Consider the following 115,343-nt stretch of genomic DNA (forward strand, 5'->3'; position numbering starts at 1 on the left):
GCCTGGTATCAGCAAAATATAAGTTTAACAGCTGGTTAGATTTTCAGGTTCGCGGAAGCTTAGACAGAACAGATGAGAATACTGAAGAGAAGATGTATAATGATTCGTACGAACTTTCCGGAAACGGCAGCGTCTATAATCTTTTTGCAGGAAACAGAAGAGCCACAAACCTTGATGCATTATTGTCTTTCAGAAGAGACATTGCCAAAAATTTTAATTTGACAGGATATTTGGGAGGATCCATTCAGGAAACTAAATATGAATCAGTGGGTACCATTGCCAACGGACTGAATAAACTTGACTTTTTCTTCATGTCTAATGCAAAAAATCCAAGAACAACCAATGTGATTGGCAGAACCCCTCAGGTTCAATCTTTGTATGCAACAACCACATTATCCTACAAAGATTACTTATACCTTGATTTAACTGCCAGAAATGACTGGTCATCTGCACTGCCTAAAGAAAATCAATCATATTTCTATCCTTCTGTTGGTTTGACTGCTATTGTAACTGATATGATTGACCTGCCTTCATGGGTTTCATATGGTAAAGCGAGAGTAACTCTGGCAAATGCCGGTTACGGTGGTCAACAATATTTAACCGATAACTATTTTTCAGTTGGTGCCGGCGGAACAATTAATACTCCAGGCACCCGATCATTGGGTAATTACAAACCGGAACTTACTTCTTCATTTGAAGCTGGTTTAGACTGGAGGTTCTTTACCAACCGGCTTGGTTTGGATATTACCTATTATAGAAGTGAGACAAAAAATCAGCTGATTTCCTTAGCAGTTCCTAATGCTACGCTCTTTAGTGCTCAGTATATCAATGCCGGATTGATTCGGAATAGTGGTGTTGAATTTATGCTGAATGGCACACCGGTCAGAAAAAAGAACTTTTCGTGGGATATGATGTTCAATTTTTCTAAAAACGTAAATAAAGTTGTTGAATTATCGCCAAGACTGAAAACTGCAGTTTTGGGGGATGACAGACAGGTTCTTGAAACGGTTGAAGAGGGTAAGAGCTATGGTACTATGTATATGGCAGAATGGAAAAAGGATGCGCAGGGCAGAAGAATTGTAAATGCGAATGGTGTGCCTGTAGTTACAGCCAAAACAGCTTATGCAGGAAATTATAATCCCAACTATATGCTGGGCGTAAGCAATTCTTTTACTTTCAAAGATCTTTCACTTAGTTTCCTGCTTGATTACAGAAATGGCGGTACAGTGGTAGCAGGTACTTTAGCTGCAATGGATGCCAGCGGTAACTCTAAATCTTCTCTTTGGGGCAGAGATGGTGGGATTGTATTAGATGCCTATACCGATGCAGGTGTGAAAAATACAAAATCTATTACTGCTGAAACTTACTGGCAATCATTAGGTAACAGAACTCCTGTTAAAGATTTCTATGCTTTTTCTGCGACAAATCTTAGACTCAGAGAGGTTGTTTTGGGTTATAAAATACCTAATCAGCTTGTTAGAAAAACCGGATTTATTCAGAATGCGAGATTATCTCTGGTAGGAAGAAATCTGTTCTTCCTGAAGAAATATGCTCCTTATGATCCTGAAATTGCAACGGCTATGACCAATAGAGGTGGTATGGAATATTCTTCCTTGCCAACCACCCGAAACATTGGTCTGAGTCTGAATGCATCTTTCTAAATGCAAAGATAGTTGCAATATCAAAACGTGTAAATATTAGTATTAATATTAAACTAAATACAATGAAATCTCAAAAATCATTATATAGAAAATGGGCCAGCAGGGTGATGCTTTTAATAGCTCCCATGCTTATACTGACTGCCTGTACCAAAAATTTCGAGGAAATAAATACCAATCCCTCCGGATTAAAGGAGCTGACTGCGCCAGACTTGCGCAGTCTATTCCCGGGAGCTTTGGTTACCGGATTAGGAGCTAGTTATAACGAAACTACTATGCTTTTATTTGCCGGGGTATATTCACAGCATTTTGCAGGTACCAATCCTGCTCAGGAATCGCATCGTTATGTAATTGTACAAAGATGGATGGATATCTGGCCAGGTACCTATGTGAGTACAATGCCTAAACTTGTTAATATCATTGAAGCTACCAAGGGTGGAAAAGAACCCTCAATGAATGCAGTGGCCAGAATGTGGAAAGTATATGCTTTTATGCGTTTGACAGACTATTTTGGTCCGATTCCTTATTCTAAAATTGGAAAAGATACTACAGTTGTGAATTATGACGATCAAAAGAGTATCTATTTTGATTTCTTTAAAGAACTCGACGAAGCCACAAATGATCTGAAAAACAATTTGGCAAAACCTTCATTTGCAACGAAAGATCTGATCTATAACGGAGATAATGCCAAATGGCTTAAGTTCGGAAATACCCTTCGTTTACGTTTAGCATTGCGCATTTCTGATGTTGAGCCGGCTAAAGCAAAATTAGAAGCTGAAAAGGCATTTGCAGGAGGTGTTATGACTGAAGTTGCTGACGGAGCTTTTTTCAAAACTTCGGCTGATTTTCCACATGGACTGAACAATTTCATGGGTAGGAACGGTTCAAGGATGAGTACTTCAATGGAGAGCTTACTGGTGGGATACAATGATCCGAGATTACCAAAATTATGGAGCCCTGCTTTGAGTGACGGTAAATTTCACGGTGTAAGAAATGGTATGTCTGTGGCTCAGCAGAATATGCCTCAAAATAGTATTAACAGTAACTCAGCTGTTGGTCCTAAATATCAGCCTGTTAATATGAATACTACCCCCCAGGCAGTAATGTACGCTTCTGAAGCTTATTTCCTTAGGGCAGAGGGTGCTTTAAATGGATGGAATATGGGAGGAACTGCTCAATCTTTATATGAAAAGGGCATTGAGACCTCTATGCGCGAACATGAAGTTACAGATGCAGCTGCTATTGCTAATTACATTAACGGAACCAGCTTGCCTATTGCACCTGATAATGCATTTCCAACACCAGCCTTAACAGATATTCCGGTAAAATTTGCATCTGATCCTGAAAAGCAGCGTGAACAGATCGGTACCCAGAAATGGATTGCACTTTTCCCTGAATCTCATGAAGCATGGGCTAGTATCAGAAGATCTGGTTATCCTAAGTTCTACCCTTTGTTGAACTCTCAAAACCCGGATATTGCTCCTGATATGATGATCAGGAGAATATCATTTCTTGACAGGGAGATTATCGCAAACGGTGTTGCTGTAAAGGCAGCAGTTCCATTATTGGGAGGTGGACCGGATAATGTGGCTACACGTTTGTGGTGGGATAAATCCAAATCAAAATAAGCACCTGAAATCAGGTTTGCTTAATATTCTTTAAACATCATCATCATAAATGGCATATCTGCGAAAGCAGGTATGCCCTGATTCAGAGCCAAACTTAATGATGTGTCATTGATAAAAAGTAACACCTGGATGGCTTCTGAACTTTAGCTTATGTTGATACATCTCAATTTTACATTTTCTTTTTGCCTTTAATCCAATAATATTGATTCTATGTTAAACCAAAATGAAACTCTTCCTGCAACCTTGAATTCTGACTATGCCGGATCTAAAAGAAATCCTGCGTCCTTAAGCCTCTCAGATAATCAAAACGAAGCCTACAGCGCTTCTTTAAATGTTCAACTGAAACGAAGAAAATTTTTGGGTATGGGTTTGTTAGGTGTGGCAGGAATGGCTTTACCCCTGACTTCTAAAAGTGCAGAAAATAGCTCTGTTGAGGATTTTGTAAATCATATCATTACTACAGAAACGGATCTTTTCCGGAAACACTCTGATAGTTTTGAAGAAAAAATAAAAATGATTCAGCAGGCCTGGGCTGAAAAAGATTACAGATTAGTCAGGTCGTTAACAGAATCAATCAGAAATACCGGAATTCAGGCTCAGAATGAATATGAAGATCCGGGGAAACCACTCCTGAATGGCAATCAGTTCGGAACTGTTGCAACACTTCCTGCGCTCTGGAGAGCATGGGCCAAAGGCTGGAAATATTATAAACTTGTTGGAGTTGAAGAAAGTGAAGGAGTCCCAAGGCAATCAGAACCTATGGAAGTTCTATTGGGATTTCGATCAGATCAGGTTACCTCACTTGCCCGTGAAATTCGTGTTGCTGAGGTTAATAATGGTGTGCTCAGAGAGGTTACCTCTCAGGTGTATGGAGTTCTGAGAAGAGGATCTGAAAGATTATGCAGGGTGATGTTTCTTGCTGATAATAAAGGGGGTGAGAAGCGTCAGTATCTTGTGTTTTATGGTAATCCCGATGCTGAACTGCCTGAGTATATCACAGACCTGGAAGTTCGAGGCGAAGGCTATGATCTTGAAATTGAAAATCAGCATTTTATTGCTTACCTGTCTAAACAAACCGGTCAGTTGGAAAGAATGCTGATCAAAAGAGAGCACGGCGTTGAATTATATGCAGGTGGGCCGGGACACGGAGAAACTCCATGCATTGATTGGGCTCATGATTATGTGGCAGAAGATAATTTCATGAAGGTCAGGATTCAATATTGGGGAGAATGCCGCGATTATGAAATTATAAAAGGCCCGATCTGCACAATCGTCAGGCGGTGGGGATTTCCGCATTCGGCCCTGCATCCCGTCTATAATCCTTCACGTTTAAATATTGATATTGAATATCGTTTTTATTCCGGACTTCCTTATTTCCATAAATTCGGTAAGATGAAAGCAATAAAGCAATTTGTTGCAACAGCACTCCGTGATGATGAGTGGGTATTTACCGGGCAGCCATTTACTGGTAGTTTATGGATGGGGGCCGATGAAAAATTGAAGTTCGGTGAAATTGATGAAGCGAATAAAAATAATGTCGAAGCATTCGGATACTATAACAAAGACTCAAAGGATTCTTTTGTGGGTCTTTATCTAAAGCACTATGCTGAGTTAATTCCAAATTTTCTTGATTCAGGTCATTCTTTGCTTTATTATAACTGGCACGGTACTACATGGTCACGTTATCCGCTTGTACGAAACCAGATTGTACCTGTTGGGGCGGTGTTGCATCAGAAAAATGCCTATGTAACTATTGCATTTACAGAGAAGGATGGTCCAGGGAAAATTGAGGCTCTCAGAAAAGAGCTATTGAGTCCTATGCTAAGTATGGAGGCCTCTTTGAATTCTTCTTCGGCCAAGGAATCTCATGGTGTTTTAGCGAAGAAAGGAGAGGCAGGAGATAGTACGATTCCGAAAGCAGTTCTATGGGAAGCTTTGAAAAATTGTATCGATCAGCAGATGTATATTTCGAATGTGAATCTTGTTGAACTAGGATACATTTATAATCTTTCTGTTCAGGATGGAGTGGTTAAAGTGCTGATGACTATGCCACATAAAGGACGTCCACTTTCAAGCTTCTTTATCTGGGGATCAAGTGTCGTACATCGTACCGTTTCGAAAACAATTAACGGTGCATTATCAGAAATTCCGGGTGTCCGAAAGGTAGTGGTAGAACAAACCTGGTATCCTCAGTGGAACTCTAATTTGATGACAGATGAATGCCGTAAGAAGCTGGGTATCTGAAAATTGATTCTTATTTTCAACAAACCTGACCTTTAAAAAACACTTATCTTAAAAAATGAAAAAGATTAATCTAAACCAAACTGAGCTTAATGCAACTGATGAATCTTCAGATTTGGCTGCATTTGATGTTAAAAGCATAAAAAGTCTGCTTCATGAAGAGAGTAATTCTCTTGTATCAGATCCTATGAGAAGAAGGAAATTTCTTGGAATGGGTCTTCTTGGATTTGCAGGACTCACGCTTCCATCTACTTCGCGTTCCGAAGGACAAAATTCGATTGAAAGTTTCGTCAATAATGTCATTGTTTCTCCTGCCGATAAAACAACCAGTCAGACCGATAGTGTAGAGGAGAAAATTCAATTACTTCAGGAGGCATTGGCTAAGAAAGATTACAGAATAGCCAGAGCAATAACTAATTCTATAAGAATATCTGAAATTCAGGCACAGGCTGAAGAAGAGAATTTTGGAACTCCCCATGTTGGAGCAAATCAATTTGGGACGGTAGATTCACTTCCTGCTGTTTGGAAAACATGGGCAAATGGATGGAAGTATTATAAGGTGATCAGTATTGAAGAGAAAATTGGTATTCAGCGTAAAGCAGAACCTGTTGAAGTTCTACTAGGCTTTCAGTCATCTCAGACAGCCTCCCTGGCACGTGAAATACGCGTTGCTGAGATCAAAGACGGTATACTTACCGAGGTAATCTCACAGGTATTTTCTGAGGTTCGCAGAGGAACTGAAAAAATATGCAAACTATTATTTCTGGCTGATAACCAGGGTAAGGAAAAACGACAGTATCTTGTTTTTTACGGGAACCCGGATGCGGAATTGCCTAACTATCAATCAGACTTGAAAGTTACTGGTGAGGGATATGGTCTTGATATCGAGAATGAGTATTTCACTGCTATTTTATCAAAGCAAACCGGTCAGCTGGCCCGTATGATTTTAAAGCGTGAGCATGGACTTGAGATCTATTCGGGTGGACAGGGACATGGCGAACCGGCCGGAATAGATTGGGCTCATGATTATGTGTCTGACGAAGGTATCCAGAAAATGAGAATTTCACTCTGGGATGAATGTCCTGATTTTGAGGTTGTAAAAGGGCCAATCTGCACTATCATTCGTCGCTGGGGTTTCCCTTATTCTCCGGTTCATCCATTGTTTTCGCCGGCAAGAATGATTATGGACATTGAATATCGTTTTTATGCAGGCTTGCCATATTTCCACAAATTTGGTCATATGACTGCAGTTAAACAGTTCTCTCCTGCAGCTTTAAGGGATGATGAATGGGTAATCACCGGTCAGTCGTTTACTGATATGATCTGGATGGGACCCGATGAAAAACTGAAGGCAGGACCGGTTCCGGCAGATTTAAGTGAAAAGCTCTGGGGAATTGGATTTTTTAATAAAGATACTAAAGATTCATTCTTTGGATTTTTTCTTGAACATCATGCCGAAGGACTTGGAGAGGAGTTAGTGCATAATGGAAGCCCTAATTTGCATTATCAGTGGCACGGTCAGATCTGGAGCCGATATCCGGTTCCAAAGACGATAAAAACGATTCCCAAGGGAGCTGTTCTTCATCAGAAAAATGCGTATGTGACTATTCCATTTACCCTGAAAGATGATACTGCAAGGCTGGAAAACCTCCGTCAGGAACTTTTAAATCCCTTATCCCGGTTGGGTTCCGAATTGGCTAAAGGGATTATTGCCAAAGAGAGCCCCCGCCGTCTGGCCCGGGTTTCTGAAGCTAAGGATAGCCCGATTTCTAAAGCATTGTTATGGGAAGCATTGGGATTGGTAAAAGATCCGCAATTGTACAAAGCTGATATCAGCATTGTTGACTTGGGATTAGTTTACGATGTTGCTGTGCGGGGTAGTGTTGTTAAAGTTACGCTTGCAATGCCGCACAGAGGTCGTCCGCTGGGAGCATATTTTACACATAGCTCAAATGTTGTTCATGCTACGGTTTCAAAGACAATGATGGAAGCATTGTATGCTGTTCCGGGAGTTAAAAAAGTTATTATGGAGCAAACCTGGTATCCACTATGGAATGTTAATTTCCTGACCGATACCGGCCGTAAAAAGCTTGGACTTTAATTTGAATATTAACCTGTATAATTAGCCAGCCCCTGGTGGGCGGCTCTTTTTTAATTTAAGACCAACATTTTCTGCCAATTAAATTATCACCGACTTTTTAATTAAATCATCAAAAACTGTAAACATGCCTGGCCGAAAGATAAAAAATTACCGCTGGATCATTTTAACCTTACTGGTTTCGGCTACAACACTCAATTATCTCGACAGACAAATACTCGGGCTCTTAAAACCTACTCTCGAACTTGAATTTTCGTGGTCTGAGACTGATTTTGCTTTTCTCGTAATGGCATTTACAGGAGCTTATGCTCTGGGATTGATCTCATGGGGTTGGTTTATCGATCGCATCGGGACAAAGCCAGGATACATTATTTCTGTGGCATCATGGAGTATTATGGGTATGATGCATGCTGTGGCACGTTCAGTTCCCGGGTTCGGACTGGCAAGGATTGGATTGGGGTTGACAGAATCGGGTAATGTACCGGCCGGAATGAAAACTATTGCAGAATGGTTTCCACGTAAAGAAAGGGCATTGGCAACGGGTTTATTTAATGCCGGAACAAGTGTCGGAATTATTCTGGCGCTAATCATTGTACCATGGATTTTGAGCTATTATGGATGGCATGAAGTTTTTATCATCACAGGTTCATTAGGTTTTTTATGGCTCCTGATCTGGATTTATGTCTACGATGTTCCGTCTAAGCATAAACGATTAAGTGAAGAGGAATATAATTATATTCATGAAGGGCAGAAATTGGACTATGACACAGAGGAGGAAGTGGCTAAAATAAAATGGATCAAGCTATTTACTTATCCTCAGACATGGGCATTTATTACCGGTAAGATTTTACTCGACCCGATTTACTGGTTCTTTATGTTCTGGCTGCCATCCTATTTTGCATCTACATTTAAGCTAAATATGTCAAATTTAAGTCCTGAGCTAATGATAATATATACGATGACCATTGCCGGAAGTGTTGGAGGGGGCTATTTTTCTTCATGGCTAATTCAAAGGGGTTGGCCAACATTAAAAGCAAGAAAAACAGCACTTTTAATTTTTGCAATACTGGAATTAACTGTACTTTCAGCTCAGTATGCTACAAATGCCTGGATGGTGGTTGGAATATTAAGCTTTACCCTTGCCATTCATCAGGCGTGGAGCACTAATATTTTTACCCTGGTAGTTGATTTATTCCCTAAACAGGCAGTAAGTTCTGTTACCGGAATCGGAGCTATGTCGGGTGCGGTAGGAGGTATGTTGTTCCCTTTATTTGTTGGATATATACTGGATAGTTATAAAGCAGCAGGAAATTTGATTGGCGGATATAATTTATTGTTTATAATTTGTGGTCTTACATACCTTACGGCATGGTTGATCATACATTTACTGACAAGAAGGTCAAATACTGTACCTCTCGAAGAATTAGCTGATTAAGAGAAATTTAGAATTAATACACGAATAACTTTATGAAACCATCATGATTTTGCCAAAACCCGCAGGGGTATGATTATTAAATCATGATCGCCCTGCCTGCGGCAAGCAGGCAGGTTCATCGACTTTAAAAAACAAAAAAATAAACTGATGAAAATTGAATTTAAAGAACAAGTGGGGATTATTACCGGTGCCGCTTCAGGGCTGGGACTTGCAATAGCAGTTAAATTATCAGCTAAAGGTGTTAAACTTGCCCTGCTCGATAAAGATAAAACAGGGCTGGAAAAGGCAAAGACTTTAATAGCTGGCGAATGTGAAATATTTCCATTGGATATCACCAGTGAGCATGAAGTAGCTTCCGCAATTGAGCAGGTTGGTAAGCAATATGGCCGCATTGATATTTTGGTGAATTGTGCAGGTGTAGCTGGCAAAACCAATATTTTGAGTCATGAAGTCGATGCTGATAATATGAAATTTGTATTTGATGTGAATTTTATGGGTTCCTTCTATACTTCCAAATATGTACTTCCTGTAATGTTAAAAAATAATTATGGCCGTATACTTCACATAGCTTCAATATCCGGAAAAGAAGGGAATGCCGGAATGCTGGCATATTCAGCCTCTAAGTCTGCTGTAATTGGAATGACTAAAGTTCAGGGTAAGGAGTATGCTGAAAAAGGAATTACAGTGAATGCATTGGCTCCGGCAGTTATCAGAACAGCTATGGTTGAAGCACTTCCGGTAGAACAGGTTAAATACATGACTGACAAGATACCTATGAAACGATGCGGAACCCTCGAAGAGGCTGCTGATACTGCAGCCTTTATTGTAAGTCCGGAAGCAAGTTTTTCAACAGCATTTACATTCGACCTGTCAGGCGGAAGGGCTACTTATTAATAATCAAATAAGGAAACAAGAATGGCAAGGAGACAAATTTTTCATCCTGAACAAAAAGACAAGGATTTTGTAATTGGTGCATATTCAGATGCAATTGAGGTTGACGGTACAGTTTATTTAAGTGGTCAGGGACCAGTTGATTTTGCAACCGGAACTTTTGTAAGGGGAACTATTGAAGAAGAAACACTTCAAACACTGCACAATATAAAATGCCTTATCGAAGCCGCAGGCGGTACATTGGATGATATCGTTAAATGTTCTGTTCACCTTGCAGATATTAAAGACTGGGACAGATATAATAAAGTTTATTCAGAGTTTTTTACCGGAGTTCGTCCTGCCCGAATTACAGTTCAATCGGGATTGGGGTTTGGTATCAAAATTGAACTTGATGCAATTGCAGTACTTCAGAAAAAATAATAAAAGCCTACCGGATATTCGGGAATAGAATCTGAATATCCGGTTAAATTATCAACCGCATTAAATAAAGACATGTTCTGGGATCAACTTTCATCAAAGCAAATTCAGGCACTGGATAAGAATATCCCGGTCTTGCTTAATATCGCAGCAGTTGAGCAGCATGGAGCACATTTACCTGTGGCTACCGATCGTATGATCGGGGAGTATTTTTCAGGTTTGCTGAATAAAGAACTGGAAGATAAGGTTTTGATCCTTCCAATTGCTGCCATAGGTTGTTCTGACCATCATATGGGATTTAGTGGTACTTTGAGTTTGAGTCACAATACTTTTGCTGCACTTGTAAAAGATATTATTCAGTCTGTTTTGCACCATGGATTTTACAATATTATTTTATTGAATAGTCATGGCGGGAATCAGGGTATAATGCAGGTAATAGTAGAGCAGCTTGGTTTTGCAAATCCTAATGCACATATTGTTGGAGCAACCTGGTGGACAATTGCTAAAGAAGAACTTTTGAAAATTACAGAAACCGGCTTTGGTGGTACCGGACATGCCTGTGAGTTTGAAACCTCTCTGATGAAAGTAATCGCACCTCAATTGATTCACGATGACCTGATACAAATGGGAGCAAATGTTTCTGCTTTTCCGCAATCAGATGGGGATATGCTGTTTGGAAGTAAAGTTTCATTTTATCGTACCATGAAAGAAATGACTCCAAATGGCGTTTTCGGGAACCCTGTTCAGTCTTCTGCAGAAAAAGGTATCCTAATAGGTAAGGCAGTGATAAAGGCCTTAAAACAGCTCGTATTGGATATGTATCATCTGAGCGACAGACAGTATATTAAATAGGATTCATCTGTCTATTATTAATATTTTCGTTTGCCAGATGGAACCTTTGATGTTTGAAATAATCATTGCCCTGTGTGCTTAATGATTATTTTAAACATATCGGATTGATTTAACATCATTAAACTGAGGCCTTAAATCATTTTTTATGACAAGTCCTAAAATAGTCAACCTATTTTAGGACTTGTCAAATAAGAAATATTTTTATTCCTCTGATTTATTTTTCAATGTCATAAGGAGTGTATATGCACCCTTAATTACTATTTCACGATTTGTAAATTTTTCGCTGTTTGTAATCTCGATAAACTTATTTTCTTTTACACCTGTTCCGACCTGAAGCATTTCAAATTCTTTATCAGATTTTTTAACAAACACATAATCTTTCCCTTCAAAATTAACAATTGCTTCTTCTGCAATTGCAAGTGTATTATGGCTCATGAGCTCGATCTCAGCATTCATATACATCCCAGGTTTTAAACTTTTATCCGGGTTCTCGAAATGACAATGAACCTCAGCTATTCTTTCAGGTGAAAGATCATTGCTGATCAGACTGATTTCTCCGCTATATTTCTTCTCCTCATTGCTATTGGAATACGCGATAAGTTTTTGTCCAATAGACAGTTTATTCAAATCTTTTTCAAAAACCTTAAGATTTAAATGTATGGTTGATGGATCAATGATCTCAAACAAAACATCTGTAGGACTTACATACTTACCTATATTAACGTTTACCTTAGAAACAAAACCATTGATAGGAGATTGAATAGAAACTGTTCTTGTGATGTTGCTTTCAGAAACTGAATTTGGATTAATGTTTATCATTTTAAGTTTCTGTTCAAGAGAACTAAGCATAATCTTAAGGGTATTATACTCCATTTGAGTTTGCTGATATACTTTATCACTGCTTGCTTTACTTGCATTTAGCTCTTTCTGACGATCAAGTTCTGATTTGCTGTAAGCAAGCTTTGATTTAGTGGTCAGATAATCTTCCTGCATTTGAATGTATTGCTGATCCTCGATCATAGCAATTGTCTCATTCTTTCTGATTGGCATACCGGGCAGTAATTTGGTCGATTTAAGATAACCACCCATAGGAATACTTACCGATACAATGTTTTGGGGTGGAACGTCGATACTTCCATTGACTTTTATAACTGATGAAATAGCTTTTTGCTCAAGTTTTGAAACACTGATTTCAGTTGACTTTAATTGCGTATCACTCAGGGTAACGATACTTTCGGTTTCCTGAGCGGGGGCTTCTGCAGTTACTTCAGTGCTGTTTTTACTACCACAAGATGTGATTATAAACAGGCTTAGTATGATGAATATATTTTTCATTATTATTTAATTTGATTTTTAGCGGCTATGATGCCTGCATATGCTTATGCAGGTTTCATTTTCTTTTATTTGATATTGGTCAGAATTATTTTTTAGAACTCAGGAAATTTAAATTGATAATGCTTTCATTCAGATTTTTGATCAGATCAAGATAATTACTTTGTATGATCACTGCCTGATTGTTAAGTAATACCCAGTCGAGATAATTGATCTCGCCGTTGATGAATTGTTTGTTTGCAGTTTCACGGATGAGTTTCGATTCGGTTAATGAGTTTTTTTCAAAATAATCAGCTGATTGTGAATAGTTTTCAAACTGCGACATAGATGCGGTATATTGAGTCTCAAGATTTAAAACCTGATTCTGATAGGCATTTTCTGCAATTGACTCTGATAGTTTTGATGCATTAACCCTTGCCTTTTGTGCACCTGTAAACAGTGGTATTCCAATCCCAAAACTGGCAGCACCAAATCTTTTGTCTGACGAATAGTAAATGTTATCGGCACCGGTTCCTTTAATACTCGTATTAAAATAGCCTAAACTTAAATCTGGAAGCATTTTTGATTTCTCTAAACGGGTATTTGCTGCAGCAATTTCTTTTTGTTGAACTGAAATCCTCGACAGGGGATGCTCTGTAATCACTGCAGATTTATCGGGCTGCATTAATTCCATCTTCTTCTTCTCTGAATAGGGCTCTATATCACTTGTAGTATTAAGAAGAAGTCTGAATTGCAATTTTGCCAGTTTGATTTCTTCCTGTAAAGCTTTTAATTGTAAATAGATCGCACTTTTTTGGGTTTGAGCGGTTGCTTTTTCCAGGGTGTTGCTTTCTCCCGCTTTAAACCGGATCAGAGCCTTATTCAGGAATTCTGTATAAATACTGTCAGTTTCAGTTAACAGCTTTTCCTTTTCCCTTAAGATTAGTATGGCGCTGAATATCTGAGAAACAGCTTTTTTAATTTCTGCTTCTTTTAGTGAAACACTTAAAACAGCCGACTTATATTCCTCATTCAGAAGTTTTTTCTGATTTGAGTAAACGGTTGGAAAGCTGAATGCCTGACTTATACCGAACCGGCTGTCGTTGTAGTTACTGTTGATCTGACCATATTCTGTACTTAAACTTGCATGCGGAATGTTTGCCGATGATCGTATAAGTGCCTGCTGATAATCTGATCTGAGTTTTTCATTTTTTATACTAAGATTATTCTTTAAAGCTGTGTCGATAGCAGCCTCAAGACTGATGCCATCCTGTGCATGAGCATTTACAGAACCCGCAAAAAACAGGGCCAGGATGATTGATGTTGTCTTTACAGGGATCTTTATTTTAACTGTGCTTTCAAAAATTATGTACAGAATAGGTAAAACAAACAAAGTCAGTAAAGTAGCAATCATAAGCCCTCCGATCACAACAGTTGCCAGTGGTTTCTGAACTTCTGCACCTGCACCATTACTCAGCGCCATAGGAAGGAAGCCTAATGATGCCACAAAAGCAGTCATCATTACCGGTCTTAAACGAACTTTTGTACCCATAATCACAATTCTGTTCAGATCTTTCATTCCTGATTCTTTTAAGCGGTTGAATTCTGCGATCAATACGATGCCGTTCAGTACGGCAACACCAAACAAAGCAATAAAACCAACTCCGGCACTGATACTGAAAGGCATTCCTCTGAGTGCCAGCAAATAAATGCCTCCAATTGCCGACAATGGAATAGCAGTATAGATCAGCAAACCATGTTTTATTGAATTAAATGCAAAGAACAGCAGAATAAATATCAGTAGTAATGAAACCGGAACCGCGATCATCAGTCTTTGTTTAGCAGCATTCAGATTCTCGAATGCACCTCCATAGGTGATATAATAACCTGTCGGTAATTTAACTTTTTGTTCAACCTTTGTCTGTAATTCATTAACAATACTCTGAACATCACGTCCCCTGACGTTGAAACCAACTACAATCCTGCGTTTGGCATCTTCACGCTGAATCTGATTTGGTCCATTCTTAATATCCACGCCGGCCAGTTGGTATAGTGGTACTGAGGTACCCTGAGGAGTAGGTATCAGAAGGTTTTTAACATCCTCAAGATCTTTTCTTTGATCCATATCCAGTCTTACTGCCAGGTCAAAACGCTTTTCCCCCTCAAATACCAGTCCTGAACTCTGGCCTGCAAATGCTGTATTGATTACTCTGTTTATATCAGCTATGTTTAAATTGTATTGAGCAATAGCAGCCCGGTTATAGCTAATTACAATCTGAGGCATACCTGTTACAGGTTCAACAAACAAATCCTGACTTCCCTGCACTCCATTAACTATATGGCCAAGCTTATCTGCATAAAGTGCAAGCGTATCAAGATCTTCTCCGAAGATTTTTAAAACCACATCCTGCCTTGCACCTGTCATCAGTTCATTAAAACGCATTTGAACCGGGAACTGAAAACCAGTGGTAATGCCGGGTACAGCCTCTAAAGCCTTACCCATTTTTTCTGCCAGTTCATTAAAGTTTGATGCAGAAGTCCATTCTTCTTTATCCTTGAGTATTACCATCAGGTCACTTGCTTCCATCGGCATAGGGTCTGTTGGGACCTCACCGCTTCCGATTTTGGTAACAACTTTCTCTACTTCCGGGAATTTAGTTTTCAGGATATGTGCAGCTTTTGTGGTGCTTTCGATGGTTGTGTTAAGATTACTTCCGGTTAATACCCGCGTATCAATTGCAAAGTCGCCCTCTTCCAATGCCGGAATAAATTCACCACCCATATTGGAAAGGATAATAATAGCTGCTATAAACATACTTACCACTGTGCCAATTACTAGTTTTGGGAAACGTAATATTTTTGTCAGGGCATGCTGATAAAAATATTCAACCTTATACATGATCCTGTCTGAAAAATTAGGTTCATGATGAATCTTTTTACTCAGAAACCAGGAACTCATCATTGGAATATAGGTGAGAGATAATACAAAAGCACCCAGTAAAGCGAAGGCAACCGTTTGAGCCATTGGCTTAAACATTTTACCTTCTATACCCTGCAGAGTGAAAATAGGCAGGTACACAATCAGAATGATGATTTGGCCAAATACAGCACTATTCATCATTTTACTTGCTGATTTTTTTACCTCACCATCCATTTCAGTTTGAGAAAGTTTGTTAATTGTTCCAAACTTCTTGCTGTGCGAAAGCTGATGCATCACCGCTTCCACAATAATAACCGCCCCGTCTACAATTAATCCAAAGTCGAGAGCACCTAAACTCATCAGGTTACCGCTTACTTTGAATGTATTCATCAGGATGATTGCAAAAAGCATGGCCAGCGGGATAACAGATGCAACGAGCAAGCCAGCTCTGAAATTTCCAAGAAATAATACCAGAATGAATACAACAATCAGAGCACCTTCCAGTAAGTTCTTTTCAACGGTATGAATGGCATTATTGACCATTTTTGTACGGTCGAGAAAAGGCTCAATAACAACACCCTCCGGAAGTGTTTTTTGAATCAACTCAATTCTGTTTTTAACATTTTTGATCACGGCACTGCTGTTGGCATCTTTGAGCATCATAACTACAGCTCCTGATACTTCTCCCTTGTCATTAAATGTCATAGCTCCATATCTGGTAGCATGACCTATATTGATTTTTGCAACATCCCTAATGAATATCGGGGTGCCGCCTTCACTGTTTCGGATATTGATCCCTTCAATGTCTTCTATTTTACCAATCAGACCTTCAGTTCTTACAAACAAAACTGTTGGACCCTTTTCGATGTAGGCTCCACCTGTATTCTGGTTGTTTCTTTCCAGAGCATCAAAAACATCATTAATTGTAATATTGTATGATTTGAGCTTGTTGGGGTTAACAGCAATTTCAAACTGCTTTAATTTTCCGCCAAAACTGCTGACCTCTGCCACACCTTCAACACCTAAAAGCTGTCTGCGGACTATCCAATCCTGAATTGTTCTTAGTTCTGTGGCGTCATATTTGGTTTCATATCCTTCTTTGGGCCTTACTACGTACTGGTATATCTCACCAAGTCCGGTAGAAATCGGGCCTAATTCAGGTGTTCCAATACCGGCAGGAATTTCAGTCTGGACTTTTTGAAGTCGTTCAGCAACCTGCTGTCTGGCCCAGTATACATCAATATCATCATCGAAAACAATGGTTACCAGGGAAAGTCCAAAACGGGAAAAACTTCTTATTTCTTTTAATCCCTTAATATTACTGTTTGCCTGTTCGATGGGGAAGGTAACCAGTCTTTCAATATCAGTTGCTCCAAATGATGGGGCTACTGTAATTACCTGTACCTGATTATTGGTAATATCAGGAACAGCATCTATAGGTAATTTTGTGGCTTCGTATGATCCGTATAAAATCAAACCAATAACGAAAAGGCCAACAATGAGTTTATTCTTTACAGAAAACTCTATAATTGCATTGAGCATAAGTCTCTATTTAACATTTATCTTAAAAAGTATACAATAAGTAAGCAAAGCTTTTAAGGTTTGCTTAATATGAAATATCCGATAATTGTTAACAGAATCTTGGAGGTTGCCAGATGTTAGAAAGGTAGGCTGATTTAAAGAATATCTTATACTGAGCTTTGAAAGTATTTATTTCACTTTCAAATGGTTTAGCAACTTTGTAGGAATAAAGGGTTGGTGCAAATGTCGGGCTTAGAATATTTACACATCCATCATGGGATTTGAAAGGTAAGCGCATATCCTTATCATAATCGCCATAACGTATATTATTGTTTGAATAATGAATTTTAAGAAATGTCCATAACGTTGTGCCTTCATTTAACCGCTTATGTTCAGCAAAATGCTCAATAAGCAGAGGAAGCTTTAATATCTGATATAATTCTGTGGTAGAAATCAGAAAAGCTGAGAGCAGAAGTATGGAAATTGCCTTTTTCAATAAACAAAGATACAATTTATTGTAATGAGAAAGTGTGACAAATATCACTCATTTTACAATTAGGGCTGATCTGGTTTCCCTTTGATGTTAAGATCCTTTATCCTGTTTCGGATTTTGGTCATGAATTCATCGCCAGGATCATTTTTACTTGTCAGGTAATTGGGGTCAGTTTCTTTCCATAGTGGATGACCAATAAATGATTTGTATTCATGATGTCCGATAACATACTCAATATCGTATTTGCTTTTGAGATAACGGATTAATGCCTCATTAGCATCAAGCTGCTTTTTGGTAAGCGGTGCATTCGTTCCCCCCACATTTTCAACACCAATGGCACAATAATTAAGTCCGATCACATGTCGTGCAAATGTCGTTTCAGGTAATTGTCTGAATATTACTCCATCGCGATCGACCAGAAACTGTGCCGAAACATTTAAGCTGCTTGCACCTGCAAGTCCCTTTCTGGCACCGGGAAGCAGGGTGGGGTTCATAGCATCAAAAGATTTTTCAAGTGATGGAATAGCGGTCCAGTGAAGTACAATTATTTTGGGAACAATAGTAGCAGAATCCTTAATAATGCCATGTCTGGCTTTTAAGTATTCAACCGAAAGTCTTTCCCTTTCTTTGTCAAAAATCACCGGTTTGTTAAATGTTCTGAATGTTTGCGCACCGGCACATCCGGATAGGGTCAAAACCCCAAGTATGCAGATTAGTTTAATCACGATTTTCATCTTAGAAATTATATAGATTCTCAATTTTTTAAATGTAATTGTTATCTCTTAAAATCAGCAACATTTTTATACATTAGATTTTTACCTCAATTCTGTTGAGGATAATAAGTAATATATAGTTTAATCATGGAAACAATTCTAAGTGATACAGGAATTACAAATAAAGACAAAGCCAATTCTGTCAGGATCGAATCAATTGATATTCTGAGAGCAATTACCATGTTGCTTATGATATTTGTGAACGATTTTTGGTCACTCAAAAATATACCAGATGGTCTCAGGCATGTTGCAAGGGGCGTTGACGGCATAGGCCTTTCTGATGTAATCTTTCCTGCTTTCCTGTTTATCGTTGGTCTTTCCTTACCATACGCAATAAAGAACAGACGACAGAAGGGTGATACAAATTCTGATCTTTTCAAACATATTCTCCTTAGAACGGTCGCTTTAATTACAATGGGTGTATTTCTTGTTAATGGAGAAAGTATAAACCCTGAGGCAAGCGGAATAAAAAACTGGGTATGGGGACCATTATCTTGTCTTTGTTTTATTCTGATATGGAATTCATACTCAAAGAATATCAATAAATACCTTGTAAATACTCTCAGAATCGCTGGAGTTTTAATTCTGGTCTTTCTTGCATTTATCTATCGTGGCGGAGAATCCGGTGAAGTGCGTTTTGAAACTCACTGGTGGGGTATCCTTGGACTTATCGGCTGGTCATATTTTGTCAGTGGAATAATCACAGTATATTCAAAGAACAATTTTTATGTCTTACTTGCTGCATGGCTGTTGTTTTGTGTGCTCAGCATGGTAAATAAGGCTGGATTAATATCAGATTGGTCAGTTTTAAAGATAATTCCTGGTCCGGTGAAGGGCGGAACCCTTATCGGGCTTACCATGGGAGGGGTGCTTTCATCTATGATTTTTCAATATTATACGGAAAGAGATCAAAAGCAAAAGTTAACGATAGTATTTCTTGTGCTTTCTGTCTTGCTGATATTCCTGTCCGTTATAACAAGACCATATTGGGGATTGGCTAAACTCGGAGCTACACCTGCATGGTTGTTTCTTTGCAGTGCAATTACATTGCTTGCCTTTCTCTTTATTTATTGGCTTGCTGATGTTGGAAAGAAATCGAACTGGTTTAATCTGATCAAACCAGCCGGAACAGATACATTACTATGCTATCTGATACCTTATTTTATATATGGGGCATACAGGTTAACCGGTTTTCAGTTTCCTGAATATCTTCTTGAAGGTGGAATAGGCCTTGTAAAATCATTTGTTTATGCTATGATATGTGTTTTTATTGCCGGAGCATTGAACAGATCAGGAATAAGACTTAAAATTTAAATAAATAAGATTTTTGTTCTAAATTTTTAAGCTTTTGTGTGATTTTCGTAACGATTTCATATTAGTTTTAAAAGAATAATCACAATTGTGTAATTATTCATTTTTTTTTCCTAGAATTATGAACTGATAATTTCTTGCTTTGATCAGACTGATTTTCCTGTCCGAATAACAGCTGATTATCTATTGAACTTATTGATACAGAACCTGTAAAACCAAAATAAATTAAATACTGCAACAATTATGGATAGTGCAAAAACACATGAAATTCTTCAAAGCCCCGCATTTAAAAAGCTGGTTAAAACAAGATGGAACACATCACTCATCTTTACTTTTTTAATGCTGTTTGTTTACATCGGCTTTTTGCTGATTATAGCTTATAATAAAGACCTTCTTAAAATACCAATGGGCGATTCATTAAACCTGGCTATTGTTGTAGGTTTAGGTATCATTCTGTTTTCATGGATTATCACCGGAGCTTATGTTTACTGGGCGAATAATTACTATGATTCTGCTGTAAACGAAATCAAAAAAGAATTTTAATATCAATCATCTATAAAGAATTATGTCCTTCAATTTACTATTACAGGCTAATCCCACGGGACCTGCATCTACACTGGGTACCGCTAATCCGGTATCAATAGCTATATTTTTCTTATTTGTTGCTGTGACCTTATATATTACCTATTGGGCAGCTAAAAAAACAAAGACCGGCTCAGAATTTTATGCCGCAGGCCGTAATATTTCAGGATTCCAAAACGGGCTTGCACTTGCTGGTGATTACATGAGTGCTGCCTCATTCCTGGGTATTGCCGGGATGGTGGCAACTAAGGGTTATGACGGATTGATCTATTCAATTGGTTTCCTTGTAGGATGGCCATTGATTATGTTCCTTGTAGCAGAACCATTGAGGAACCTTGGTAAATACACTTTTGCGGATGTTGTTGCATATCGTTTGAAGCAAAGACCTATTCGTATTGCTTCTTCGGTAGGATCACTGCTGACTATTTCATTCTATCTGATTGCTCAGATGGTAGGAGCAGGGGGATTGATCAAAACTCTTTTTGGGTTGAATTATGAAGTTGCTGTTTTTGTTGTGGGGATTGTAATGACACTATATGTTCTTTTCGGGGGGATGCTTGCTACAACCTGGGTACAAATCATTAAAGCAGTACTTTTACTTTCCGGAGCTACAATACTGGTATTGCTGGCCATGTCAAAATTCAATTTTAATCCGGCTGTTTTATTCGAGTCAGTTTCAAGTCAGTACGGTTCTGATATGCTTGCTCCCGGTGGATTTATTACTAATCCGCTTGATGCATTATCACTTGGTCTGGCATTGATGCTTGGTACTGCCGGACTTCCGCATATTTTAATGCGTTTCTTTACAGTTCCTGATGATAAAGCTGCCAGAAAATCAGTATTTGTGGCTACCGGCTTTATTGGATATTTCTACATTCTGACTTTCTTTATCGGATTCTCTGCATTAGCATTGGTGGGTAAGGACTCGATTATGGCTATAGATAAAGGAGGTAACATGGCTGCATTGTTATTAGCTGAGAATACAGGTGGAAGTGCATTTCTTGGATTTATTGCTTCCGTTGCTTTTGCTACAATCCTTGCAGTTGTTGCAGGTTTAACTCTTTCAGGAGCTTCAAGTATTTCGCATGACCTGTATGTAAATGTTGTGAAACATGGTGTTTCTGATGAAAAAGGCGAAATGAAGGTGGCAAAGAGAGCTACCATTTTCCTTGGAATACTTGCTGTTATCCTTGGCTTGATTTTTAAAGGACAGAATGTTGCATTCATGGTAGGTCTGGCATTCTCAATCGCAGCCAGTGCAAACTTCCCTGCATTGCTTATGTCTATACTCTGGAAAGGATTTACCACTCGCGGTGCAGTTTGGTGTATGGTAACAGGAGCTTCCTTATCTCTTATTTTAATTGTGATCAGTCCGACAATATGGGTAGATATTCTTGGCAATAGTGAAGCTATATTTCCTTTGAAGAACCCAACTATCGTTTCAATGACATCTGCATTCATTGTGGGAGTTATTGTTTCATTAGTAAAACCGGAACCTGATGCAGTTGAGAAGTTTGAAAGCGAGAAACTCCGAACATATTTAGGAGTAGGATCAGAAAAATAATAATCCATGTCTGATCAGCGTAAAGCTGGTCAGACTTTTTTTTAATACAATAAATTTTCATAATATGAAACGCAGAGACCTTCTTAAAGGTTTAACAGTTCTTCCTTTAGCCGGAGGAATATTGTCAGAAAGTGCAACAGGTGCAGAACTGTCGGGCGGAGCATCAGTTGTATCAGCAGCAGCAAAAAGAGACCTGTTTAAAGAACTTGGTATCCGTACATTCATTAATGCCAGGGCAACGCTTACATTCATGACTGGTTCATTGATGCAGGATGAAGTGCTTGATGCAATAAATAACTCATCCAGAAGATATTGTATGCTCGATGAACTTCAGGATAAGGTAGGTGCGAAAATTGCTGAATTATGTCATGCTGAGGCAGCTACGGTAACTTCTGGTGCGTTTTCTGCTATAATGCTCGGAACTGCCGGAGTGCTTTCTGGAAATGATCCAAAGAAAGCTGCTATGATTCCGCATCTTGCGGGTAGTGGTATGAAAACTGAAGTAATCATGCAGAAAGGGCATAATATAGGTTATTATCAGGCAATGCAGAACTGTGGAGTAACCATGGTATGGATTGAAACACGCGAAGAGCTTGAGCAGGCTATAAGTGATAAAACTGCAATGATGGCTTTTATGAACTGCAATACCAATTCCGGAAAAATTAAACATCAGGAATGGCTGGAGGTTGCTAAGAAACATAATATTCCTACATTGATTGATATCGCAGCTGATGTGCCTCCTATTGAAAACCTTTGGAAATTTAATGAAATGGGTTTTGACCTTGTATGTTTGTCAGGCGGTAAAGCGATCCGTGGCCCTCAGAGTTCTGGTGTTTTAATGGGTAAGAAGGACTTGATCGCGGCAGCCCGTATCAGCGCTTCTCCAAGAGCAAGTACGATTGGAAGAGGTCACAAAGTAAACAAAGAAGAGATACTTGGTTTATATGTTGCTATTGATCGATTTATCCGTAAAGGTGAAGAAGAATGGAATTATTGGTTAAAGCAGATTGCACATATTGAGAATGCAGTTAAAAATATTAAAGGGGTAAAAACACGGGTGTTTGTTCCTGAGATTGCAAATGCTACACCTAATCTGGAAATTTCATGGGATCCGGCTATTCTTCCTCTTACAGGTGAGCAGGTTCAGAATGGGCTGCGTAATGGAGATCCCGGGATTGAATTGAATTTCGGTAAAAACAATATTTCGCTTGTTACCTTTATTATGGTTCCGGGAGAAGAAAAGATCGTTGCAACAAGAATCAGAGAAGAGTTAACTAAGGTTTAATCCTCTTTCACTGATTTACATAAAAAAGGAGAGTGTTTTTTGAGACACTCTCCTTTTTTATGTAATAATTATTAGGCTTCGGAAGAGTTTAGCTGCTGTTTTTTAGTTATGGGCATTTAATCAGGTACGAATTCCGTATTTCAGGAAGTGTGCAGAAAATAAAAAGGGGCAGTGCAAAATGCACTGCCCCTTTTTTATGGATTTCAATGCACCACCATATTAGAAAATGGTATCACATATGCCTGCAGGAATACAAACAATCCTACCAAAGCCGCTAATGCTATACTATGAAAGAAGACGTACCTTAAAATTTGTCCCTCATGGCCATACCAGTTTGTTGCTGTACTGGCAACAACGATACTCTGAGCATCCACCATCTTGCCCATCACACCTCCGGCACTGTTAGCTGCAGCCATTAAAACAGGGCTAACTCCGGTTTGTTTGGCAGTAATAGTCTGCAAACTCCCAAACAACACATTAGATGCAGTGTCAGATCCGGTTAATGCAACACCAAGCCATCCCAGCATAGTGCCGAAGAAAGGATATAAAACTCCCGTCTTAGCCAGGGCAAGCCCTAATGTGGCATCTGCTCCCGAATATTTCGTGACATATCCTAAAGCCAGCATGGCTGCAATGGTGATAAGCGAAAATCTGACTCTCCATAAAGTCTGTAAATAAACCTTGAGCATTTCTACTATAGAATAGCCTATGGCAAATCCAGCTATTACGGCAGCCAGTAGTATTCCGGTACCTGTAGCTGATATCCAGTTAAGTTTAAATATTGCCTCCTCAGTTTTTGCCGGTTTGTCGGCTGTTGGTATTGGTGCAATAGGAGGGGAGCGTTTAACCAGATTATGTAAATAGCTTACCTCATATTCAGGAGCAGAAATTGAATTAAGCGATTTCTTTACAGTTGGAACACCCCAGGCAAAAATAAACAGGGTCAGAATTACCCATGGAGTCCATGCTCTGATGATGTCTTTATTTGAAACAGAAGTAGGGTCAGCTTCCAGTTTAACCGTGTCTTCAGCTTGTGGGAGCTCCCATATAGTTTTAGGCTGCCAGAATTTAAGAAGTACAATTATCGAAATGATGGACGCAATGGAGGCAAAAATATCTACCAGCCATGGACCATGATAATTAGCAACCAAAAATTGTGTTATTGCAAATGATAATCCGGCTGTAAATGCAGCAGGCCATACGGCAATCATTCCTCTGAAGCCAGCCATTGCCCAGATTACCCAAAATGGGACAATAAATGAGAATAATGGGAGTTGTCTGCCAACCATTGCAGATAACTTTAACAGATCGATGTCTGTAACAGCTGCAAGAGCAATAATTGGTGTTCCTAAAGCCCCGAAAGCCACCGGAGCTGTATTTGCGATCAGTGATAAACCACATGCCGCCAGAGGTCTGAATCCTAACTGAATAAGGATTGCAGCAGTAATAGCCACAGGGGTACCAAAACCTGCAGCTCCTTCAAAAAATGCACCAAATGCAAATGCAATCAGAATGACCTGAATCCTTGGATCGGGAGCTATGGTAGAAAGGTGCATTCTTATGAGGGTAAACAATCCTTTGTTTACTGTAAGCTGATAAAGGAATATCAGGTTTAAGACAATCCATCCAATCGGAAACAATCCGTATGCACCTCCATAAACTGTGGTAGCAGCTACTGCCGGAACAGGCATGTTAAATGCATAAAGGGCAACTAAAATAGCTACAGCCAGGCCAAGCACTGCAGCGAGATGTATCCTTATGTGAAATATTGCTATTGAACCAAGAAGTACAATAATAGGAAGTGCTGCAAGCACAGTAGAGATTATGGCATTATTAAAGGGGTCGTAGTTTTGTGCCCAGATTTGTTCCATTGGGTTAAGATTTAGTTTAGCGTATCAGTTTTTGATTATTTGAACGGATCCTTAGGTGAATTGTGAAGTTCAAAGAGTGCTTCAATCTCAACAGGGATATTATCGGGCAAAGAGTTGAAGCCAATTGCGCTTCTTACACCAATTCCGTTTTCTTCACCCCAGATTTTGGCAAATAACTCACTGCAACCGTTAATTACATTCGGATGTCTCTCAAAATCATCTGTGCAATTAACCATCCCAAGGACTTTAATCACTCTTTTTACCTTGTTTAAACTTCCAAAATTTGTTTTGATAGTGGAGAGCATTGCCAAAGCAACCTGCTGTGCCGCCAATTTACCTTGTTCGATGTCAAAATCCTGTCCTACACGACCCTTGATTAAGGATTTGTCATTTTTTACCGGTCCGTGTCCGGACAGGTAAAGATATTTGCCATCTACAATATATGGTTTGTAAACTCCTATAGGTTTGGGAGCAGGAGGTAAACTTAAACCTGTTTTTTCAAAATTCTGGTCAGGTGTATTTTCTTGCATTCTATAAATTTAATTGTTGTATTTAAGGATAGAATATATTTTAATTAATTTCTCTTTATAGTTCTGATTATCTTGGAATAGTAATCTTCCAGATTCTGCCACCATCCGAGTTGGCTGTTCCATGCTCAAGCACATAGATTTTATTTTCAATCAATAATGCATCTACCGGGGCATTGAAATTATTTACGATAGTAGTGGTTTTTACATAAAAATTATCTGCAGCAGCATTGTATGACATATCCAGATGCAGCAGATCCTTTCCGCTTTTTCTCAATAAATTAGTTCCCGGGCGATCTGATCCGCCACCATATCTGAAAACAAACCCATCACCTTTAAATTCATTGCTCAGTGCATTTTTCGTATCAAATACCAGCCCAAGTGGTACGCTGTGTGCATTAAATGTACTTACAGTTTTTCCTGTAATATCCCCGTCAACAATTTTTCCTGAAGCAATATCCCTGTATTCATTAGCGTCAGGGCCAAGATTTTGTACTCCCGGAGAAAACTTAACTCCCTTTGGGATCTTTGGGAAATCAGGATCATTTCTGAAATATTTCACTACATAAGCATGTGCTCCCGGACTTATGAAGGCATCTTTGGTATGATCAGGTGTCCATGGTGAAAACTGCTGAGGGTTTTCAATCTCTGCCATTTGCCAGGGGAATCCATAATGGTGTCCTTGTCTGATCCAGAACATCCCCTCAGACTGATCATAATCTCCGGAATTTACAACCCCAAATAAATTACCCTTGCCATCGAAAGTCATGTCATAAGCATTTCTGATGCCTTCGGCATAAAGATAACCATCAGCTTTAAGTTTAGCCCCGTCTGTTGTAAGCAGCAGGTCTTTCGTATTAGCAGGAAATCTGAAGACATTTGCTGTTAATGCATTATCACGAGCATTGGGATATGCACCATTATTGTCCTGCACTTCACCATGATCGGTTCGGGCACCGGAGTTAACATAAATGTACTGTTTATCCGGACTCACAACCAGAGCATTCCAGCCGTGGTCAAATGTCGTAGCATTGGTGCCGTATTCAACGGTATTGAAAACTTCGGTTAAGACAGGCTTTGATTTTGATAAATCGTATTTAATCATTCTGCCTTTTGTGCCTTTACCATCATTTGCACTAATATTCCCACAGAGATACAGGGTGTTGTTTAAGAAGGCAGCTCCCTGAAGCCGGGTAATTCCATGATCTTCGGCGCTGAACATCAGATGCTCTGCTGCCCCGGGTGTGTCAAAATCTGAAATTCTGAACACATTCCCGTCAAATGTGGAATACCAGAATTCACCTGTTTTTGGATTTTTTAATAACCTCACTCCAAGTTTACCAATATCCATAACTTTTTCCACCTTAATATCCGGGCGTAATGGCACAGGAGTTTTAACCGGAGGGTTTTGCGTTCTGCTTTGCTGGGCATTTACAAATAAGGAGTAAGAAAAAAACAGGGCGAATAACCCTGTTTTTTTCAATGTGCATCTTATGTTGCGCATATAATATTATAGTTTATTAGTCTCTTTTAAGGTCTTTGAGCTGGTCTTTGTCTCTGAGGATTTGGCAGAATATTTGGTTCAGCAATTCCATTCAGGTTATACACAATTCTACCGGCTCTGATGGTCATTTCAGTCTCAAGCCTTTGTTTTCCGGGAATTTTTCCATCTCTGGCATAAAAACCAAAGTTTCCGTTTCTTACGGTAAATATAGCAACATCCGCCTCAGATCCAACTGAAAGATTACCTAATTCTGGTCTTTTGATTTCTTGTGCAGGATTCCAGGTACTTGCCTTAATTACACTCTGAAGATCCATGCCCATAGCCATAAATAATGACATAATATTAGGCATATTTTTCATCGCATTGTTCATACTTCCTGTATGAAGATCGGTACTGATTGAGTTAGGATAAAAACCGCTTTTTACTGCAGGAGTTCCCTGATTGAAAAGGAAACTTGAACCACCGAAACCAACGTCAAATATAACTCCTCTTTTTTGTGCTTTGATAACATAAGGTTTAACCTTGTTGGTAGTTACATCAACAATTGATTCACGACCATTTGGACTGGTGCTTCCGTTTCCACCGAATGCATGAGTATAAATATCGCCGGGGCGGAATTTTACATTAAACAGAGAGTCGAGTGGTAAATATGGACTGGCACCACCAAAGTCAACCATCACCGGCAAATTAGCCAGTTTTCCTGCTTCAAGCAGACGGTCAGTTGGTACCCAGGTACGCCCGTTAAAATGTGCGAGCTTAAAACCTACGATATCATTAGGATATTTTTTTGCCATTTCAGCAGCTTTCTGAGAATCCATTTCATTGATATCATTCTCATATTTTCCACCTGCCATTCCCTGACCAACAATATTTAACATGGCAAGAACACGGGTTTGTGAACCTTCTATGGTTTGTTTTTTATAAAGTTCGAATGTTTTCCAACCCGGACTTCCTGCATCTACTACAGTTGTAACACCGGCAGGGAAGGTAAACCCGTCTGCAGGTAAACTTGAAGGAGCATTCATGTAAGCCGATCCATCATGGCCCCAGAAGAAATGAACGTGCAAATCAACCAGACCCGGAGTAACATACATCCCTTTTGCATTAACAACCTGTGCACCCTGTGCAGCGTCTATGTTTTTGGCTACCATGGCTACTTTACCATCCTTTATGGCCACATCCATCATTGTATTGATGTTGTTTTTAGGATCAATAACATGACCACCCTTAATAACGATACTGTAAGGTTTGTCAGATTGATTCTGCTGAGCCTGCAAACCAGTCCAAAGGATGGTTAACAAGGCCATGACGAAAAAACGTTTGTGCTTCATTTTACTCTGTTTTTGTTTTATTTTAAAAAAGTTACAATTGTTTTAAGATAAGTCAATGTAGTGTTTAAATCTTAAATATGAGAGTAAAAAAGAGCTTGTATCCCCTAGTGTTAATAAATATTTATATTAATTTTCTTCAGACTTAATTTATTCCTTTACAATTTATTTATATTTAAATATTGAATTGAACTTTGAGATTACGTAACAGATTAGTGTACATATTTGATTTTTGAATTTATAAGTATAATTTGGCGGTTATAAATGGGTGAACAGTTAAAAATAGAGGATGTAGATTTGATGGACCGAATGAGGTCAGGAGATGATATTGCCCTTAAGCTTATTTATAATAAATATTGGAATCATTTATTTAACTCCGCATATAATATATTAAGGGATCAGCAGGCCTGTGAAGATATAATTCAGGATGTATTCGTTAATTTATGGAATAAGCGTGAGCTTATTGAAATTAAAGTTTCTTTAAAATCATATCTTTTTGCTTCAACCCGTTACGAAGTATACCGTCAGGTGCGCTTAGGAAATGTTCGTGAAGACATTTTTGACCATGTTCATGAGCGTATGGCTACAGCTACCGAATATGGTAATATTGAACACCGGGAATTGCTTTCACAGATTAATTCAATTGTTGACAATCTTTCAGCTAAATGTAAAGAGGTTTACAAATTAAGCCGTGAAGAACAACTTTCTCATAAAGAAATTGCGTCACAACTCGATATTTCAACTAAAACTGTTGAGAATCATTTGAATAAAGCTTTGAGACAACTAAGAACTTCTCTTGGTTTATTCTGATTGTACTTTTAATCCCGCATTAAAAAAGCTCTGTTTTTATTAATTTAAGTTAATTTTATTTTCCTTTACGATATAAAAATTGTAACTTGAAAGTAATTAAGCCTTTGTTGTAAGCATAAATCTATGTTAATTAGCCGTCTTCGCTAAATTATTTTACCTCCGACTAGGGGATACCTTATTATTTTTACTCTTCATTATAAAATCAGAACATTTTGGAAAAAAAAGACTTTCATAAATTACTGGATAAGTATATGTCTGGACAGGCCTCGCTGGAAGAAGAACAGCGGTTGCTGAACTTTTATGGAAGTTTTACAGAAACTTCAGATAAGAATGATTTGGCGGAGAATGATCAGCTTGCTGACAGAATATTTGACAAAATCAGCGAACAGATTAGTCCTTCTGATGATTCATCCCCATCATTTTATTCCTATTATCTTAAGTCATTTGCTGTTGCTGCAATGATTTTAATGGCCATTTCCACCAGTCTTTATTTTTATACAAACAGAGAGATCATCGAATCCCCGGCCGGGCAATTTGTAGAGATAAGTACAAAAAATGATATCCTTCCCGGAAACAATAAAGCAATTTTAACACTTGCAGATGGTTCCAGAATTAGTCTTGATGATGCCGAAAGCGGTTTGTTGGCAAGCCAGGGAAATATTGCGATTACTAAAACTCATAATGGAGAGATTGTTTATGAGAAGAATCAATCCGACAAAAAGAAGAATGCACTTTTTCAGTCTGTTATAAACACTATTCAAACTCCTAAAGGGGGTAAATATCAGGTTCGCTTACCTGATGGAAGTAAGGTTTGGTTAAATTCTGCATCGACCCTGAGTTATCCTACTGCATTTACAGGTAAAGAGCGTATTGTGAAGTTAAAAGGCGAGGCCTATTTTGAAATCGCACCGAATAAGTCAGTACCTTTTCGTGTAGAAAGCGATGATCAGATTGTTGAGGTGCTTGGGACACATTTTAATGTAAACTCTTACGATGATGAAGATTTTACTAAAACTACTCTGATTGAAGGTAGTGTTAAAGTTATTCTAAATACTAAATCTAATATTTCCGGTAAAACCAAACTGCTTAAACCTGGAGAGCAATCGTTTATCAATTCATCAAAGTCTGATATCCGGATAGAAAATGCAGACACAGAAAAAGCGATCGCCTGGAAAAATGGATATTTTAAGTTTAAAAATACTCCTATTCAGGAAATTATGCGGGAAGTGGAAAGATGGTATGATGTAGAGCTGATCTATGAAGGTAATATGCCTACCGATGAGTTCACTGGTTTTGTATCTAATGATGTTAATATTTCAGCGGTATTAAAGATTTTGGAGCAGAGCGGGGGAGTAAAGTTTACAGTAAAAGGTAAAAAATTGAAAGTGAAATCAATTCAATAAATACAAATTTAAATAACAATCTATGGTAAAAACCGACAGTAGCTAAATTTTTCTTCAAAGGTTTGTTTGGATATCACCCTTGCGGATTGCACCACGAATGGTGAATATTCAGGTTAACCTCAATACAGAATTCCCTTAAAACAGGAATTTTTAATTATCAACCAAAATAAATTTTAAAAATGTAAAAGTATGGAAAATGTTTTACTAAGTGATTGCAGTCAAACCTGCATGAACAGTTTTAGGAATATTCCTAAAAAGAGACTTTCGGCAACGGCAATAGTCTCTAAACAAATGTTACGAATTATGAAGCTAAGTACCATTTTTATTCTGGTAGCTTTTATGCAGGTAAGCGCTAAAGGTTATTCGCAAAATGTTACCTTGAATGAAACTAATTCTAACCTTGATAAAGTTTTCACAGAAATCAGAAAACAAACAGGTTATGATTTCCTTTATAATACAAGACTGTTAAAGAATACAGTTCCTGTAACTGTAAAAGCTAAAAATTCTTCCTTGGAGAATGTGCTTGATCAGGTTTTCAAAAACCAGCCGCTAACGTATACCATCACTGAGAATACGATTATTCTTAAGAGAAAAGATGAGCGTTCAACTGAGCAGGCTAATCAACTGTCACTTGTTTCAGGTGCTCGTGAAGCTAATGCTTTGAATTCTGCAAAAGGTGTAGTTTCAAAATACAGCATTGAGCAGAAAAGAGTTGACATCCGTGGTAAAGTTATTGATGCAGCAGGTGAGGCTTTAATTGGTGTAAGTGTTCGCGTAAAAGGTACTGAAACCGGTGCTTCTACAGATGTTAACGGTAATTTCGTTCTTAGTGCTCCTGATAACGCAATTCTTGTTGTTACTTACATTGGTTATGTAACTCAGGAAGTTGCTGTTAACGGCCGTGCAAATATCAGCATTACTATGGTTGAAGACCGTCAGACTCTGAGTGAGGTTGTAGTTACAGCGTTTGGTGTTACCAAAGCAAAAAGAGGTTTGGGTTATGCAGTACAGGAAGTAAGAGGTGATGTATTCACTGAGGCACGTCAGAATAACGTGGCTAACTCACTTACAGGTAAGATTGCCGGTGTTGATGCAACACAGGCTAACTCAGGTGTTGGTGGTTCCAGCCGTGTAATCATTCGTGGTAATACTTCCCTGAATGGTAATCAGCAGCCGCTTTATGTTGTTGATGGTATGCCGATCAATAATGGTAACCGTGGCCCGGCTACAAGTTCAGGCGGTTTGAACGTTGACCGTGGTGATGGTATTTCAAGTATGAACCCTGATGATATCGCTACAATCTCTGTATTGAAAGGTGGTGCTGCTGCTGCTCTTTACGGAAGTCAGGCTGCGAATGGTGTAATTTTGATTACTACCAAGAAAGGTTCTGCTCAGAAAGGTGTAGGTATCGAAGTTACTTCTGATGCAAACTTTGGTTCAGCTTCAGTTTTCCCTAAATTCCAGTATGAATACGGACAGGGTAATGATGGTGTAAAGCCGGCTGATGCTGCTAAGGCATTAAGTTCAGGCCGTCTTTCTTATGGTGCAAAAATGGACGGTTCTATGGTAATGCAGTTTGATGGGGTTATGCGTCCTTATTCTCCATTCAATGTTAAAGACAATATCAAAAATTTCTACAATACCAGCCAGAATATTACTAATACAGTAGCATTCAATGCCGGAACTGAGAAATTCAGAATGAGATTTTCTGCAAGTGATCTGCGTGCAAAAGATCAGCAGCCAAACTCTGATTACAAGAGAAAAACAGCTAACTTAAATGTTATTGGTAAAATGGGTAAGAATGATTTCTTAACTGTTGAATCAAGCGTTCAGTACAATCTGGTTGAAGGTAAAAACAGACCAAACGTTGGTTATGCTGAGATCAATGCTGCATGGCCTGTATATCTGGCTGCAAACGTAGTTGATGTTCGTAATATGCGTGGTACTGATCCATCAAGACCTGGTATCAATGTTGCTACCGGAAGAGAGCTTGAGTGGAATCCGGTACCTGCTGCGGTAAACCCTTACTATGCTGCATATCAGTTAGGTAACGAGGATGATCGTCAGCGTTTAATCGGACGTGCAAGTGTTCAGGCTAATATCTTACCTAACTTATTTGTTAAAGGTACGGTTGCAAGAGATTTCAATTATTATACTGAATCTTTCTACGTTCCTAACACAAATGCATTCACTCCGCTTGGTTACTTCCAGTCTGGTGTTGAGCAAACTGACAAAACTAACTTCCAGGGAACAATCAACTATAACGAAAGATTCCTGAAAGATAAAATAGGATTAAATATCCTTGCAGGTGCTCAGAGTGAGAGAGATGCAAACAGAAGCAATACTGCTAATGGTTCACAGTGGGTAGTTCCTAATTTCTACAGTATTTCTAACCTTGTTAACAGAGATCTGGTTAACTACAGAAATGCAACTTTAGATGGAACTGCTTCAGGAGGTACAAACTCTGTTTTTGGAGAGGCTAATATCGACTATAACAATCTCCTTTATTTAACTGTTACTGGAAGACAGGACTGGTTCTCAGTGTTGAACCCTGGTTTTAACTCGATCTTCTATCCTTCAGTAGGTGCTAGTTTTATCCTTTCTGAAGTGGTTAAAATGCCTAAGTTCATTGATTATGCAAAATTGCGTTCTTCATGGGCTGAGGTTGGTAGTGCAACTGTAAATGCTGGTAGTATCAACCAGACCTATGCTGTAAGTACTGTTAACGCATATGGCTTACCTACTTTAAGTAATCCAAATACACTGAATAACCCTAACATTCGTCCTGTAACTGTAGCAACAGTTGAAGGTGGTTTTGAGGTTCAGATGTTAGACAGCCGTATCGGATTAGATGTGAACTACTATTCAAGAAGAACCAGAAATGATATTCTTTCTCCTCCGATTTCAGGTGCAACCGGTTATGCTGCAGGAAGAAGAAACCTTGGTCTTGTAACCAACAAAGGCTGGGAGATCAGCTTAACTGGTACTCCGATTAAGAAAGATGACTTCTCATGGGATGTAAACTATAACTTCGGTTACAATCAAAGTAAGATCGTTGAACTTGCTGAAGGTATCGATGTGTTAACTTTAGGTTCTGGTATTGGTGGTCCTTCAATGATCAATGCTGTAGGCTTACCTTACTCAACTGTTCGTGCTTACGTAATGAGAAGAGATGCTAATGGAACGTTGGTTTACAATAAAGCTACCGGTTACGAAGACAGAGTACTGGCTGATATAGGTGTGGGTAATCCTCCGTATCTGATGGGACTTGGTAACAATTTCCGTTACAAGCGCTTCAGCTTAACAGTTGATATCGACTCTAAATTCGGAGCTGTGGGTTACAGTAACCTTATTCAGTATGCTACCCGTTTTGGTCACACTGTTCAAACCTTGCCTGGTAGAGATGCTGGCTTAACTGTTTCTGGTGTTGATCAGACAGGTGCTCCATATACTAAGGTATGGTCTGTTGTGGATCTGGATACCTATTACAATAACTATGGTAATGCTTATGCAGGTCAGTGGGTTTATAAAACAGATTTTATAAAATTGCGTCGTGCAGTATTGAAGTATAACCTGCCTGTAAGTGCTCTTAAATTCATGAGAGTTCAGGGAGCTTCTATCGGTATTACAGGTTTAAATCTTGCAACCCTTTACCAGGATAAGAGAATTAAAGATGCTGGTATCGATCCTGAAATGCAGGAAACCGTAGGTAATGCTCAGGGAAGTCAGGGTGTTTCAATGCCAAGAACCAGAAATATCGGCTTTAACCTGAATTTAAGATTCTAATAATTAAATCTAAGAACATGAAAAAGACATTCTTTAAATTGATATATGCGGCCGGAGCTGTTCTTGTGGTTTCAACCATGCCATCGTGTAATACCGAGAAGCTGACCGACCTGAACAAGAATCCTGATGCTATTGAATATGTAATTCCGGAATACTCTTTCACCGCTGCTGTATTAGGAAGCGGACCGGGTGAGAATTACAGAGCTTTAGGACAGGGCTTGCAGTATTTTTCTTCATACAAGGAAGTTCCTGCAACCGGTGATAAATTTTATAACTTCAACGGAACTGCAGGTAACTTTAATGTTTACACCGGTCAGTGGAATCGTTTATTGCAATTAGCAAAACAAATTCCGGGTGCGGAAAATGTTAACAAACGTGCTGCTGTTGAGATTCTCAGAATCCTGGCCTTCCATCAGCAAACAGACCTGATGGGTGATATGCCATATACAGAAGCAATGAAAGGCCTTGATGTATTAAAGCCAAAGTATGATACTCAGAAAAGTATCTATACTGCAATGCTGACAGAGCTTGAAACTGCTTTGAAATCTATGGATGCAACCAAGCCAAATGTATTTGGCAATGCTGATCCTTACTTTAAGGGTGATATTGCTAAATGGAAAAAGTTCGGATATACCCTGATGCTGCGTTTAGGTATGCGTCTGTCTGATGTTGAGCCAGCTACTGCTAAATCATGGGTTGAGAAAGCTGTTGCCGGTGGTGTAATGACTGCAAACTCTGATATTGCTTATCTGAAATATGCAAACGTAACAGGCCAGATGAACCCACGTGTTAATACCTATATTGCTGGTGACTTTACAAGTCCGGGTGGTGATAACGTAGAGGGCAGCAAATGGTCTGGTAAATTCATCGATCATTTGAAAAACACAAACGATCCGCGTTTACCGGTAATTTCTGTAGTTTGGGTACCATCAGGCGGTTCTTATACCGCTAACAATACTCCTTCTGTCCAGCGTGGTATGATCAATGGTAGTATCAATACCAAACCAACGGACTTTGATACTTATTCAGAACCTTCATTACTTTACATTGACAGAGGTTCACCAATCATTACAATGGGCCCTGCTGAAGCTTATTTAATTATTGCAGAAGCAGCAGCCAGAGGATGGAGTGTTGGAACCACTGCTCAGGCAGCATACGAAAATGGTGTTCGTGCAGCTATGGCTCAGTGGGCATTATGGCCAAGCGTTGCCCCTCATTCAGGAGTAATTACTACTGCTCAGGTTGATGCATATATTGCTGCTAATCCTTATCCGGCTGCCGGAACATTTGCTCAGCAGCTCGAAGCTATCTCTACTCAGAAATGGGTTTCTTTACTGGGTGATGATTACGAAGTTTATTCTAACTGGCGCCGTACCAAATATCCTGTTTTCAATTATGCAAACTGGACAGTTGGCGGCAATAAGGTTTCTTATCCTGGTAACGTAACTGCAGGTAAAATGTGGAGAAGATTCTCTCTGCCAATTGCTGAGCGTAATGTGAATCCCGATAATTATTTTGAAGCCATCAAGAGACAAAACTACTCTGAAGAGCAGGTTGATCTTTTACAAGGCAGAATGTGGTGGGATGTTGGTCCTGGCACAGGTCAAAGTAACTAATATGTTATAAAGCTTTTATAAAGTGTAATAGCTTTAAAGCATTCATTATATTAGCTTTATATTCAATAAGAGGAGATTATATATCTCCTCTTATTGTTTAAAATCAAAAAAAAAATCAATCAAACCCAATACTATGAAACGTAGAGAATTAATTAAATACCTTTCTGTAGCTCCTGTTGCCGGTGCAGCTATTGGAACAGGTGTTCCTCTTGAGTCAATTGCGTCTACTGTAGGTACTGCAGCAAAGCGTGATGTGATTAAAGAACTTGGACTAAGAGTGTTTATTAATGCAGCAGGAACTTATACAACAATGACTGCATCATTAATGCATCATGAAGTTGTGGATACCATTGAAGCAGCTTCTAAACATTTTGTCATGATCAATGAAGTTCAGGATAAAGTGGGAGCAAAGATCGCAGAAATGTGTCACGCTGAATCTGCTATGGTTACAGCAGGTTGCTGGTCTGCCCTTGTTTTAGGAACCGCAGGTGTTTTAACCCGTATGGACAGAAAGAAAGTTTCACTTTTACCTGATCTTTCAACATTCGAAAAAACTGAAGTTATCGTTCAGAAAGCACATAACGTAGGTTATGTTCATGCACTGACCAATACCGGTATGAAGGTTGTTGAGGTTGAAACTGCAGAAGAAATGGAAAGAGCGATCACAAACAGGACTGCCATGATGTGGTTTCTGAATTCAAGTGGTCCGATGGGTAAGATCAAACATGAGGAGTTTGTTGCGATAGGTAAAAAGCATAATGTGCCAACAATGATCGATATGGCAGCTGACGTGCCGCCGGTTGAGAACTTATGGAAATATAATGACCTTGGCTTTGATCTGGTTTGTGTATCAGGTGGTAAAGCAATTTGCGGTCCGCAGAGTGCCGGTATTTTGATGGGTAAAAAAGATCTGATTGCAGCTGCCCGTTTGAATGCACCTCCTAATGGTGGTAATATCGGACGTGGTATGAAAGTAAACAAGGAAGAGATCCTTGGAATGTATGTAGCTTTAGATAAGTATATCCATACAGATCATGATGCCGAGTGGAAAATGTGGGAAGCCAGAGTTGCAAATATTGTCAATTCAGTTCAGAAAGTTGCAGGTGCTAATGCTGAGGTATTTGTTCCTCCGGTAGCAAATCATACTCCTGCGATTAAAATAACATGGGATTCTTCGAAGATCAAACTTACTCCAAGAGAATTTTTGAAAGAGCTTCAGGATGGTAGTCCTTCAATTGAGGTTATGACCAGCCAGGATGCTATTAATATTACCGTGTTTATGCTTAAACCAGGTGAAGACAAAATTGTTGCTAAAAGGGTACAGGAAGTACTTGCCAAGGCAGCATTAAGTTAATTCGCCCAATCTAATATTTAACAGAATCAGGTTATTCTTACGAATGGCCTGATTCTGTTTTTATCATTATAATTCAGAATTGCCATATGAGAAGAATATCCATTTTGCTTCTTTCCGGATTAATTATGCTTGCAGGTGTTGTTCAGGCACAAACCAAGACATATAGTATCCTTATCAAAGGGGGGCATGTAATTGATGCCAAAAATAATATAAACGAATTAATGGACGTGGCTATCCATGACGGCAAAATTGCCGCTATTGCCAAAAATATTGATCCTGCACTTGCTGCCCAGATTGTGGAAGCAAAAGGGATGTACGTAACTCCTGGTTTAATTGACTTGCATGCTCACGTATTCGCAGGTACAGATGACCGTGGACTTAGCGGCGGATTTTCTGCTCTTGCTCCGGATCCTTATACCTTCCGTTCCGGTGTAACCACAGTAGTTGATTGTGGAGGTGCCGGCTGGCAATCATTTGACCGATTTAAGAAAAATATTATCGATCGTTCAAGAACAAGAGTTTTGTCTTTTCTTAATATTGTTGGTGATGGTATGAGAGGCGACCCTTATGAGCAGGATATCAATGATATGGATGCTAAAAAAACTGCAGAAAAGGCTTTAGCTAATAAGGATATTGTAGTTGGATTTAAACTTGCTCACTTCGCAGCTGCAAGCTGGATTCCGGTTGAGCGGGTGGTTGAAGCGGGTAAAATAGCTAATATGCCTGTTATTATTGATTTCGGTGGTGATGATACCCATGCACCATTATCTATTGAGAAATTATTCACTCAGTATCTGCGTCCGGGTGATATTTATACTCACGTTTATACAGAGTTGAGCAGAAGAGATCCTGTTGTTGATCTCAAAACAAGACAACTGAGGCCATTTTTAATTCCTGCTCAAAAAAGAGGAATTATTTTTGATGTCGGTTTCGGTGGCGGAAGCTTCAATTTCAATCAGGCTATCCCTGCAATTAAAGCAGGATTTTTGCCAAATACAATGGGAACAGATCTTCATACCGGAAGTATGAACGGTGCAATGAAAGATCAGCTGAATGTACTTTCTATTTTCCTTTCGATGGGAATGGATATTCCTTCTGTTATTTCGAGAAGCACCTGGGCTCCGGCACAGGCAATCAAGCGTCCTGAGTTAGGTCATTTATCAGTTGGTGCAGGAGCAGATGTTGCGATTTTAAGTGTGCGTAATGGGAATTTCGCTTTCAAAGATATTTCCGGTAACAGAAATGAAGGAAAACAAAGGTTCGAATGTGAAATGACTATCCGTAATGGAAGAATTGTTTATGATCTGAATGCCATAGCTGGTAATATATCAAAAAACTAATAATTTGTTAGTTTGATTGGCTATTGAGACAGTATGGGTACTAAAGTATTTAATAGAATACTATAATTTATTAATACCCATTGGACTCTAATTTTTAATGATATTAAGAAATAAAACAATGAGAAGAATCTCGATAATAGTGATTGCCCTGCTTTTTATGGCAAGCTATACAAATGCTCAGGGTAAAATATATAATACCCTGATTAAGGGTGGCCGGGTAATCGATGCAAAAAACAATATTAATGCTTTGCTTGATGTAGCCATTAAAGACGGGAAGATTGCTAAAGTTGCCCAGAATATAGATCCTGCACAGGCAGAGCAGACCGTGAATGCAAAGGGTATGTATGTTACTCCCGGTCTGATAGATATTCATGCACATGTATTCTGGGGAACTCAGCCTGACAGCTACCTGAGTAACGGTGATGTTGGTGTTACTGCCGATGGATTCAGCTTCCGTTCAGGTGTGACTACTCTGGTAGACTGTGGTGGAGCCGGATACAAGTCTTTCGATACTTTTAAGAAAAATATCATCGATAAATCAAAAACCAGAGTTCTTTCCTTCCTGAATATTGTTGGTGAAGGTATGCGTGGCGGTGATTATGAGCAGGATATCAGTGATATGGACTACAGGCTGGCTGCCAAAGCTGCATTGGATAATAAAGAACATGTTGTAGGGTTTAAACTAGCACATTTTACAAATCCTGACTGGACTCCTGTTCGGCGTATTGTGGAAGCAGGAAAATTAGCCAATATGCCGGTTGTTATTGATTTTGGTGGTGGTAAACTACCAATTGAAGATCTGTTCTTCAAGTATTTAAGACCAGGAGATATTTATACTCATGTGTTTACAGAGCTTGAAAGGAGAGATCCGATTGTAGATCTTCAGTCTCGTCAATTGAGATCTTTTGTAATTCCTGCTCAAAAAAGAGGAATTATCTTCGACGTTGGTTTTGGTGGTGGAAGTTTCAATTTCAATCAGGCTATTCCTGCAATTAAAGCAGGTTTCTTACCTGATCTGATGGGAACCGATCTTCATACAGGCAGTATGAACGGAGCCATGAAAGATCAGTTAAATGTTCTTTCTATTCATCTGGCTATGGGAATGGATATCCCAGGAGTTATTGAGCGCAGTACCTGGCGTCCGGCGCAGGCTATTAAACGTACAGAATTAGGCCATCTTTCTGAAGGAGCTATAGCAGATATCGCAATTCTAAGTGTTCGTAATGGTAAATTTGGTTTCAGAGATATTGCAGGAAACCGTCATGAAGGAACTCAGAAGCTGGAATGCGAAATGACTTTGAAAGACGGACGAATAATGTATGATCTGAATGCAATAGCTTCAGCTAAAAAATAATTCATATTTGCTCATGATCAAATATACCCACCCATGCTGAAAAACAGTTTGATACTTCTTTTGTTATTGTTTGCTTCAGGAAGCCGCCTTTTAGCTCAAGGCCAGAATAGTAAACAAAAAATTTATGGTATTGTTATCAAGGGTGGTCATGTTATTGATTCTAAAAGCAATCTTAATGAATTAATGGATATCGCAATACAGACTGCCCCTGCAAATCGTCAGGGGCAGTCTGCTTTAGAACCAAGAATAGTCCTTATTGCCAAAAATATTGATACGGCATTAGCCATTCAGGTAGTAGATGCCAGGGGGATGTATGTTACTCCCGGTTTGATTGATATTCATACGCATGTTTTTTATGGGCCTTCTAAAAATGATTATTTAAGTAATGGCTCTATTTCTGTTGTGCCCGATAATTATACTTTCAGAACCGGTGTAACTACGGTAGTAGATGCCGGTGGGGCAGGATGGAAGTCATTTCAGACTTTCAAAAAAAATATTATTGACATATCGGCAACTCGTGTATTATCGATGTTGAATATTGTAGGAGAGGGTATGCGTGGAGGTGCTTTTGAGCAAAACATGGATGATATGGATGCTGATAAAACTGCTGCAGCAGCACTTGAAAACAAGGAATATGTTGTTGGATTTAAACTTGCTCATTTTGGAAAAGCAGACTGGACACCGGTTGAACGTTTAACCAAGGCAGGCAGAATGGCAGATATGCCTGTGATGGTTGATTTCGGCAGTGGTAATCAATCATTGGAAGAATTGTTTTTTAAATACCTGCGTCCCGGAGATATTTATACTCATTCGTATTGTTACGTTCCCGGGGTAAGAGAGCCGATCATAAATACTGAAACGCATGAAGTGAAGCCCTTTGTTCGTAAGGCACAGCAAAACGGATTAATTTTTGATGTGGGTTTTGGAAGTGGCAGTTTTGATTACAGAACAGCAATTCCGGCGATTAAAGCAGGATTTTATCCTAATACCCTGGGGACTGATCTGCATGCTTCAAGTATAAACGGTGCCATGAAAGATCAGATGAATGTATTTTCTGTATTCCTGAACCTGGGAATGGATATTCCTTCAATTATCAAAGCAGCTACATGGGCACCTGCCCAAGCCATTAAACGTGAGGAATTGGGAAATCTTACAGTTGGAGGTATTGCAGATATTGCTGTATTAAGCATGCGGAAAGGAAATTTTGGGTTTAAAGATATTGCAGGAAACAGACAGCCGGGTGATCGTCGTTTTGAGTGTCAGTTAACTATAAAAGGTGGTAAGGTTGTTTACGATCTTAACGCAATAGCAAGCAAGCCGCTTAAGGTGGATTAATCTGTTCCCGATTCAATGATATGCATATGAAAGGTCCTGAATTCAATATTGATGAAATAAAAAGTTGCCGGAATCTATTGTTGAAATCACTGGTATTATTGGTACTGCTTATTGCAGGTATTCATCCGCTTTATGCTCAAAAAAGGCCCAATATCCTTCTGATTATGACCGATGATCAGGGGATCGGAGATGTTGGATTGCATAACAATCTGCTGAAGACTCCTAATATGGATGCAATTGCTGCTCAGGGTGTTGAATTGAGGCAATTCATTGTAAACTTTAACTGTTCCCCGACACGCGCAAGTATCATGACTGGCAGGGATAATTACCGGACCAGCGTAGTTGGTGTTACTGAGACTTCTCCTTTAATGAAGGAGAGTGAAGTAACCATTGCAAAAATACTATCTGATGCCGGTTATCGGACCGGTTTATTTGGTAAATGGCATCTGGGCGATAATTATCCGATGAGGCCTTCGGATAAAGGGTTTCAGGAAACACTGATTCATAAAGGAGGTGGAATCGGACAGGCTTCAGACCCGCCGGGTAATTCTTATTTTAACCCAATTCTGCAGCAAAATAATATTAGCAGGCAATTTCAGGGCTATTGCGATGATATATTCGCCGATGCAACCATCAGCTTTATTGAGAAAAACAGAGATAAGCCCTTTTTTGCTTTTTATGCAACTAACCTCCCTCATTTTCCTTTAGTTGTTGCCGATAAATGGGCTGATCCTTACCGAAAGATGGGGATGCATGAGCTAAATGCCTTAACTTATGGAATGATTGCCAATGTTGATGCTAATATCGGCAGGTTGATGGCCAAACTGAAAGAATTGGACATAGAAGATAATACCATAGTCATATTCCTTTCTGATAATGGCCCGCGTACCAAACGATCTAAAAATGATCTATATCCTGACAGATATGTGATGAACCTGAGAGGGACAAAGACAAGTGTATACGAAAACGGTATCCATGCTCCGTTCTTTATCAAATGGCCGGGTAAAATTCCGCAGGGCGTTAAGCTAAATAATCTCACCGCCCATATAGACGTTTTACCAACTCTTCTGGATGCTTGTAATGTACCTGTGCCCAAAAATCTTCAGATCGACGGTATATCTTTGATGCCACTGCTTACTGAAAAAGTGAAACAATTACCTGAAAGGAATATTTTTATTCAGGGACATGCAGGTTCAGAACCATTTAAATACGTGCATTTCACAGTCAGGGGACAGAGGTATAAACTCATTTCACCGCATGATGAACCTTATGAAATTGTCAATCGTCCGAATGCTGATGAGATAAAAAGCATGATTTCTTCACTTGAGTTATATGATATTGAAAAAGATCCGAGTGAAATCAATAATATAGCCAAACAAAATCCGGGTATTGTGGATGATTTATTGGCAAAATATGAACAGTGGTTTGATAAGGTTATCTATGACAGGGGATACGACTGGCCACAGCGTATTCACCTGGGAAGTAAATTTCAAAGGAATGTGGAGTTATCCCGTTTTGAATGGGGTGGGCCGGGTACAATTGGAAATAAGGGAAAACAACTGGGCTATTGGGAGGTGTTTAGTAATGCCGCAAAATACCGGATAACCTTACGCTTTCAGAAAACCAATAAACCAGCCTTTGCTGTGTTGAAGTATATGGGCAAGGAATATCGGGTTCAGGTAAATACCGGTAATACTCAGATTGTGTTTGATGAAATATCCTTGCCTGAGGGAAACGGCAGGTTTGAAGCCTATCTTAAATCTGCTGCTGAAGAAACCGGTGTTCAGTTTGTGAATGTGGACCGGTTAAATTGATTTCTTGCTAAATAATATTTCTTACTCAAAACCACGATGGAAAGAAGAAAATTCATAAAGTCAGCAGTTTTAGGCTCAGCAGGACTGATTGCAGGCTATCCCTGGTTAGGAGCTGAAGCAGCTTCCGGACTTAAAATTACAAAGATCAGATATTATGCCGCACCGGGATATAATAAACCTCTTTTCAACCAGGCCCGTGGTATTGTCGAAATTGAAACAAATGAGGGTATCATTGGAATAGGTGAAGGCGGTTCTAAAGATATGATTGAGCAATGTGCCCGAATGATGATTGGAGAAGACCCCTTTCGCATCGAGCATATATGGCAAAACCTTTACAGGGGCATGTTTTATCCTCCCGGAAGGGAAAAATTACATGCTGTAGGTGCATTGGAAATGGCCTTATGGGATATTAAAGGAAAGGCCTTAAATGTTCCTGTCTATGAACTTCTTGGGGGCTCTACGCGCGAATATGTGGAATGTTATGCTACAGGATTCAGACCTTCTAAAGCCACAACTGAAGAAGAAAGAGCAAATGATTGTCTCAAAGCGGGGTTTCGATCCTATCGTATCGGCCCGACAGGTGGTAATGGTGATCAGCCCTTTGATTTCTATCAGAATGCCTCAAAAACAATTGATTACTGTAAAAGGATAGATAAGGCAGTTGGTGGGAATGGAAACTGGGCTATTGATTTGCATACCCGTTTTGACACACCCGAAGCTTTAAAGATATGTAATGCACTGGAAGAACTGAGTCCGTATTTTATAGAGGATGCTATTCGCTCTGAAAATCCGGGTGTTTACCGTTCATTCAGAACCTTAACAAAGGCTCCTTTAGCCGTAGGTGAGCAATTTGGCGATCGTTGGGATACCAATGAATTGATTGAACAGCACCTGATCAATTATTCAAGAGTTACCTTACCTAATACCGGGGGGATTGTTGAGTTTAAGAAGATTGCGGCCCTTTGCGAAACGCATTATGTAGGTATGCTTCCGCATTTTACCGGACCTTTATCTACAGCTGCATTAGTTCATGTTTTAGGCTCAAGCAGTCCTTCACGTGTAATGATGGAATTAGCTGGTGGTGAAACAGAAAAACCTGTATACTTTAATGAAGATTATCTCAGATTTTCCAATGGGCAACTGTATTTAAATCCGGAACCCGGACTGGGGGTTAAGTTTAATCCTAAGAAGGCCGATTTTATAATGGAAATTAAGGAAAATACCAAATTCCCTCATCCCATTCTGAAAAGTCCTGATGGGGCTATTCATAACTGGTAATTGAATTTTATTGAATTATTTACTCATTAAATGTGGTAAATTCCTTAAATAATCACATTTTTAGAAATTCAGAGACAGATATTCAATTTGTTCATGAAAGCCATTTTTAATTTATAAAATATCAGAAATTGAAAACCAGATCAATAGTACTTTTAACATTATTTATTGCTTCCTCATGTGGATTCTTTTTGTCGGCTTGTAATTCCGTAAAAAAATCAGCGCTTACAATATCAGGTGACAAGGATGCTTCTGCAATGGTTGAGTTTATCAGCAATCCTGAAGATGCAAGATTAAAAGACCGCAAATTTGAACAGGTTCCCGCAGTTGGGGCAACTGCAGACGGGGAACACGTTTTCGTTGCATTTTACTCAGGAGGTGCTGCACCCGGTCCGGGTAATTATGTCACCTTGTCTGTTAGTCTTGATAGGGGTAGAACCTGGCTAAATGATCAGCTTGTAGTTTATCCCCGTAGTTCTGAATACCGATTGTTTGATCCTGCAATCTGGAGAGATAAGTTTGGTCAGGTGCGCTTATTCTATGGGAGCGCAAAAAACAACTTACTTTGGGATGGATTTGGGGGAGTTAATGCAGTCGAAATTAAATGGGACGGTAAGAAGATTTCTCATTCAGAACCTGTTCGTATCAGTGATGGGGTGATGAGCAATAAACCGGTTCATTTGCCTTCAAAGAACAGGGCACTTTTCCCTGTTTACATTGATAAACCACTTCCGGGGACTAAATCTGAAAGTGCTTTCCCTCATGATGGTGCTTTCATCTATTCTAAAGATTATTCAAAGTCAGGGCGAAAACTGCAATTGTCACCTTATGCATCAATTAATGTTCCTGAAGAACTCAGAATCCATGATGAACCTCAGGTTGTTGAAGTAAATGATAAAGGGGATTATCTCGCAATGGTAAGAACAACCAAAGGGATTTATTATACACAGAGCACCGATTTTGGTAAAACATGGTCTGCTGTTCAAGCTTTTACGGCTTCCGGTCCGACGACATCCAGCAGGTTTTATATCGGTAAACTTTCTTCCGGAAATTTATTGCTGGTTAGCAATAACAGTACTACACGTAATAAAATGACAGCTTTTCTTTCAATGGATGGAGGGAAAACCTGGCCACACAAATTATTGCTTGATGCAAGGGAAAATGTATCTTACCCTGATGCCGATCAAACTGCTGACGGTAATATTCACGTGGTATTTGATCGCGACAGGACCGGAGCAAAAGATATTCTGTATTGCAGATTTACAGAGAATGATGTGATCAGTGGCAATAATGATGCAGTATTCAAAACCAGAGTTAACAAGTAATTTTAATTTCTAATGATAGATTCAGCTTTATTGAGTTGAATGAAATAATATGAAGACTATTTTATGCTGTGATTGGGGAACAACTTCGTTCAGACTGAGGTTGGTTGACAGGGATACATATATTGTTCATGCTGAGCTTTTATCGTCAACTGGTGTGGCTGCCACATTCAGGGCATGGAAAGAGCAAACCGAAATCAGTCGATTTGATTTCTATTCTGCAAGACTCAGATCAAGTATTCAGGAATTAGCTGAAAAGAATGCGGTTAATACCGATAACATTCCGGTGATTGTGTCAGGCATGGCTTCTTCCTCACTTGGAATGGAAGAGATTCCGTATGCAGTTTTACCTTTTAATATTAATGGAAGTCAGGCATCGGTTCGTGTTTTTGAAGAATATAACGGTTCAAATGCTCCATTAATTATTGTTTCAGGTGTGAGAAGTAATGAGGATGTGATGCGAGGGGAGGAAGCTCAGTTGATAGGCCTTATTCAGTTAAATGAAGTTAACCTGGATGAAAATGAGGAATATGTATTTGTGTTTCCTGGTACTCATTCCAAACATATTGAGGTAAAGGGTGGAGATATGGTTGATTTCAGGACATTTATGACCGGAGAGGTATTCAATATTTTATCAGAACACAGCATATTAAAAGATTCAGTACTATTGGATAATTCGATAAAACTGAGTGATCCTATTGCGCTTAAAGCCTTTACATCAGGAGTAGAAAACTCGGCTGAATCTTCAATTCTTCATACTTTATTTACTGTAAGAACAGCTCAGCTTTTCGGGAAGTTCAGCAAGGAATATAATTCATTTTATTTGAGTGGTTTGCTCATTGGTGATGAGCTCAGACAATTAAAGCCAGATATGAACAGAAATCTCGTCATTTGCAGCGGGAAACATTTATATGAGCATTATAAAATTGCATCAGATATCCTTAGATTAACACAAAAAACAATTTTTATACAAGCTGAACTGATTGATAAAGCAACAATTGCAGGCCAGGTTCAGCTATTTAATGCATTACATAATTAATATGAATAATAACGATTTTTCGTGGTCAGCATTTAATAAGGTTCCGGTAGTAGGAATAGTCAGGAACCTGTCTTTTGATGATATTGCCAAAATTCTGCCGGTTTATCTCTCTTCTGGTTTGACCACAATAGAGATAACCATGAATACCCCCTTTGCAGAGGATATCATTCGATATGCGGTAGATAAGTATAAAGGTCAGTTGAATGTTGGAGCAGGTACGGTATGCAGTTTAGATGATTTGAAGCAGGCGCTTCAGGCAGGCGCTCAATTTATTGTTACCCCAATTCTTAATCCGGAGGTTGTGAAATATTGCTCCCGTGAAGGAATACCTGTTTTTCCGGGTGCATATACTCCAACAGAAATTTATCAGGCATGGGAACTGGGAGCTACTATGGTAAAGGTTTATCCTGCAACTGCTTTAGGACCCGACTATATTAAGGATGTTAAAGCTCCGCTCAATAAAATCAAATTATTGCCAACCGGAGGAATCAGTCTGGCGAATATGCAAAGCTTTATCAAAGCCGGTGCTGATGGTTTGGGAATAGGCGGGCAATTGTTTGATAAGAATCTCATCAAATCTGCTGATTGGGAAGGCTTGAAAGATCATTTTAAACAGTATGTCAATTACTTTTCGTCATAAATCCTAAAATCATAAACCTAACTCGAATGGTAGCTCCAAAAGGAAAAAATTATCGCTGGCTGATTGTCGTCTTATTATTTACAGGTACGGTCATCAATTATCTTGATCGTCAGATTATTGGTTTGTTAAAACCTACGCTTGAGTCTGAGTTCAGCTGGACTGAAACTGATTTTGGAAAGATTATGTCTGCATTTTCATTCGCATATGCAATTGGACTGCTTGTTTCAGGAAGATTTATTGATAAAGTAGGAACAAAACTCGGCTATAGTGTTGCTGTTGTGGTTTGGAGTTTGGCTGGTATGTTTCATGCATTGGCAAAATCTGTTACTGGTTTTGGAATAGCAAGACTTTCACTGGGTATTGGAGAGGCCGGCAATTTCCCTGCAGCAATGAAGGCGGTTGCAGAATGGTTCCCCAAAAAAGAAAGAGCACTTGCAACCGGTATTTTTAATTCAGGCACAGCTATTGGTGTTGTGGTCGCATTGATCATTGTTCCGATTATTATGCAGAATTATGGATGGCACGAAGTGTTCTGGATTACCGGTTCAATGGGTTTTGTATGGTTGTTATTCTGGCTTTGGTTATATGATGTGCCCGCTAAACAGAAAAGATTAAGTTCTGAGGAATTGGAATATATTGAAAGTGATAAGGGTGATACTACAGATCAGGTTAAAAGTTCTGTTAAAATATCATGGGGTAAATTGTTTTCCATCCCGCAGACCTGGGCAATTGTTACCGGTAAGTTTCTGATCGATCCTATTTTCTGGTTTTTCCTGTTTTGGTTACCTTCCTACTTTTCTTCAACGTTTAATCTTGATCTTAAAGTAATCAGTCCCGAGCTGATGCTTATTTACGGCGCTACAACGGTTGGGAGTATTGCCGGCGGGTATTTCTCATCAGTGCTGATTAACAAAGGTTGGCCAACATTAAAAGCAAGAAAAGGTGTTCTTTTATTATTTGCCGTCATTGAATTATGTATTATGATTGCTATTGCTCAGTTTGTAACAGATAAATGGGCTGCAGTAGGGCTGATTAGTTTGGCTGTTGCTGTTCATCAGGCATGGGCCACCAATATTTTTACCATGGCTTCTGATATGTTCCCGAAAGATGTGGTAAGCTCAGTTGTAGGAATAGGAGGGATGACCGGTGCAATTGGAGGGATACTCTTCCCGATATTTGTGGGTTATCTGCTTGATGTTTATAAAATTGCAGGAAATCTGACGGGTGGTTATAATCTTATATTCACCATTTGTGGTGCAACCTATCTCACTGCCTGGCTTATTATTCACTTGCTGACCAGAAAACCGGCTAATGTACCCGATGTGAAAAATATTTAACGGTATATAATTATGAATACGATTTTAAATTATATTAAAAAGGCCTCACTTTTTTGTGCTCTGTTGGGCTCTCCGGTCTTTGTTTCAACTGCAAACGCCCAGTTGTACAATTTCACCGAAGAGCAAATGAAAAGTTATACTAAGGAGAACCCTTATGGTCGTTTTCCGGGCGGAAGACCAATGATACCGGCAGCAATTTTGGATACCATTCGTAAAATGGATATTCAGGTGGTTGAGGCAATTGGTTCAATACCAAGAGAGTATTCCAATCAGTATGAAGATGGATGGAAATCCTTAATTCCGGGAAAAAAGCTTGTTGGTCGTGCATTTACTGTACAATTCATGCCTTCACGTCCTGATCTTGTTGCCGGGATGCAGGCAGAGGCAGATAAAAATAATTTTACCGGCCTTAACAACAGAACAACAATTGATATGCTACAGAAAGATGATTTGGTGATCGTTGATCTGTTCGGAAAAGTGCAGGGTGGAACGTATGTAGGCGATAAATTGTCCTACTATATCTGGAAAACTACCGGTACCGGATTGATTGTTGATGGTGGGATCTATCTGACTGAGAACATTCAGCAAAGTGGTATGCAGGCATTTTACCGTGGTACCTATCCAGGTGCATTGAGTAATGCCACTGTTTCAGGTATCAATGTTCCTATCCGTATCGGAAAAGCTGTTATTATGCCCGGCGATCTTGTAATTGGTGATCAGGATGGAATTCTGGCAATCCCGCCTCAGTTTGTTCCAAAGCTTATCGCTAATGTTACCCGCGACCGCCGCCGTGATTTCTGGATGAAACGTGCATTTGATCTTGGGAAATACAAGTCGAGCGATATTTACGGACGTCCTAAAGATCCGGCATTGCTTAAACAGTTCGAAGAGTATTTAAACACAGGTGATGCTAAATTGTTGCCCAGATAATTGATTTGTTCATTATTCTTTATACAATGAAGGTTTTCAATATTGTTTTTTGCATTCTGTTTATTATCTCTGCCGGCCTCCAGTATAATGATCCCGATCCTTTGTTATGGATCCCGATATATCTGTTCGGTGCTTTTATTTCATACTCAGCTATAAGCAATAAATATTACACTTCATTAACTCTCTCGGGTATTATGTTGTTTTTGGTCTATGCTATTTATTTATTTTTTGATAAATACGGAGTTCTTGCCTGGGTAACCGAGCATGATGCCGAAAACATAGCCGGGAGTATGAAAGCTTCTGCGCCATGGATTGAAGAAACCAGAGAGTTCTTCGGATTATTAATCCTGATTTCAGTCCTTCTTCTTAATTATTATTATTCCAGAAAGCAAGTTTAACCATTCGATAATTCCCAATAGAGTTGATCATGCTGATTATCCATAGTTTGATCTTATCAAAGTGGAATTGACCCAAGTTCAGCAGTGTTTTATACTGCTTTCTTTAAGTTTGAAAAATTTACATATATATTAAGGTATACGGTACTTTTGACATCTTACTATAAGTTTGGAAATTTCACCTGTTTGTCAAATTTTATTCTTTAATAAAAGTATATTCAGAAATCTCAATAGGTGATTTGAATCATAGTTAGTTGAAAGTTTTTTGTGTAATAATTAAGTTTCTCAGCAGAATTATTACACAGATAATTAGGAAATGAGTGATTTTGCTCAAATTAGTTTTCAACAAATCTATCTTTTGCTCATTTTTTAATATTTTAAATCGCTGATAATCAGATTGTTTTAAATATTTTTTAAACGAAATTCAGAACTGATAAAAATCATTTTCAAAACATTGACAAATCAAAATATATCTTTATTTTAGTTAATCCGATTGATTAGAAGTGCTGTAAACTCTTCGAACTCATGAGGTAATTATTCTTAACTTAAAACTTTATTTAAAAAAAAGAATTATGATGAAAAAAGTTTACAAACTAGTCGTATTACTTTTATTCTGTCAGGCCTATGTGTTTGCGCAGAATATTAGTGTTACCGGTAAGGTTACCGACGCCGACAATTTACCTTTGCCAGCAGTGAGCATCAAGGTAAGTGGATCAACTCAGGGCACGAGCACTGATGCCAACGGTAATTTTACAATCTCTGTGCCTTCCAATGCATCGCTGATATTCAGCTACATTGGATTTACTACCCAAACTGTCGCAGTTCAGGGACGTACAACCATCAATGTTCGTCTTGAATCTGACAGTAAGCTACTCGAAGGAGTAGTTGTTACCGCTATGGGTATTACTAAAGACCAAAAGGTTTTAAGTTATGCTACACAGCAAATCAACACCGATAATTTTGCTAAAGCAAAAGAATTGAACGTAGCTAACTCTCTTTCAGGACGTGTTGCTGGTTTGAACATTGCAAAAACCTCTTCAGGTTTAGGTGGTTCTTCCAGGGTTGTTCTTAGAGGTGACCGTTCAATTACTGGTAACAACCAGGCTTTGATCGTTATCGATGGTGTGCCAATGGATAACTCAAACTACAGTCCCGGCAACGCGAATGGTGGTCGTGATGGTGGCGACGGTCTTTCAAGTGTTAACCCTGATGATATTGAGTCTATCAACGTATTAAGAGGTGCTTCTGCAACTGCTCTTTACGGTTCACGTGCTGCAAACGGTGCGTTATTGATTACTACTAAAAAAGGTAGTGCTCAAAAAGGATTCGGTGTTTCTTTCAACAGTTCTTCTCAGATTGAAGCTCCAATGATTCTTCAGGATTTCCAGAATGTTTATGGTCAGGGTGCTGGAGGTGTTTACAACAGAGCTGAAGAAGGTTCATGGGGTCCAAAAATGACAGGACAATCAGTTGCTTTATGGGGTAATGATCCGGCAGATGTTGGAAAAGTTTACAACATGACTCCTCAGCCAGACAACTACAAAGATTTCTTCAATACTGGTAAGCAGTATTCAAACTCTTTGGCATTTTCTGGTGGTAATGAAAAAGTTCAGACTTATTTCTCTTATACTAATGTAAACGCTACCGGTATTCTTGATAATAACAAATTAGCACGGAATACCCTTAACTTACGTGTTAGCGGTAAAGTAAGTTCTAAATTATCTTACGATTCTAAAGTAACTTACCTGAAAGAGGATGTGGATAACAGACAGCAAACTGGTGAGTCTTATTCAAACAATCAGCGTCATATTTTACGTATTCCACGTAACATTTCTTTAGCTTCTGCTCAGAAGTTTGATTATATCGATCCTTCTACAGGTAAACTTCGTCAGAACTACTGGAATCCCGGATCAAACGGTGGTGAAAACCCATTCTGGACTAAAAACCGTATCATTGCTGCTGATCAGAGAAATCGTGTAACAGGATTTGGTTCATTAACTTATCAGGTTACCGAAGATTTAAGTATCATGGGTCGTGCAGGTATTGATAAGACTTTGGATAATTATGAAGGTAAGTGGTATAATGATACTTATACTATTGCTGACTTTGGTAACTATTCTACCCAGTTCAGAGATGTTGCTGAAACAAACTTTGACCTGATTGGTATCTACAAAAAGAATTTACTTAAAGAATTAACTGTAGATGCTACATTCGGTGCAAACTTACAGCATGTAGACAGATTATCTCAATCAACTGCTACTGGTGGTTTGAACCGTGATAACCTGTTTATCCCTTCAAATGGTCGTGCTCCTTCAGTAGATCGTTCAGTAGTTCCAACTGAAAAGCAGGGTGTATTTGCAACAGCAGATTTCACATATAAGAATGCTTTGACTATTTCAGGTTCCATCCGTAATGACTGGTCTTCAACTTTACCAAAAGACAGCCAGTCTTATCTGTTCGGTTCAGCAGGTTTCTCTGCAATTCTTTCAAATATCTTCACTTTACCAAGTGCAGTTTCATTTGCTAAGTTTAGAGGATCTTGGGCTCAAACAGGTAACGATGCATCTCCATTCCTTCTTACCCAGACTTACAGCTTCTTAACCGGTGGTCCGAACGGATTCATCAGCCGTGACGCTGTTAAGCCTTTCCCTAATCTGAAGCCGGAGTTAACTACTGCTCAGGAAGTTGGTTTGGAAGTTAAATTGTTCAATAACCGTTTAGGTTTTGATTTAGGTTACTATAAATCTGAGTCTAAAAACCAATTGTTTACTGTTGCAATTCCTCCTGCATCAGGCTGGTCTTCTGAATACGTAAACGCAGGTCTTGTTCGTAACTCAGGTATTGAGTTAACTATGAACGGTTCCCCAATCAGAAAAGATAACTTCCGTTGGGATATTGATCTGAACTATGCACGTAACAAGAATAAATTGGTTGAGTTAACTCAGGATCTTAAGGTGTTAAACCTTGCTGGTGACTTCATGAACTTCTCCCGTGCAGTAGAAGGTGAGTCATTAGGTAACCTGTACAGCAGAGGTTATCAGCGTGATGCTCAGGGAAAAATCCTTGTTGACGCTGCCGGTTTACCTTTAATTACCCCGGGAACAACTGTGTTTGTTGGAAACACCAGACCAGATTGGTTAGGTGGTATCAGTAACAGATTTACTTACAAAAAACTGACTCTTAACTTACTGATCAGTGCTCAGGTAGGTGGTGTAGTTTCTTCATTCACTAATGCAGTTATTTATGCTGACGGTGTTGTTGAGCAAACTCTTGCCGGTAGAGATTCTTACATTTTCCCTGGTGTTACAGCGACTGGTACAGCTAATACTGTTGCTACAACTGCTGAGAAATACTGGAAAAAGGTAGGTGGACGTAATACTCCTGTTGGTGAAGTTTGGACTTACGATGCAACAAATATCCGTATGCGTGAAGTTTCTTTAAGTTATGCATTACCAAATAACTTATTGAAAAAATCTCCATTCCAGGCTGCTTCTGTATCTTTAGTAGGTCGTAACTTATTTTTCTTGTTGAACAAAGCTGAAGGATTTGACCCTGAGTTAACATCAGGTGCTCAAAATACTACAGTAGGTCTTGAGTCATTCTCAATGCCATCAACCCGCCAAGTAGGTTTGAACTTAAATTTATCGTTCTAATAATCAAAACTGACAAACATGAAAAAATTTAAATTATATCTTACAACAGGTTTATTTGTGGTTACAGCCATGGGTATATCTTCTTGTACGGACAAATTCGAAGAGTATAATACCAACCCTACCAAGCTTACAGAGCTTGATGCATCAGGGGTAGGTAATGCCTTCGCGGCTGCTCAGTACAGAGGAACCACTGCATCCTGGCAGACATTCCAATCTTTATTTGGAGATTTACAGGCACAATATTTTGCCAATATTGCACAAAACTTCCCTTCTGACCGTAACGTGATGGTGGGTAACTGGTTAAATGGTGCATGGAGCGGATTTTATGGTTCTGCAATTCCACCACTTTTGGGAGTACTAGATAATACCAAACCAGGCGGTAAAGCAGAAAATGCAGGTGTTTATGCAATTGCAAACATCTGGAAAGTTCGTATGTTTCTTCCAAGAACTGACTACTGGGGACCAATTCCTTATTCTCAGGTAGGTAATGGTTTGAAGCAGGTAGATTACGATGCTCAGGATGTTATCTATAAGGATTTCCTGGCTTTATTAACTAAAGCAGTAGCTGATCTTCAGCCGTACAAAGGAAAAAACCTTTTAGGTAATAACGATCAGATTTACGCTGGTAATGTTGATAACTGGATCAGATTTGCGAACACACTTCGCCTTCGTATTGCTATGCGTATATCAGGTGTAGAACCTGCTTTAGCTAAAACCAATGCTGAAGCGGCAGTTGCAGGTGGTGTATTGGAAACCAATGCCCATGATGCATTCCTTAAAGTAACTGCTAACTCAATTAACACTCTGAATCAGGCAACTGCCTGGAACGAGTTCCGTATGAGTGCTGCAATGGAAAGTGTATTAAAAGGATATTCTGATCCAAGGATGTCTAAATTCTTTGCTCCCGCTGCTTCAACTGGCGAATACAGAGGTTTACGTAACGGTTATTCTCAGGTTGAGCTTGGTCTGGCTGCAAACCAGAATACTAAGCTTTCCAACGTTAATGATAACTTCCTTCCTGCTAATCAGGCTAATCAGCCATTTGGTATCATTATGGCAGCTGAGGCCTGGTTCCTTAGAGCTGAAGGTGTGTTAAAAGGATGGAACATGGGTGGTGGTACTGCACAGGCTTATTATGAAGCAGGTATCAACGCTTCCATGCGTCAGTGGGGTATTACAGATGCTGCTGCTATTGCAGCGTATACTGCAAGTGCTTCTACTCCGGTTGCTTTAACAGATGCTGTTAATTCACCGGCATTAACTGATATCCCGGTAAAATGGTCAGCTGATCCTGCTAAACAAATGGAGCAGGTAATCACTCAAAAATGGCTTGCTTTATGGCCTGATGGTCTTGAGGCATGGGCTGAATACCGTCGTACTGGTTTCCCTAAACTTTATCCAAGAATTAACTCTGAAAGTTTAGTAGTTCCTGCCAACGGTGTAGTTCGTCGTACTCCATATGTTGTGGGTGAATCACAAACTAACCCTAAAGGTTTAGCTACCGGTGTGGCTAAGCTTGGTGGTGCTGATAACGAAGCTACCCGTCTGTGGTGGAATAAGTAATCAGTAGATTAAAATAATGTAAAGGCCATCCTGATTTATTCAGGATGGCCTTTTTTGTTTAGAAATACAAGGTCTGTTCATTATTTATTATATCAGTACGCTCATGATATGATAAATAATGAGGTGTTAAAACTTTGCCATTAATTATAAGTTTCGAAATCTGATTATTTGTCCTTTTATTTTAATCTTATTTTTATATTTAGTGATTAGGATAGTTTTTTTTTAATTGTTTAATAAAGGTCAAAATGACCAGGGGACACATAAATCCCAATCAGTTTTACAGAGTTCTTATTTCATAATAATTTTAGACAATGACATTTCATTTCAAAGGTCAAATCATTTCGGAAACACTTAAAAGATCAGCGTTAGCTGTTGTTGTAAGCTTTTTGTTATCTGCCTGCGGCAGTAATGACAATAAACTTTTCACCCTCATGAAAAAAGGTGATACAGGTATTGACTTCAGAAATATACTCGAAGAGGGGCAGGATCTCAATGTGATGAATTATTCCTATTTCTATAATGGTGCCGGGGTATCGGTTGGCGACATTAATAATGATGGCCTTCAGGACGTTTTATTTACTGGTAATATGGTTAAAAACCGACTTTTTTTGAATAAAGGTGATTTTAAGTTCGAAGATATTACTCAGAAAAGCGGTGTTTCAGCAATGCAGGGTTGGTGTACCGGGGCAACAATGGTTGATATTAATTCAGACGGTAAGCTTGACATTTATATTTGCAGATCTGCGGATATAAATCCTGTCCGGCGCAAAAATCTCTTATTCATTAACAATGGAGATCTGACCTTCAGCGAAAAGGCGGAAGAGTATGGTCTTGCAGATCAGGGATATTCAACACAGGCTTCATTTTTTGATTATGATAAAGATGGTGATCTGGACATGTTTCTGATAAATCATTCTTTACAGCAATACAGTACTGGTGTACAGGAGAATGTTCAATTGCGTAAACAAACGAATCCTGATTTTTCCAATAAACTTTTCCGTAATGATAATGGACATTACAGTGATGTTAGCGCTGAGACGGGGATTACCTCAAATGTGCTGACTTTCGGCCTGGGGTTAGCAATTTCTGATTTGAACAGTGATAGCTGGCCCGATATTTATGTTTCCAATGATTTTAATGAACCTGACTATATGTTCATTAATAATGGCAACGGAACCTTTACAGATAAGCTTTCTGAAAGCATGGATCAGATTTCTATGTATTCTATGGGCTCAGATGCTGCTGATTATAATAACGATGGATTCCCGGATCTTGTTACTCTGGATATGCTTCCGGAGGATAATAAGACTCAAAAAATGCATTCCGGAGCAGAAAATTTTGATAAAATGCAGTTTTTATTCGACCGGGGATTTTATTTTCAGTTTAGCAGAAATATGCTGCAGAAAAACAATGGAGATGGTACTTTCTCTGAAATTGGTCAGCTTGCAGGTATCTCAAATACTGACTGGAGTTGGTCAGCTTTGTTCTCAGATTTTGACAATGACGGGAATAAGGATCTGTTTGTTACAAACGGTTACGTTAAAGATTATACAGATATGGACTTCCTGAAATATACAATGGATCAGACCATTAAGGCCAAACAGGAAGGAAAGGAAACAGTGGTGAAAGATTTTATAGAAAAGATGCCAACCATTGTAATGCCGAATTATGCTTTCAAAAACACAGGTAAAGACCGTTTTGAAAATATGAACTCAGAATGGGGACTTGATCAAAAGGGTATTTCATCAGGTGCTGCATATGCAGATCTTGATAATGACGGCGATATGGATCTTATTGTAAATAATACAAATGATTATGCATCTGTTTACAGAAACAATTCAGACAAATTTAATAAGCATAGTTTTTTAAAAGTTAAGTTAATTGGTGAAAAACAAAATTCATTGGGTATTGGATCAAAAGTTGTTCTATATAGCAAGGGAAAACAATATTTTCAGGAACAAATGCCTGTCCGGGGCTTTCAGTCGTCGGTTGATCCTGTTTTGAATTTTGGACTAGGGGATATTAAATCTATTGACTCTCTGAAAGTTATCTGGTCAAATGATAAAACTCAGGTATTGAAAAATGTTAAAGTTAATCAGACACTTTCGCTTGATATTAAAAACGCAGCAGCAATAACGAAGTATTCTCCGGTACCTCCATCCATTAAGCTTCTGAGTGAAAGTCCTTTATTGTCATACAGTCATAAGGAAAATCAGTTTAATGATTTTACTATTCAAACTTTACTGCCTAATTATCTGTCAAGACAGGGGCCATGCATGGCAAAAGCCGATGTCAATAATGATGGCCTGGAAGATATCTTTATTGGTGGAGCAGCCGGACAAGCCGGTGCAATATTTATACAAGCCGCTAGCGGACAATTAAATCTAAAGGCAGTTCCTGCTTTTGATTCAGATGCTCAATCTGAAGATACTGCAGCAGAGTTTTTTGATATGGATGGTGATGGCGATATGGATCTGTATGTTGGTAGTGGAGGCTACGAGTTTGCTGCTGATAATCCTTTATTACAGGACAGGATTTATATCAATGATGGGAAAGGGAATTTCAGTCGTAAAAATACAGGGTTACCTGCGATGTTAATCAGCACGGGTACTGTTAAAGCTTCAGATATTGATTCTGACGGAGATAAAGATTTGTTTATCGGGGGGCGTCTTGTGCCGGGCAGGTATCCAAGTTCTCCTGAAAGCAAGATCCTTTTGAACGATGGTAAGGCTAATTTTACTGATGCAAGCAAACAATTTGGATCAGAGCTGACTTCTCTCGGCATGGTTACAGATGCCTTATGGCTTGATTTGAATAAAGATAAAACTGAAGATCTTATCGTTGCAGGGGAGTGGATGCCTTTAAAGGTATTTATAAATCGCAATGGTAAATTGAAGGATGCTTCTTCTGATTATATCAAATTTGCTTCTTCAGGTTGGTGGAATCGTATTTATGCCGACGATATGGATGGTGACGGTGATAAAGACTTAATTATTGGAAATCTTGGCTTAAACGCCCAATTCCATGCTACTGAAAAGGAACCTCTGAAAATATACTTTAAAGACTTTGATGAAAATGGCTCAATTGATCCGATCTTCTGTTATTACATTGATGGTGTTTCTTATCCCGCAGCGTCCAGAGATGATCTTATGGATCAGCTTCCGGGTTTAAAGAGTAAATTTCTTGAGTATCATAAATATGCAAATGCAACGATTACCGATCTCTTTACTTCCGAGCAGTTGAAAGATGTGAAAGAGTTAAAAGCTGAGATTCTTGAAACTGTTTTCCTTGAGAATACCGGAACTTCATTTAAGTTAAAAGAGCTTCCTGTTGAGGCTCAATATGCGCCTGTATATGCAATGACTTCACTGGATGCTAATGGAGATGGTAAGAAAGATTTGCTCCTGGCAGGGAATAATTCATGGACCAGAATCAAGTTCGGACAGTATACAGCAAGTAACGGAGTTTTAATTACAGGCACTCCGGATGGCAAGTTTACCTATGTTCCTCAATGGAAGAGTGGTTTAAATATAAAAGGTAATGTGCGCAGCCTTCAGGTAATTGGTAAGGCAAAGGATTCGGCAGGTCGGATTATATTTGGAATAAATAATGCGGAAGCAAAAACAGTAAAAGTTAATTGATATTTTTTTGAGTGCAGGTTTTATAGTTTTATTATATGAATAACAAAGTTGTTTATTTTCTGTTTTTTAGTTTTTTAGTTTCAATATTCTTATCATTTAAATCAAATGAAAGTATTCAGGAACCATGGAAGGCCCCGGAATCTGCTGATACCATAAAAAGCCCGTATTCATTCACTCCATCATTTATCAGGGAAGGAGAGAAGTTATATAATACCTTATGTGTTACCTGTCACGGACAGAACGGATTGGGAGATGGTCAGCCCGGCAGATATAAAATTGAACCTGCCAATTTTCATAAGAAGCAGGTTACAGATCAGAAAGATGGCGCTATATTCTGGAAGTTAAGTAATGGAAGAGGTATAATGCCTGCTTATGGGGTTGCATTGTCAGAGGAGAAGCGCTGGCAATTGATTGCTTATATAAGGCAGTTTGCTAAACAGAACCTTGATTTGTCTGCAAAGAAAGTAGTGGTGCCTCTTAAAAATTATGGAATAAACAGGGCCGTGCCAAGCCCTTATTTTCCATTACCGGCTAAAGTTAGCAATGCCATAGCTACTGAGGAACTTGTATTGATGGTAGATACCGTAGCTAAAGGATTGAAGAGGGCATGGAGCCTTACTTTTTTACCTGATCATTCTGTATTGATTGCAGAAAGAAGTGGTAAAATATTACGTATGAAAGGTGGAAAATTACTTGATACGCTAACGGGTAATATCCCATCAAGTCTGCGGGATATTAAGCTTCATCCTGATTTTAAAACAAATAACCTTGTTTATCTCTCTTACTATATAGAACCTGTAAAAGCTGCCGGTACCGGAGGTTATACCGCCCTGATGAGAGCCAGATTACAGGGAAACAAACTGCTTGATGAAAAGACAATTTACAAGGCAGGGCCTTTTAAAAACAATGGAGATTGGTTTGGCAGTAAAATTGGCTTCGATAAGGGTTATGTATTTTTCTCGGTAGGAATCCATAGTCCAAGAAATAATGCGCAAAGTCTGTCAGCATTTGATGGAAAAACAATGAGGTTGCATTATGATGGCAGTATTCCTAAGGATAATCCGTTTGTTAATACCCCGGGAGCCTTGCCTGAAATCTATTCATATGGGCATCGTATGCACCAGGGTATGCGCCGCGATCCTAAAACCGGAAGAATGATGGTGGTTGAATTTGGTGAGTTAGCGGGTGATGAACTTAATGTTTTGAAACCGGGAGCAAATTATGGATGGCCGATTGCTACATACAGCCTCGAATACAGCGGCGCAATTATTTCTGAAAGTCCGTTTAAAGAGGGTGTTGAACCTCCAATTCATCACTATGCAATTGCGCCGTCAGATTTTGATTTTGTATATGGAACTAATTATCCGGCTTGGGATGGTAATATCTTTATAGGGGGACTTGCAACCAAAAAATTGTATCGTTTGGTAATGAAGGACGATAAATTTGTTCATGATGAAGCATTATTGCATAATCTCGGCCGTATCAGGGAAGTTGTTTACGGACCGGATCATTTCTTATATGCAATGACTGAGGATACAGGAATTCTTGTTCGTCTCATTCCTTTAAAGAAATTATAGTTGAGGTTTTTAAAGAAAATTTCATCTGTTTATTTTTCTTGTTTTTAATCCCGCACGTGCGGGATGGAGCCTTTGATGATTAAACCCCGTAGGGCTCATTTAGATTTTTTAACAATATATCTGTAAAAACAGTAATCAATAGATACTCATGAAACGAAGAAATGTGTTAAAAGGACTTGCCTTGATTCCACTTAGCGGAGCCGTCCTTGGAAAAGAATCGGTCGCCAGTCCTGTCAGTGCCTCAGCGGGACTTGAATCGGCTTCCATTATAAATAAGCCGGCATTCATGGCAGAAACAAATATTTTTCGGTCAATTGGAGTTGAGCCGATAATAAATTGCCGTGGAGCATATACTATTATCGGAGGTTCATTAGAGCTGCCTCCTGTACGTGAAGCAATGGAAGCAGCTGCACATAATTTTGTGCAGTATGATGAATTAGCCGAAGGTATTGGTCAGAGATTGGCTGATTTAACGAAAGCTGAGTGGGGTATGGTTTCTGCAGGTTGTGCTGCTGGTATGAAACATATCACTGCCGCATGTGTAACAGGTGGTGATCCCGAAAAGTTAATTCGAATTCCGGATCTAAGCGGCTTTGATAAGAACGAAGTGATTATTCCACTTTATTCAAGAAACACCTATGATCATGCTGTCAGGAATATTGGTGTTAAGATAGTTCATGTTTCCAATGCAGCTGAGCTTGAAAAAGCGATTAATCCTAAAACTGCAATGATTTATGTAAATGCAGTTAACGGCTCATTTACTGGTCAGCCATTTTCGCTGGAAGTAATTGCAAGTGTAGCTAAGCCCAAAAATATTCCGGTTCTTATTGATGCAGCAGCCGAGAATCTGACTATTCCTTCTGTCCATCTTAAGCGAGGTGCAGACCTTGTTGCCTATAGCGGAGGTAAAGCTATAAGAGGACCTCAGTGTGCTGGTTTGATGCTTGGCAGAAAGGATATTCTGATGTCGGCATGGCAGGCAAGTTCACCTCATCATGGTCCGGGTCGTGATAATAAGGTAGGTAGAGAAGAGATGATAGGTATGATGGCTGCAGTAGAAACATGGATTAAACGGGATCATGATGCAGAATATAAAACATGGACTTCCAGACTTGATTTTATGGCTAAAAGGGTCCAAAACATTCCTGGTGTTAAAACAGCAATTGAACATCCCGAAGAATTGTCAAATAAGCATCCAACACTCAGAATTTTCTGGGATCCTGCAAAGTTCCATGTTACCGCTTATGAAGTTGCTGAAGAGCTGGGTAGTACAAAGCCGAGAGTAGCAATAGGTTCAAGAGATGAGAGCGATGGAACCACTTCAATTGATATTGTTTCAAGTCATATGCAGGATGGTGAAGAAAAGATTGTGGCCGACAGAGTATTCGAGGTATTGTCCAGAAAGCGTAATCCTAAATCTGATGTCATGGCTGCCCCTGCAGCTAATTTATCCGGTATTTGGGATGTAGATGTTAAGTTTTTTAGCAGCACTATCAGACATACCATCAATATTCAGCAGGATGGTAACTGGATTAATGGTACCCATAAAAGTCAATTCGATGAACGCAGCATAGGCGGTACACTTGAAGGTAATCTAATCAAGCTTAGCAGTACTATGCAGCGGCCGGGCGATCGTATTACATTCTATTTCTCGGGTACCGTGAGTGTAGATAAAATGTCGGGCGATATCCATATGGGAGAATATCGCACCGCTAAATTTACTGCTGTTAAAAATACTGCAAAACCAGCACGTAAGAAAGTGCTTGTTCCTAAAGGCCCGCCATTGGCAACCTGATTCATGAAATACATCCGGGAGTTTTAACTTCCGGATGTATTAAAAAAGACATTTTGGTGTTTTTTTGTTGCTTTCCTTGGTAACTCTGTATCTTATTTTTAATTTAGATTCATATAACATTATTGAGTATGAAAAAAATATTACTTGCTTTCATTTCTTCACTCATTCTTACTTCCTGTTCGAATAAAAAGGATTATGAAATTGTTTTCGCGAATCCCGAATTGTATTCTAAAACAGTGGGTTTATTGACTGATGTCATTACCTATGACATTTTTAATCCGCCGGTAGCCAGCAGGATTTATGCTTACAGTAATCTGGCAGCTTATGAGGTAATTTCATCTAAATCAGATAAGTATAAATCGATTGGTGCAAAATTCAAGGATTTTAAGAAACCGGAACTTTCAGATAAACCAATTAATAAAGAGTTTGCTGCACTTATGGCTTTAATGTATGTAGGGAAGGAGCTAACTTTTTCAAAAGATTCAACTCAGAAAATTATTGATGGACATATCCAATTGGCAAAAGATAATGGAATGCCTGACGATATATTAGAGAATTCACAGGAATATGCTCATGCTTACAGTAAAGCTGTTTTAGATTGGAGTAAGAATGATAATTATAAGAAAACACGCTCTGACGTTAAATATTCAGTAAATACCAGGGAAGGCAGATGGGTTCCAACTCCACCTGCATATATGCCTGCTGTAGAACCTAACTGGATGAAAATACGTACTGTTCTGATTGATTCAGCAAGCCAGTTTTTGCCTAAACCACCCGCAGATTTCAGTAAATCAAAAGACAGTAAGTTTTATGAATTAGCTGATGAAGTATATCAAACCGGACTCAAATTAACAGACCAGCAAAAAGCAATTGCAGATTTTTGGGACTGTAATGGTTTTAAGGTCAATGTTTCAGGTCATGTGATGTTTGCTACAAAAGCTATGACACCCGGAGGCCACTGGATGGGTATAACAGGTATTGTAAGTAAAAATCAGAAGGCAGATTTTGATAAAACAGTATATTCATATGCAGGTGTTTCAATTGGCATAATGGATGCATTTATTGCATGCTGGAATACAAAATTTACATATGATCTTTTAAGACCGGAAACGTATATCAATCAATTTATTGATAATGCATGGAAACCTTATCTTCAAACGCCGCCATTTCCCGAGTATACCAGCGGGCATTCAATCATTTCGAGTTCTGCTGCTACAATTCTGACAAATATTTATGGTGAGAATACAGCTTTTGTTGATTCTACTGAAAGACGCTGGGGATGGCCTGACAGAACATTTAAAAATGTTAGAGAGGCTGCAAATGAAGCTGCACTTAGTCGTCTTTTAGGGGGCATTCATTATCGTGAAGCTATGGAAGAGGGCCTGGTTGAAGGTAAAAAGATAGGAGAACTTGTTTTTAGTAAATTGAATTAAGGCTCTTAGCTCAGGTGCTGGTCTAATTACAGAGGTTCGATATTTATGTCGAACCTTTTGCTTTTTAAAATTATTTGGATCAGTTCAGGTGCTGCATGTCATTGACTGACAGTTGATTTGCTATTTTTATTTAAAATCTGAGTTTTTTTGAATAGAATTGCGGTATACAATGTTGTATAGTCAAGAGTTAACAGTATCAAAACAATGAAACGAATTTTTATCCTGGGTGTATGTGCCCTTTTTATCGCTTGTAACAGTTCATCTGAAAAGGCGAGTGAAACAGATTCATCTACCGTAGTAACAACGGATACGACTGCAGTGGTTTCAACAACTGACACTACTGGTGCGGCTGTTGCTGCTCCTGTTCCTGCTGAAAGTCCTGCAGTTAGTCAACCTGTTACAGAAACAAAAACTCCTGAAGCTGCTCCTGCTAAAACAGCTGCCGTAAAGGAATCGGCCCCTGTTAAACCTGCCGCTGCTGCTGATAATGTTGACCTTAAAAAAGGTGAAACTCTGATTTCAAAATCTGATTGTTTTGCTTGCCATAAAGTTCAGGAGAAGGTTTTAGGACCATCCTACAAAGACGTAGCAAACAAATATGAAAAAACCAAAGCTAATATCGATTATCTGGTTAATAAGATTAAAACCGGCGGAAGCGGTGTTTGGGGAGCAGTTCCGATGTCACCACATCCTGCATTATCTGATGACGATTTAAAAGCAATGGTTCAGTATATTCTGAGCCTTAAATAATATATATAAATACAGGGTTCTGAAATTTAAATATTTCAGAACCCTGTATTTATACTACCTTTTAAGTTACAGGATCTTTCTCACCTTATACTGTAACAATTTAACTTGCAATTCTTAGGCTTTCTGTATTAGCTACCAGTGAATTATTATATTTAGGCATTTAATAGGGGATAGCCTGCATTTTTAACTCATATACTTAATCAAATACTATGGCGACCAGTAGTTTATTGTTCAATAATAGAAAAGAGCTTAAGGCATTGGCTTTAACTTTACTTTTATCTTCAGGTACATTTTATAGTCAGGCTCAAAGCAAAGCTTTGTTTCAATCAGTAGAATTGACTTCTGTGAATAGTTTTACCAGAGGCGCTGAAGGACCTGCGGTAGATTCAAAAGGTACAGTTTATGCTGTTAATTATGGTAAAGAAGGTACGATTGGTCAGGTAACGATTGATGGTAAAGCCGGGTTGTTTATAGAACTACCAGCGGGAAGTGTTGGCAATGGAATTCGTTTTGACAGTAAGGGAAATATGCTGGTTGCTGATTATACCAGACATAATGTTCTCAAAGTAGATATGCGAAGCAAACAGATTAGTGTATTTGCCCATAATCCGGAAATGAGCCAGCCTAATGATATTGCGATTGACAGCAAGGACAGGTTATATGCCAGTGATCCAAACTGGAAAGAAGGTACAGGTAGAATTTGGCGTATCGATCTTGACGGGAAATCAACTTTACTCGAAACGATGGGTACCGCCAACGGAATTGAAGTGAGTCCTGATAATAAGTATCTCTATGTTAATGAATCAATTCAGCGTAAAGTCTGGAAGTACGATTTGAATGTAAAGGGAGAAATCAGTAATAAACGTTTGATTCATGAGTTCCCTGATTTCGGAATGGATGGAATGCGCTGTGATGCTGAAGGGAATTTATACATAACAAGACACGGAAAAGGTGCTGTAGCTATACTTTCACCCGAGGGGAAACTCTTGAGGGAGATTCCAACAATTGGGAAACTTCCAAGTAATATCGCATTTGGTGGAAATGACGGACGTACAGTTTACATCACGCTGCAGGATAGAAGGAATATGGAGAGCTTCAGAGTCGAAAATCCGGGCCGTGAATGGAAAATGTCAAAAGTTAAATAATAATTTAATTAAACATAAATAAAATGAAAACACAAAGAAGATCTGTATTGAAGAAATTGTTTGCTTCAGTAGTTGGTGTAACAGGAATAGGAATGGTTGCTAATGCTAAAGCGGTTGAAGCGGCTCCTGAAAAAGAGGCTGGAAATATTACTGAATTTCAGAATGTTCCATTGTTTTCTGGACATACGATTCACAATGGTCTGGTTTACATTGCAGGAAAGGGAGCCCATACCGATCCATTCGATATTAAGTCACATACAGAGATAGTTCTTAAAGAACTTGAAAAGGAATTGATTAAAGCCGGATCATCTATGGAAAAGGTTCTAAAAGTGACTGTATACCTCAATGATATTGCTGATTATAAAGGCATGAATGAGGTTTATAAGGGTCGCTTTGGAAGTAAACCTCCGGTTCGTACTACCATTGCAGTTGCTAAGGGAGGTGTTCCCGGCGATTCATTGGTTGAGATGGATGCGATTGCTTATTTATAATGTCATTACAGGTAAATCCTGTTCTTAATTTTTTGCAGCCAGTACAGATAACCAATCTTGTATTGGCTGTATAATTGTAAATACCAAAATAAGATGAAAAAATACAGTTTCTATACATTATTCTTGCTGGGAGGGATAAGTGTTTTTATGCTTTCAGCTTCAACTAATTACAATGCATACAGTAGTGTCAATCTGACTGATACTATCAGACAGGAAGCCTGGTTGGCTCCTTCCTGGGCAGATACTATTAAAAATTCCATCAAGGTTTCTCCCGAAAATATTGCCAAAGGTGAAGAGATGTATAATATGTATTGTTTTTCATGTCATGGGGATACTGGTTATGGTGATGGACCTGCCGGGGGATCTATGGGAGTGAGACCTGCTAATTTTCATGATCAGAGGGTAATTAAGCAGAAAGATGGTGCTCTTTTCTGGAAACTTACAAATGGTAAGGGTAATATGCCGCCATTTAAAGAAGTTCTGACAGTTGAACAACGCTGGCAAATGATTCTCTGGCTGAGAGAATTGGGTAAGCAACAGTAGTACAGTTTTGAATGAAGAGATTTATTAATTCAGTATTAGTTCCTGGTCTGATCATTATTTATTCGGCAGCTGCTTTCTCTCAATCTGGCAGACCGGCAGCCGTTCAGCATACTCCGAAAGCATTAAGACCGGATATCAGGATAGAAAAATATATGCCCGTTGCTTCAAAGGCTGTTAGATTGCTTTTTGAACCTAAATCGGGAATTTTTTATTATACTGATTTTTCAGGTGGGGTTTACCGGATCAAAACTACATTGGGTAATCCTGAATCTGAACTGGTGTTTAGTGCAGCCGATCACGGCATTACCCGTTTACAGGGCGCGGTATTTTCAGGAAAATATCTGTTTTTATGCGGTAATATCAGTGTAAACAACAATAAAGGTACGAAAGGCCGTATGGTTCGTTATGATATGTCATACGTGGAAAAACCTGAAATGACTGTAGTATTTAATACAGTTGAATATGGTACAAATGCCACAACTTTTGATCATGGCTGGAACGCGCTTGAAGCAAGTGCCGATGGCAAATATATTTATGCGAATACCGGGGCACGTACTGATCATGGTGAAGTACAGGATAACAGAGGAGCTTACCCAAATGCCCGCGACAATGCATTGACAGCAAAAATATTCAGGTTCCCTGCTGATGCAAAAGATTTGGAGCTTCCAAATGATCTGGAAAAACTAAAATCTATGGGATATATTTATGCTGAAGGTATCCGTAATGCATATGATATCGCTTTTGATGCGAAGCAGAATTTATTTGCTGTGGTTAATTCGTCAGACTATGATCATAATGAAGATATGTTCTGGGTTAGGGAAGGTAAACATTATGGATTTCCATGGGTTATGAGCGGAATTGAAAACCCTCAGCAATATCCTGATTGGCAGCCGAATCCGGATACCGATCCTTTTATTCCCAGAAGTTCACATGCATGGACTGTAAAATATTTCAGGAATGATCCTGAATTTCCAAAGATTCCGGCAGGTGTGAAGTTTTCTCCGGGAGTTCAGAATCTTGGTCCCGATGCTAATGAATACCGCGGACATTCCGGGAAAATACTTGACGGTGATAATACTGGTTTAACAACCAGTACATTTACTCCGCACAGCTCCCCTCTGGGATTGGTTTTCGACACAAAGAATGCATTATCCCGTGATTTTAAAGGGGATGGATTTGTACTCAGAAACTCATTGGGTAGCAGGTCAAGTATGATGAAGCCATTTACTAATGAGGGCAGAGACCTTTTGCATCTGAAATTGACATATGATAAGGGTAGTGATAATTACTTTGTTAAAACTACCAGAATCATGGATTCGTTTAATAATCCAACAGATGCAGTATTGGTTGGCAACGAGCTTTATGTAATTGAGTATGATGCCAGAGAAGGCAGTATCTGGAAGATTACCCTTCCTTCAGGTTCTGGTAAGGCTAAGAAAGTGAAGAATAATTAAGAAATTCAGATCTTTAAAAGATGAATATTCCTTAATGTTGTTTAAAGCGTTTTATAAATCTTTTTTGTTTATTTATATTATTAACTTAAAATCATGAAAATAAAATTATTAGTGCTTACTGCCCTGGTTATTATTTCGGCAAGTAGCTTTTTATGTGCCCAGACAATTCCTAAAGACGAACTTATTTTTCTAACCTCTGAATGGAAAGGTGCGCGTTTCCCTGATGGAAGACCTAAAATTAATGATGACCTTTTGGAAAGAGCCAAAAAGATCGGAATGGATGATGCATGGCAGGTTTTGAAAGTAATGGGATATGTTAATCAATTTGAACATGGATGGAAAACCCTGAATGATGAAATTATTACAGGCCGTGCTGTTACTGCGATGTACATGCCTAATCGTCCTGATGTTGAAAAGAATATAAAAGAGCGTGGTGCAAAGCAGGGTCGTGTAGGAAACACCAATTCATGGCCTATTGCTGTTTTGAATAAGGGAGATGTTTATGTGGCTGATGGATTTAGTAAGATCGTTGGTGGTTCACTGATTGGTAGTACTCTTGCAACTTCAATTTATGTAAAGTCTGGTAACGGTGTCATTTTTGATGGTGCAGCCCGTGATGTTCAGGGACTTGAAGAAATTAAAGGGTTTAATGCCTACGTAAGGGATTTCCATCCGGGATTTATGGAAGAAATGCTTTTAATGGGATTGAATACCCCAATTCGCATTGGTCAAACAATGGTAATGCCGGGCGATCTTGTTATTGCGGGTAAAATTGGAGTTTTATTTGTGCCGGCTCATTTAGCAGAACAGGTAGTTTCTACGGCTGAATTCATCGTCAGAAGAGATAAATATGCATTTGAAGTAGTTAAATCCGGAAAATATTCAAGCGGACAATTGGATAGCCAATGGACTGAAGAAATGAAGCTTGATTTCTTAAAATGGATGGAAAGACATCCTGAAGAAGGGAAAATGACTAAAGCAGAGCTTGATGTTATCATGAGTAAAAGAACCTGGTAGTAAGCAACCTGAATAATTTTTAACCTAAACCATTTAACATTTTGAAAAATTTAAACATTTATTCTTTGTCCCTGGGCCTGGCATTGCTTTGCTTGATCGGAGCTCTTTTTTTAATCTTCAGGGGAGATTCTGCAGATGCAGGACCATTGTTGATTTTCTTTTTTACTGCCCTTGCGATAGGTGTTAGAGGTACAAAAACCTTTAAGGCCTTTTCTTATACTATCTGGATATTTACAGCAGTAACTGCATCCATGTTTTATCCTCAGTATTTTGTCTCAATTGGCGATTTTCAACTTAAAACCATGATTGTACCTTTGTTACAGGTAATCATGTTTGGTATGGGATCTCAAATGAGTTTTGAAGATTTTACCGGAGTCATTAAGATGCCTAAAGGAGTGATTATTGGTGTTGGTGCCCATTATATTATTATGCCAATGGTTGCGTTTGGTATTGCTCATATCTTTAATTTTCCACCTGAAATCGCTGCCGGAATTATTTTGATCGGAACAGTTCCGAGTGGTTTGGCTTCAAACGTAATGTCTTATTTAGCTCACGCAAACCTCGCTCTTGCCGTTACCATTGGGGCTATTTCAACTATAATTTCTCCGTTTGTAACTCCATTATTGATGCAATTGTTAGGCGGTCAGTATATTCAGGTTGATTTCTGGCACATGATGCTTGATATTTTGAATATGATCATTATGCCAATTGTTGCAGGCTTTATGTTTAACCTTTTCTCTAAAAATGAGGCAAGTCAGAAATCGAAAATTTTTCAGTTGATTGGATATTTTGTAGTTGTTGTTTTGACAAATCTGGTATACATGAAATCAAGCGGATCTGATTTTAGCGGATTCCTTACTGCTTTAAGTAAATCGTTAATCTGGTTCTATATATTACCAATGGTTGGTGCCATTTTACTGCGTAAACTTGTAAAAGGAGATGATAGCTGGATGGGAAGTGCACTTTCAATGATCTCGATGGTTGGTATTGCTGTGATCATTTCTATCATTACCGCAGCCGGTCGAGATAGTTTATTACAGGTAGGCTTATTATTGATTATCACGAGCTTACTTCATAATGCTGCCGGTTATATCCTTGGTTATAGTGTTTCATGGGCAGCAGGTATGCCTGAAAAGGATCGTCGTACTGTAGCCTTTGAAGTAGGTATGCAAAATGGTGGTCTGGCGTCTGGTTTAGCACTTCAAATGGGTAAGATTGCTACCGTCGGTTTAGCTCCTGCTATTTTCGGCCCATTAATGAATGTTACCGGTTCTGCACTTGCCAGCTGGTGGAGAAGCAGACCTCCTCTGGAAGATCTTGAAGCTGAAAAGAATACTTCACAAGCCAGTCATTAAATAAGAATTGTAAATGTCAGAACCGGTTTGGTTTTGATAATATAAATATTTTCCCGGATGATGACCTCATCCGGGAAGATTAACCCTAAAAAGCTCAATATGAAAAATATTCTTAGTCTTTTTGTATTATTAACCCTCTCTGTCAGTACATTGAATGCACAGACAAAGTCTGAACAGGCTGTTGCAACTGCTGTCATTTCCCTTCACAATAATGTGGTAAATCCTGACCGTAAAGTTTTGGATATGCTGGTTTCAGATGCCTTATCTTACGGACATTCGGCGGGTAAGGTTGAGAATAAAGAACAGTTTGTAGATTTTCTATTTAACGGACCATTTAAGTTTACTGCAATAAATACCACTGATCAGACTATTCATGTTAGTGGGAAAAATGCTGTTGTCAGACATATATTTATTGGAAAAGCTACCAATAATGGGGTTCCAACAGATATTCGTGTAGGCAATCTGATGATTTGGCGCAAGGAAAATGGCCAATGGAAACTACTTGCCAGACAGGCATTCAGAATCCAATAAGCAGAAATACTTTTATTACTAATTAAACAAAATTGCGCATTGGAAACATAGCGCATTTTTTGTTATATATAACTTTAATTTATTGATATTGAATATGTTAAAACCTGATAGCTTAATATTCGACTTAGATGGCACTTTGTGGGATGCACTTGATACTTATCTGGCTTCCTGGAATGAGGGGGCGAAGCTGGAGAACCTTAACAGAACATTTACAAGAGATGATCTACATTATGTAATGGGTTGGGAACGGTCTAAAGTGTTGGATCATTTGTTCCCGGATATGGATAAGGAAAGACAGGAAGAGATTTATCGTACCATTAATGAACGCCGGTTAAAGCTGATGCCTCAAATGGGAGGGGTACTTTATGAAGGTGTTCGCGATGGTTTGATCAGATTATCTGAAAAGTATAAATTGTTTATTGTGAGCAATTGTCCTGCAAACCTGATCGTAGAATTTATGAAATGGGCAGATTTGCAGGAATACATTACAGATGAAATGGCTCATGGAGTAAACTCGATGCCAAAACATCATAATATTAAGTTACTTGCAGATAAGCATAAACTGAATAGTCCCATATATATTGGTGATACTGAAGGGGATTGTCTGGAAACCAGAAAAGCAGGAATGCCATTTATATTACTGACCTATGGTTTTGGCACAACGGATGATTTTGACCTTAAATTTGATGATTTTAATTCGTTTACGGACTATTTCATGAATTTGTAAGTGTACAGTACTAAGAACTAACTGAATTAAAATGCTGTAGTCAAGCATTAATCTTTCGATGTATTATTGGCCCAATGGCCCTTGATTTAGCTGTAAGGCTTTAAATTTTATTTACTATTGAATTTTATGCATAAAACTTTTTCTCTGCTTATAATTTGTACTTTTTTGCTTTTTTCCTGTTCAGAAAATATCAAAAAAGAAAATTTATATGGTAAGTGGTCATATCTAAAGGTTCAGAATTTCAATCCTCCTGATAGTCTTGGCTATGCTGAGCTTCAAAGAGAGAAACCTGCTATTATCTTTTCAGCAGACAGTAATCTTTTAATTGAATGGGGTGGAAAGCGATTATCATACGGCACTTTTCGGATGGACGGTAATATGATCAGATATACAGAGATGTTTGATGATGGAAGGAAAAGAAGTTTCCCGTTTTTAATCAGGGAATTGAAAGATAATAAATTGGTATTTGAAACAATGGAGCAAAATCCGACCAGGGTTACTGCTGTCAGGGATTAGTTTTTATTGGTCCGGCTAAACAAAAAAGGCTTAACGGAGCAAATCGTTAAGCCTTTTTTATTGGGATATTTTTGATGTTACTTCTTCTTACCTGAGCCTTTTGGGATCTGAGTTTGCTGCTGCTGTCTCATATAATCTTCCATACGTTGCTGGAAACCCGATTTCTTCTTGGCAGATTCAGGTTTCTTTTTATTCTCCTGGATCTGTGCATGGATCTTATCGTCATTCACAAACATCCGGATAATATACTGCTGAGCAAACGTCATCATGTTAGCCAGGAAGTAGTAATAGTTCAAACCTGAAGGATAGCTGTTTAATACTCCGAAGAAAATGATGGGAGTAATGTATCCGATATATTTCATTTGGCCTGTAGCTCCCGATACCTGGTTGTTGAAATAAGTATAAATAAGAGTAGAAATAGTCATCAGGATACACATTAAACTGATGTGGTTTCCAAGGAATGGCAGATTGAAGCCTAACTGAAAGAATGCATCGAAAGTCGAAAGATCATCCATCCAAAGGAAGCTTCTTCCGCGCAGTTCAAACAGGTTGGGGAAGAAGAAGAAGAAAGCCATGATGATTGGCAACTGGAGTAACATTGGTAAACATCCTCCAAGTGGATTAACTCCTGCTTTCTTGTATAATTTAAGGTATTCCTGTTGTAAAAGTGTTGGATTATCTTCACCTACCTTACCTTTAATTTCATCCATCTCAGGCTTCAGAATTCTCATCTTAGCCATTGAGAGATATGACTTGTAGGTAAGTGGCAGTAATACCATTTTAAGTAAAACTGTTAAAACCAGAATAATCAGTCCGTAGCCCCATCCAAATCCTTCAAGGAAGTTAAATACAGGTAATACCACCCATCTGTTAATATATTTCAATGGCGGATAACCCAGATCTATCTGTTTTTCAATTTCAAAACCCTGCTTCTCAAGAATATTAAGCTGATTCGGACCAAAATAGAAGTCCATTGGAAATGCAGTCTGATCCTGCCTTTGAACCGGTATCTGCATATTTGCTGCGAAGCTCTTTACTACACCTGCATCAGGGCTGGTTGTTACTGCTAATTCGCCCTTATCAAAACTGTTTTTTGCAATCAGTACATTTGAAAAGAAGTGTTGTTTGAATGAAAACCATTTAATCTTTCCTTCATTTAATTCCTTGTTCTCAGACTCAGTTAAACTAAGGTGATCTATACTCTCATCTCCCTGTTTGAAGTATGCGCTTGAGTATCTTTGCTCACCGGGCAGGTCTTTTTCTTTTTGTTTAAGTACAGTTTCCCAGTTAAGTGTTATACTCTTTTGGGTAGGTGCAATTACATCCTGCATGCCTTTGGTTGCAATTGTCAAACCAACATTATAGCCCTCGCCTTTAAGACTGTAGATATAATCGATGTACTTTCCTTCAGAATGAGTAAGCCTCATTGTTACTGAAGAGGAGTCAGCTTTGCTTACTGATAAAGAATTCGCTGATGGGGTAAAGTAAAGCTCGTTGGTATTGATATTTTGTCCTGCAGCACCGAAGATCAATCCAAATTTATTGCCTTCACCCTCAAACATAACCAATGGTTCTTTAGAGTATGTTTTAAAGTTTTTAAGCTCAACCGATGCTATTCTTCCACCGCGACGGCTTATTTTTACTTTTATTGATTCGTTTTCAATAACTACGGGCTCGCTGCTTCCTGACTGTGCTGAACCAAACGGTCCGGCTTTAATCAGGGTTGAATCTATTGCCGGAATAACAGCAGTTTTGCTGGTATCTTGCGCAGGCAATGCTTCAACAGGCTTTTTTATCCTTGCTAAAGAATCCTGAGTTTGTTTTGCTTTTTCTCTTTTGATGTCCTCATCAGAGGGCTGCATAAGATATGTGGAGCCAACTAAAATGATCAATATCAAAAAGAGGCCCGTGAAGGTATTTCTATCCATTCCGTTTATAAATCTGTATTGCTAAAATGTCTTACTTCTTTTTCGAATATGCCAAAGAAGCGGCGACAAAGTTAACAAAAAGTGGGTGAGGATTATCAACTGTTGATTTTAATTCAGGGTGGAACTGTCCTCCAATGAAAAAAGGATGATTCTTCAGCTCAACAATTTCAACAAGATTATTCTCAGGGTTAATTCCTGAAGCAATCATGCCGGCCATTTCGAACTGATCAAGGTATTTATTGTTAAATTCATAACGGTGGCGATGACGTTCAGTAATTCTGGTTTTTCCATATATAGAAGCCGCTTTACTGCCTTTTTTAAGATCGCAGGTATAAGATCCCAAACGCATGGTGCCACCTTTGTTCTTGATTTTCTTTTGTTCTTCCATCATAGAGATTACCGGATTTTTGGTATTCTCATCCATTTCGCTGCTGTGCGCATCTTTTAATCCAAGGACATTGCGGGCAAATTCAATAACAGCACACTGCATCCCTAAACAAATACCAAAGAACGGAATATTATTCTCTCTTACATATTTAATAGCTTCAATCTTGCCTTCTATTCCTCTGCTGCCAAAACCCGGAGCTACCAATACACCATCCAGACCCTTTAGTTTCTCGGCTACATTATCAGCAGTGATACTTTCTGAATGAATACTTTTGACTTTTACTTTACATTCGTTTTCAGCACCGGCATGTATAAAAGATTCATTTATGGATTTATATGCGTCAGGTAACTCAACATATTTACCAACTAATCCGATGGTTACTTCTCCCGTAGGATTTTTCAGATGACCAAGGAATTCTTTCCAGCTTTCCAGATCAGGTTCATTCTTATTTGGAAGTTTAAGTTTACTGAGTACCGTTTTATCCAGCTGCTCTTTAAGCATCAATAAAGGAACGTCATAGATAGTTGAAGCATCTATTGATTCTATCACTGCATTGATATTGACGTTGCAGAACAGTGCAATCTTTTTACGCAATTCCTGGGGGATATGATGCTCAGTACGGCAAACCAGAATGTCGGGTTGAATACCATATTCCAAAAGCATCTTAACAGAGTGCTGAGTAGGTTTGGTTTTTAGTTCACCAGCCGCAGCAAGGAAAGGAACCAGTGTAAGATGTATAACCAGCGAATTACCTGAGCCAAGCTCCCAGCGTAGCTGACGAACTGCTTCAATAAACGGTAAGGACTCAATATCCCCAACAGTACCTCCAAGTTCAGTAATAACAATATCAAAGTTGCCGGTTTCGCCTAATATTTTCATATTACGCTTGATCTCGTCTGTGATATGAGGTACAACCTGAACCGTTTTACCCAGATATGCACCTTCACGTTCTTTGTTAATTACATTCTGGTAGATACGGCCGGTAGTAATATTGTTTGCTTGTGAGGTTGGTACGTTCAGGAAACGCTCATAATGACCAAGGTCAAGATCGGTTTCAGCTCCATCTTCAGTAACATAACATTCGCCATGCTCGTAAGGATTTAAAGTTCCCGGATCAATATTGATATACGGATCGAACTTTTGAATGGTCACACGGTAACCCCTCGCCTGAAGTAGTTTGGCAAGAGAAGCGGAAATAATACCTTTTCCTAACGACGATGAAACGCCGCCCGTAACAAAAATGTATTTGGTCATGATATCTGAAGGATTTGCTTAGAATGCTTTATTGTTTACAGCTTTTAAGGCCACTTTATACAATAAAAAACATCGTTTTGTACGGGATTCAAAAGTAGGATATTTTTTGATAATTATGTTATTTGTTGAGAAATTGGGTGGTGTTAATAAGTGGATTTTATTATTAATTGACAATTGACAGTTGATAGTTGATAATTAAGAGATTGTCGTAAAATACAACTATCCATTGTCAACTATCAATTGTCAACTGTCAACTGTCAATTGTTTTACCTATTTTTGTATTTATTTAAATATTAATATTTCATCTTGACATTCAGCGATTTCAATTTTGATCCTCAGTTACTTGAAGGACTTCAAAGTATGGGTTACGTTAAACCCACCCCAATTCAATCCCAGGCAATTCCACTTATTCTCGATCATAAAGATCTTATCGCTTGTGCCCAAACCGGTACCGGTAAGACGGCTTCCTATCTCTTACCAGTTCTGCAGCATATCAGCATTTCTGAAAAGAAATATACCAAAGCATTGATTCTGGCTCCAACGCGCGAACTTGCACAGCAGATTGACCAGCAGGTTGAAGGCCTGGCTTATTTTGCCGGTATCAGCTCTATAGCAGTATATGGAGGTGGTGATGGTATGATTTATGAGCAGCAGCGCAGGGCGATGATGGATGGAGTTGACATTGTTATTGCCACTCCCGGAAGATTGATCGCACACCTGGCTTCAGGAGCTATAAAGCTTAGTCACGTTCAATATCTTGTATTGGATGAGGCAGACAGAATGCTGGATATGGGCTTTTATGAGGATATTATAAAGATCATAAGTAATCTGCCTAAAGAGCGACAAACCCTGTTATTCTCTGCTACAATGCCTCCAAAGATCAGGACACTGGCTAACACAATTTTAAAAGATCCTGAACAGATCAATATCGCAATTTCACAACCTGCATCAGGAATATCTCAGCAGGTTTATATGGTTTATGATAATCAGAAGATTAAACTGATAAGTTCCATTCTAAAGGAAGGTGATTATAAAAGTGTACTGATATTCTGTTCACGTAAGGAAACAGTGAAGGATCTGAACAGAACTCTGCGCAAGGAAGGAATTAAGTCTGAGGCATTTCATTCAGATCTTGAACAGGAGCAGAGAGAAACTGTTTTAAGAGCCTTTAAAAGTCGCTCATTACCCGTAATTATAGGTACTGATGTATTAAGCAGGGGTATTGATGTGGAAGGTATCAGTCTGGTTATAAATTTCGATGTCCCACCTGATCCTGAAGATTATATCCATAGAATAGGAAGGACTGCGCGAGCTGAAACTACCGGTACTGCAATTACTTTTGTGAATGAAAAGGATCAAAGAAGGTTTTCATTTATTGAAAATCTGATTGGCAGGGAAATCCCAAGAATTTCCTTACCTGCAGAACTTGGTGAAGGACCGGCATATAATCCCGCAGTTAAGCGACCATCAGGTTCTGGAAACAGAAGAAACGGGAATAAAAAGAAAGTTTGGGTAAAACGTAATAAGCCCCAGCAAAATAATCCTAAATAATCTCTTTCATTTTGATCCACAGTATTGAGAATGAACATTTAAAAATTGGTGTGAATACCAAAGGAGCAGAACTGTGCTCGATCCTGAGTAAACACAATAACAAAGAATATCTGTGGCAGGCAAATCCGGCTTTCTGGGCATTTCATTCTCCGAATTTATTTCCTGTTGTTGGTAATTGTACTGATAATAAGATACTTACAGAGGGTGTTGAATATCCGATGCCGAGACATGGATTTGCAAGGCATTCTGAATTTAAGCTCATTGAGTCCCTGCCTCAAAGTCTTGTTTTTTCACTTGAATTTTCTGAAGAAACATTAGCTGTATATCCTTTTAAATTCAGGTTTCAGGTTAGTTACAGATTAAAAGAAACTGAACTTGAAGTTTGCTTTGAAGTAATCAATATTGATACCAAAGCAATTCTTTTTTCATTGGGAGCTCACCCTGCGTTTAATGTTCCACTGAGTCAAAATCAAACTTATGAGGATTATTATATAGAGTTTGAAGGGGAAGATAAATTAGAGAAGGAATTATTCAATTCCCGGGGTTTCTTTACCGGACAGAGGGAGCCTGTTGAAACTGAAGACAGAAAACTTTGCTTAAACAGGGCGCTCTTTAATGATGGTGCACTGGTTTTTAAAAAGTTAAACTCCAGAAGTGTTGCACTTAAAAGCTTCAGGTCAACTGATTCTGTTCAACTTAACTTTAAGGATTTTAATTCTCTTGGCATTTGGGCCGTTCCGGGAGCTCCATTTGTATGTATTGAGCCCTGGCTGGGTTATGCAGATAAAGCAGGAGATATTCAGGAGTTTAAAAACAAAGAAGGTATTATTTCTCTTGATGTTGATAATACCTTCTTTGCTTCTTATACGATTACAATTAATTAAAATCCTTTTAGTTTGATTGGTGTCTTTCCTGACTTATCCTTTTTTCTGCTTTCCCGAATCATATCATTCATATCATCCATTTCAGGCCCTTCCTTTAATGATTTCCAATCGAATTTTTCATTGTGCGGATCAAGCGCTTTTTGTGGATCGAAAAATCTGCTGTCGGCAGGAAGTGCTTTATATGGAGTGAAATCTGGCTTGTCGGTGAACATATCAGCCATATCATTTGCGGCAGCATCATATTGATTGAGGTATGGTATTCCGAGTATATTCCAGAATGTTTTAAATATACTTCCAAAGCTTGTATGGGTATGACTGACATGATCCCGTTTTACATACGGGGAAATGGCCATCAGAATACTGCGGTGAGCATCAACATGATCTACTCCGTTCTGGGCATCGTCTTCTGTAACCACGATCAGCATGTTTTTCCAATAGGGGGTATGCGACAGAAATTCAACAATTCTGCCAACGGCAAGGTCATTGTCTGCCATATAACTTTCCCGGAAGGGATAACCTGCTTCAGGACGTTCTCCTGCGCCATGATCATTCGGTAATATCACCGTCAGAACAGCAGGCATTACATCTTTTCCTGTTCCCCATTTCTCTTTGAATTCTTTCTCAAATACGGTAACCCTGAACTGATCAGGAATAGCCATATTATAAGTTGGGTAGGTATATGAAGTTCTTGAGTACAATGGTTTAGGCATTGGGTAATTGGCAATATGCCTGATTCCGCCATATTTATAGTGATCTTTATAATCTGCAGGTTCAAACATTACACCGAATCCGAAATTGAAATAGGAAACCTGATTCCGGGCCAGATGTTCCCACATCGAACCAGCTTCGTTATAATCTTCGGGAAAAATTGCACCTGCAGAACCGTTAATCCCCAGATTTCCGGGAGCATTTGAATCTTTGTTATATGTCCTGTTGCCTCCGTATCCGGCAGCTGTTGTTGCTTCAACCCATTGATTAGGGTAGGTGTTTACCAGCCAGCGATGACCATCCGCTGAAACATCGGCATCAACATAAAAATTATCGCTTATTGAAAATGATTTTGCCAGATTTAAATGATTGGGCATTACCGTTGCATTAGTCACGGTTTTCGTATTGTCTTTATTACTGAAGCCGGCGCCTTTGCCATAACGGGAAATAGTACTGTCGCCTTTGCCCTTTTTTATCTGCCCGAAGACCTCATCATAAGTTCTGTTTTCTTTTGATATGAATACGATGTGTTTTATCGGTGATTCTTTTTCACCGGGATAAAGAGGTATCGGATTATTTTTTCTCCAGCTGAACACCTGGTCAGATTCAGTTCTGATCAGGAAGTTGTTTTCAATAACCTTTTGGGTTGATTCTTTAAGTTGATTATCATCCGGAATGGCAGTAACCTGAACCGTTCCATTCATTAAACTCCCTATATAGCTTCCGGCAGGACCCATTTTGAAAGTTACCCCACCATTCGGCCCACTTCCATAGCCCTTTGCATTGGCGATGATCAGATTTTTGCCATCCGGACTTACTTTTAATTTTGCCGGAAACCATCCGGTCGGGATATGCCCGATTACCTTCAGACTCTGTACATCGATTACCGCTACTGCGTTAATTCCTGATTCAGCAACATAAACCTGCTTCTCATCCGGTGAAACGGCTAAGCCAAAGGGTATTACCCCTCTGAATTTGCTCAGCTGAGCTTCCGGTGAAAGCTTGATATGAGTAATTATGCTTTGATTTTTACTGTCGAGAACTGTGATGTTGTCATTGTTTCCATTGCTTATGAATACATAGTTTCCGGCTGCAACAATTGAATTCGGACTTGAACCTCCAACTGCCGGAATTCCCTCTACAAGCTGGCCTACCATATTTCCGGTCTTGATCTTAGAAAATACAGATGGACTTAGGGGATCTTTAACATTAACAGCCCAGACAGAAAATGCGTTCTCAGATTGCAAAGGCCCTAATCCGGGAATTTCAAGATCTCCTTTCTTAATTCCTTTCTCTGCTTCAGGACTATCATAGGCGAATGCTGGTTTTTCAAGTGATGTTTTTTCCCATTTCCCATTGACTCTTTTCTTAATGTATTTGTACTCATACATCCCAACATTTGCAACGTAAACAGTTTGTTCATCTTTTGAAAGTGTAATTCCAAACGGGTAACGGCCAACCGGGGTAGAAGAAATAAGCTTTCCTGAGTTAACATCAATGCTAAGCATTCTGAATCCGATCTGATCTACGGCATACAGATAGCGCCCGTTACGGCTCATCACCATGTCTCCGATATATCCATGTGAATAATCTGCCAGACTATTCTTGAAACTGCAATCAATGGATCCTAAAGATTTGCCGTTTATAATGTCGAAAACGTATATTTTATTTGTTTGTCCGCCAGAAACATAAACCCTTTTGTTATCAGGAGAGATTGCCAATCCCATAAATACAGATTCAATAACTCCTTTATCTCCTTTAGGTGATTCAGGTATCTGAATGATTTCAGGGTTTTGCGACTGAATATTTTTAAGGATACTTATAGACAGAGGGCTGGTTCCGGAATTAGCAGTAATCGCAATGTTTCCGTCATTGCTCAGAACTAATCCATAGGGGTGCGGAGCAACGATGTATGATTTACCGGCCGGGCTAATGTACCGGCCATTTGGAATGACTGTTGTGCCGTTGGGATTAATCTTAACATATTCCTCACCCGATGGAGCTGAAATAACAGTAGCGGTCTGCTGGGCAAATCCCGTAAAAGCTGATAAAATAAACAGGATTGATAAATAATAAATTTTGGTGTACATTCTGAATGATTAATATAAATTTTTTGAATTAAGCCAGTCTTAAACTTGCAAGATACTGATCTGTATCGTCTTCGTAAATCATTTCACTTGTCCAGCCGTGTTCTTCAGCCAGTCTTGATAGTTTGGGGAAGTCTATGTATAACCACTTAAACCAGCTTCCTTTAATGTTTTGATATTCATACTGATATGATATTTCGCCATAGTATTTTTTTAACAGAAAATCATCAGGATGATAGAGGTAGGCAATGTCTGAAGAATCGAAAAGTACCTGTCCGCCCGGTGCCAGTAAATTTTTAAGATGATCCAGGTATTTATGTAATCCCTGAATATCTTCGCACAAGCCAATGCCATTCATCATCATTAAAAGTGTATCGTATTGTGATTCATTATATTGCATTACGTTCATGTTGATCACATTTTTTACTCCCCTTGCTCTCATAATTTCACAGGCTTGAGCTGAATGCTCAATTGCGGTAACCTCAATGCCTTTTTTTTGCAGAAACAGTGCATGGCTTCCAACACCAGCCCCAATATCCAGAGTTGTTCCGGAACAGAGATTTAGTGCAATTTTTTCTAATTCGCTGAGATCAGTTTCTGACCTGAAGAAAACATCAACCGGCATATCTTCTGGCTTACCATAACTGTTATGCAACCATAATTTACTTTTTTGTTTGCCTTTAAAATAATCTTTTAAAACCTTCCCGAAAACGTCCATGCATTTATACTCTTGTCATTGATGAAAATAGATTTAACTAAGATGATCAGAAATGCCGCTTAGTTGTATTTTTATCAAAAATACGTGATGGGAAACGATATTGATGAATATTATCTCATTTTGGAGTATTGATTGACGGTTTAATGAAATTGCACTAAAAATATTAGTATGTTTAAGTCGTTAATCTGATATTGATTTGCAGTATTATTAATTTTAATTGTATGTCTACAGAAGTAAAATGTCCCTCATGTGGTTACTCCTTTCCATTAGAGGAGGTAATCGGTAAAGAATACGAGCAGGAGCTGCGCGATAAAATGATTGCCTGGCAAAAGAAGAAAGATGAAGAGTATCAGAAAAAAGAGGATGATTTTAAGTTACAGCAGAAGGAGCTTGCAGTTAAATATGAACAGCACTTTGCTCAGGAAAAGCTGAAGATCGAAGAGGGGGTCAGGAAGGCTATTGTTGTGGATTTCGAAAATAAATTAAGTTTCCTTGAAAATGCCAATAAAGAAAATCAGGAAAAATTAAAGCTTGCCGGACAAAAAGAGCTTGAATTTCTAAAGAAAGAGCAGGAGCTTAAAACTAAGGCAGAAGAAATTGAGCTTGAAATCCAGAGGAAGATGCAGAATGAACGGAATCTGATTATTGAACAAATAAAAAAGCAGGAAACCGAAAAGAACCTGCTCAAAGAAACTGAACATCAGTTGCGTATAAAAGAGTTTGAAAAGCAATTGGAAGATCAGAAGAAATTAGTCGAAGAAATGCGTCGTAAAGCGCAGCAAGGCTCTATGCAATTGCAGGGGGAAGTTCAGGAATTGATATTGGAAGAATTATTAAAGACTACTTTCCCTTTTGATGAAATTGGTGAGGTTGGAAAAGGAGTACGTGGTGCAGATTGTATTCAGGTTGTCAGGAACAGATTTGGACAAGCTTGCGGCAAGATCATTTATGAAAGTAAACGGACTAAAGATTTTGCAAACGACTGGATAGATAAACTTAAGAAGGATATGCGTAAGGAAGGGGTTGATGTTGCTGTAATTGTAACTCAGGCTTATCCGAAAGGAATGGATTGCTTTGGAGAACGTGATGGGGTGTGGATATGCTCGTTTGAGGAGGTAAAGGCGGTAGCTTATGTTCTGCGAGATGGTATTCTCAAACTTTATAATGCTTCAAAATCGCAGGAAAACAGAGGTGATAAGATGCATATGCTGTATGACTATCTGACAGGAACAGAGTTTTCAGAGCAATGGAAAGCAATTCGTGAAGGGTATATGAGCATGAGGCTATCAATACATAAAGAACGTGATGCCATGGAAAAAATGTGGAAGATGCGCGAAAAGCAACTGGATAAGGTATTGCTCAATGCTTCAAGTATCAGGGGTTCTATTGAAGGCATTGCCGGTGCGGACAGTATTTCACTGAGTTTGTCTGATGATGAGGATGATACCCTGTTGTTGGAGTAAAAACTATTTTTTACCGTTCATTAAACATATCGGAGTTTTCATTTCTTACAATTGGTTGCTTAATCTGGTCCGGCTGAGTCTTAATTATCCTATATCAGTGGTCTCAATACTATTCCTTACTTTTGCATTTCAAAAATAAAAATCTGTTTAGATGGTGTTGTTAGAGAAGTTGAAGCTGAGTAAGCCTTTGGTAAGGTCCATGACCGATGCAGGCTTTCTGGGTCCTAAGGATATACAGCTTAAGACAATGTCGCGCATTCTTGGCGGGCAGGATCTGATTGCAGTTGCCCCAGAAGGCTCAGGAAAGACGACCACCTATGTGCTTGGTACATTAATGAGGCTGAAATATGGCTTTGAGGAGGCTCCGAGAGCATTGGTGCTTGCACCTGATAAAGAACGGGTTCTTGCAATTATAGAGCAATACCAGCTTTTAAACAAAAATCAGACTATTCGTATTGTGGGTCTGTATCCTGAAGGGGGCATGGAATCGCAAATGGATGCACTTGCCGACGGAGCAGACATCGTGGTGGCAACACCCGACAGGGCCAGAGCTATATATTTGAAATTAGGCCTTAATCTGAACAAAATCATCATGTTCATTGTTGATGATGCCGCAGAAATTGTCAAAAGGGGAATGCAGCTTCCGGTAGCAGAACTTGCCAGAAGTATTGTTAAGAGTCAGCGTCTGGTTTTTACGGAAGTTTACCATAGTAAATTAAAATTGTTAACTGATCAGTTCCTGAATGAACCGGCAATTATTGAGATTGGCGATCTTGGTGAACAAAAACTTGAAACAGTTGATCAGATTTTATACAATGTCCCTGATTTTAAGACAAAGGTTAATCTCCTGAATCTGTTGCTTGAAGATGAAGAGGTATTCGACAAAGTGATTGTATTTGTAAATACCAGACTTACTGCAGAAAAAGTATTCAAGAGTCTGTTTAAATATCTGGATAAAGATATTGCCATTTATAAGCCTTTGTTTTTTGATCATCCGGGTTTTGATCTCATTGAAGAATTTAAAGCTTCTGATACCAGAATATTGCTCGTTGCCGATGATCTTAAAGAATCAATTGATCTGAAATCAATTCCAATTGTAATTCATATGGAAATACCTGCAAATGTGGAAACTTTTGTAGGCAGAATTCTGAAGAGCAATCTTGAACATGATACTGATAGGATGGGATTGAATTTTGCAACTGATATTGAACTGTCGCAGGTAAAAAAGATAGAACAGGCTATTGGTAAGCCTATAGCTATGGCAGAGCTGCCCGGGAATCTTGTGATAGAGAAGGACAAACTTAAAAAGGTTAAAAAACATGCTGAACAATCAGTTTCTACTGCTTCTGATATAGGTGCAGCCTTTCATCCTAAAAAGAAGAGCAATGCTAAAGATTATAATTACAGCTCCAAAGAAAAGGCAAAAATGAAATTTAAAAACAGGTAAGGCCAACTAATTATAAGAGTAAACTTATTTACGTCTCTTCAGGCCCGATATCTTTATCTGGCCTTTTTATTATAGAAAATGAGGGATGTTTGACAAAAATCAGAATATAACTAAGTTAACTTTGCTGAAGCTTCTAATAAGCAAACACCTTGCTGTTTAATTATTGACGGCACAATAAAATCAATATGAGAAAAATTGCAGTAGCAGTTACAGGGGCAAGCGGATCAGTTTATGCCAAGGTTTTATTTGACAAACTTCAGCAGTTGCGGGAGCAGGATCAGATTGCTGAACTTGGAATTATGATGTCTGACAATGCAAAAGATGTCTGGGTCCATGAACTTGGAAATAGATCGTTTGAAGGATATGATTTCAGATTTTTCGATAAAAGAGATTTTACAGCACCTTTCGCATCAGGATCTGCCGGTTTTGATACATTGATCATTTGTCCGTGTTCTATGGGCACTTTAGGCCGGATAGCATCGGGTACTTCTGATGATTTAATTACCAGAGCAGCTGATGTGGTTTTAAAAGAGCGCCGCAAACTGATTCTGGTGGTTAGAGAAACCCCATATAATCTTATTCACATTAATAATATGAAGACGGTTACAGAAGCAGGTGGCATTATTTGTCCGGCTACACCGTCTTTTTACAGTCTGCCGCAAACTGTAGAAGAAGTTGCTGATACAGTTGTCAGCAGAGTAATTGATCTGGCAGGATTTAAGAATGATTCTTATCGCTGGGGGCAAAATAAGGGGTAAAAAGATAGAATACTTAAGAGTAGATCCGGATATGATATGCTGTTCGGGCACATTTCTTATCTTTGTGAATTATTATGAATAAAAAGGTTGCATTTTATACCCTGGGCTGCAAACTCAACTTTTCTGAAACTTCGGCTATCGGCCGGCAGTTCAGCGAAGCAGGGTTTGAAACAGTATCATTTACAGATAAAGCCGATGTTTATCTCATAAATACCTGTTCAGTAACAGACCATGCTGATAAAAAATGTCGCAAGGTTGTTAAAGAAGCTCTTAAACATTCACCAAATGCATATATAGCTATTGTAGGATGTTATGCACAGCTTAAACCTAAAGAGATTTCTGAAATTCCCGGTGTTGATGTGGTATTGGGTGCAGCCGAAAAATTCAGGATCACAGAATATATTACTGATCTGACCAAGAATGAGAAGACTCAGGTTTATAATCAGGACATCTCAGAAGCCAAAGACTTTATTTCTTCTTATTCATTCGGGGAGCGTACCCGTACCTTTCTTAAGGTTCAGGATGGTTGCGATTATACCTGCTCGTTTTGTACAATTCCCCTGGCCAGAGGAGCCAGCAGGAGCGATACGATTGAACATGTAATTAAACAGGCAAATGAGATCGCGGCTTCGGGAGTTAAGGAAATAGTACTTACCGGTGTCAACCTTGGCGATTTTGGGATCAGAAACGGACAGCGGGAGAATAAGTTCTTTGATCTGGTAAAAGAACTGGATAAAGTAGATGGTATTGACAGAATCAGAATTTCTTCCATAGAGCCTAATTTGCTTTCTAACGAGATCATTGAATTTGTAGCCGGTTCAGAAAGATTTGTTCCTCATTTTCATATTCCTCTTCAATCAGGCTGTAATAAAATTTTAGGCCTGATGCGTCGTCGTTATAAAAGAGAACTATATGCCGACAGGATATCGGAGATCAAAAAATTAATGCCGGATTGCTGTATCGGAGTAGATGTTATTGTTGGATTTCCGGGCGAAAGCAATGAGGATTTTCTTGAAACTTATAATTTCCTTAACGGGCTGGAGGTTTCATACCTTCATGTTTTCACTTATTCTGAAAGGGAAAATACATCTGCAGCCGAAATGAAAGGGGTTGTTCCCGGAGCTGTGAGAGCAGAACGCAGCAAAATGCTGCATATTCTGTCAGAGAAAAAAAGGCGTGCATTTTATGATACCCAGACCGGTAAAACTGCAGAAGTTTTATTTGAGGGTGATCATAAAAATGGGTATATGCATGGTTTCAGCAGAAACTATGTAAAAGTTAAAGCGCCCTATGATCCTTTGATGATTAACGAAATCAGGAATGTGAAATTTGAAAATATTGCCTCTGATGGTGATATGGAGATTTCTGAAACTCCGGAAGTTCTGACACACTGATCTTTAGCGGCTTATTCCCCTGAATTTAGCTTTAGGCTAATATTTTTTCAGCTTTTCTTAACATTGTAAATACTAACAAGATCGTATATTTAGAAAATGTTTCCAACCATTACCCACCTTATTGAATATTTAACAGGCATAAGTATTCCTTTACCAATACAAACATTTGGTTTTTTTGTGGCTATTGCATTTGCAGCCGGATATTGGGCATTATCGCAGGAGTTTAAGAGAAAGGAAGCTCTGGGACTGGTTAAGCCATTCATCAGAGAAGTAAAGATTGGAGAACCTGCATCTGTTCAGGAACTTGCATTTAATGGAGTTTTCGGATTTCTGGTAGGCTATAAAATACTGGATGGATTACTTAATTACACTGCTTTTGTAGCTAATCCGCAGGCTTTTATTTTATCAGCAAGGGGCAGCTTTTTAGGCGGACTGATTTTTGCAGCGTTATTTGTTTACTGGGCCTATACTGAAAAGAATAAACAAAAATTAAGTCATCCTAAACTTGTTAAAGAAACCATACATCCATACCAGACGATGGGTACTTTGTTGATGTGGGCAGCAATCTGGGGGTTTTTAGGAGCAAAACTGTTTCACAATTTAGAGTACTGGGATGATTTTGTGAAGGATCCGATTGGTGGATTGTTGTCATTCAGTGGCTTAACTTTTTATGGCGGTTTGATCATGGGGGGAGCTGCAGTACTCTATCATGCAAATAAATATGGGATCAAATGGATTCATATGCTGGATATTGCAGGTCCGGGTATGATGCTGGCCTATGCTGTTGGCAGGATTGGATGTCACTTATCAGGAGATGGTGACTGGGGAATCGTAAATATGACTCCCAAGCCGTCCTGGTTAAGCTGGGCACCCGACTGGCTTTGGGCATTTAAATATCCCCATAATGTGGTGAATGAAGGTGTTCCAATTCCCGGCTGTGTTGGTACATTTTGTAATGAATTGCCAATGCCTGTGTTCCCGACTCCTTTGTATGAAGTAATCATGGGTCTGATCATTTTTGCTATTTTATGGATGCTTAGACATCAGATAAAAGCTCCCGGATTAATGTGGTCTATCTATCTCATCTTTAACGGAGCTGAGCGCTTTCTGATCGAAACCATTAGGGTAAATTCTAAATATCATGCATTCGGAATTGGTTTTACACAGGCCGAGTTAATCTCAACAATACTGGTACTTTTAGGAGTGATCGGAGTAATCTGGTCGCTGAAAAATGAAAAAAACTATCAAACAGCCTGATCTATGGATCTTTCGAAATTAACCACTGAAGTAATTTTACTTACAAAAGAAGTAGGGGGATTTATCCGTGGGGAGGCTCTTGTTTTTGATACAAAGAGTATTGAATATAAGGGACTTCATGATATGGTTTCTTACGTTGATAAAACAGCTGAACTGAATCTTGTTAAAGGACTTTCTTTATTACTTCCCGAAGCCGGATTTGTAACCGAAGAGAAGACAAGCAATACTATCGGGGAAAAATATAACTGGATAATTGACCCATTGGATGGTACGACCAATTTTATTCATGGCATTCCAACCTTTTCAGTAAGTATTGCCCTTGAGTATAATAATGAACTTATATTGGGTGTTGTATATGAGATAAACAGGGATGAGTGCTTTTCGGCCTGGAAGAATGGAGGTGCTTATCTTAATGATAAACGAATTTCTGTTTCGAAAACCCCGGGCATTGATAATTCATTGCTGGCAACAGGTTATCCTTTTTATGAATTTTCAAAGCTTGATTCATATCTTGAAGTGCTTAAAGCATTTATGCAAAGATGCCATGGAATCAGAAGAATTGGTTCTGCTGCTATTGACCTTGCCTATGTTGCCTCAGGTAGATTTGACGGGTATTTTGAATATAATCTGAATTCTTATGATATTGCGGCCGGAATAATACTTGTGAGAGAGGCAGGTGGGCAGGTATTTGATTTCAGAGGTGGTAATGAATGTATTTCAAGAAGAGAGATTATTGCGACCAATGGATTTATTTCTGAAGATATTCTGAAAGTTATTACTGAAAAATTTAAATAATAAATTCATAGATTTATCATATAAACTTTAAGATTATGACTTTAAAAAGGAAAATTTTGCTTCTTCTCATTGCCGTATTGGTAATTATTCAGTTTTTCAGACCTGCACTTAATCAGTCATCAGCTGAAACTCCAAATGATATTTTTGTTCATTATGCAGCTCCTGATAGTCTCCGGCAAATGATCAGTACATCATGTTATGATTGCCACAGTAATAATACCGTTTATCCATGGTATTCAAACATTCAACCTGTGGCATGGTGGTTGGCAAATCACGTAAACGAAGGGAAGTCAGAACTTAATTTTTCAGAATTTGCTACCTATAAGCCCAAAAAGGCTGATCATAAATTGGAAGAACTTATAGAAATGATTGAGAAAGGTGAGATGCCGCTTAAATCATACACTATTATTCATGGTAATGCCAAATTATCTGCTGATCAGCAAAAAACGATCACTGATTGGGCCAAAGGGCTAAGGGCTCAAATTCAGCCTAATATTAAGGAATAACAGATACAGGAATAAAACAAAAAAGGATCCTATATGGGATCCTTTTTTGTTAACGATGAAAATTCTATTTATAAAGCTTCTGAAACTACTTCAGTAACTTCCGGTACCATTCTTTTTAAAAGATTTTCAATACCTGATTTTAAGGTAATTGTTGAAGAAGGACATCCGCTGCATGAACCACGTAATTCGACGGTTACAATTCCTTCATTGTATGATTTGTAGGAGATGGCGCCACCATCCTGTTCAACAGCCGGGCGTACATAATCATGCAGGATCTGCTGAATTTTAATTTCAGTTTCAGTTCCTTCAAAATTAGCAGTAGCTTCTTCTTTTTCAAGGATTTTTAGCTCTGATTCAACCGCACCCTTTACAAATTCCTTTAAAATTGGTTCTATATCCTCCCAGTTAGCAGTTTCTGATTTTGTGACGGTGACGAAGTTACTCGCAAAAAATACACCAGTAACAAAATTGAACTTGAAAAGTTCTCTTGCAAAATGAGATTTCTCTGCACTTTCCTTTGTTGGGAAGTCGATACTATTGTTGGTTAATAGTTTGTTAACTAAAAACTTACGGGTAGCCGGATTAGGTGTAATCTCTGTATATACGTTTGTGGTTGATGTTGCAATACTCATGGTGAAAAATTTAGATACAAAATTAGTAAATTTTAAACGGGTAATCTTACCAATTCAAGTTATGACACATGAATGACCGCCTTAATTCCTGTATAATTTGAAGGTGAAATAGCCTTTAACTCTTGTTTTACTGATTCTGATATTTCCAGTCTGTCAACAAATTCTGCAATTGTGTCCTTATTTATTTGCTGATTTGTTCTGGTCAGATCCTTAAGCGCTTCATATGGATTAGGATAACCCTCACGTCTCAGAATGGTCTGTATGGCTTCGGCAACAACAGCCCAATTAGCTTCCAGATCATTACTGATAGCATCTTCATTAAGTAACAGCTTATTCAACCCTTTTATAGTAGATTTAATGGCTATTAATGTATGAGCTACGGGTACGCCGATATTTCTTAATACAGTTGAATCCGTTAAGTCTCTTTGTAATCTTGAAACAGGTAGTTTGGCCGACAAATGTTCAAAAATGGCATTGGCCAAACCTAAGTTACCTTCTGAGTTTTCAAAATCTATTGGATTAACCTTATGGGGCATTGCTGAAGATCCAACTTCACCGGCTTTAATCTTTTGCTTGAAATAATTCATGGAAATATAAGTCCAGAAATCTCTGTCAAGATCAATCAGGATAGTATTAACGCGTTTAATAGCATCGCAGTGGGCAGCAAAATTATCGTAGTGCTCAATCTGGGTAGTGTATTGAGAACGGTTTAATTTCAACCGCTCATTCACAAATTTATTAGCGAATGTAGTCCAGGTTATTTGAGGATACGCAACGTAATGTGCATTGAAGTTTCCTGTTGCTCCACCAAATTTAGCTGAGTATGGAATTGCCTTTAGTTGCTGAAGCTGCGCTTCAATACGTTCAACAAATACCTGTATCTCTTTTCCCAGTACTGTTGGTGAAGCAGGCTGTCCATGAGTATGGGCAAGCATTGGAATGGTTGCCCATTCACTAACTCTTATTTTAAGATTTTCCAGTAATTCATTAATTGCCGGAATATATGACTCTTCAAGGGCTAATTTAAAAGAATACGGAATTGCGGTATTATTAATGTCCTGCGATGTTAATCCAAAATGAATAAACTCCTTATACTGATCCAGACCTAATTCAGAGAATTTATCTTTAATGAAGTATTCAACCGCTTTTACATCGTGATTTGTAGTTTTTTCAATATGCTTAATCGCTTCAGCATCGGCTTCACTAAAATTTTGATAAACTGATCTTAATGCCGCAAATTTTTCTGTTTCAAAACCCGCCAATTGAGGTAATGGCAGTTCACACAATGAAATGAAGTATTCTATTTCTACATAAACTCTGTACCTGATCAGTGCTGCTTCAGAAAAATATGCAGATAATTCCTTCGTAGAATTATGATAACGCCCATCAATAGGAGATATGGCGGATAATGGAGTTAGATTCATAAACTAATTTTTTGCAAATCTACAATTTTTGAATTATATCAGCTCCTTATCCCGGCTCTTTGTCACCCCTGATAAGTTTTGTCGGAATTATGTCAAACAATTGACCATGGTAAAAATAATAACCGGAAACTTTGGTATTAAAAAATGTTTCCATAGTTTTAGCCGGAAATTAAATTTCGTGAGTTTACATATAAAAGAGTACATAATTTCAGAGTCAGATAAGCTTTTTTGCCAGTATGGCTTTAAGAGTGTTACAATGGACGATATTGCCAAACATCTTGGAATGTCGAAGAAAACAATTTACAGCCATTTTATTGATAAAAATGAGATTGTTAACATTGTCATACAAACTAAGCTAGATTCTCAAAAGTGCCTGATTAAAGATAATATTGAGGCATCACCCAATGCTGTTCATGAAGTTTTTTATTCTGTAACAAATATGAAGGAGCTTCTGTCTAATATTAACCCAACATTGTTTTACGATCTTCAAAAATATCATCCCCAGGCATGGTTGTTTTTCAGAGATTTCAGAGAGAAAGCTCTTTATACCTCTATTCAGAATAATCTGATCAGAGGGATAAAGGAGGGGTATTACAGAGAAGACATTAAGCCTGATATTTTGACACAAATGAGATTAGAACAAATTGACCTGATTTTTAACAGTAATTCTTCATATACTCATGGGAAATACGGGATTGCACAGGTAATGGCAGAAATTACCGAACATTTTTTATACGGTATCTGCACCCTGAAAGGGCATAAATTGATTAATAAATACAAGGAAATTACAGAAGAAGAATAGAAAAATGAGATACAAATATCTAACCTTAGTTTTTTGTCTGATTGCAGGATTTTCAGCGAAAGCGCAATTGACTGATACCGTGGCAGCTTTTACTTTGCAGGAAGCTATAGATTATGCACAAACTCATCAGAGTTCAATACTTAATGCAAAAATTGATGAGGAAATTGCCAGAAACACAGTAAAGAAAACCACGGGAATTGGTTTGCCGCAGGTAAATGCAAATATTAATTTTCAGGATTTTATAAAGGTACCTACCAATTTATTGCCAGGTGAGTTTTTTGACAAGCCCGGAGAAATGATCCCTGTTCGTTTTGGTGTTAAATATCAGTCATCTGCAGGAGTAGAACTCAGTCAGCTTTTATTTGATGGAACTTATCTTGTTGGTTTACAGGCTTCTAAGACATATAAGGAGCTTTCTACTAAAAGTCTTCAGCGTAGTCGTATTGAAACTGCTGTTGCCGTAACCAAGGCCTATTATTCTGTACTTGTGAGTAATGAACAGCTCAATTTACTCGATGCAAATATTGAGCGTTTAAAGAAATCATTAAAAGATACTGAAGCCTTGTTCAAAAATGGTTTTGTTGAGAAAATTGATCTTGACAGATTAACGGTTTTGAATAATAACCTGGAAACAGAGCGCGGGAATGTCATTCGTTTGCTTGATCTGAACCTGCATTTACTTAAGTTTCAGATGGGCATGAATATTAATAGTACACTTACTTTAAAGGATTCTATTTCAAACCTTAATGTTGAAGAGTCTGTTGCATTGAACGATACCGCTGCATACAAAAGCAGAATTGAATATTCATTGCTTGAAACTCAGAAAAAATTAAATGAGCTGGATCTTAAACGATACAAAAGCCAGTATTTACCCTCAATTGGTGCCTTTGGAAGTACCACCAGAAGTTTACAGTCGAATACGTTTAATGAGTTATTTGACCGCAGTTTTCCAATGACAGTAATTGGTTTCAGGGTTTCTGTTCCGATTATTTCAGGAGGAATCAGAAATTATCAGGTAAGAAATGCCAAACTTGAGATCCAGAAGACTGAAAATAATTTAGTTAATCTGAGAAATGGGATCAATCTGGAGGTTGAGCAGGCAAAAACCGTTTATCGCAATGGATTTAAATCGCTGGAAAATCAAAAACGGAATATGACCCTTGCTCAGGAAGTATTAAGGGTAACAAAGGTTAAGTACGAGCAGGGAGTGGGCTCCAGCATTGAGGTTACTACAGCTGAAACTTCGCTTAAAGAATCACAGAACAATTATATAAATGCATTATATGAATTACTCATCAATAAAGTAAATCTTGATAAAGCATTGGGAAAAATCATTTATTAACAGAGAAAACAAATCAGATACATTGGCGCACATCGGATAATTTTAATGGCGCGATTCGTAAAAACTAAACGAAACATAAAATGAAAAAAGTATTATTTATCTCCACAGCTATTTTTCTTGCCTCCTGCGGAGGGGAACCCACTGATAAAAAATCAGAACTGGAAGCATTGAAGAAGGAGCGTGCCGAGCTTAATGCTAAAATAGAAAAACTCGAAGCTGAAGTAGGAGTAGTAGCTGCCGCTTCTGATGCTAAAGATGTAAGTATTCTTGAGCTTACTGAAACTCCATTTCAGAATTACCTTGAAGTACAGGGTAAAGTGGATGCTGAAGAGAATGTACAGGTAACTCCGGAAGCACCGGGAGTGATTACTGCAGTATTTGTAAGTATTGGTCAGAGTGTTACCAAGGGTCAGATCTTGGCTCAGATCGATGATCAGGTATTGCGTCAGAATATTGCTGAACTCCAGAATCAGCTTGACCTTGCTTCCACACTTTTTGAACGGCAGAAAAATCTTTGGGACCAGAAAATTGGAACTGAGGTTCAGTATCTGAGTGCAAAGACTCAGAAAGAGGCAGCAGAACGCCGTATAGCAACAGTACGCTCACAGATCTCAATGTATAAAATCAAAGCTCCGATTAGCGGAACAATTGATGCAATGGATCTTAAATTAGGGCAGGCTGTATCACCCGGATTCTCAGGTATCAGAGTAATTAACACAAGTAAGCTTAAAGCGAAAGCACAGATTGCAGAATCTTATTCAGCCAGAGTAAATCAGGGTGATAATGTTCAGGTTATTTTACCTGATGTACCGGATACAGTCGCTACTAAGATCACCTTTGCCTCAAAAACTATTGATCCGATTTCAAGAAGTTTTAACGTGGAAATTAAGCTCCCTTCTGACCGCAATTACCGGCCGAATATGCTGACTGTTCTGAAAATTGCAGATTATCAAAATCCAAAAGCTCTTGTTATTCCTGTAAATTCTATCCAGAAAGCTGAAAATGGGGATTATGTTTTTATTGTTGAGAATGGTAAAGCCAGGCGTGTGGACATCAAAACCGGCAAGGTTTCGGAAGGTCGTGCCGAGATCCTTTCAGGATTAAAGACCGGAGATCAGGTTATTGTTTCAGGAATGCAGGGATTAAGTCCGGGTGATACCGTGAAATCAAATTAATCAGGTTTTACAATTTAAGAGCTCATCATAATACAGAATAAGATGGAAGAATTTAATAAAGAATTTAAACCCTCCAGCTGGTCGATTGATAACAGAACAGCCATTTATGTGCTTACAGTTATCATCTCAGTAATAGGGTACTTCTCATATATTGGATTGCCGAAAGAGAATTTCCCGGAGGTGATTATTCCAAAAATATTTGTTCAGACAGTTTATCCCGGGACTTCTCCGGCCAATATGGAGAATCTGGTGACCAAGCAGATTGAAAAACAATTGAAATCGGCATCAGGGTTGAAGAAGATAACTTCAAATTCCTATCAGGATTTCTCAATAATTACCGCTGAATTCAATACCAATGTTGATATAAAGGATGCCAAGCAAAGGGTTAAGGACGCTGTAGATAAGGCCAGACAAGACCTTCCTTCCGACCTTCCTAATGAACCCAATGTAATGGATATTAATCTTTCTGATCTTCCGATCATGTATCTGAATATTTCAGGAGACTATGATCTGAAAAGCCTGAAGCATTATGCTGAAGAGATTCAGGATCAGGTAGAGAGTTTGAAGGAAATTTCTGGCGTGGATATTGTTGGGGCACTTGAACAGGAAATTCAGATCAATGCTGATTTAAATAAAATGGCTGCTGCCCAAATATCATTCGGTGATATAGAACGTGCTGTAGGCTATGAAAACCTGACCATTTCAGGAGGTACAATTAAGATGGATGGTGTCAGAAGAACTCTGAATGTTAAAAAGGAGTTTGCAAGTGCAGAAGAGATATCCAACCTGATTATTAAAACACCATCAGGATCTTCTGTATACCTGAGAGATATCGCTGAAGTTAAAGATTCTTTCAAAGAGCAGGAAAGTTATGCCCGTTTGTATGGAAAGAACGTAATTACACTCAACGTAAAGAAAAGAAGCGGTGAAAACCTGATTGATGCATCAGACAAAATCAATGCATTAATTAAGGAGATGAAAGATACCTCTTTACCTAAAAATTTAAATATCACTGTTACAGGTGATCAGTCGAGCAGAACAAGGGTTACACTTCATGATCTTATCAATACGATTATCATTGGATTTATTCTGGTAACAATAATTCTGATGTTTTTTATGGGTATTACAAATGCTTTGTTTGTTGCTCTTTCTGTTCCATTATCAATGTTTATTGCTTTTATGGCTATGCCTGCATTGGGCGGGATTATGGGATTTAATTTTACAATGAATATGATGGTGCTGTTCTCATTCCTTCTGGGTTTGGGTATTGTGGTAGATGATGCGATTGTAGTTATAGAAAATACGCACAGGATATTTGATAATGGTAAAGTCCCGATTAAAAAGGCTGCTAAAATGGCTGCAGGAGAGGTGTTTTTGCCTGTTCTTTCAGGTACATTAACCACGTTGGCTCCATTCGTTCCGTTATTGTTCTGGCCCGGAGTAATTGGTGAATTTATGTTCTTCCTGCCAATGACACTGATTATCACATTGCTTGCTTCATTGCTGGTAGCTTATATTATTAACCCTGTATTTGCTGTAGATTTCATGCAGCCGGAAGAACATATAACTGATAAACCTCGATTTGACAAGGCTTTAAAGCGTGATTTGCTGATTTTTGCCGGTGCCACATTGCTGGCCTATCTGGTAGATAAAGGTTTAGGTAATCTTGTTATATTTATTACTCTGCTTTACCTTTTGAATCACTTCTATCTTCGTCGTGCTATTTATAATTTCCAGACTAATATCTGGCCAAATGTTCAGACTAAATATGTGCATGTACTTAAATGGGCACTTGAAAGGCCAAGAATTATGTTGTGGTCAACGGTTGGATTATTTTTCCTGACTCTGTTTATAATAGGTATAGTTCCACCAAAAATTGTTTTCTTTCCAAAAGGTGATCCCAATTTTGTTTATGTGTATGTTCATTTACCCGTAGGAACAGATCAGGCATATACCAATGAAGTGATGAAGAAAGTTGAGGCGGATGTTACCAAAGTTGTTGGTAAAGATAATAAGGATGTATCTTCTATTCTTTCCAATGTTACTGTTGGGGTAACTGATCCGCAAAGTGAAGACCAGGGACAATACCCTAATATGGGTAAGGTTACTGTGGCTTTTGTAGAATATGGAAAACGTACAGGTGAGCCAACTTCTGTGTATCTTGACAGGATAAGAGATGCGGTTAAAGGAGTTCCAAGTGCAGAAATTACTGTTGCGCAAGAGCAGTCAGGACCGCCAACTGCCAAGCCAATCAGTATTGAAATCACCGGAGACAATCTTGATTCTCTTGTAAAGGTCTCCGAAAATCTGAAACAGTATCTTGAAAGTAAGCAGATAGCCGGTGTTGAAGAATTAAAATCTGATTTTCAGAACGATAAGCCTGAGATTATCTTTGATATTGACCGCGAGCGAGCCAATCGTGAGGGTATATCATCCGGACAAATTGGAATGGATCTTCGTACCGCTATCTTTGGGAAGGAAGTTTCGAAATTCCGTGATGCGAATGAGGATTACGAAATTAATCTTCGTGCAAATGAATCTCAGAAAAACAATCTGGATGCATTGCGAAATATGAAGGTTACTTACAGAGATATGGCCATGGGAGGTATTATCCGTCAGGTACCATTGTCGTCTTTTGCTTCTATAGATTATGTAAATACTTATGGTGGAATTAAGCGTAAGCAGGAAAAGAGAATTATTATTCTTTCCTCAAACGTATTGGGTGAATACAATCCAAACGAAGTAGTTACCAATATACAAAATGAGATCAATCAGTTTAAGGCTCCGGCAGGAGTTGAAGTGAAAATGGCCGGCGAGCAGGAAGAACAAAAGGAAACAATGGTATTTCTGGGATCTGCAATGCTGGTATCGCTGGGGCTGATCCTGATTATTTTGGTTACTCAGTTTAACTCTATTACAAAACCCCTTATCATTTTAAGTGAGATCTTGTTTAGTATCATTGGTGTTTTGCTTGGGGTAACCATCTTCCGGATGGAAATGTCAATTGTAATGTCGGGTGTTGGTATTGTTGCTTTGGCAGGTATTGTGGTCAGAAATGGTATTTTGCTTGTTGAGTTTACCGAACTGATGGTAGAGCAGGGGATGAGTATTAAAGATGCTATAATTGAAGCAGGACGCACCAGAATGACTCCTGTATTGCTGACTGCTACTGCTACCATGCTCGGACTTATTCCTTTGGCAGTAGGATTAAATATGGACTTTGTAACTCTGTTCCGCGACTTTGATGCTAATCTTTATTTCGGAGGGGATAATGTGGCCTTCTGGGGACCGCTATCATGGACCATGATATTTGGATTAAGTTTTGCAACTTTCCTGACATTGATTCTGGTTCCTTGTATGCTGTTGATTGGCGATTCGAATTCAAGAAGAATTAAAGGCTGGTTTAAAAAATCTCCAAAAGCTTAATAGTATAAAAGCATAAATAAAAGGGGTTCTTATCCAAGAGCCCCTTTTATTTACAATCAGTTGGAGAGAATAGTTAATCGTCTTTTGAAAATTGAAGGCAATAAAAAAGCCCTTCCGAAATTCGGAAAGGCTTTTTGTAATTTTTGGGTTAATTAGTGAGCAGCAGCTGCAGTATCAGCAGCAGCAGCAGCAGTATCAACAGCAGCTGAATCAACAGCAGCAGTATCAACAGCTACTTCAGTAGCAGCAGTGTCAACAGCAGCTTCTTCAGTTTTGTTTGAGTTACAAGCAGCAACTGATAAAGAAATAGCTAAAGCTAAGAAACCGAATTTGAAAGAATTTTTCATCGTTTAGAGATTAAATTTATTTAAATAATTTACACTTAATACCACTAAATTAAAAAGGTAACCCTGCCAATTGAAAAAAAATAAAAAAATATTTTCCCTATCATTGGGTTACAATTCCGCATAAAAAGTATTAATAGTGAAAAAAGAGATAAAAAGTTCAGTTCCAGCAGATAGTGAAATTGTATTAGGGATACTGAATGATTCAAAAGATGTACTGAATCGATTGTATGTTTCTTATTTCCCGATGGTACTTCAGCTTATACTGAACAACAACGGAAACGAAGATGATGCAAAAGATATATTTCAGGAGTCTGTTATTGTTCTTTACAATAAGGTTAAGAGTGGAAATTTTGAGTTAAACAGTAAGCTTAAAACCTTCATTTACTCTGTTTGCCGCAGATTATGGCTTAAACGTTTAAATGCACAAAGCCGTACGGTCAGAAATGTTGAAGATTTTTCAGAGTTTATTCCTGTTGAGGAAGATCTTGAAAGTCATGAAGAAAAGGACAGGCAATTTGAATTGATGGAATATGCACTACGGCAATTAGGCGAACCTTGTAAAACGATTATAGAAGACTATTATATACATAACAGATCAATGCAGGAGATCTCTGATAAGTTTGGGTATACCAATGCGGATAATGCCAAAACTCAAAAATATAAATGCCTGCAACGTTTGAAAAAGCTATTTTTTCAAACCTAATTTTAAGAAGATGAATAGTGATATTGAATTGTTAAGTCAGATTGATGCATACCTTAGGGGTGAATTATCTGCTTCCGAAATGGTTGACTTTGAAAAAAGGAGACTATCGGATTCTGATTTTGACCTTAAAGTAGTTGAGCATTCAAATACGGTTCTTCAACTTTCTGAATATGCTAAGCGTTTAAAGCTTACTTCAGAAATGAATGCCATACACGAATCTCTGGATATACAGGCCCTCAGGGAAGAGGTTGCACCAGAAGCTCCGCTTGTGAGGAGATTGTGGAAAAAATACAGAATAAATACGGCAATTGCGGCTTCAGTTGCATTGATAGCCGTTGCCGGTACCTTATTATCAACCGGTTATTTTTCTAAAACTATCTCTACCAATGTTAGTCTTATGCGTAGGGAAATCAACAGTATTAAGCGTTCACAGAATGCACTCATCAAAGATATCAAAGATAAACCTTCACACGGCCCTGCTGATCCCGGGCAGTTTGGTGGTACGGGTTTTGCACTTTCATCAAATGGTTATGTAGTAACTAATTATCATGTTATACAGGGTGCTGATTCTGTTTATGTTCAGAATTCTGAAGGAGAAGCATTTAAAGTAAAAATGATTTATATTGATCCTGCCTATGATCTTGCTGTTCTTCAGATCAATGATCCCGAATTTAAAAATCTGGGCACTTTGCCTTATACTTTTAAAAAATCTCCATCTGATGTAGGCGAAGATGTGTTCACAATAGGTTTTCCGAGAGATGAGCAGGTTTATGGTAAAGGTTATGTTAGCTCAAGAAACGGTTATGCCGGAGATACAGTAGCTTATCAGGTTTCAATTCCTGTAAATCCGGGTAATAGCGGAGGGCCTTTGCTGGATAACAGGGGCAATGTGATCGGAATCATTAATGGAAAACAAGCTTTAGCTGATGGTGCAGCTTTTGCAATAAAGTCTACTTATATTCTGAAGTCAATTGAAGCTATACCTCAGGATTCTCTGGATGATAAGTTAGTGTTGAATAAGAGAAACAGTCTTTCCGGTTTAAGCAGAAAAGATCAGTTTAAGAAATTGGAACCTTACATTTATATGGTTAAGGTGTATTAAAAAAAGGCCTTGAAATTATTTCAAGGCCTTTTTTTATCGGTCTACTTCTCCGAGTACAATATCTATTGATCCAAGAATTGCGATCAGGTCAGCTATTAAAACTCCTCTTCCTATTTCAGGCAGTACTGAAAGATTATTAAAACTGGGTGCTCTTGCCTTCACACGTTTAGGAATTTCGGTTTTCCCGTCACTGATAAAATAATAACCCAGTTCTCCTTTTGGATTTTCTGCGCGGATATAAAAATCCTGTTCTTTGGGAATGATCTTTTTGGGCATTTTGGCTCTGGGATCAAAATCCGGACTTCTTTTCAGCTCATTCATCAATCTGTTCAGGCACTGTTCAATAATGTGAACAGACTCTGCCACCTCGTCAACCCTTACTTTATAACGATCCCAGCAATCGCCTTTGCTGCCCATTTCGCCCTTGCCAACCTGAATTTCAAACTCCAGTTCAGGATATACAGAATACTCATCTGCACGACGGAGATCCCATTTAATTCCTGATCCTCTTAACATGGGGCCTGAACAGCCGTAACTGATGGCCAGATCCGGAGATAAAACTCCAACTCCTGCAGTTCTTGAAATAAATATCTGGTTATCGGTTAAAAGTTGGTTAAGCTCGGTCAGTTTAGGCTTGAAATAAGTGATGAATTCCCTGCATCTCTCTTCGAAGCCAATCGGCAGATCGTAAAATAATCCACCAATCCAGATATAGTTATAAAGCATTCTTGATCCTGAGGCCCATTCCAGCATATTCATGATATGCTCCCGGTCACGGAAACACCACAAAAACGGAGTAAAGGCGCCAATATCAATGCCATAGGTTCCGATTGCAATAAGATGTGAAGCAATTCTGTTCAGCTCACAAACCAGAACCCTGATATATTCAATTCGTTTTGGAATATCCTTATCGATGCCTAACATCCGCTCAACTCCCATAACATAAGCATGGTCATTGTTCATAGATGCCAGATAATCCATCCTGTCGACAAATGGGATAATCTGCTGATAGCTCAGACTCTCGCAATGCTTTTCAAAGCACCTGTGGAGGTACCCCATATGGGGGATAACCTCTTTAACTATTTCACCATCTGTGATCAACTCAAGCCTTAATACGCCATGTGTAGACGGATGCTGAGGCCCCATATTAATGATCATCTCTTCGGGCTGGAGATTCTCTGTTAAAAGATCATATCTGGTTTTGTTTACCTGCATGATTTGGATTATGGTTGGGTAAATGCTCAGTTGATTTTTATTCCTTTATATTCTTCAGCTGCCTGGTAGTCTTTTCTCAGAGGATAACCCTCCCAATCATCAGGTAAGAGTATTCTTCTCATATCAGGATGTCCCTCAAACCGGATTCCAACAAGGTCATAGGCTTCGCGTTCGTGCCATTCGGCGGTATGCCAAACTCCGGAAACGGAATGAAAAACAGGAAGGTTCTCCGAATTTCTGCTATGCTCCTTAACTACTTTTAAAACCAGTTGCCGGTTATAGGGAATAGAAGCAAGATGATAAACAACAGAGAATTTATTACTCTCAATTCCATGGTCTATACCGCTCAGACATGAAAGAAAATCAAACCAGGTTTTTTCATTGTCCCTCAGTTCTTCGCATACTTTAACAATCATTTCCGGATTGATCAGTATTGCAGGCTGCAAGCCTGAAGTTTCGGCATCCATAATTGCATCTGCACCAAACTTATCAGTTAAGAGGGTCTTTATTTCATCAAAAGTCATCATGCAATCAGGGTGCCAGACGGACTATTTTCCAGCTTTGTTTATCTGCTTTTTTATACACAATTCTGTCATGCAATCTGCTCGGGCGTCCCTGCCAGAATTCAATAACCTGTGGTTTTACAAGGTAACCACCCCAGTGTGCAGGCTTAGGTATCGGTTTATCTGCATAGCGCAATTCCGCTTCCTTCCAGTTTTGTTCAAGTTCATCTTTGGTTTCAATAACCTGGCTTTGAGGTGAAACAAGCGCACCAATACGGCTTTCTTTTGGTCTGCTGTTAAAGTAACGTTCAGATTCTTCTTTGCTAAGCTTCTCCACAGTTCCCTCAATACGAACCTGACGTCCGAGTTCAGCCCAGTGAAAGACCAGTGCAACAACCGGATTTTTGGCAATTTCCTTGCCTTTTGCACTCAGATAATTACTGTAAAACAAGAAACCGCGGTCTTCATATCCTTTTAATAAGACAATACGCGCGCTCGGCTTCCGGTCAATGCTGGTTGTTGCAAGGGTCATCGCATTCGGCTCATAAATGCCCGCATCCATTGCCTCTTTGAACCATTTACCAAATTGCTTGATAGGATCTTTTGCGACGTCTCTTTTGGATAGTTTTTCAGAACTGTATTCCTGACGAAGATTCTCTATTGTTTCTTTCTTTACTGACATACTGAGTTTTTATAATCTAAAATGGAACAGATGTTATCTATAATGCAAACTTAACAAATGCACCTTGTATTCTCTCATTTCAATTATTATTAGCCTTATTTTGTAAATTAGTATGACAATAAACTTATCAAACCATTGAATATGTTAAGTCCTGTAAAACCTAAAAGTGGGAATCTGCTTGTTTCAGAGCCATTTATGCTGGATCCAAACTTTAAAAGGTCAGTAGTACTGCTGGTAGAATATGAAACTGCCGGCGCTGTTGGTTTTGTGTTGAATCAGCCCAGCAACCTGTTGCTCAATGATCTGATCGAAGGGATAAGTCTGCTTGATTTCCCTGTTTATATTGGTGGCCCTGTTGCGAACGACAGTCTGCATTTTGTTCATTGCTGTTATGATAAAATGAACAGTGGAGCTGAACTTAGGGATGGTATTTATTGGGGAGGAAATTTTGAAACCCTTAAAGTTCTTCTTAAAAACAACGAAATCGGACATGACGAAATCAAATTCTTTATGGGATATTCAGGCTGGTCTGAGGGTCAGCTTGATCAGGAAATTGAAGAGAATTCATGGCTGGTTAGCAATAAGTTCAATCCGGAAGTGGTCTTTGTGCAGGATGAAGAGAACTTATGGCGTGAGGTTGTAATAGGACTTGGCCCCAGATATGCACATATAGCCAACTTTCCTGAAAATCCGCAATGGAATTGAGGGAGTATATTTTAAGAGTTGTACGTTATACGTTGTACGTTGAAATTATAAGGATGAATGCTTAAGTATTTAGTTTTAAGGTTTGTTATCTCAGCTGAAATTAATCTTCCATCTCTCTGGCACTTTCAAGTACCTTATTCTTCAATTCCTCTTTGTAATCAAGCAGTCGTTGAGAAAGACTCTGATCGGCAGTTCCTAATATCTGAGCGGCCAGAATACCTGCATTTTTAGCCGCATTTAATGCTACTGTAGCCACAGGAATTCCGTTTGGCATTTGCAGTATTGATAATACCGAATCCCAGCCATCAATTGAATTCGAGGATTTTACCGGTACACCTATTACCGGAATCTGAGTAATTGAGGCAACCATACCCGGAAGATGAGCAGCACCACCGGCACCTGCAATGATCACTTTTAATCCTCTGCCTGCCGCTGATTTTGCATATTCAAACATTCTTTCAGGCGTACGGTGCGCAGAAACTACAGTGATTTCAAAGTCAACACCCAGATCTTTTAATATGTCAGCAGCATCCTGCATCACATTCAGATCTGATTTACTGCCCATGATTATTCCTACCTGAATATTTTTAGCTGATGATTTTGAATTGCTCATTTTTAGTATTAATTAGTTTATATATAGATAATTATATTAATTATCTAAGATTTGACTTTAATTGTTTTTTGTACAAACCTTGCCTTTTCTATAGCTTTTTCCCGATCATCATCCATAATGGTTATATGTCCCATTTTGCGGAAAGGCTTGGTTATCTTCTTGCCATAAAGGTGGATATAAACACCGTCAATTTCCAGAATATCATTTAGTCCTTCATACTCTGCCGTTCCTTCAAATCCTTTTTCGCCTAAAAGATTGATCATCACTGCATTACTGATTGTACGGGTATCGCCTAAAGGTAAGTTGAAAATGGCTCTCAGCATCTGTTCATATTGCGAGGTATAGTTGCCTTCAATACTTTGGTGCCCGCTATTATGCGGACGGGGAGCAATTTCATTTACTAAAATATCACCTTCAGGAGTAAGGAATAATTCAACCGCAAGTATACCAACGATCTTAAGGTCTTCAGCAACTTTTATAGCTAACTGATCAGCTTTTTGAAGAATTTCATCACTTAAAGTTGATGGAGAAATTAAAAACTCCACAAGATTTGCTTCCGGATTAAATTCCATCTCCACGCATGGAAATGTTCTGACCTTACCATCTTCGTTTCTTGCAACAATTACCGACAATTCCTTTTCGAAATGAATCATTTCTTCAACCAGGCAGGGTTCAGTAAATGCTTTTTCAAGATCAGCCTCATTTTTGATCACATTTACACCTCGACCATCATATCCATCTCTTCTGAGCTTTTGAATATAGGGGAAAGGTAAATTTGCTTCAAGCAGTTCTTCCTTATTTTTAAAAAGTCTGAATGAAGCAGTATGGATATCATTTTCTTTGAAAAACTGCTTTTGTATTCCCTTATCCTGTATCAGCCTGATTACACGTGATTGCGGAAAGACTTTTACTCCTTCTTTTTCCAGTTGCTCAAGCGCGTCTACATTGACCTTCTCAATTTCTATGGTCAGAACATCAACCTTTTTACCGAAATTGTAGACAGCCTCATAATCTGTTAAAGAACCATGAACAAATTTTTCGCAAAGATCTTTACACGGAGCATGAATATCAGGATCTAAAACGTATGTGGTAATATTGAAATTGATGGATTCCTGGATCAGCATGCGTCCTAATTGTCCGCCTCCGAGTATACCTAATTTCAGGTCGCCGTAAAATGCTTTCATAAGGCAAATTTAGTCCAAATCTCTGAGATTATTCAATTTCATATCCCAATGATCTGAAACAGGATCATGTTTTTTAGGATAAGATATTTGTATATCTTGTTGCTAATAAGTTTATTAGCTATTCAGAATGCTTTCCTGTTGAATCTTTTTTTGTAGTTCCAGTATAGCACCAATCAGTGCTTCAGGGCGCGGAGGACATCCCTGTACATAAACATCAACAGGGATAATCTTATCTACACCTTTTACCACATGATAGCCATGCTGCCAGTAGGGACCACCGCAGTTTGAACATGAACCCATAGATATTACGTATTTAGGTTCTGGCATTTGCTCATATAAGCGTTTAATGCGTTCTGCCATTTTAAAGGTAACCGTGCCGGCAATAATGATCACATCCGACTGTCTGGGTGAGGGACGGGGAAACACCCCGAATCTGTCGAGGTCATAAGTCGAAGCCATTGAGCCCATCATTTCTATGGCGCAGCAGGCAATACCGAAACTCATCGGCCATAATGAAGAAAGTCTGGCCCAATTCAGCAGATCATCAATTTTAACTACTACAACTGCTCCGTTTTCACCTTTTAATTCTAAACTCATGTTGTGGTACGGTTAAATTTAGGTCTGAATGCAGGCCTGGGAGCCTGGCTTACTATTTGCTCCGGTTCCTGAACAGTTATATCCATGCTGAATTTTTTGATCTTATACTGAGCTGAATTTAAATTCTCGTAGGCCGAGAGCGGAATACGGGAAGGAGATTTAGAGGGTACCAAATCAGGTTTTATCCAGTTCAGATCTCCTTTTTTCCAGATATAAACCAGTCCGATCAACAAAATAACGATGAAAACGAACATTTCTCCTAAACTCAGCCATCCCCATCTCGGGTCAGCATTCAGTAAACTTTCCTGTGCAAAAACTGTTGCCCAGGGAAATATAAACACCATTTCTACATCGAAAAGCAGAAAAACAAGGGCAATAACATAAAATCTTGAATTAAACTGTATCCAGGAACTTCCTTTAGGCTCTTCTCCGCATTCGTACGAGCTTAACTTCTCCGGGTTTGGTTTTTTTAATGCAGCAAGGCTTCCCATGAAATAGGTAAACAGCACAAATAAGATACCCATGATCAGGTATATCAATACTTTGCCGAATTCGCTTATCTGTGAAGGATCATTCATTGATCAAATTTAAGCAAATTGAGCAATCAGTTATATTAAATTGATTATTTCCTTCAGCTTTTTAGTGATTTGTGGATAAGCTTTTTTTGAAATGAGAACAGATAGCCTCAAATTCGCAATCAAATCAGGAAAATTAACATGACCTTAAATAAACATAGAAAGATAGCTGATGAACTCTCTTTGACTGAGAAACAGGTAACAGTGACCATCAATCTGCTTGATGAAGGAGGTACAGTTCCTTTTATTGCCAGATATCGTAAGGAAATGACCGGCAGTCTGGATGAAGTTCAGGTAGCAGCTATTCGCGACAGAATTCAGCAGCTTAATGAACTCGACAAAAGGAGAGAGGCTATACTGAAATCGATGAAAGAGATGGAGAAACTAACTCCTGAGCTTGAAAAGCAAATAAATGAGGCTGAAACAATGACTATTCTTGAGGATATTTATCTGCCCTACAAGCCTAAAAGGAAGACAAAGGCTTCAGTTGCCCGTGAAAAAGGTCTTCAGGGACTTGCAGATCTTATTCTGGAACAAAACAGGATTGATCTTCATTCAGAAGCTTCCAAATTTATTGATGAAGAAAAAGGTGTTTCTGATATTGAAGAGGCATTGGCAGGAGCAAGGGATATTATTGCTGAATTTATTGCTGAGCAGCCTGAACTAAGAGCAAGAATGCGCGAATTATTCCTTAATAAAGGTAGTTTTCATTCTAAATTGATTAAAGGTAAAGAAGAAGAAGGTCAGAAATACAAAGACTATTTTGACTGGACAGAGCCTGTAAAAACAGCTCCTTCGCACCGTATATTGGCTTTACGCAGGGCAGAGAAAGAAATTATACTCACTCTTGATATTGAAGTTCCTGAAGAAGATGCACTGATGATCCCTGAATCGATGTTTATTAAGGGTTCGAATGAGTGTTCTGAGCAGGTTAAACAAGCTGCGGCAGACTCATACAAGAGATTGATCAAACCATCAATGGAAACTGAGATTCGCTTGCTGACAAAGAAACAAGCAGATACTGAAGCAATCCGTGTTTTTGCTGATAATGCCCGTCAGTTGCTTTTGGCGGCCCCGGTTGGACAGAAAAGAATTATGGCTGTCGACCCGGGTTTTCGTACCGGATGTAAGGTGGTTTGTCTGGATGATCAGGGACAGCTCATTGAAAATACAACAATCTATCCGCATAACGGAAATAATGCATCAGAAGAAGCAGCTAAAACAGTTAAATTTCTGGTAGAGAAATGCAAAATTGAGGCCATTGCCATTGGTAACGGAACTGCCGGAAGAGAAACTGAAACTTTTATTCGTGGATTGCAATTAACTGACATTGTTGTAGTTATGGTAAATGAAAGCGGTGCTTCCATTTATTCAGCTTCTGAAGTAGCACGTGAAGAGTTCCCGGACAAAGATATTACAGTAAGGGGAGCCGTATCTATCGGCAGACGTTTAATGGATCCACTTGCAGAACTGGTGAAAATTGACCCTAAATCTATCGGCGTCGGACAGTATCAGCATGATGTTGATCAGAATCAGCTTCAGGCCTCATTGGATGATACTGTGATCAGCTGTGTTAACTCAATTGGTGTTGAACTGAATACTGCTTCGAAGCAGATTTTAGCCTATATCTCAGGGTTGGGACCGCAGCTGGCACAAAATATTGTGGAATACCGCAATAAAAATGGTGCATTTAAACGACGTTCAGATCTGAAAAAAATTCCTCGTTTAGGGGATAAAGCTTTTGAACAAGCTGCCGGATTTCTCAGGATAAGGAATGCAGAACAACCTTTAGACAGCAGTGCGGTGCATCCTGAAAGATATCAGCTTGTTGAGCAAATGGCTAAAGACCTCAATTGCAAGGTGGAGGATCTGATGAGGGATGAGCAATTAAGAAAGAAGATTAAATTACAGAATTATATAAGTGAAACTGTTGGATTGCCTACCCTGACTGATATTATGGATGAGCTTGCTAAACCCGGACGTGATCCGCGTGAGCAGTTTGAAGCTTTTAGTTTTTCTGAAGGGATAAATTCAATTAATGATCTGCATGTAGGTATGACCCTTCCCGGCATTATTACGAATATTACTGCATTTGGTGCATTTGTGGATATTGGTGTTCATCAGGACGGTTTGGTACATGTTAGCCAGATGTCTGACAAATTTATCAAAGATCCCAATGAAGTTGTTAAGGTAAGTCAGAAAGTGATGGTAAGGGTTACCGAAGTTGATGTAGCGAGAAAGCGTATCGCTTTGTCCATGAAATCGGATGAAAAGCGTGAACAAAGAGCTAAACCTGTTCAGAAACCTTCAACTAATTATCAGCAGAAACGACCGGAAAAGGATAATCAGACACCAGAAACAGATATAGCTATAAAACTTGCTGCTTTAAAGAACAGGTTTTCCTGATATCTTTGATTGGTATGGAAGATCATTTTGATGCAGTAATTATTGGTGCCGGTGCTTGTGGTTTGATGTGTGCGGTACAGGCAGGTTATTTGGGTAAGAAAACACTTATTCTTGAGAAAAATGAGAAGATAGGGGCCAAGATCCTGATTTCTGGCGGTGGGCGATGTAATTATACCAATCTCTACACTACTGAATCAAACTTTATTTCTGCTAATCCTCATTTCTGCAAGTCTGCATTTTCGCAGTTTACAGTGGATGATACCGTTAGCTTTTTCGAGGCAAATGGTATTTTGGGAAAAGAAAAGACACTCGGACAGTTATTTCCTGTTACAAATAACGCAAAAGATATTGTGCAGGTTTTCGGGGCGCTTTGTGCAGATCTCGATCAGCAGATTATATGTAATGCTGAGGTCAGTGAGGTCCTTAAAACAGAAAATGGGAACTTTAAGATCAGCTATAGCCGTGGAGGAAAATTAAAGGAGATCACTGTTCCAAAGGTAGTGATCACCACAGGTGGCTTACCGGTTCAGAAAATGGGTGCCACAGACTTTGGTTTAAGGGTTGCCCGGCAATTCGGTCTTAAGATTACAGAAACTGCTCCTGCACTGGTGCCGCTTACAATTACAGGTAAGGATGCTGAATGGTATGCCCAGCTTTCGGGGAATTCGATATTCAGCAGGGTTTCCAATGACAGGATCAGCTTTGAAGAGAACATATTGTTTACCCATTGGGGACTGAGTGGCCCGGCAATCCTGCAGATCTCATCCTACTGGCGGCCCGGAGAACATATTTCAATTGATCTGCTTCCACATGATAAGATTACTGAACTTATTCAGAGTCAGAAACTGATTAATGGCCGTAAAACCCTCTCAGGATTATTATCTGATCTGTTTACGAAGAAATTTGCTGATGCACTATCAAAATTTTTACCGGTTGAAAAGAATCTGGCTTCCCTGACTAAAGAAGATATTCAGAAAATTGACCGGTATATTCATCATTTCGATGTGAAACCTGCAGGTGATAAAGGCTATGATAAAGCCGAAGTGATGAGAGGAGGAGTGGCTACCGATGAACTGTCTTCAAAAACCCTTGAGGCTAAAAAAATACCCGGCTTGTTTTTTGGCGGAGAGTGTGTGGATGTAACCGGATGGCTGGGTGGCTATAATTTTCAATGGGCCTGGTCCAGCGGATTTGTGATTGCACAAAATATTTAATTAAAAAAGGCTGACAAATATTAATGCCAGCCTTTTTTGTTAATCACATTCAGGATGTGTAAATGTGTAAGTCTCCACATTTCCCTGCGGTATGGTTAAACTCTCTGATCTGCTCATTTGCCACCAGAATTTATTTCTGGCTTTTTCCCTGCTGATCGTTTCATTCATGGTTGCAGCATCGTAAACCCTGCCATTCATAATCACAAATTTGATCTTTTCGGTATTTCTGATATCATCCAGCGGATTAGCATCCAGAATAATCATATCTGCAAGTTTGCCGTTTTCTATCGAACCGATCTCTTTATCCATTCCCAAATGTTGGGCGCCATTCAATGTGGCACTTCTGATAGCCTGAAGTGCACTCATGCCACCCTGTGCAAACATCCAGAGCTCCCAGTGAGCTCCTAAGCCCTGAAGCTGTCCGTGTGCCCCCAGATTAACTTTGGTCCCCCCATCTGAAAGTACTTTTGCAGCTCTTGAAATAGCGATATGTCCATAATCTGCAAATTCTGAAGTAGTTCTCCTTCTCGATCTTGAATCGATTATATTTCTTGGGGTATAATTCAGCAACCTTTCATTTTCCCAAACATTGGTACGATCATACCAGTAGTTCTCGCCCGATTGAGCGCCATAAGCAACAATAAGTGTGGGAGTATAGGATGTTGTACTCTTATTCCACAGCGTATTCACGTCTTTATACAGCGGAGCAGGTGGAATGTTATGCTCCAGACTTGTATGTCCGTCCTGAATATGGGTAATATTGTGAACAAAAGTGGAGCCTCCTTCAGGAACAACCTCCATCTGTAATTCCCGTGCTGCCTGAATAATCTGCTGCCTTTGCTCTCTTCTTGGCTGATTATACGATTTAACAGAAAAAGCACCAACCGCTTTCATTCGTCTTAAGGCAGAACGTGCATCTTCCAGACTGTTAACTACCGTTTTGAAATCGCCGTCTGCACCATAGAGTATCGTTCCGGTAGAGTACACTCTCGGACCGGTCATTACACCTGATTTTACCATTTCCGCCTGACTGAATATCATTTCGGTATTAGCAGAAGGATCGTGCGATGCTGTTACCCCGAAGGCAAGATTGGCATAATAACTCCAGTCCTGCTGCGGTGAAACCCCATCTGAACTGGCTCTTAAATGAGCATGAACATCAACAACACCGGGCATGATGGTTTTTCCTGTTCCGTCGATGATTTTAGCATCATCAGGTACAGAAACATTGGCTCCGACAGCTGATATCTTATTGTTCTCAATAATAACGGTACCCTTTTGAATTACTTCGTCGCCCTTCATGGTAATGATCCGTGCGTTGGTAATTGCAATTTTACCTTCCGGTTTATCAGATTTCAAACGTAGTTGAATATCTGTTCCGGTAGTATCTGCACGGTTTGCCTTGTCGGCAGTTCCAAGGAAACTAAAAGAATTTTTAATCTCTCTTGAGAAGTATTTAGGACCAAGTGTCCAGTTCAATTTCTGAGAATCTTTGCTCCAGTGAATATAAGTGCCAGCATCTTTACTTACTTTGGTTAAAGGAAGTGATTTATTTCCTGAAGAAAGATCCAGTGCATTTCCTGTACTGGTGAAAGGAGTAATGTAAACATTGAATAATTCTGTAAATGCTATCCATTTACCATCCGGACTGGGGTTAAATGCATTGGCATAGGTTGATGTGTACAATGTTCTGGCATTGCCACCATTCAGATCCATGCTTTTATAAGCTTTTTTCGCACCTTCTGTACTTTGGAAATAAATATGCTTATCATCCGAGCTGAACAAAGGCCTGATCCCATTATTTAAAACCATATAAGATCCGGTTCCATCGGTATTCATGATGTAAATACCAGGGTTTTTACCGAATGCATAACCCAAAACATCATTTCCAACCCCCTTTCTATACACAATCTTATCTCCTTTATTGGAGTATCTTGGACTATAATAATAACCTTTTTCAGTAGTTAATTTAACTGTAAGCATGGTTTGAAGGTCGAGCTTCATAATTGAACCACGGTTTTCATCATTCCAATTTACATATAAAAGGAATTTACCATCCGGACTGAATTCAGGCTCAAACTCAAAGTCGGTTCCGGAAGTAATACGTTGGGCCTGACCATCTGCAAGATCTTTCAGGTAGATAAAACCTGCAGCATTAAAAGCAACCTTCTTGCCATCAGGCGAAGTGGTGAGCTGACGGATCATTTTTACCTCAAAGTCCTCGGTATAAACCTTCTGGTCAAAATGAAGTGCTTCTGTAATCGTCTGATTAACGGTTACATCAAATGGGATATCTGTCACAAATTCTGTAAGAACTTCAAGGTTTTTGATTTTCCCCTGAGCATAGAAAATGATGTTCTTACTGTCAGGAGTCCATGAGAAATTAGGATATGGTCCAAAAATTGCCCATGCTTCCTGCATATCATGTGTTAAATTGTCATAAACCGACCATTCTTCACCGGTTTGAAGATCCTGTATAAAAAGCTCAGATTTTAATCGTACCCTTTTTACAAATGCAAGGAATTTGCCATCCGGGGATATTTGCGGACGTACAGCACCGCCATCACCGCCTGCCACAGTTTCAATGGTTCCGGTTTCCCGGTTAAGACGACGAATATTATAAATTTCACCGTTCGGATCTTTATTGTATTGGAACAAAGGACCCGGGCTGACATCTTCTGAGAAATAAACGAACTTACCATCCGGAGATATCTCAGGTTCACCAGCATCCTGCTGGTCATTTTTACGTTTTGTAAGCTGAACTCCTTCTCCTCCTCCTGCAATATGGTACATCCACATTTCTCCGGCTCCCAGCGAACGTCCGCTGGTAAAGTGCTTTCTTGCAATCAGATACTGATTGTCAGGTGTCCATACCGCATTGTTCAAAAGCCTGAAATTTTCTTTTGTAATTGCACGTTTTCCTGTACCATCTGCATTCATTACCCAGATATTATCTCCGCCATCCTTATCACTGGTATAGGAAATAAACTTTCCGTTAGGGCTATAACGTGGCTGCACCTCTGATGCCAGACCTCCTGCAAGTAAAGTAGCCTTACCTCCGTTTATTGGCATTTTGTAAATATCTCCCAGTAAATCGAATACTATTTCCTGACCATCCGGACTTACATCAAGATTCATCCAGGTTCCTTCGCTGGTCTGGAATGAAACAGTTTTTGTAGGTCCTGCAGGCTTTTCAATATTCCATTTCGGGCTTTGCTGAGCCAACAGCGGTGATGCAAAAATGACACTGAGTGCCAACAATACTGATCTATTCATGTAATTATATAATTGGCCTGCAATTTAGCAATTATTCATAGTTTTGATAGTGTTTGCGATTTGGCAAAACTGATGCCAATTTTAAATATAAGGCAAATTTTACTTGATGACGATACATAATATCCTCTTAAAATATTGGGGTTTCTCAAACTTTCGCCCGCTTCAGGAGGATATTATTCAATCTGTATTAGATGGAAAAGATACCCTTGCACTGATGCCTACCGGTGGAGGTAAATCACTTTGCTTTCAAATTCCGGCTCTTTATAAACCCGGTATTTGTATTGTGGTTTCACCGCTTATCGCGCTGATGAAGGATCAGGTTGAAAATCTCAAAGAAAGAGGAATTAAGGCTATGGCCATTATTTCAGGAATGGGAAAGCGGGAGGTTGACATAGCTCTCGACAATTGTATTTACGGCGATTTTAAATTTCTGTATTTGTCTCCTGAGAGATTGTTATCTGACCTGGTAAGGGAAAGGATCAGACACATGAATGTGAATCTTATCGCCATAGATGAAGCGCATTGTGTTTCCCAATGGGGTTATGATTTCAGACCTCCATATTTACATATTCCCCAACTCAGAGAGCTTCATCCGAACATCCCTGTTCTTGCTTTAACTGCTTCTGCCACCGAAAGGGTAGCCATAGATATTCAGGACAAACTGAATTTTAAAAAAGCTCAGGTTTTCAGGAAGTCTTTTGAGAGAAAAAATCTGAGCTATCTGGTCTACAATGAAGAAAACAAGTTTAGAAAATTGCTCTCAGTTGCAAAAAATGTAAAAGGGAGCGGGATAGTTTATGTGAGAAACAGACGTGAAACTCAGGAAGTGTCCCGACAGTTGAATATTCAGGGTATATCAGCTGATTTTTATCATGCCGGACTGGATACTCCTGCCCGGATGAAGAAACAATCAGCCTGGAAAAACTCTGAGGTTAAAATTATGGTGGCTACCAATGCTTTTGGGATGGGTATTGATAAGCCTGATGTCCGGTTTGTAGTGCACCTTGATCTGCCCGAAAGTCTGGAAGCTTATTATCAGGAAGCTGGCAGAGCCGGCAGAGATGAATTAAAGGCTTATGCAGTTTTACTTTATAATGAATCAGACAAACTCTTGCTTAAAAAACGACTGGAGCAACATTTCCCATCAATTGATGAGATCAAACAGATTTATCATAATCTTGGGAACTATTATCAGCTTGCATACGGGGCAGGGGAAGGCTTAACTCTTGACTTTGATCTTGCTGAATTCTGTAGCCGCTTTAGGTATGATCCGGTAAGGACATTGCATGCACTCAAATTTCTTGAACATGATGAGTACCTTGTTTTAAGTGAAACTGTTTATCTTCCTTCAAGGGTTCAGGTGCTTTATGGCCAGGAAGATCTTTATCGTTTTCAGGTTCAGCAGCCTGCATTCGATTATTTTATAAAAATTCTCCTCCGTTCCTATGGAGGTATATTTGATCGTCCGGTTGGAATTAATGAGAATGATCTTGCTAAAAGAACAGGTATCAGCAGATCAGAAGTAATCAGCATGCTGAAAAAATTAAAAGATATGGAACTTATCAGCTATGAAGAGCAGACCGATAAGCCTCATCTCTATTTTATTACCCAGCGATTAGATAGTAAAAATATGCATATCGACAGTAAATATCTGTTTGAACGATTTCAAATATACAAAGAGCAGATTCAGTCGGTTATAGCTTATGCAGAGGAACATAAATGCCGTAGTCAGCAAATTCTGAGGTATTTCAATGAAAGTCATGCCCCACTTTGTGGTACCTGTGATGTTTGTCTTGAAAACAAAAGAAAAGCTAAAAGAAATACTCATAATGATCAGATTATTAAGGAAATACTCAATGAGTTAAGCAAGAATCCACTTCATCTGAATCAATTGGTTGAATCGATTCACACAGGGAATAATAAAGAGAAACTGGATGCAATACGTATCTTGCTTGATGCCGGTACTGTTAAAGTTAACGGAGAGTATTATTATCTCTGATTTCGCTGTTCAACATACTTTAAATCTGACATACCTGAATATTGTATACGGGCCTGAGTTAAGATTTATTTTAAAACATTAATTTCAATTCTTAATTTGGAAAATCTGAAGTAAATTCAGCTTCCTGCCAAT

Annotated in this window: 86 protein-coding genes (1 of these 86 only partly in view); 63 read left to right on the top strand and 23 right to left on the bottom strand. The window is 38.9% G+C overall.

The genetic code is table 11. The features are described 5' to 3' along the window. The 8 genes from P2W72_RS10015 to P2W72_RS10050 all read left to right on the top strand — a co-directional run. A protein-coding gene (locus tag P2W72_RS10015) for a SusC/RagA family TonB-linked outer membrane protein (protein ID WP_276361666.1) crosses the window boundary here: on the top strand, positions 1–1,661 show its 3' portion. It extends 1,807 nt beyond the left edge of the window; 1,661 of the gene's 3,468 nt are visible here — the last part of the coding sequence; its start codon lies beyond the left edge, outside the window; the stop codon is at positions 1,659–1,661. A gap of 62 nt (positions 1,662–1,723) precedes the next feature. Continuing rightward, positions 1,724–3,286: a SusD/RagB family nutrient-binding outer membrane lipoprotein gene (locus P2W72_RS10020; RefSeq protein WP_276361668.1), complete on the top strand. Its 1,563-nt coding sequence runs from the start codon at positions 1,724–1,726 to the stop codon at positions 3,284–3,286. 210 nt (positions 3,287–3,496) lie between these two features. Next, the gene (locus P2W72_RS10025) at positions 3,497–5,530 is read left to right on the top strand and encodes a hypothetical protein (RefSeq protein WP_276361671.1); all 2,034 of its coding nucleotides are present in this window, start codon (positions 3,497–3,499) and stop codon (positions 5,528–5,530) included. A 55-nt stretch (positions 5,531–5,585) separates the two neighbouring features. Next, the gene (locus tag P2W72_RS10030) at positions 5,586–7,628 is read left to right on the top strand and encodes a hypothetical protein (RefSeq protein WP_276361674.1); all 2,043 of its coding nucleotides are present in this window, start codon (positions 5,586–5,588) and stop codon (positions 7,626–7,628) included. Positions 7,629–7,752: 124 nt separating this feature from the next. Beyond that, positions 7,753–9,060, top strand: coding sequence for an MFS transporter (locus P2W72_RS10035; protein WP_276361676.1), 1,308 nt, complete (start codon positions 7,753–7,755; stop codon positions 9,058–9,060). A gap of 147 nt (positions 9,061–9,207) precedes the next feature. Further along, a complete protein-coding gene (locus P2W72_RS10040; protein ID WP_276361681.1) occupies positions 9,208–9,954 on the top strand; it encodes an SDR family NAD(P)-dependent oxidoreductase in 747 nt (248 codons plus the stop codon). A 21-nt stretch (positions 9,955–9,975) separates the two neighbouring features. Further along, complete coding sequence (locus P2W72_RS10045; protein WP_276361684.1) at positions 9,976–10,371, top strand: Rid family hydrolase; 396 nt, start codon at positions 9,976–9,978, stop codon at positions 10,369–10,371. Between the two features lie 72 nt (positions 10,372–10,443). Continuing rightward, positions 10,444–11,220, top strand: a complete 777-nt coding sequence (locus P2W72_RS10050) for a creatininase family protein (protein ID WP_276361686.1) — start codon at positions 10,444–10,446, stop codon at positions 11,218–11,220. A gap of 201 nt (positions 11,221–11,421) precedes the next feature. Here P2W72_RS10050 and P2W72_RS10055 read toward each other — a convergent pair whose 3' ends face one another. From P2W72_RS10055 to P2W72_RS10070, 4 genes are all read right to left on the bottom strand, one after another. After that, entirely contained in the window at positions 11,422–12,555 is a 1,134-nt protein-coding gene (locus P2W72_RS10055; RefSeq protein WP_276361688.1) for an efflux RND transporter periplasmic adaptor subunit, read from the bottom strand. Between the two features lie 85 nt (positions 12,556–12,640). Next, positions 12,641–16,993, bottom strand: a complete 4,353-nt coding sequence (locus P2W72_RS10060; protein WP_276361690.1) for a CusA/CzcA family heavy metal efflux RND transporter — start codon at positions 16,991–16,993, stop codon at positions 12,641–12,643. Between the two features lie 88 nt (positions 16,994–17,081). Continuing rightward, positions 17,082–17,468 carry a hypothetical protein gene (locus P2W72_RS10065; RefSeq protein WP_276361693.1) on the bottom strand — a complete coding sequence of 129 codons (387 nt, stop codon included), beginning with the start codon at positions 17,466–17,468 and terminating at the stop codon, positions 17,082–17,084. A 59-nt stretch (positions 17,469–17,527) separates the two neighbouring features. Continuing rightward, positions 17,528–18,199 carry a peptidoglycan recognition family protein gene (locus tag P2W72_RS10070; protein WP_276361696.1) on the bottom strand — a complete coding sequence of 224 codons (672 nt, stop codon included), beginning with the start codon at positions 18,197–18,199 and terminating at the stop codon, positions 17,528–17,530. 126 nt (positions 18,200–18,325) lie between these two features. Between P2W72_RS10070 and P2W72_RS10075 the strand changes: the two genes are divergently transcribed. The 4 genes from P2W72_RS10075 to P2W72_RS10090 all read left to right on the top strand — a co-directional run bounded on the left by P2W72_RS10075 (position 18,326) and on the right by P2W72_RS10090 (position 22,980). Beyond that, the gene (locus tag P2W72_RS10075; protein ID WP_276361699.1) at positions 18,326–19,552 is read left to right on the top strand and encodes a DUF5009 domain-containing protein; all 1,227 of its coding nucleotides are present in this window, start codon (positions 18,326–18,328) and stop codon (positions 19,550–19,552) included. A 240-nt stretch (positions 19,553–19,792) separates the two neighbouring features. Beyond that, complete coding sequence (locus tag P2W72_RS10080; protein WP_276361703.1) at positions 19,793–20,092, top strand: DUF485 domain-containing protein; 300 nt, start codon at positions 19,793–19,795, stop codon at positions 20,090–20,092. Positions 20,093–20,114: 22 nt separating this feature from the next. Continuing rightward, positions 20,115–21,695, top strand: a complete 1,581-nt coding sequence (locus tag P2W72_RS10085) for a sodium/solute symporter (RefSeq protein ID WP_276361705.1) — start codon at positions 20,115–20,117, stop codon at positions 21,693–21,695. Positions 21,696–21,759: 64 nt separating this feature from the next. Then, the gene (locus P2W72_RS10090) at positions 21,760–22,980 is read left to right on the top strand and encodes an aminotransferase class V-fold PLP-dependent enzyme (RefSeq protein ID WP_276361707.1); all 1,221 of its coding nucleotides are present in this window, start codon (positions 21,760–21,762) and stop codon (positions 22,978–22,980) included. Positions 22,981–23,183: 203 nt separating this feature from the next. On the opposite strand, the gene P2W72_RS10095 is transcribed toward P2W72_RS10090, so the two are convergent. The 4 genes from P2W72_RS10095 to P2W72_RS10110 all read right to left on the bottom strand — a co-directional run bounded on the left by P2W72_RS10095 (position 23,184) and on the right by P2W72_RS10110 (position 28,213). Then, positions 23,184–24,851, bottom strand: a complete 1,668-nt coding sequence (locus tag P2W72_RS10095; RefSeq protein ID WP_276361710.1) for an L-lactate permease — start codon at positions 24,849–24,851, stop codon at positions 23,184–23,186. 35 nt (positions 24,852–24,886) lie between these two features. Continuing rightward, positions 24,887–25,381 carry a RidA family protein gene (locus tag P2W72_RS10100; RefSeq protein ID WP_276361713.1) on the bottom strand — a complete coding sequence of 165 codons (495 nt, stop codon included), beginning with the start codon at positions 25,379–25,381 and terminating at the stop codon, positions 24,887–24,889. Positions 25,382–25,448: 67 nt separating this feature from the next. Beyond that, positions 25,449–26,882: a PQQ-dependent sugar dehydrogenase gene (locus tag P2W72_RS10105; RefSeq protein WP_276361717.1), complete on the bottom strand. Its 1,434-nt coding sequence runs from the start codon at positions 26,880–26,882 to the stop codon at positions 25,449–25,451. A gap of 26 nt (positions 26,883–26,908) precedes the next feature. Further along, positions 26,909–28,213, bottom strand: a complete 1,305-nt coding sequence (locus tag P2W72_RS10110; RefSeq protein ID WP_276361720.1) for an amidohydrolase/deacetylase family metallohydrolase — start codon at positions 28,211–28,213, stop codon at positions 26,909–26,911. 261 nt (positions 28,214–28,474) lie between these two features. Here P2W72_RS10110 and P2W72_RS10115 point away from each other — a divergent pair, with 261 nt between their 5' ends. The 32 genes from P2W72_RS10115 to P2W72_RS10270 all read left to right on the top strand — a co-directional run bounded on the left by P2W72_RS10115 (position 28,475) and on the right by P2W72_RS10270 (position 72,151). Then, positions 28,475–29,020: an RNA polymerase sigma-70 factor gene (locus P2W72_RS10115; RefSeq protein WP_276361723.1), complete on the top strand. Its 546-nt coding sequence runs from the start codon at positions 28,475–28,477 to the stop codon at positions 29,018–29,020. 212 nt (positions 29,021–29,232) lie between these two features. Continuing rightward, entirely contained in the window at positions 29,233–30,423 is a 1,191-nt protein-coding gene (locus tag P2W72_RS10120; protein ID WP_276361727.1) for a FecR family protein, read from the top strand. A 291-nt stretch (positions 30,424–30,714) separates the two neighbouring features. Beyond that, a complete protein-coding gene (locus P2W72_RS10125; RefSeq protein WP_276361730.1) occupies positions 30,715–34,209 on the top strand; it encodes a SusC/RagA family TonB-linked outer membrane protein in 3,495 nt (1,164 codons plus the stop codon). A gap of 17 nt (positions 34,210–34,226) precedes the next feature. Then, entirely contained in the window at positions 34,227–35,825 is a 1,599-nt protein-coding gene (locus P2W72_RS10130; RefSeq protein ID WP_276361733.1) for a SusD/RagB family nutrient-binding outer membrane lipoprotein, read from the top strand. Between the two features lie 133 nt (positions 35,826–35,958). Further along, positions 35,959–37,179, top strand: coding sequence for a PLP-dependent transferase (locus P2W72_RS10135; protein WP_276361736.1), 1,221 nt, complete (start codon positions 35,959–35,961; stop codon positions 37,177–37,179). An 86-nt stretch (positions 37,180–37,265) separates the two neighbouring features. Continuing rightward, positions 37,266–38,519 carry an amidohydrolase/deacetylase family metallohydrolase gene (locus P2W72_RS10140; protein ID WP_276361739.1) on the top strand — a complete coding sequence of 418 codons (1,254 nt, stop codon included), beginning with the start codon at positions 37,266–37,268 and terminating at the stop codon, positions 38,517–38,519. 118 nt (positions 38,520–38,637) lie between these two features. After that, complete coding sequence (locus tag P2W72_RS10145; protein ID WP_276361742.1) at positions 38,638–39,873, top strand: amidohydrolase/deacetylase family metallohydrolase; 1,236 nt, start codon at positions 38,638–38,640, stop codon at positions 39,871–39,873. 33 nt (positions 39,874–39,906) lie between these two features. Beyond that, entirely contained in the window at positions 39,907–41,208 is a 1,302-nt protein-coding gene (locus P2W72_RS10150) for an amidohydrolase/deacetylase family metallohydrolase (protein WP_276361745.1), read from the top strand. A gap of 80 nt (positions 41,209–41,288) precedes the next feature. Then, the gene (locus P2W72_RS10155) at positions 41,289–43,022 is read left to right on the top strand and encodes an arylsulfatase (RefSeq protein ID WP_276361748.1); all 1,734 of its coding nucleotides are present in this window, start codon (positions 41,289–41,291) and stop codon (positions 43,020–43,022) included. Positions 43,023–43,058: 36 nt separating this feature from the next. Further along, positions 43,059–44,300, top strand: coding sequence for a mandelate racemase/muconate lactonizing enzyme family protein (locus P2W72_RS10160; protein WP_276361751.1), 1,242 nt, complete (start codon positions 43,059–43,061; stop codon positions 44,298–44,300). Between the two features lie 128 nt (positions 44,301–44,428). Then, positions 44,429–45,622 carry a sialidase family protein gene (locus P2W72_RS10165; protein WP_276361754.1) on the top strand — a complete coding sequence of 398 codons (1,194 nt, stop codon included), beginning with the start codon at positions 44,429–44,431 and terminating at the stop codon, positions 45,620–45,622. A gap of 49 nt (positions 45,623–45,671) precedes the next feature. Further along, complete coding sequence (locus tag P2W72_RS10170) at positions 45,672–46,658, top strand: 2-dehydro-3-deoxygalactonokinase (protein ID WP_276361757.1); 987 nt, start codon at positions 45,672–45,674, stop codon at positions 46,656–46,658. A 1-nt stretch (position 46,659) separates the two neighbouring features. After that, complete coding sequence (locus P2W72_RS10175) at positions 46,660–47,298, top strand: bifunctional 4-hydroxy-2-oxoglutarate aldolase/2-dehydro-3-deoxy-phosphogluconate aldolase (protein WP_276361759.1); 639 nt, start codon at positions 46,660–46,662, stop codon at positions 47,296–47,298. Positions 47,299–47,324: 26 nt separating this feature from the next. Further along, on the top strand, positions 47,325–48,635 hold the full coding sequence (locus tag P2W72_RS10180; RefSeq protein ID WP_276361762.1) for an MFS transporter: 1,311 nt from the start codon (positions 47,325–47,327) through the stop codon (positions 48,633–48,635). Between the two features lie 12 nt (positions 48,636–48,647). Next, entirely contained in the window at positions 48,648–49,565 is a 918-nt protein-coding gene (locus P2W72_RS10185; RefSeq protein ID WP_276361765.1) for a hypothetical protein, read from the top strand. A gap of 26 nt (positions 49,566–49,591) precedes the next feature. Continuing rightward, positions 49,592–49,963, top strand: coding sequence for a transmembrane 220 family protein (locus tag P2W72_RS10190; RefSeq protein WP_276361768.1), 372 nt, complete (start codon positions 49,592–49,594; stop codon positions 49,961–49,963). Positions 49,964–50,532: 569 nt separating this feature from the next. Continuing rightward, positions 50,533–53,613 (top strand): SusC/RagA family TonB-linked outer membrane protein, encoded by a 3,081-nt coding sequence (locus P2W72_RS10195; protein WP_276361771.1) that lies wholly within the window; start codon positions 50,533–50,535, stop codon positions 53,611–53,613. 18 nt (positions 53,614–53,631) lie between these two features. Then, a complete protein-coding gene (locus P2W72_RS10200; protein WP_276361774.1) occupies positions 53,632–55,176 on the top strand; it encodes a SusD/RagB family nutrient-binding outer membrane lipoprotein in 1,545 nt (514 codons plus the stop codon). Positions 55,177–55,487: 311 nt separating this feature from the next. Then, entirely contained in the window at positions 55,488–58,817 is a 3,330-nt protein-coding gene (locus P2W72_RS10205; RefSeq protein WP_276361777.1) for a VCBS repeat-containing protein, read from the top strand. 35 nt (positions 58,818–58,852) lie between these two features. After that, positions 58,853–60,394 (top strand): PQQ-dependent sugar dehydrogenase, encoded by a 1,542-nt coding sequence (locus P2W72_RS10210; protein ID WP_276361780.1) that lies wholly within the window; start codon positions 58,853–58,855, stop codon positions 60,392–60,394. A 148-nt stretch (positions 60,395–60,542) separates the two neighbouring features. Beyond that, positions 60,543–62,189, top strand: coding sequence for an aminotransferase class V-fold PLP-dependent enzyme (locus P2W72_RS10215; protein ID WP_276361782.1), 1,647 nt, complete (start codon positions 60,543–60,545; stop codon positions 62,187–62,189). A 128-nt stretch (positions 62,190–62,317) separates the two neighbouring features. Next, positions 62,318–63,622, top strand: coding sequence for a vanadium-dependent haloperoxidase (locus P2W72_RS10220; RefSeq protein WP_276361785.1), 1,305 nt, complete (start codon positions 62,318–62,320; stop codon positions 63,620–63,622). 204 nt (positions 63,623–63,826) lie between these two features. Then, positions 63,827–64,372 carry a c-type cytochrome gene (locus P2W72_RS10225; protein WP_276361788.1) on the top strand — a complete coding sequence of 182 codons (546 nt, stop codon included), beginning with the start codon at positions 63,827–63,829 and terminating at the stop codon, positions 64,370–64,372. Between the two features lie 209 nt (positions 64,373–64,581). Next, positions 64,582–65,517, top strand: coding sequence for an SMP-30/gluconolactonase/LRE family protein (locus P2W72_RS10230; protein WP_276361791.1), 936 nt, complete (start codon positions 64,582–64,584; stop codon positions 65,515–65,517). A gap of 23 nt (positions 65,518–65,540) precedes the next feature. Continuing rightward, on the top strand, positions 65,541–66,008 hold the full coding sequence (locus tag P2W72_RS10235; protein WP_276361794.1) for a RidA family protein: 468 nt from the start codon (positions 65,541–65,543) through the stop codon (positions 66,006–66,008). Between the two features lie 93 nt (positions 66,009–66,101). After that, the gene (locus tag P2W72_RS10240; protein ID WP_276361797.1) at positions 66,102–66,551 is read left to right on the top strand and encodes a c-type cytochrome; all 450 of its coding nucleotides are present in this window, start codon (positions 66,102–66,104) and stop codon (positions 66,549–66,551) included. A gap of 11 nt (positions 66,552–66,562) precedes the next feature. Then, positions 66,563–68,005 (top strand): PQQ-dependent sugar dehydrogenase, encoded by a 1,443-nt coding sequence (locus P2W72_RS10245; RefSeq protein WP_276361800.1) that lies wholly within the window; start codon positions 66,563–66,565, stop codon positions 68,003–68,005. A gap of 93 nt (positions 68,006–68,098) precedes the next feature. Next, positions 68,099–69,022: an RraA family protein gene (locus tag P2W72_RS10250; RefSeq protein WP_276361803.1), complete on the top strand. Its 924-nt coding sequence runs from the start codon at positions 68,099–68,101 to the stop codon at positions 69,020–69,022. 41 nt (positions 69,023–69,063) lie between these two features. Then, the gene (locus tag P2W72_RS10255) at positions 69,064–70,377 is read left to right on the top strand and encodes a bile acid:sodium symporter family protein (RefSeq protein WP_276361806.1); all 1,314 of its coding nucleotides are present in this window, start codon (positions 69,064–69,066) and stop codon (positions 70,375–70,377) included. Positions 70,378–70,476: 99 nt separating this feature from the next. Continuing rightward, on the top strand, positions 70,477–70,908 hold the full coding sequence (locus P2W72_RS10260) for a nuclear transport factor 2 family protein (protein ID WP_276361809.1): 432 nt from the start codon (positions 70,477–70,479) through the stop codon (positions 70,906–70,908). Between the two features lie 94 nt (positions 70,909–71,002). Beyond that, on the top strand, positions 71,003–71,635 hold the full coding sequence (locus P2W72_RS10265; protein WP_276361812.1) for an HAD family hydrolase: 633 nt from the start codon (positions 71,003–71,005) through the stop codon (positions 71,633–71,635). Between the two features lie 126 nt (positions 71,636–71,761). Next, positions 71,762–72,151, top strand: coding sequence for a hypothetical protein (locus P2W72_RS10270; protein ID WP_276361815.1), 390 nt, complete (start codon positions 71,762–71,764; stop codon positions 72,149–72,151). A 77-nt stretch (positions 72,152–72,228) separates the two neighbouring features. Here P2W72_RS10270 and yidC read toward each other — a convergent pair whose 3' ends face one another. Both yidC and P2W72_RS10280 read right to left on the bottom strand, forming a co-directional pair. Beyond that, a complete protein-coding gene (gene yidC / locus P2W72_RS10275) occupies positions 72,229–74,079 on the bottom strand; it encodes a membrane protein insertase YidC (RefSeq protein WP_276361817.1) in 1,851 nt (616 codons plus the stop codon). Between the two features lie 31 nt (positions 74,080–74,110). Continuing rightward, entirely contained in the window at positions 74,111–75,721 is a 1,611-nt protein-coding gene (locus P2W72_RS10280; protein ID WP_276361820.1) for a CTP synthase, read from the bottom strand. A gap of 306 nt (positions 75,722–76,027) precedes the next feature. Here P2W72_RS10280 and P2W72_RS10285 point away from each other — a divergent pair, with 306 nt between their 5' ends. Next, positions 76,028–77,272, top strand: a complete 1,245-nt coding sequence (locus P2W72_RS10285) for a DEAD/DEAH box helicase (protein ID WP_276361822.1) — start codon at positions 76,028–76,030, stop codon at positions 77,270–77,272. Between the two features lie 11 nt (positions 77,273–77,283). Beyond that, positions 77,284–78,156, top strand: a complete 873-nt coding sequence (locus tag P2W72_RS10290) for an aldose 1-epimerase family protein (protein WP_276361825.1) — start codon at positions 77,284–77,286, stop codon at positions 78,154–78,156. Here the strand turns inward: P2W72_RS10290 and P2W72_RS10295 are convergent. Together P2W72_RS10295 and P2W72_RS10300 are read right to left on the bottom strand one after the other, a co-directional pair. Then, positions 78,153–80,954, bottom strand: coding sequence for a hypothetical protein (locus tag P2W72_RS10295; RefSeq protein ID WP_276361828.1), 2,802 nt, complete (start codon positions 80,952–80,954; stop codon positions 78,153–78,155). The two genes, P2W72_RS10290 and P2W72_RS10295, sit on opposite strands and share 4 nt — an antisense overlap. 28 nt (positions 80,955–80,982) lie before the next feature. Beyond that, the gene (locus P2W72_RS10300; protein WP_276361831.1) at positions 80,983–81,669 is read right to left on the bottom strand and encodes a class I SAM-dependent methyltransferase; all 687 of its coding nucleotides are present in this window, start codon (positions 81,667–81,669) and stop codon (positions 80,983–80,985) included. A 221-nt stretch (positions 81,670–81,890) separates the two neighbouring features. Here P2W72_RS10300 and P2W72_RS10305 point away from each other — a divergent pair, with 221 nt between their 5' ends. The 7 genes from P2W72_RS10305 to P2W72_RS10335 all read left to right on the top strand — a co-directional run bounded on the left by P2W72_RS10305 (position 81,891) and on the right by P2W72_RS10335 (position 89,289). Continuing rightward, complete coding sequence (locus P2W72_RS10305; RefSeq protein WP_276361834.1) at positions 81,891–83,132, top strand: DUF2130 domain-containing protein; 1,242 nt, start codon at positions 81,891–81,893, stop codon at positions 83,130–83,132. A 151-nt stretch (positions 83,133–83,283) separates the two neighbouring features. Continuing rightward, complete coding sequence (locus P2W72_RS10310; protein ID WP_346429771.1) at positions 83,284–84,579, top strand: DEAD/DEAH box helicase; 1,296 nt, start codon at positions 83,284–83,286, stop codon at positions 84,577–84,579. A gap of 179 nt (positions 84,580–84,758) precedes the next feature. Then, a complete protein-coding gene (locus tag P2W72_RS10315) occupies positions 84,759–85,337 on the top strand; it encodes a UbiX family flavin prenyltransferase (RefSeq protein WP_276362205.1) in 579 nt (192 codons plus the stop codon). Positions 85,338–85,411: 74 nt separating this feature from the next. Further along, positions 85,412–86,731, top strand: a complete 1,320-nt coding sequence (gene mtaB, locus P2W72_RS10320) for a tRNA (N(6)-L-threonylcarbamoyladenosine(37)-C(2))-methylthiotransferase MtaB (RefSeq protein WP_276361837.1) — start codon at positions 85,412–85,414, stop codon at positions 86,729–86,731. A gap of 96 nt (positions 86,732–86,827) precedes the next feature. After that, on the top strand, positions 86,828–87,988 hold the full coding sequence (locus P2W72_RS10325; protein ID WP_276361841.1) for a prolipoprotein diacylglyceryl transferase family protein: 1,161 nt from the start codon (positions 86,828–86,830) through the stop codon (positions 87,986–87,988). A 3-nt stretch (positions 87,989–87,991) separates the two neighbouring features. Next, positions 87,992–88,783, top strand: a complete 792-nt coding sequence (locus P2W72_RS10330; RefSeq protein WP_276361844.1) for an inositol monophosphatase family protein — start codon at positions 87,992–87,994, stop codon at positions 88,781–88,783. Between the two features lie 35 nt (positions 88,784–88,818). Then, positions 88,819–89,289 carry a heme-binding domain-containing protein gene (locus P2W72_RS10335; protein ID WP_276361847.1) on the top strand — a complete coding sequence of 157 codons (471 nt, stop codon included), beginning with the start codon at positions 88,819–88,821 and terminating at the stop codon, positions 89,287–89,289. Between the two features lie 68 nt (positions 89,290–89,357). Here the strand turns inward: P2W72_RS10335 and P2W72_RS10340 are convergent, their stop codons facing one another. Together P2W72_RS10340 and purB are read right to left on the bottom strand one after the other, a co-directional pair. Beyond that, positions 89,358–89,921, bottom strand: coding sequence for a NifU family protein (locus P2W72_RS10340; protein WP_276361850.1), 564 nt, complete (start codon positions 89,919–89,921; stop codon positions 89,358–89,360). A gap of 59 nt (positions 89,922–89,980) precedes the next feature. Further along, positions 89,981–91,345, bottom strand: a complete 1,365-nt coding sequence (gene purB, locus P2W72_RS10345) for an adenylosuccinate lyase (RefSeq protein WP_276361853.1) — start codon at positions 91,343–91,345, stop codon at positions 89,981–89,983. Between the two features lie 178 nt (positions 91,346–91,523). Here purB and P2W72_RS10350 point away from each other — a divergent pair, with 178 nt between their 5' ends. The 4 genes from P2W72_RS10350 (at position 91,524) to P2W72_RS10365 (ending at position 98,090) form a co-directional block, all read left to right on the top strand. Beyond that, positions 91,524–92,147, top strand: a complete 624-nt coding sequence (locus P2W72_RS10350) for a TetR/AcrR family transcriptional regulator (protein WP_276361855.1) — start codon at positions 91,524–91,526, stop codon at positions 92,145–92,147. A 4-nt stretch (positions 92,148–92,151) separates the two neighbouring features. Beyond that, positions 92,152–93,489, top strand: a complete 1,338-nt coding sequence (locus P2W72_RS10355) for a TolC family protein (RefSeq protein WP_276361857.1) — start codon at positions 92,152–92,154, stop codon at positions 93,487–93,489. A gap of 80 nt (positions 93,490–93,569) precedes the next feature. After that, positions 93,570–94,664, top strand: coding sequence for an efflux RND transporter periplasmic adaptor subunit (locus P2W72_RS10360; RefSeq protein WP_276361861.1), 1,095 nt, complete (start codon positions 93,570–93,572; stop codon positions 94,662–94,664). A gap of 42 nt (positions 94,665–94,706) precedes the next feature. Further along, the gene (locus P2W72_RS10365) at positions 94,707–98,090 is read left to right on the top strand and encodes an efflux RND transporter permease subunit (RefSeq protein WP_276361863.1); all 3,384 of its coding nucleotides are present in this window, start codon (positions 94,707–94,709) and stop codon (positions 98,088–98,090) included. Positions 98,091–98,242: 152 nt separating this feature from the next. Here the strand turns inward: P2W72_RS10365 and P2W72_RS10370 are convergent, their stop codons facing one another. Continuing rightward, a complete protein-coding gene (locus tag P2W72_RS10370) occupies positions 98,243–98,437 on the bottom strand; it encodes a hypothetical protein (RefSeq protein ID WP_276361866.1) in 195 nt (64 codons plus the stop codon). Positions 98,438–98,573: 136 nt separating this feature from the next. Here P2W72_RS10370 and P2W72_RS10375 point away from each other — a divergent pair, with 136 nt between their 5' ends. After that, positions 98,574–99,140 carry a sigma-70 family RNA polymerase sigma factor gene (locus P2W72_RS10375; protein ID WP_276361869.1) on the top strand — a complete coding sequence of 189 codons (567 nt, stop codon included), beginning with the start codon at positions 98,574–98,576 and terminating at the stop codon, positions 99,138–99,140. A gap of 10 nt (positions 99,141–99,150) precedes the next feature. Beyond that, the gene (locus tag P2W72_RS10380) at positions 99,151–100,242 is read left to right on the top strand and encodes a serine protease (RefSeq protein WP_276361872.1); all 1,092 of its coding nucleotides are present in this window, start codon (positions 99,151–99,153) and stop codon (positions 100,240–100,242) included. Between the two features lie 33 nt (positions 100,243–100,275). Here the strand turns inward: P2W72_RS10380 and P2W72_RS10385 are convergent, their stop codons facing one another. Genes P2W72_RS10385 through pdxH form a run of 3 tightly spaced genes read right to left on the bottom strand, consistent with a single transcriptional unit; the run spans position 100,276 to position 102,642 of the window. Continuing rightward, the gene (locus P2W72_RS10385) at positions 100,276–101,457 is read right to left on the bottom strand and encodes an NADH-quinone oxidoreductase subunit D (RefSeq protein WP_276361875.1); all 1,182 of its coding nucleotides are present in this window, start codon (positions 101,455–101,457) and stop codon (positions 100,276–100,278) included. A 26-nt stretch (positions 101,458–101,483) separates the two neighbouring features. Then, a complete protein-coding gene (locus tag P2W72_RS10390; protein ID WP_346429772.1) occupies positions 101,484–101,984 on the bottom strand; it encodes an NADH-quinone oxidoreductase subunit C in 501 nt (166 codons plus the stop codon). 4 nt (positions 101,985–101,988) lie between these two features. Next, the gene (gene pdxH, locus P2W72_RS10395; protein ID WP_276361876.1) at positions 101,989–102,642 is read right to left on the bottom strand and encodes a pyridoxamine 5'-phosphate oxidase; all 654 of its coding nucleotides are present in this window, start codon (positions 102,640–102,642) and stop codon (positions 101,989–101,991) included. A 141-nt stretch (positions 102,643–102,783) separates the two neighbouring features. Here pdxH and P2W72_RS10400 point away from each other — a divergent pair, with 141 nt between their 5' ends. Continuing rightward, positions 102,784–103,347, top strand: coding sequence for a YqgE/AlgH family protein (locus P2W72_RS10400; protein ID WP_276361879.1), 564 nt, complete (start codon positions 102,784–102,786; stop codon positions 103,345–103,347). 100 nt (positions 103,348–103,447) lie between these two features. Here the strand turns inward: P2W72_RS10400 and purE are convergent, their stop codons facing one another. From purE to P2W72_RS10420, 4 genes are all read right to left on the bottom strand, one after another. Next, positions 103,448–103,960 (bottom strand): 5-(carboxyamino)imidazole ribonucleotide mutase, encoded by a 513-nt coding sequence (purE, locus tag P2W72_RS10405; protein WP_276361881.1) that lies wholly within the window; start codon positions 103,958–103,960, stop codon positions 103,448–103,450. Positions 103,961–104,004: 44 nt separating this feature from the next. Next, positions 104,005–105,144 carry a 5-(carboxyamino)imidazole ribonucleotide synthase gene (locus tag P2W72_RS10410; RefSeq protein ID WP_276361884.1) on the bottom strand — a complete coding sequence of 380 codons (1,140 nt, stop codon included), beginning with the start codon at positions 105,142–105,144 and terminating at the stop codon, positions 104,005–104,007. A gap of 114 nt (positions 105,145–105,258) precedes the next feature. Beyond that, complete coding sequence (locus tag P2W72_RS10415) at positions 105,259–105,741, bottom strand: NADH-quinone oxidoreductase subunit B (RefSeq protein ID WP_276361887.1); 483 nt, start codon at positions 105,739–105,741, stop codon at positions 105,259–105,261. Then, entirely contained in the window at positions 105,738–106,319 is a 582-nt protein-coding gene (locus tag P2W72_RS10420) for an NADH-quinone oxidoreductase subunit A (RefSeq protein WP_276361890.1), read from the bottom strand. Before P2W72_RS10420 ends, P2W72_RS10415 begins: the two co-directional genes overlap by 4 nt. Before the next feature lie 138 nt (positions 106,320–106,457). Between P2W72_RS10420 and P2W72_RS10425 the strand changes: the two genes are divergently transcribed. Together P2W72_RS10425 and P2W72_RS10430 are read left to right on the top strand one after the other, a co-directional pair. Further along, complete coding sequence (locus P2W72_RS10425) at positions 106,458–108,722, top strand: Tex family protein (RefSeq protein ID WP_276361893.1); 2,265 nt, start codon at positions 106,458–106,460, stop codon at positions 108,720–108,722. Positions 108,723–108,736: 14 nt separating this feature from the next. After that, positions 108,737–109,936, top strand: a complete 1,200-nt coding sequence (locus P2W72_RS10430; protein WP_276361896.1) for an NAD(P)/FAD-dependent oxidoreductase — start codon at positions 108,737–108,739, stop codon at positions 109,934–109,936. Between the two features lie 39 nt (positions 109,937–109,975). Here P2W72_RS10430 and P2W72_RS10435 read toward each other — a convergent pair whose 3' ends face one another. Next, complete coding sequence (locus P2W72_RS10435; RefSeq protein ID WP_276361899.1) at positions 109,976–113,212, bottom strand: amidohydrolase family protein; 3,237 nt, start codon at positions 113,210–113,212, stop codon at positions 109,976–109,978. 106 nt (positions 113,213–113,318) lie between these two features. On the opposite strand from P2W72_RS10435, the gene P2W72_RS10440 reads away from it, so the two are divergent. After that, positions 113,319–115,211 carry a RecQ family ATP-dependent DNA helicase gene (locus P2W72_RS10440; RefSeq protein ID WP_276361902.1) on the top strand — a complete coding sequence of 631 codons (1,893 nt, stop codon included), beginning with the start codon at positions 113,319–113,321 and terminating at the stop codon, positions 115,209–115,211. The last annotated feature ends 132 nt before the right edge of the window (positions 115,212–115,343 follow it).

This window comes from Daejeonella sp. H1SJ63 (assembly GCF_029360775.1).
Classification (GTDB): Bacteria; Bacteroidota; Bacteroidia; order Sphingobacteriales; family Sphingobacteriaceae; genus Daejeonella.

Bases quoted from the DNA above. Each gene is read 5' to 3' on its own strand.
- P2W72_RS10325 (WP_276361841.1), top strand. From the start codon at position 86,828: ATGTTTCCAACCATTACCCACCTTATTGAATATTTAACAGGCATAAGT.
- P2W72_RS10115 (WP_276361723.1), top strand. From the start codon at position 28,475: ATGGGTGAACAGTTAAAAATAGAGGATGTAGATTTGATGGACCGAATG.
- P2W72_RS10160 (WP_276361751.1), top strand. From the start codon at position 43,059: ATGGAAAGAAGAAAATTCATAAAGTCAGCAGTTTTAGGCTCAGCAGGA.
- P2W72_RS10035 (WP_276361676.1), top strand. From the start codon at position 7,753: ATGCCTGGCCGAAAGATAAAAAATTACCGCTGGATCATTTTAACCTTA.
- P2W72_RS10170 (WP_276361757.1), top strand. From the start codon at position 45,672: ATGAAGACTATTTTATGCTGTGATTGGGGAACAACTTCGTTCAGACTG.
- P2W72_RS10125 (WP_276361730.1), top strand. From the start codon at position 30,715: ATGTTACGAATTATGAAGCTAAGTACCATTTTTATTCTGGTAGCTTTT.
- P2W72_RS10185 (WP_276361765.1), top strand. From the start codon at position 48,648: ATGAATACGATTTTAAATTATATTAAAAAGGCCTCACTTTTTTGTGCT.
- P2W72_RS10130 (WP_276361733.1), top strand. From the start codon at position 34,227: ATGAAAAAGACATTCTTTAAATTGATATATGCGGCCGGAGCTGTTCTT.
- P2W72_RS10105 (WP_276361717.1), bottom strand. From the start codon at position 26,882: ATGCGCAACATAAGATGCACATTGAAAAAAACAGGGTTATTCGCCCTG.
- P2W72_RS10025 (WP_276361671.1), top strand. From the start codon at position 3,497: ATGTTAAACCAAAATGAAACTCTTCCTGCAACCTTGAATTCTGACTAT.
- P2W72_RS10310 (WP_346429771.1), top strand. From the start codon at position 83,284: ATGGTGTTGTTAGAGAAGTTGAAGCTGAGTAAGCCTTTGGTAAGGTCC.
- P2W72_RS10030 (WP_276361674.1), top strand. From the start codon at position 5,586: ATGAAAAAGATTAATCTAAACCAAACTGAGCTTAATGCAACTGATGAA.
- P2W72_RS10060 (WP_276361690.1), bottom strand. From the start codon at position 16,993: ATGCTCAATGCAATTATAGAGTTTTCTGTAAAGAATAAACTCATTGTT.
- P2W72_RS10270 (WP_276361815.1), top strand. From the start codon at position 71,762: ATGCATAAAACTTTTTCTCTGCTTATAATTTGTACTTTTTTGCTTTTT.
- P2W72_RS10095 (WP_276361710.1), bottom strand. From the start codon at position 24,851: ATGGAACAAATCTGGGCACAAAACTACGACCCCTTTAATAATGCCATA.
- P2W72_RS10390 (WP_346429772.1), bottom strand. From the start codon at position 101,984: ATGATGACTTTTGATGAAATAAAGACCCTCTTAACTGATAAGTTTGGT.
- P2W72_RS10410 (WP_276361884.1), bottom strand. From the start codon at position 105,144: ATGAAAGCATTTTACGGCGACCTGAAATTAGGTATACTCGGAGGCGGA.
- P2W72_RS10420 (WP_276361890.1), bottom strand. From the start codon at position 106,319: ATGAATGATCCTTCACAGATAAGCGAATTCGGCAAAGTATTGATATAC.
- P2W72_RS10235 (WP_276361794.1), top strand. From the start codon at position 65,541: ATGAAAACACAAAGAAGATCTGTATTGAAGAAATTGTTTGCTTCAGTA.
- P2W72_RS10385 (WP_276361875.1), bottom strand. From the start codon at position 101,457: ATGCAGGTAAACAAAACCAGATATGATCTTTTAACAGAGAATCTCCAG.
- P2W72_RS10100 (WP_276361713.1), bottom strand. From the start codon at position 25,381: ATGCAAGAAAATACACCTGACCAGAATTTTGAAAAAACAGGTTTAAGT.
- P2W72_RS10245 (WP_276361800.1), top strand. From the start codon at position 66,563: ATGAAGAGATTTATTAATTCAGTATTAGTTCCTGGTCTGATCATTATT.
- P2W72_RS10220 (WP_276361785.1), top strand. From the start codon at position 62,318: ATGAAAAAAATATTACTTGCTTTCATTTCTTCACTCATTCTTACTTCC.
- P2W72_RS10435 (WP_276361899.1), bottom strand. From the start codon at position 113,212: ATGAATAGATCAGTATTGTTGGCACTCAGTGTCATTTTTGCATCACCG.
- P2W72_RS10300 (WP_276361831.1), bottom strand. From the start codon at position 81,669: ATGGACGTTTTCGGGAAGGTTTTAAAAGATTATTTTAAAGGCAAACAA.
- P2W72_RS10075 (WP_276361699.1), top strand. From the start codon at position 18,326: ATGGAAACAATTCTAAGTGATACAGGAATTACAAATAAAGACAAAGCC.
- P2W72_RS10440 (WP_276361902.1), top strand. From the start codon at position 113,319: ATGACGATACATAATATCCTCTTAAAATATTGGGGTTTCTCAAACTTT.
- purB (WP_276361853.1), bottom strand. From the start codon at position 91,345: ATGAATCTAACTCCATTATCCGCCATATCTCCTATTGATGGGCGTTAT.
- P2W72_RS10365 (WP_276361863.1), top strand. From the start codon at position 94,707: ATGGAAGAATTTAATAAAGAATTTAAACCCTCCAGCTGGTCGATTGAT.
- yidC (WP_276361817.1), bottom strand. From the start codon at position 74,079: ATGGATAGAAATACCTTCACGGGCCTCTTTTTGATATTGATCATTTTA.
- P2W72_RS10330 (WP_276361844.1), top strand. From the start codon at position 87,992: ATGGATCTTTCGAAATTAACCACTGAAGTAATTTTACTTACAAAAGAA.
- P2W72_RS10355 (WP_276361857.1), top strand. From the start codon at position 92,152: ATGAGATACAAATATCTAACCTTAGTTTTTTGTCTGATTGCAGGATTT.
- P2W72_RS10335 (WP_276361847.1), top strand. From the start codon at position 88,819: ATGACTTTAAAAAGGAAAATTTTGCTTCTTCTCATTGCCGTATTGGTA.
- P2W72_RS10370 (WP_276361866.1), bottom strand. From the start codon at position 98,437: ATGAAAAATTCTTTCAAATTCGGTTTCTTAGCTTTAGCTATTTCTTTA.
- P2W72_RS10210 (WP_276361780.1), top strand. From the start codon at position 58,853: ATGAATAACAAAGTTGTTTATTTTCTGTTTTTTAGTTTTTTAGTTTCA.
- P2W72_RS10205 (WP_276361777.1), top strand. From the start codon at position 55,488: ATGACATTTCATTTCAAAGGTCAAATCATTTCGGAAACACTTAAAAGA.
- P2W72_RS10180 (WP_276361762.1), top strand. From the start codon at position 47,325: ATGGTAGCTCCAAAAGGAAAAAATTATCGCTGGCTGATTGTCGTCTTA.
- P2W72_RS10260 (WP_276361809.1), top strand. From the start codon at position 70,477: ATGAAAAATATTCTTAGTCTTTTTGTATTATTAACCCTCTCTGTCAGT.
- P2W72_RS10070 (WP_276361696.1), bottom strand. From the start codon at position 18,199: ATGAAAATCGTGATTAAACTAATCTGCATACTTGGGGTTTTGACCCTA.
- P2W72_RS10225 (WP_276361788.1), top strand. From the start codon at position 63,827: ATGAAACGAATTTTTATCCTGGGTGTATGTGCCCTTTTTATCGCTTGT.
- P2W72_RS10050 (WP_276361686.1), top strand. From the start codon at position 10,444: ATGTTCTGGGATCAACTTTCATCAAAGCAAATTCAGGCACTGGATAAG.
- P2W72_RS10430 (WP_276361896.1), top strand. From the start codon at position 108,737: ATGGAAGATCATTTTGATGCAGTAATTATTGGTGCCGGTGCTTGTGGT.
- P2W72_RS10190 (WP_276361768.1), top strand. From the start codon at position 49,592: ATGAAGGTTTTCAATATTGTTTTTTGCATTCTGTTTATTATCTCTGCC.
- mtaB (WP_276361837.1), top strand. From the start codon at position 85,412: ATGAATAAAAAGGTTGCATTTTATACCCTGGGCTGCAAACTCAACTTT.
- P2W72_RS10110 (WP_276361720.1), bottom strand. From the start codon at position 28,213: ATGAAGCACAAACGTTTTTTCGTCATGGCCTTGTTAACCATCCTTTGG.
- P2W72_RS10085 (WP_276361705.1), top strand. From the start codon at position 20,115: ATGTCCTTCAATTTACTATTACAGGCTAATCCCACGGGACCTGCATCT.
- P2W72_RS10040 (WP_276361681.1), top strand. From the start codon at position 9,208: ATGAAAATTGAATTTAAAGAACAAGTGGGGATTATTACCGGTGCCGCT.
- P2W72_RS10195 (WP_276361771.1), top strand. From the start codon at position 50,533: ATGATGAAAAAAGTTTACAAACTAGTCGTATTACTTTTATTCTGTCAG.
- P2W72_RS10080 (WP_276361703.1), top strand. From the start codon at position 19,793: ATGGATAGTGCAAAAACACATGAAATTCTTCAAAGCCCCGCATTTAAA.
- P2W72_RS10425 (WP_276361893.1), top strand. From the start codon at position 106,458: ATGACCTTAAATAAACATAGAAAGATAGCTGATGAACTCTCTTTGACT.
- P2W72_RS10175 (WP_276361759.1), top strand. From the start codon at position 46,660: ATGAATAATAACGATTTTTCGTGGTCAGCATTTAATAAGGTTCCGGTA.
- P2W72_RS10250 (WP_276361803.1), top strand. From the start codon at position 68,099: ATGAAAATAAAATTATTAGTGCTTACTGCCCTGGTTATTATTTCGGCA.
- pdxH (WP_276361876.1), bottom strand. From the start codon at position 102,642: ATGTCAGTAAAGAAAGAAACAATAGAGAATCTTCGTCAGGAATACAGT.
- P2W72_RS10090 (WP_276361707.1), top strand. From the start codon at position 21,760: ATGAAACGCAGAGACCTTCTTAAAGGTTTAACAGTTCTTCCTTTAGCC.
- P2W72_RS10340 (WP_276361850.1), bottom strand. From the start codon at position 89,921: ATGAGTATTGCAACATCAACCACAAACGTATATACAGAGATTACACCT.
- P2W72_RS10295 (WP_276361828.1), bottom strand. From the start codon at position 80,954: ATGTACACCAAAATTTATTATTTATCAATCCTGTTTATTTTATCAGCT.
- P2W72_RS10055 (WP_276361688.1), bottom strand. From the start codon at position 12,555: ATGAAAAATATATTCATCATACTAAGCCTGTTTATAATCACATCTTGT.
- P2W72_RS10140 (WP_276361739.1), top strand. From the start codon at position 37,266: ATGAGAAGAATATCCATTTTGCTTCTTTCCGGATTAATTATGCTTGCA.
- P2W72_RS10400 (WP_276361879.1), top strand. From the start codon at position 102,784: ATGTTAAGTCCTGTAAAACCTAAAAGTGGGAATCTGCTTGTTTCAGAG.
- P2W72_RS10215 (WP_276361782.1), top strand. From the start codon at position 60,543: ATGAAACGAAGAAATGTGTTAAAAGGACTTGCCTTGATTCCACTTAGC.
- P2W72_RS10135 (WP_276361736.1), top strand. From the start codon at position 35,959: ATGAAACGTAGAGAATTAATTAAATACCTTTCTGTAGCTCCTGTTGCC.
- P2W72_RS10145 (WP_276361742.1), top strand. From the start codon at position 38,638: ATGAGAAGAATCTCGATAATAGTGATTGCCCTGCTTTTTATGGCAAGC.
- P2W72_RS10150 (WP_276361745.1), top strand. From the start codon at position 39,907: ATGCTGAAAAACAGTTTGATACTTCTTTTGTTATTGTTTGCTTCAGGA.
- P2W72_RS10305 (WP_276361834.1), top strand. From the start codon at position 81,891: ATGTCTACAGAAGTAAAATGTCCCTCATGTGGTTACTCCTTTCCATTA.
- P2W72_RS10380 (WP_276361872.1), top strand. From the start codon at position 99,151: ATGAATAGTGATATTGAATTGTTAAGTCAGATTGATGCATACCTTAGG.
- P2W72_RS10360 (WP_276361861.1), top strand. From the start codon at position 93,570: ATGAAAAAAGTATTATTTATCTCCACAGCTATTTTTCTTGCCTCCTGC.
- P2W72_RS10415 (WP_276361887.1), bottom strand. From the start codon at position 105,741: ATGAGTTTAGAATTAAAAGGTGAAAACGGAGCAGTTGTAGTAGTTAAA.
- P2W72_RS10045 (WP_276361684.1), top strand. From the start codon at position 9,976: ATGGCAAGGAGACAAATTTTTCATCCTGAACAAAAAGACAAGGATTTT.
- P2W72_RS10280 (WP_276361820.1), bottom strand. From the start codon at position 75,721: ATGACCAAATACATTTTTGTTACGGGCGGCGTTTCATCGTCGTTAGGA.
- P2W72_RS10265 (WP_276361812.1), top strand. From the start codon at position 71,003: ATGTTAAAACCTGATAGCTTAATATTCGACTTAGATGGCACTTTGTGG.
- P2W72_RS10230 (WP_276361791.1), top strand. From the start codon at position 64,582: ATGGCGACCAGTAGTTTATTGTTCAATAATAGAAAAGAGCTTAAGGCA.
- P2W72_RS10020 (WP_276361668.1), top strand. From the start codon at position 1,724: ATGAAATCTCAAAAATCATTATATAGAAAATGGGCCAGCAGGGTGATG.
- purE (WP_276361881.1), bottom strand. From the start codon at position 103,960: ATGAGCAATTCAAAATCATCAGCTAAAAATATTCAGGTAGGAATAATC.
- P2W72_RS10200 (WP_276361774.1), top strand. From the start codon at position 53,632: ATGAAAAAATTTAAATTATATCTTACAACAGGTTTATTTGTGGTTACA.
- P2W72_RS10240 (WP_276361797.1), top strand. From the start codon at position 66,102: ATGAAAAAATACAGTTTCTATACATTATTCTTGCTGGGAGGGATAAGT.